Below are 113942 nucleotides of genomic sequence, written 5' to 3'. Positions count from 1 at the left end.
GGTCGGGAAGCTTCGGAGGCGACGATCCGGTAACGAACCCGGGTCAGGCGCCGACCAGCAACGGCGGCTCGGTCGCCGCGATCACCTCGTCGACGCTCACGCCCGGCGCGCACTCGACGAGGCGGAGCCCCTCCGGCGTCACGTCGATGACCGCGAGGTCGGTGACGATGCGGTCGACGACGCCGCGGCCGGTCAGCGGCAGCGAGCACTCGCGCACGATCTTCGGAGTGCCGTCCTTGGCCACGTGCTCCATGAGCACGATGACGCGGCGTGCTCCGTGGACGAGGTCCATCGCGCCGCCCGGGCCCTTGACCATCTTGCCGGGGATCATCCAGTTGGCGAGGTCGCCGGTGGCGGAGACCTGCATCGCGCCGAGGATCGCGGCGTCGATCTTGCCGCCCCGGATCATGCCGAAGCTCGTCGCCGAGTCGAAGTAGGCGGCCCCCGGCAGCACGGTCACGGTCTCCTTGCCGGCATTGATGAGGTCGGGGTCGACCTCGGACTCGCGCGGGTACGGCCCGACGCCCAGGATGCCGTTCTCGGATTGCAGCACGACGGTCACGCCCTCGGGCACGTGGTTCGGCACCAGGGTCGGGAGCCCGATCCCGAGGTTCACGTAGGAACCGTCGGCGAGCTCCTCGGCCGCGCGGGCGGCCATCTCGAGCCTCGTCAGCGCCATCTCAGGCCTCCTCTCGCACGGTGCGGCGTTCGATGCGCTTCTCGACCCCTGGCCCGACCACGACGATGCGGTCGACGAAGACGCCCGGCAGGTGCACGGCGTCGGGATCCAGTTCGCCCGGCTCCACGAGGTGCTCGACCTGGGCGATGCACACGCGCCCGGCCATCGCCGCGAGCGGCGAGAAGTTGCGCGCCGACTTGTCGAACACGAGGTTGCCGTGACGGTCGCCGCGGAGCGCGTGCACGAGGGCGAAGTCGGTCGTGATGGCCTCCTCGAGCACGAACTCGCGCTCGCGTCCGGCGACCCGGAAGGTCTGCACGGGCTTCGGCGGGCTGGCGAGCGCGACGGACCCGTCGGCCGCGTACCGCTGCGGCAGTCCACCGTCGGCGACCTGCGTGCCGACCCCGGTCTGGGTGAAGAACGCGGCGATGCCGCTGCCGCCGGCGCGGAGCTTCTCGGCGAGCGTGCCCTGGGGCGTCAGCTCGAGTTCGAGCTCGCCCGAGAGGTACTGCCGGGCGAACTCCCGGTTCTCCCCGACGTACGAGGAGGTCATCTTCCGGATCCGACCCGCCGCCAGCAGGACCCCGAGGCCCCAGTCGTCGACACCGCAGTTGTTGCTCACGACGCTCAGCTCGTCGACACCGCGCTCCAGCAGCGCGTCGATCAGCACCATCGGGATGCCGCAGAGCCCGAATCCCCCGACGGCGAGGCTCGCGCCCCGCGGGACGTCGGCGACCGCCTCCGCCGCACTGCTCCTGACCTTGTCGAGTGCCATGTCACGACCTCCTCGTCGACTCGATGACGGGATGCGCACCTCGGACTTCGTGAATCCGGTGAATGCTCCCTAACCGAATCGTAGGATGGAACCAGCGCACAACCAACCCCGACGAAGGAGTCCACGGATGTCCCCCACCGATGTCGTCATCATCGCCGGCGCCCGCACGCCGTTCGGCCGCATCAGCGGCAACCTCGCGACCCGGTCGGCGGTCGACCTCGGGGCCGTCGCGGTGCGCGGCGCCCTCGAGAGGGCCGGCGTCTCCCCCGACGACGTCGACCAGGTCATCCTGGGCCAGGTCCTCCAGGCCGGCGCCGGGCAGAATCCGGCGAAGCAGACCGCCGTCGCCGCGGGCATCCCCTGGCGGGTCCCCGCCGTCACGATCAACAAGGTCTGCCTGTCGGGCCTGGCCGCGATCACGGATGCCGCGCGGATGATCCGCCTGGGCGAGGCATCCGTCGTGGTCGCCGGCGGTCAGGAGTCGATGACGCAGGCGCCGCTCGTACTGCCCGGATCACGCAAGGGCTGGACCTACGGCAGCGTCGAGATGCTCGACCATGCCGCGCACGACGGGCTCACCGACGCCTTCGACCACGAATCGATGGGGGCCTCCACCGAGCGGGTCAACGGCCGCCTCGACCTGACGCGGGCCGAGCAGGACGAGATCGCGGCCGCATCCCACGTGCGCGCCGGCGCGGCCGCGGCACAGGGCCTCTTCGACGACGAGATCGTGCCCGTCGAGGTGCCGCAGCGCAAGGGCGAGCCGATCGTCGTCGGCAGCGACGAGGGCGTGCGTCCGGACTCGACCGCCGAGGTGCTCGGGCGTCTCCGCCCCGCCTTCAGCGAGGGCGGCACGATCACGGCAGGGAACTCCTCGCCGATCTCCGACGGGGCCGCCGCCGTCGTGGTGGCGAGCCGCGAGTGGGCGGAGTCGCGGGGTCTCCCCTGGCTCGTGCTCGTCGGCGAGTCGGGGCAGGTCGCCGGCCCCGACAACTCGCTGCACTCGCAGCCGTCGAACGCGATCGCGGCGGCGCTGGAGAAGGCCGGGCTCGCGGCATCCGACCTCGACCTGGTGGAGATCAACGAGGCCTTCGCCGCGGTCTCGCTGCAGTCGATGCGCGATCTCGGCCTCGACGCCGAGAAGGTCAACGTGCACGGCGGAGCCATCGCGCTCGGCCACCCGATCGGGGCCTCGGGCGCGCGCCTCGCCCTGCACGCGGCCCTCGAGCTCTCCCGTCGTGGCGGCGGCCGGGCCGCGGTCGCGCTCTGCGGTGGCGGCGGCCAGGGCGAGGCGCTCCTGCTGACGCGCTGATTCGACCGCCCCGAGCGGGCCCGGACCATCGAGACGGCGGATGCCGCGGCATCCGCCGTCTCCGCCGCCTTCGCCGTCGACGCGGCGTGTGCCACGATGTCGCCATGAGCTCGACCGCCCATCCCCCGCTCGACCACCGGCTCCGACGCATGACCGGCCGCGACCCCGACGAGCCGCATCGTGCGGCGACCCCGCTCGAGCTCCTCTTCGACCTCATGTTCGTCGTCGCGTTCAGCCAGGCGGGCGCCCAGACGGCGCACCTGCTCGAACTCGGGCACTGGGCACCGGCCATCGGCGGGTTCGCCTTCGCCGTGTTCGCGATCTGGTGGGCCTGGATCAACTACTCCTGGCTCGCGTCCGCCTACGACAACGACGACGTGTTCTTCCGCGTGGCGACGATGGTCGAGATGCTCGGCGTGCTCGTCCTCGCCCTCGGCCTCCCGCAGTTGTTCACGTCGCTCGACGAGGGCCACCACGTCGACAACGGCATCGTGATCGCCGGCTACGTGGTCATGCGCGTGGCGACGGTCGCGCTGTGGCTGCGCGCGGCCAAGCACGATCCGACGCGGCGGCGCACCGCGCTCACCTACGTCTGGTTCGTGTCGATCACCCAGGTCGGATGGCTCGTGCTGCTCGTCGTCAACCTGCCCGTGGCGCCCGCGCTCGCCTTCACCCTGGTGCTGGTGATCCTCGAGCTCGTCGGCCCCTATGTCGCGGAGCACGGACCGGAGGGCGGGACCCCGTGGCATGCGCACCACATCGCCGAGCGCTACGGGCTCCTCGTCATCATCACGCTCGGCGAGGTCGTGCTCGGCACGATCCTCGCCGTCTCCGCGGTGATCGAGAAGCAGGAGTGGTCGGTCGAGGCCGTGACCCTCGCGTTCGCGGGCACCGCACTCGTGTTCGGGCTCTGGTGGGCGTACTTCACGATGCCCTCGGACAAGGTGCTCACCCGGTTCCGCGAACGCGGCTTCGTCTGGGGGTACCTGCACTACTTCATCTTCTTCGCGCTCGCGGCGACCGGCGCGGGACTGCACGTGGCGGCCTACGAGATCGAGGGCGTCGCGCATATCGGCATCGTGCCGGCGCTGCTCACCGTCGTCGTGCCGGTCGGCATCTTCCTCGTCGCGCTCTTCACGGTCTACTCGTTGCTGCTCCGGCAGTTCGACCCGTTCCACGTCTGGCTCTTCCTCGGCAGCCTCGTGGCGCTCGCGCTGGCCGTCGTGGCGGTCGCGGCCGGCGCGAGCTTCGGGGTGGGGCTGCTCATCACGGCGGCCTCGCCGTTCGTCGTCGTGGTCGGCTACGAGACCGTCGGGCACCGCCATCAGGCCGCCGCGCTGGAGCGCGCCCTGGCCTGACCCGCGAACGCGACGAGGGGCGGATGCCGCGGCATCCGCCCCTCGCTCATGCCGACGCCCGATCAGCCGATCAGCCGTTCGGCCGGTTCGCGCGAAGCACCTCCAGACGCGCCCGGTACTCGAGCTCGTCGATGTCGCCCTTCGCGAAGCGCTCGGCGAGCGTGGACTCGGCGGAGGCGCCGCGCGCCCACGGTGCACCAGGCCCGTATCCGCCCGGGGCGTAGCCGGCCGCGGCCCACGCCCGGTGCCTGCGGCTGACGCCGAAGATCACGAGCCCGATGACGAGCAGCCAGAACAGCGGGATGAGGAAGAAGACCCAGCCGAAGCCGGCCGCCCAGGGTCCGGCGTGGGCGGCCACGGTTGCTGCGGTGGCGAGGGTGGTGAGCATGGCGTGTTCCCTTGATCGTGCGACCTGCGCTTCAGGTCGTCGATCTCGAGTCTCGCCAGCGCGCGGCATCCGCGAATCCGCCGACGGGAGGCACTTCGCCTGCTCCCCCGGGCGCAGCCGGCCCGTTCGCCCCTACCGCCAACCCGGCGCGACGAGTCCCGACTCGTAGGCGACGACGACGAGGTGGACCCGGTCGCGCGCGTGCAGCTTGGCCATGATGCGGGACACGTGGGTCTTCGCGGTGAGCGGGGAGAGCACCAATTCCCGCGCGACCTCGTCGTTCGTCAGCCCCTGCCCGACGAGCCGGAGCACCTCGCGCTCGCGCTCGGTGAGCGCCGCGAGGCGTTCGGCGTCGGGCGCGTCGCGGAGGCCCGTGGCCATGCGCTCGAGCAGGCGCTTCGTGACCCCCGGCGAGAGCAGCGCGTCTCCGCTCGCGACCACGCGCACCGCTCGGATGAGGTCGACCGGCTCGGTGTCCTTCACGAGGAACCCGCTCGCGCCGGCGCGCACCGCCCGCGCCACGTACTCGTCGAGCTCGAACGTGGTCACGATCACGACGCGGACGCCCGCGAGGGCGGGGTCGGCCGCGATCTGCTCCGTCGCCCAGAGCCCGTCGCCGTCGGGCATGCGGATGTCCATGAGCACCACGTCGACCGGATGCCGCCGCACGAGCTCGAGCAGCTCCGCACCGGTCGAGGCCTCGCCGACGACCTCGACGTCGGGCTCGGCCTGGAGCAGCGCACGGAAGCCCGCACGCACGAGGAGCTGGTCGTCGGCCAGCGCGACGCGGATCACGGCGTCGCCCTCCATGGCAGCCTGGCCTCGACCCTCGTGCCGCCCTCCGGCCGAGCCAGGAGCCGCACCGAGCCGCCGAGGAGCGTCGCGCGCTCCCGCATGCCGAGGATGCCGCTGCCGTCGACGGATGCCTCGGCCGTACCCGCGCCGTCGTCGTCGACGGTCAGGTGCAGTGCATCGCCGTCGCGCGCGACCGTGACCACGGCGTGCGTCGCTCCGGAGTGACGCACCACGTTCGTCAGGGCCTCCTGCGCGATGCGGTAGGCCGCGAACTGGGCGGCCCGACCCGGCGCATCGCCGTCGAGCCGGTCGTCGAGCCGCACCTCGAGGTCGGGGCTCGCCACGCCGGCGATGAGGCGGGGCAGCTCGGCCAGCTCCGCCTGGGGCGACAACGGCGCGTCGGCATCCGTGCGGATCGCCCCGAGCACGCTGCGGACCTCCTCGAGCGCGGTCTTCGACGTGGCCTTGATGTTCGCGAGCGCGGTCCTGGCCTGCTCGGCGTCGCGGTCCATGAGGTGCAGTCCGACGCTGGCCTGCACGTTGATCTGCGAGAGGGCGTGGCCGATGACGTCGTGCAGTTCGCGCGCGATGCGCACGCGCTCGCGCTCCTCGGCGCTCTGCCGGCGCGCCAGGGCTTCGGCCCGGACCTGACGCATGCGCGCGGCGCGGGTGCGCACGAACGCGCCGATGCCGAAGCAGAACGCGAGCGCGAGGGTCGTGACCGCGGCCCGGAACGGATGCCACGGCTGCCCCCAGGCGGTGATGAGCACCACGGCCGCGATCCAGGCGGCGACCACCGAGCTCGCGGCCCACACCGTCGCGCCGTGGGCGACGGCGATCACGATCGCGAAGGCGAGGGCGACGTACGGAGGTCCGGCGTCGGGCGTCAGGAGCAGGTCGGCGAGTGCCGCGAGCGAGACGAAGGCCACGGTCGGCCCCGGCCACCGTCGGATCGTGAGGAGCGCGAGGGGGCCGATCGCGGCCAGCAGCACCTGGCCGAGGCCGGCCGGCCACCCGGCATCCGACCAGATCGCGATGCCGATGGCCGCAGGCACCTGCACGAGCAGGGAGATGACGACGGGCGCGAGGAGCCGGAACGCCGCGGGCGGCCGGAATCGCTCGCCGCCCCACTCGTCACCGGGTCGGCCGTCGACGCCCGGACGTCCGTCCCATCCGGATCGGACCTCCCAGGGCGGCGCATGCATCCCCGAAGCGTACCGAGGGCGGCCGCGCCGCGAATCCTCCGCCGGGCGCCTCATGGGGTACTCCCACGGGAGTACGGGGCCACCGGTCCGGCGGCGGAGGAGGGCGACGGCAGGATCAGAACAGCTGCACCGGCTTCACGAGGTCGGCGTAGATGAGCAGCGCGCTCATCGCGCCGAGGATCACCACGACGCCCAGGGTGAGCGGCATGAGCTTGGCCATGTCGACGGGCCCCGGGTCGGGCCGCCCGAAGAGCTTCGCGAAGCCTCGCCGGATCGCCTCCCAGAGCGCCCCCGCGATGTGGCCGCCGTCGAGCGGCAGCAGCGGCACCAGGTTGAACACGAAGAGGGCGATGTTGAGCGAGCCGAGGATGCCGATGAGCCCGGCCACCTTGTCGACGCTCGCGAGCTGGTCGGTGGCCGCGACCTCGCCGGCGACCCGGCCGACGCCGACCACGCTCAGCGGGCCGTTGGGGTCGCGCTCCTCGGGACCGAACGCCGCGTTCGCCACGTCGATCATGCGCTGCGGCAGGTTCACGATGATGCCCGCGACGCCGGCGATGTTCTCGCCGATGGCCGGGAGCACCGCGGTCGCGGGCTGCTGGACGCGCGCGACGGTCGGGCCGATGCCGACGAACCCGACGTCGACGGTCACGGGCTCGCCCGCGTCATCCGTCACCACCTTGCCGTCGTCGCCGACCACGTACCGCTCGCTGAGCGCGGGGGTCACGGTGAGCGTCTGCTCGTCACCGCCTCGCTCGATGACGACGGCGAGCGCCTCGCCCGGGTTGCCGCGGATGATCGCCGTCGACTGCTCCCAGGACGTGACCGGCTCGCCGTCGATGGAGACGATCGTGTCGCCCGGCTTCAGCCCGGCCTCGGCGCCGGGCGCGGCGGGATCCCCGGACTCGCAGGTCTGCCGCTCGCTCGTCGCGGGGAGCACGCAGGCGTTCACCGAGGCGACGGTGGTCGTCGACTGCGCCACGCCGAAGCCCATCAGCAGCACGCCGAACAGCACGACCGCGAGCACGAGGTTCATGAACGGACCGCCGAACATGATGATGATGCGCTTCCAGACCGGGAGCAGGTAGAAGGCCCGCTGCTCGTCGCCCGGCGTGATGGACTCCTGGCTCGAGTCGCGGGCGTCCTGGACGAGGCCCTTGAAGAACCCGGTCGAGTCGGCGTGCACCTGCTCGCCCTTGGCCGGCGGGAACATGCCGATCATCGAGATGTAGCCGCCGAGCGGGATCGCCTTGACGCCGTACTCGGTCTCGCCCCGCCGCCTGGACCACAGCGTCGGGCCGAAGCCGATCATGTACTGCGTGACCTTGACGCCGAAGAGCTTCGCGGGAACCAGGTGACCGATCTCGTGCAGCGCGATGGACACGGCGAGGCCGATGACGACGACGACCACGCCGAGGATGAACGGGAGCACGGATTGCACCCGATGAGCGTACTGCCGAAGCCTTTGCGTCCGCTGACGCTCGGCTGGGAGCCCGAGCGACCGGATGCCGCGAGCGATGCCGGCGGCGGATGCCGCGAGCGATGCCGGCGGCGGATGCCGCGAGCCGCCGCCGCGCGGGCGCCGGCCGTGCCGGGGTCAGCCCTTCGCGATGCGCGCGTTCGCGGCGGCGCGCGCGAGCCGCTCGGACTCCGCGAGCGAGGCCACCGTGACGGCCCGTTCTGGCGACTCGTGCGCCTCGACGACCGCCCGCACGGTGTCGACGATGTCGAGGAACCCGATGCGCCCGGCGTGGAAGGCGGCCACCGCCTCCTCGTTGGCCGCGTTGAACACGGCCGGGTAGTCGCCGCCCGCGCGGCCGACCTGCTTCGCGAGCGACACGGCGGGGAAGGCCTCGTGGTCCAGTGGCTCGAAGGTCCAGGAGGAGGCGACCGTCCAGTCGAGCGGGCGCCCGACCGCCGCGACGCGGTTCGGCCAGTCGAGGCCGAGCGAGATGGGCAGGCGCATGTCCGGCGGCGAGGCCTGCGCGATGGTGGATCCGTCGACGAACTCGACCATCGAATGCACGATCGACTGCGGGTGGACCGTCACGTCGATCCGGTCGTAGGGCACGTCGAAGAGGAGGTGCGCCTCGATGACCTCGAGGCCCTTGTTGACGAGGGTCGCGGAGTTCGTCGTGACGACGAGGCCCATGTCCCACGTCGGGTGCGCGAGGGCCTGCGCGGGCGTGACCTCCACGAGGTCCTCGCGACGACGGCCGCGGAACGGGCCGCCCGACGCGGTGAGCACGAGCCGGCGCACCTCGTCGTCCGTGCCGGAGCGGAGCGCCTGGGCGATGGCCGAGTGCTCGGAGTCGACCGGCACGATCTGGCCGGGTCGCGCGAGCCGGGTGACGAGGTCGCCGCCCACGATGAGCGACTCCTTGTTCGCCAGGGCGAGCGTGGCGCCGCGCTCGAGCGTCGCGATCGTCGGCCCGAGGCCCACCGAACCCGTGATGCCGTTCAGCACGACGTCGGCGTCGACGTCGCGCACGAGCTGCACCGCCTCGTCGATGCCGACCGCGGTGTGCTCGACGCCGAACTCCGCGGCCTGCGCCTCGAGCTCGGCGCGATTCGAGCCGACCGCGAGGCCGACCACCTCGAATCGCCGGGGATTCGCACGGATGACGTCGAGGGCCTGGGTGCCGATCGAACCGGTGGAGCCGAGGATGATGACTGAGCGCACGAGTCCACCCTACGGTCGCGGCCCTCGAGCGGCGGCCCGGCCCCCCGCGGTCAGCCCAGGATCGCGACCGACGCCGCCCGCGGGCCGGGCACGGGCACGTCGTGGAACGAGACCGCTCGCCAGAACGACCCGAACTCGGGGACGCCCCGCTCGATGCGCCCGACGCCGCCGTCCTCGTTCGGGGCGGAGACGGCGAGCCTGGACGGCTCGATGAAGTCCGTGTGGCCGAGCGCCCGCAGCAGTGCGGTCTTGCGCGCCCAGAGCGTCGCCCGCACGAGCGCCGCCTCGTCGGGGCCGAGCGAGCGCAGCGCCCGCCGCTCGTCGGGGTGCAGGGCGGCCTCGTCGATCAGCACGCCCGACTCGGCGGCCGCCGGCTCGACGGCGACCCCGAGCGGATGCCGCGTCCCGGTCGCCGCGATGATCGCTCCGCCGTCGATCGCGACGTCGGCGTACCGGTGCGCTCCCGAGGCGGTGAGCGGGTAGGCGACGTGCACCCGGCCGTGGCGGGCGCCGCACTCGTCGCACGCGTGCACGAGTTCGACGTCGTCGGAGGGCACGGATGCCGCACGGGCGACGAGCGCCCGCAGCACGGCGTCCGGCGCGACCTGCCGCCGGCCCCCGACGACGATGCGCACCAGCACGCCGGTCTGGCCGAGCTCGGTCGGCTCGTCGGAGAACGGGTCCACCACCCCATCATCGCGCACGAGGGCGTCGGCGGGACGATCCGTCGACGCGCCGCGCGGGGGCGCCATATGCCCGCCTCGGTATGGTCGGGCGCCTAGTGTCGGAGGGTGACAGAGCAGGACGAGGGCCGAATCGACGGCGGCGAGGATCGAGACGCCACCGGAACCGTGCGGCAGGGGCCGGCATATCGCATCATCCGCGGCATCCTGCGACCGATCGCACTCGGCGTCTACCGGCCGAAGATCACCGGCACCGAGCACATCCCCGCGCACGGGCCTGTCATCCTCGCCAGCAATCACCTGTCCTTCATCGACAGCGTCGTGATCCCGCTCGCCTCGCCGCGTCCGGTCCAGTTCCTCGCGAAGAACGACTACTTCACGGGCACGGGGTTCCGGGGGTGGCTCTCGCGCACCTTCTTCACCGCGATCGGTGCGGTCGGCGTGCAGCGGGGCGCGGGCGCCGATGCGCAGGCCGCGCTCGACGCGGGCCGCGGCATCCTCGAGTCCGGCAACGCCTTCGCGATCTACCCCGAGGGCACCCGCTCGCTCGACGGGCGCCTCTACCGAGGCCGCACGGGGGTCGCCTGGCTGGCGCTGCAGACGGGCGCCCGGATCGTGCCGGTCGGACTCATCGGCACCCAGGAGATCCAGCCGGTCGGGGCGAAGCTGCCGCGGATCCGGCCCGTCACGGTCCGATTCGGGCCGGCCATCGATGTCTCCGGCCATGGTCCGGCCACCTCCGGACGAGCCCGCCGCAGCGCCACCGACGAGATCATGGCCGGCATCCATGCGCTCACCGAGCAGGAACTCGCGGGTGCCTACAACGAGTCGCCGCCGCAGGGCGCGATCGCCAAGTTCGCCGACCGGATCGCGCCGCGCGAACGCATGTGACCGGCACGCGGCATCCGGTCGATTCCCAGCGCCGACCTCGGCCGTCACGGTAGGGTCTGCCTGATGAGCACCGTCGCCCGCCTCGCACGCCTCACCACGGTCGTCGTCGCGCTGCTCGCCCTCGCCGGCTGCGTGAGCGCCCCCGCGACCCCGGTCAGGGTCGACCGCACCCTCCCCGAACCGCCCACCACCGAGTTCGACCCCGGCCTCATCGTGAGCGACGACGCGTTCTACAACGCCGATGCCATGAGCGAGGCGGAGATCCAGGCGTTCCTCGATCGGGTCCCCTGCCGCGCCGACGACGGCATCGACTGCCTCACCGACTACACCGAGACCACCACGACCCAGCCCGCCGTGGGCGGCACCCACTGCGCCGAGTACCGGGGCGGCACGAACGAATCCGCCGCGCGCATCATCCGGAAGGTCGGCGCCGCGTGCGGCATCAGCCCCCGCGCGCTGCTCGTGCTCCTGCAGAAGGAGCAGTCGCTGCTCACCCGCCCGACGGCCTCCGGCTACGAGCGGGCGACCGGCTACGCGTGCCCCGACACGGCCGATTGCGACCAGAAGTACTTCGGCTTCTTCAATCAGGTCTACAACGCCGCCTGGCAGTTCCGGCAGTACACCGAGCACCCCGAGCGGCGCTACATGGTCGGGCCCACCGACATCGGCTACAACCCCGATGCCGCCTGCGGCGCGAGCACGGTCGAGATCCGCAACCAGGCCACCGCCAACCTCTACAACTACACGCCGTACCAGCCCAACGACGCGACGCTCGCCGACCCAGAGGCCGGCGACGGCTGCGGCGCCTACGGCAACCTCAACTTCTGGCGTCTCTGGCACCGGTGGTTCGGCGACCCGACCGCCGAGCGGTATCCCGCCTTCTTCGGCCCGTGCACGAGGCTCGTCGGCGGACACGCCTGCCCCGTCGAGCCGACGCTGCCCGCGGTGATCGTCACGCCCTGACCCGGCGGAGCCTTGCTCAGCCGGCGGCGACGGCCACGGGCTCGTGCCGCACCGGGAAGGCGACGGATGCCGCGATGAAGCACTTCGCGGCCGCCTCGGCGTGGATCTCCTGGGCGAGCGCGACCATCGCGGGATCGCGGACGACGACCCGCGGGCGGAGCACGACCTCGCGGAACGCGCCGCCGCCGCGGCCGTCCTCGACCATGGTGCCCGTGGCGGAGTCCGTGTAGCCGACCACGACGACGCCGTGAAGGGTCGCGACGTGCAGGTACGAGAGCAGGTGGCACTGGCTGAGTGCGCCGAGCAGCAGCTCCTCGGGGTTCCACCGCTCGGCGTCACCGTGGAAGACCCGGTCGCTCGAGCCCTCGATGACGTGCGACTTGGCGGCGGCCTGCAGCACGTGGTCGCGGCCATAGGCGCGGTAGCCGGTGGTGCCGCCCTCCCGGGCGCCGGTCCACTCGACGTCGACGGCGTAGGCGTGTTCGCCGAGCATCATGCGGCTCCGTTTCGGGCTCGTGCCGAGGAGTCGTCCCCGGTCGGGGTCAACGCTAGCCGCGGCATCCGACGCTCGCATGCCGACGGCCCCGATCGCCCTCGGGCGGCGGCCCGGCGGCGCTAGTCTGGAAGCATCATGACTGACATCCAGACCCCCGCAGAGACCCCGGCCGCACCCGTCTACTCGGTGGCCCAGGAGCGCCGCATCGTCACGGCGATCCCCGGCCCCAAGTCGCATGAACTGCAGGCGCGACGCGCGAAGGTCGTCTCCGCCGGTGTCTCCTCGGCCCTGCCCGTCTACATCGAACGCGCCAACGGCGCCGTGCTCGTCGACGTCGACGGCAACCAGTTCATCGACTTCGGCGCCGGCATCGGCGTGACGACCATCGGCCACACCGAGGCATCCGTCGTCGAGGCCGCCGCGGCCCAGCTGCAGGACGTCATCCACACGCTGTTCACGATCACGCCCTACGAGGAGTACGTGCGCGTGGCCGAACTGCTCGCCGAGCGCACCCCCGGCACGCATGAGAAGCGCACCGTGCTCGTGAACTCGGGCGCCGAGGCGGTCGAGAACGGCGTCAAGATCGCGCGCAAGCACACCGGCCGCCGCGCCGTCGCCGTGCTCGACCACGCCTATCACGGCCGCACCAACCTCACGATGGCCATGAACTACAAGGCGCACCCCTACGCCACCGGCTTCGGGCCGTTCGCCGGCGACGTCTACCACGCCCCGAGCTCCTACCCCTATCGCGACGGCCTCTCCGGAGCGGATGCCGCGGCCCGCACCATCGGCTACCTCGAGAAGGTCATCGGGGCGAGCGACCTGGCGTGCCTGGTCGTCGAGCCCATCCAGGGCGAGGGCGGCTTCATGGTCCCCGCCGACGGCTTCCTCCCGATGCTGCAGGCCTGGTGCACCGAGCACGGCGTGGTCATGATCGCCGACGAGATCCAGTCCGGCATGGCGCGCACCGGTCGCTACTTCGCGAGCGAGCACTTCGGCTGGACGCCCGACCTGGTGCTCTCGGCCAAGGGCATCGCCGGCGGCCTTCCCCTCGCGGGCGTCACCGGGCGCGCCGAGATCATGGACTCCGCGCACGCGGGCGGCCTCGGCGGCACCTTCGGCGGCAATCCGGTCGCCTGCGCGGCCGCGATCGCCGTCTTCGAGTCCATCGAGGCGAACGACCTGCTCGCCGAGGCCACGCGCATCGGGCGGACCCTGACGGCCGGCCTCGAACGCCTCAAGGCGCGCTACGACGTCATCGGCGAGATCCGCGGCATCGGCGCGATGGTCGCCATCGAACTCGTCCAGCCCGGCACCGGCTCGACGACGAAGGTGCCGAACCCCGAAGCCGTTTCCGCGCTCGTCGCCCACGCCGCCCAGCAGGGGGTCCTGCTCCTCAGCGCAGGCACCTTCGGCAACGTGCTGCGCTTCCTCCCGAGCCTGGCGGTGAGCGACGCGCTCATCGAAGACGCCCTGCACGTGCTCGACGACGGCTTCGCGGCACTCGGTTGATCCGGTGACCGGCACCTTCTCCATCTCAGACGCCGTCGAGCTCGCCGTGGTCGAACGCAGTGGTTTCACCGAGTCCAGGCACGCCGGCTCCGCCGTCGTGCTCTCACCCGAGGGCGAGCTCCTGCGCGCCCTCGGAGACGTGGCGACGCCCGTCTTCCCCCGTTCCGCGATGAAGCCGTTCCAGGCCGTCGCCGTCATGGCCTCCGGAGTCACCCTCCGAGGCGAGGACGCCGCGATCGCGACCGCCAGCCATTCGGGCACGGCCGCGCACGTCGCACTCGTCCGCGGGCTGCTGGCCAGGGACGCGCTACCCGAATCGGCGCTCGGCTGCCCACCGGCCGCCCCGCTCGACCAGACCGCCCGGGACGAGCTCGTCCGTTCGGGCGGTGCGCGGGAGCGCGTCTACATGACGTGCTCGGGCAAGCACGCCGCGATGCTGCTCGCCTGCTCCGCGAACGGATGGCCGCTCGACGGCTACCTCGACCCCGCGCATCCCCTGCAGAAGCGGATCCTCGACGTGCTCGAGCGCCTGACGGGCGAGCGACCGGCGGCAACCGCGCCCGACGGGTGCGGCGCCCCCGTGCACGCCGTCAGCCTCACCGGACTCGCCCGCGGCATCCAGAAGATCACGACGGCGGCGCACTCCTCCCCGTTCGCGCTCTTCCGCGAGGCCGCGGCCCTCACCGAGGGCGTGCGCGAGAACGCGTGGGCGGTCGCCGGCCCCGGCCAGCCCGACACCGTGGCGATCGAACGACTCGGCGTGTTCGCCAAATTCGGCGCCGAGGGCGTCATGGTGATGACCGCACCCGACGGCACGACGACCGCGCTCAAGGTGCTCGACGGCTCGTCTCGCGCCTCGACCATCATCGGGCTCCGGCTGCTCGCGAACGCCGGCGCAATCGACGATGCCGCCGTCGACCGGGTCGCGACCGAGCTCGACCTCTGGATCATGGGCGGCGAACGCCGCGTCGGCGAGGTCCGCGCGAGCTTCTGACCACCCGTGTCGCGGGCGCGGCGGGCCACGTCTTCCGATGACGGATGCCGCACGGGATCGGGGTTCCGGTGCGGCATCCGCCGTTCAGCTCGGCTCCGGGTCAGCCGAGCTTCGCGAGCCGTTTCGCCCGCGCCGCACGGGAGACCTGTGCGCCGATGACGAGCACGATCGCGAAGAGGAACACCGCCGACGCGATGACGTTGGCTTCGGCGGGGATGCCGCGGGACGCCGAGATGTACACGTACTTCGGGAAGGTCGAGACCGACCCCGAGTTGAAGTTCGTGATGATGAAGTCGTCGAAGCTGAGCGCGAACGAGAGCAGAGCAGCCGCCACGATGCCGGGAAGCAGCAGCGGGAAGGTGACCCGCCAGAACACCTGCGCCGGCGACCCGTAGAGGTCGCGACCGGCTTCCTCGAGTGCCGGATCGAGGCTCGCGACGCGGGCCTTCACCGTCACCACGACGAAGCTGATGCAGAACATCGTGTGCGCCAGGATGATCGTCGTCATGTCCTTCGGAACGCCGACCGCGAGGAACTGCGCGGCGAGCCCGGCGCCGAGCACGACCTCTGGGGTGGCCATCGGTAGGAAGAGCAGCAGGCTGATCACCGAGCGGGCCCGGAACCGGTAGCGCACGAGCGCGATCGCGATCATCGTGCCGAGCGTCGTGGCGATGACGGTCGCGACGAGCCCGATGACGACGCTGTTCGCGAAGGCCTGGCACACGGCCCCGCCCTCGACGTTGCAGACGTTCAGCCACTTGTCGAAGGTGAACCCTCGCCAGGCGATGTTCGACTTCACGGAGTCGTTGAACGAGAAGACGAACGTGTACGCGATCGGGATCATCAGGAAGACGAACGCGATGACCGCGTAGACCGGCAGCAGCCAACTGCCGAGGCCGAAGCGGCGGCCCCGCTCGGGTCCGCGACGCGGTTCGGTCTGCTGGCTCTCGGAGAAGCCGCCGAGGACGGCGGCCGCCTGGACTTCGCCGCTCACAGCAGGTCCTCCGTTCCGGAACGCTTGACGTAGATGCCGACGAGCACGAGGATCGCCGCCATCAGGATGATCGACAGCGCTGCGGCCGCCGGGTAGTTGAGCAGGACGAGGAAGTTCGCCTCGATCACGTTGCCCATCATCTGCGTGTCGGGCCCGCCGAGGAAGTCCCGGCTGGCGTTCACGTAGTCGCCGGCTGCCGGGATGAAGGTGAGCAGCGTGCCCGCGACGATGCCCGGCATGGACAGCGGCAGCGTGACCTTCCGGAACACCGTGAACGGGTTCGCGTACAGGTCGCTGCCCGCCTCGAGGTAGCGCAGGTCGAGTCGTTCGAGCGTCGTGTACAGCGGCAGCGTCATGAACGGGATGAAGTTGTACGTGAGGCCGAAGATCACCGCGAACGGCGTGCCCGTGAAATGCGCATCGGGCCCGAGCAGCGAGAGCGCCTTCAGGGACGTGATCACGAACGACTCGTCGGACAGGATCTGCTTCCATGCGAGCGTGCGCAGCAGGAAGCTGATGAAGAACGGTGCGATCACGAGCACGAGCATCAGGCTCTGCAGCAGCGGCCAGCGCCGGGCCTTGACTCCGATGAAGTACGCGAGCGGATAGCTGAACAGCAGCGCGAACACCGTGGCCGCCAGCGCGTAGCCGAAGGAGCGCACGATGTGCGGCCAGTACGTGGTCATGACGTCGACGTAGTTCTGCCAGTTGAACGCGTACTGGTACTGGCCGATGTCGCCGAACTCCAGCGGCGCCTGCAGGGAGGTCAACAGGAGCGAGACGAGCGGCGTCAGGAAGAAGAGCACCAGGTAGGCGATGCCCGGGAGCAGGAGGAACAGCGCGATGCGGCTCTTCTTGCGCGGTGCCTGCTCGGTGGGTGCCTCCGCGGTCGAGAACGCGGCGAAGGCCATGCTCAGCCCTCCTCGAGCTCGGCGACGAGGTCGTCGCGGCGCTGCGCGGCGATCGAGGTCGTGGAGTCGTCGGCGGGGAAGCGCTCGGCGTCGGAGGGACCGTCGGCCAGGCCGAACCCGTGCTCGATCAGCCAGCTCGTCCAGACCTCGTCGCCGACCCCGGCGCTCGGACCGATGCCCGTGTTCTGCGCGAACACGAGCACGGTGTCGTGCCCCGGGATGTCGACGAGGTACTGCGTGCTCACGCCCGAGAACGAGACGTCGAGCACGCGGCCCGGCCCGACGACGTTGCGTCCGGGAGCGTCGGCGGGCGCCTCGGCGTGCAGCGTCACCTTCTCGGGCCGCACGCCGACCGTCACCGTGCCGTTGTGGCGCGCCGACCGGGACTTGGGCACCACGATCCGCGAGCCCGCCGCGTCGACGGTGATGGCGGTGTCAGTTGCTCCCGCGACGGCCCCCGTGAAGAGGTTGGACTGTCCGAGGAAGTTCGCGACGAAGACCGTGCGCGGCAGGTCGTAGAGCACCTCGGGTGCGCCCATCTGCTCGATCGCGCCCTTGTTCATGACCGCGACCGTGTCAGCCATGGTCATGGCCTCCTCCTGGTCGTGCGTCACGTGGAGGAAGGTCAGGCCGACCTCCTCCTGGATCGTCTTCAGCTCGAGCTGCATCTGCCGGCGCAGCTTGAGGTCGAGCGCGCCCAGCGGCTCGTCGAGCAGCAGCAGCGCCGGACGATTCACGATCGCCCTGGCGAGAGCCACGCGCTGCTGCTGGCCGCCCGAGAGCTGCTGGGGCCGACGCTGCGCGAGGTGGTCGAGTTCGACCAGGCGCAGCGCCTCATGGGCCTTGCCGAGCGGGTCGCCGATGCGGCGGCGCTTCAGGCCGAACGCGACGTTCTCGATGATGCTCATGTGCGGGAACAGCGCATAGCTCTGGAACACCGTGTTGACGGGACGCTCATGCGAACGGGTCGCCGTGACGTCCTTGCCGCCGATCAGGATGCGGCCCTGCGTCGGCTCCTCGAGACCCGCGACGAGCCGGAGCGTCGTCGTCTTGCCGCAGCCGGAGGGCCCGAGCAGCGCGAAGAAGGATCCGGCCGGGATCGTGAGGTCGAGGTCCTGGATCGCGGTGAATCCCGGGAAGCGCTTCTGGATGCCGACGAGCTCGAGGTCGGCGCCCCGCTCGGCGAATTCGCGTACAGCCATGTCGTGTCGTCGCCGTCTCTCAGGCGCCGAGCAGGATGCTCTGGAACTCGGCCTGGTACTTCTGCTCCTCGGCACCGCTGAGCGAACGGAAGATGTGGGCCTTGGAGAGGGTCTCCTCGTCGGGGAAGATGAGCTGGTTCTCCGCGAGCTCGGGATCGATCGCGGCAGCCGCCTCCTTGGCGCCGACGACCGGGGTGATGTAGTTCACCCATGCCGCGACCTCGGCCGCGACCTCGGGCTCGTAGTAGTAGTTCATGAGCGCTTCGGCATTCGCCTTGCGCGTCGAGCCGACGGGGACCAGGAAGTTGTCGTTCCAGAGCGTTCCGCCCGCCTCGGGGATCGCGAACTCCCACTTGTCGCCGGCCTCGGCGTTGATGACCGTGATGTCGCCCGACCAGCAGATGGCCGCGAGCGTGTCGCCGCTCTTCAGGTCTTCGAGGTAGGCGTTGCCCTTGATGTTGCGCACCTGGCCGCTCTCGACCTGTTCGGTCAGCACGTCGATCGCCGCGCTGTACTCCTCGTCGCCCCAGTCGCCTGCGATGTCGACGCCGTTCTGGAGCATGATCAGACCCATCGTGTCGCGCATCTCGGAGAGCACGCCGACGCGACCCTTGAGCTCCGGCGACCAGAGGTCCTCGACCGAGGCCAGGCCGTCGGGGAAGGCCTCCTTGTTCCAGCAGATGCCGGCGAAGCCGCCCTGCCACGGCAGCGAGAACTGCCGGCCCTTGTCGAAGTCGGGGTCCTGGAGCGCGGGAGTCAGGTTCGCGAGGTTCGGGATGTTGTCGTGGTTGAGCTCCTGCGCGTAGCCGAAGCGGATCCAGCGGGCGATCATCCAGTCGGTGAGGCAGACGGTGTCGGCGCCGATGTCCTGGCCGAGGGCGAGCTGGTCCTTGACCTTGCCGTAGTAGGTGTTGTTGTCGTCGACCGCGACCTCGTAGTTCACCTTGATGCCGGTCTGCTCCTCGAACGCCTGAAGCGTGGGGTAATTGCCCGAGTCGTCCTCGTCGATGTACGCGGCCCAGTTCGCCCAGTTGAGGGTCTTGTCGGTCGCGGACTCATCGGCCGCCGGGGTGGGCTTGGCCACGCCGCCGCCGGTCGAGCAGGCGGCCAGCGCCAGGGCGGATGCGCCGGCACCCGCGCCGGCGAGCATCGTACGTCGACTCATCTGCGACGCACGGGCGCGGGCGATGAGCGAGCGGATCATCGGATCCTGGGGAAGGGGCCGAGAGGTCACGGGTGCTCCATTCGGGTCAGCGACGTTGCCATGGGGTGCGTCGATACTGCCACACTGCGGTGCGCAATTCACGCGTTGATGTCCGAATCGTTAATTTCTGCGAACTTCTGATTCGGATTCAGTTCCCGGATCGGACATTCGGAGCGGTTTCCGTTGTTTTCCAGACACGGCGGACGGCTCGTCCACCGGGCTCGATCTGCCAGCATTCCCGGTCGGCGTCGGCGAGCAGCGGGGGAAGCGCGACCGAACCGGTCCGGCCCGCCGACGTCGGGGCCAGCGCCCGGAACTCTCGGCTCCCCCCGTGGACGATGAGGCGACTCGCGTCACGCACGCGCGAGGTCAGCGAGAACGCCGACGCCCAGGCCTCGGCGTCGCCGACGACCACGACATGCTCGTCCGCGGCGATCGCGGCGATCGTCTGCCGCTCCCCTCCCGGCACGAGCAGCAGCGGGGCGTGGCCCGCGGCCCGTAGGTCGACGAGGTCCCGCTGCGGGGTCGCCGTGGCGATCGCGACGAGTCCGGAGGCGAGGAGGTCGACCTCCGCCGGCCGAGGAGCGGGCCTGCTTGGGCCCGGGTCGGCGGCGACGACCTGAAGCCGCCGGGAGCGCCACTGCCCCGCCCCCGGAGGGTCGTCGCGGTGCCACAGGTCGGGCGACCCGCCCGCATGGGCGAGCTCGGATCGCGAGGCATGGCGGAGGTGGAGCACCGAACCGAAGAGCTCGCGGACCCCGCCGCCGAGCCGATGGGCGAGCGTGGCGCTCGCCGCGACCGCGATCCCGTGGCGCCGCCCCTCACGGAGGAGGTGCTCGAGCGCGGCGACGGCCGCGTGACGGTACTCGTCCGGCCAGGCCGCCAGGCATGCGTCGAGGTCGTCCGCGAGGAGCAGTCGCGGATGCGGCGCCTCGACCCGCACGGCCTGGGCGAGTTCGATGAGGGCGGCCCAGTCCTCGGCCGGCCGGCCGCCGAGACGTGTGACCTCGACGGCCGCGCGGTCGCGCATCGCCGTCTCGAGGGCGGTGAGCGTCGTGGAGCGTCCGCTGCCTGGCGCGCCGAGCACGAGCAGCGAGCCGTCCTCCTCCGGCGACCACGTTGCGACCGAGCGGCGCTGCAGGTCGGGCTCGTCGAGCAGGCCGAAGGCCAGCCGATCGGATGCCACGGCGATCGCCGACTCCCGCACCGACGCGGCGAGCGCCGCGGGCTCGAGGAGGTGCGGCAGCGGATCGAGCCAGGGACGACGCACAGGGTCGGACCCGGCGAAGACGCGGCGAACCTGCTCGATCGACGACGCGTCGGCGATGGCGGACTGGAAGGGCGTCGGCGTTCCGTCACCCCGGTCGACGACACCCCGACCCGGGCGGTCGACCGGGATCAGTGCGGCCTCGTCGGTTCCGACGATCACCATGCTGTCGGCCCGGTTCATCACGCGCAGGGAGACGCGGATCGCGGCGTTCGCCGTGACCTGGTCGCCGAGGACGCCGTTCGGCCGCTGCGAGGCCAGCACCAGGTGAACGCCCAGGGACCGTCCCCTGGCCGCGATGTCGGAGATCACCGCGCCGAGTTCGCGGAAGCGCTGCACCATCGCCTGGAACTCGTCGATCACGACGACCAGTCGCCCGAGCGGGACGTCGGCGTCGAGCAGGCCGATGTCGCGCACGCCCGCATCGCGCAGGACGCGCTCGCGATGGCGGAGCTCGGCGCGAAGGCTCAGGACGGCTCGCTCCGCCTCCGACTCCTCCAGGTCGGTCACGATCCCGGCCACGTGCGGGAGGACGGCCACCGGCTCGAAGGCCGCGCCGCCCTTGAAGTCGACGAGCAGGAAGGCCACGCGCTCCGGCGGATGCGCGGCGGCGAGCTGGCGGATCCAGGCGAGGAGGAACTCGCTCTTGCCGCTCCCCGTCGTGCCCGCCACGATCGCGTGCGGGCCGTCGGCCACCAGGTCCAGTTCCAGGATCCCGCTCGCGGTGCGTCCGACGGCGACGCTGAGCGTCGACCGGTCGTGGCCGGGCCTTGCGGGCGTCGGCAGCTCCGCGACCGGCAGAAGAGCCGGCAGTCGGGTGCCGCCGGCGAAGCCCTGCCGAGCTGCGATGCCGGCGGCGCGCGTCGCCCAGGTGGCGGCCTGCTCGACGCCGAGCATCCCCGGGACCAGGTGGACGACACCGCCGTCGCCGCGTCGGGCGAGCGTGGCCGTTCGCGGTCCGAGGATCGTCACGACGACGCCGAGGCCGGGCGGCAGCAGCGAGGCGTCCGCGGCGAGCGCGATCACGACCTCCGCGGCGGGACCGCCTCCGGGAACGGCACCGCCGCCCCGCGACCGGCTCCCCGCGGCGGCCGGGCTCGCGGACGCCTGCTCGGGATCACGCACGACGATCCGTGCCGGGCCCGCATGTGGAAGTGCGCCCGCCCAGGTCCACGCCGCACCGTCCGGCACCGCGAAGGAGACCACGTCGGGCGCCACGGCCTCGGCGACCTGCACGACCAGGGCCCGGGCGGCCGCGATGACCAGGTTGGCCGGTCCGACGAGCCCGATGCCGTCGCGGACCTCGACCACGACGGGCGCATGCTCCAGCCGACGCGCCAGGTCGAGCACCGCTCGGTCGAGATCGTCGGCCGGGCTGCCCTCGATGCGGATCGCGCTCTGCACGGTCGCGCTGCCGAGCACGACCGGCGCCGAGACGTCGCGTCCCCAGTGCGGCGCCGCTCCCCCGTCGACCAGCACGGCGGCGGGCGGATGCCGCGACCACAGTTCGCCCGCCTCGTGGGCATGACGGCGCCCGACCTCGTTGCGCAGTCCGTCGAGCGCCGCGGCGCGGCCCTCCTCCGCCACCCGGACGCTTCGCCGGACCTGGCGCCTGGCATCGAGCATCGTCGCGACGGCGAGCAGCGGCCCGAGCGCCGCGAACGCGAGGGATGCCACCGATCCCGTCGCGAACCAGAGCACGAGGGATGCCGCCACGGGAGCGATCGCGGCCAGGTAGGGGAAGCCGGGCCTGGCGGGCTCTGGCGCGACCGGCGGCAGCGATAGCGGCAGGGAGGAGGTCTCGGGCGGGACGAACAGGCGCGTGGTCACACGCCATGACAGCAGGGCGTCGCGGTCGGCGGGCGCGCGGAGCCGACTGCGGCGGAGCCGGCGGCATCCGTCGCCCGTGTGGAGGGCGGGTGCGCGGAAGCGCCGCAGGCGCCAGGGGACGGTCGCGAGGTCCGGCGTCGCGCTCGTGCGGCGGCGGCCTCGGCCCCGATCAGCCGACCGTGAACGACTGTTCGGCCATCTCCACCACCGTGCCCCGAGGCACCAGGTAGCGGCGGCCGGGTTCGCAGCGGAGCGCGACCTCGTCGATGCGCCGGAGGGTCGTGCCGTTGCCCGAGAACCGGTCGGCGATCCACAGGGAGTCGTCGTGCACCCCGAATTCGAGATGCGTCTTGGACACCGACCGACTCGGATCGGCGACGTGCACGAGATGGTCGAACGACTCGCCGGGCTGCGGCATCGGGCGCCGGCCGATCAGGCCCGTGCCGAACACGACGCGGATCTCGCCGGAGGCGAACCGCAGGACGAACCGCGGCGAACTCGTCTCGGGCGGGGTCGTCGGGGTCTCGGCCGTCGGCGTCTCCACCGCCTCCGCGGTCGCGGAGGTCGCAGTTGCCGAGCTCGAGGTTCCGGAGGCCGCCGCGCCGGACTCGGGCGCGACGGGCGGACTCGGCGGCGCAAGCGGCTGGTCGACCGGAATGCTCACCACGCCGCTGTGCCGGAGCCCGCGTCCGAGCGACATCGTGTCCCCGGGCCTGGTGTCGGGACGTCGGCGCGACTCGGGCGTCGCGCTCGTCGAACTGCCGCAGTGGCCGCAGAACATGGCGCCGTCGGGCAGGGCCGCACCGCAGATGCGACATCTCATGCGCGACCACCTCTCCGGCTGACAGCGTACCCGCCGAGCGAGGTCAACGACACGGCGGCCCGCAGCTGCTCCCGTCGCGTCCGTGGCGCGGCGAGGCGCTGCTGCAGCTCGTCGACCGAGCGCCACACCCGTTCGTCGTCACCGGGTGCCGGCCCGCCGGGCGCGAAGACGGCACGGTCGACGATCGAGGCGAGCACGAGTGGTGCGAGGCCGCCGACCGTCGCCGCCTGCTCGGCCCGCGTCGATCCGGCCCGGATGGGATATCCGTAGTCGGCGGCCGTGTCGGCGAACTCCTGCCAGCCGCCCTCGATGCGCTCGACCTCGGAGTCGGCCCTCCGGCGCAGTCGCCGCCGCCGCAGCTTGGCCACGATGACCGCGAGGAACGGGCTCGCGACGAGGGCCGCGGCGAGCACCACCAGACCCGCGATCGTGAGGACGTCGCGGAGGATCGCGATCCACTGGTCGGACTCCTCGCGAGGCTGCTCCTCCGCCCGGTCATCGGCGTCCTCCCCCACGTCGACCTGCGTGCGCTCCGGCGGCGGCGGGAGCGCTGCCTGGGGCCGGGACACGACGAGCGGCTGGTCGGGTTCGCGCTCGGGAACGGGCCGTGGCACCGGGTTCGGGTCCAGCGCGACCCACGTGCCGTCCGCCCGCTCCACCTCGATCCACGCCTGCAGGTCGCTGCGCAGCAGGGACATGCCGCCGGCGGGGGTCGCCGCCGTGGCATCCGACGCCCGATAGCCGACGACGACCCTCGCCGGGAAGCCGATCCGGCGCGCCATCATCGCCGCGGCGACCGCGTACTGCTCCGCGTCGCCGAGCATCGGCTGGTCGGTCGCGAGTTGCGACAACCGGTCGAGGGCGTGGCCCGACCGGCTGGGCGCCTCACCGTCCGTCCCATGGCTGACGTAGCCGTTGGACCTGAAGCCGTCGACGACCGCGGCCAGGCGCTCGCCCTCGGGCAGGGAGGCCGGCGCCCAGTCGTCGAGCAGCCCCTCGAGCTCGATCGGAAGCTCCGGGGCTGCCGGGACGACGCTCGTGCCGGGCGTCAGCGTCCTCGCGGTCGTCGCGTCGCCGACCGCCATCGACCAGGCGGCGTACCGGTCGCCGCCGCCGAGACCGGTGACCACCGCTGCCGTCCCGGTGGCGTCGTTGTAGAAGAAGGCATCGGCGAGGGTCTCCGCCCTCGGGCCCCCGAACTCGATGCGCTCGAGCTTGCCGATGCCCGGCACCCACACGTCGTCGTAGGCGAGGATCCGCACGTCGAGCCGGACCTGCGTGCCATCGCGCCCCGCCTCCTGGTCCAGCCGGTACGGGACCCTCGTGAAACTGCCGGAGCTCGAGGTCCCGTCCGAGCCGCCGACGGTGTAGACGACCCCGTCGTACGTGTCCATCGTCGCCACTCGCAGGCCCGCGCCGGGGGCCAGGCCCGTCACCTCGAGCATCACGTCGTCGGCGTCATCCGGTGCGAACGCGGCGCGGTACCCGGCCAGCGGGCTCTCGTGCTCGCGGGGCTCGAACGGCGGCTGGACCTCGGAGCGCACCACGGTGCGCGCCTGCACCGGCGTGAGCAGCACCACGGCGGTCGCCCCCACGAGCGCCAAGGCGAGGATCGTGGATGCCCCGAGCACGCGTCGAGCGTCGGCGAGGGCGTTCTCCACCGTTCGCCGCCCGCCGATCGCCCGGCGATCGTCGATGGCCACGAGCACGAGCCAGGCGACGACCGCCACCAGGAAGGCCAGGCCCGCGGGCAGCGCGTACCCGCCGTGGACGACGCCGAGCAGGATGCCGGCCACCATGAGGAACGCAGGCGGCAGGATCGCGGCGACGGGATGCCGCGTGCGGAGCGCGATCGTCACCGAGACCGTCGCGGTGACCATGCCGAGCAGGAACGGAGGCACGAGCAGCGCCTGATAGGACCCGACCGGCACGGCGATCGTCACGAGCTGCTTCCACGACAGCGCCGTCGCGGCGACGAGGTCCAGCAGGCCCTGCACGGTGGGCAGGACGCCGCCGATGCTCCGTGACGGCACGGCCGCGGGCACGCCGAGCACGAGGAACGCCACGACGACGGCCACGATCACCCGCCAGGTGGGCCAGGCCCGCCAGGCACCGACCAGGGCGATGACGGAACCGGCGACGATCGCGACCGCGGCCGCGATGATGAAGTCGCCGCTCTCGTAGACGGGCCACCACGAGATCATGGCGGTGCCGACGACCAGCGCGAGGACGAGCGCGGTGAGCGTGTCCCGTATCCGCGAGCGGCCGGCGGACGGGGCCGGCGAGCTCATGCGACCGAGGCCGATCGTGCGAGCATCGCCCTGAGGTCCTCGAGGTAGCCGATGCCGAGGACGGTCAGTCCGGCGACGGTCCGAGCCGTGGCCTCCCCCTCGGGCGAGCACTGGACGGCGATCGTCTCGACCCCGGGCGGAAGCTTGGAGGCGGCGGCGCGGAGGGAGGGCACCCCTCGTGCGGTGCCCGTCACGAGGAAGGCGAGCGAGACGCCGGGCAACTCGTCGGCCGCCGCACGCGCGACCTCCGCCAGCACGCTCGCGCGCTCGGTGCGCTCGATGACGCAGAGCGCGTCGAGCAGCCGGTCGCGCGACACGGTCGGGAGTTCCCGCATGGCCGACGCGCCGGGGCCGGGGCTGCCCGAGACGATGAAGGACACCGTCCTGGCGTCCCTGATGGCCCGGGCGCCGACCGAGGCCGCTGCGCTGACGGCGAGCTCGAACTCCGCCTCGTCGACGTACGCCTCGGCATCCAGGTCGAGCACGACCATGAGCCGGCTGCGCCGCGTCTCCTCGAACTGGCGGACCATGAACGTGCCGGTCTTCGCGGAGCTCTTCCAGTGGATGAAGCGGCGATCGTCGCCCGGCAGGTACTCGCGCAACGCGTGGAAGGCGATGTCGCTCGCCGTGAGGTCTCGCGTCGGGGAGCCCTCGAGGTCGCGGATGAACCCCGAGCTGAGCGCGGAGATCGCGATGGTCCGCGGATGCACGCGGAGCTCCGACACCTGCGACCAGACGATCTCCCGGCGCATGAGGCCCAACGGATCCGCCCTCACCGTCCGCGTCGGTCCCACCCGGACGATGCCGCGCCGCTCGGTCGGGACCCGGAACGACCGGTCGAACGAGCCTCCTCGGGGGATCGCGGGCAGCACCCATTCCATGATGCGCCGCCCCACCGGCAGCTCGAGCTTCACGCCGCCCCAGCGACGTCGACCGGGGTTCGCTGCGACCAGCCGTGCGGTGGCGGGCTCGCCCACCACCACCCGGGAGACCGGCAGCGAGAGCTCGACGCTGGACGCACCCCTGCCGAGCAGCCATGCCGAGGCCAGCACGCCGATGATGAGCAGACCCCATCCGATGGAGATCAACTCGACCCAGCCCAGGCCGTATCCGACCGCGAACGCGAGCGTCGCCCCGATGATCGTCGCCCACCCGCGCCAGGTGACCACGGATCCGACCTGCCGCTGCCACTCGGCGAGCGCGCCGGCACTCCGGCCGGCCGCACGGACGAGATGCGCGATGAGCGCGGCGAGCACCCCCTCGCGCCTGGCGTCCTCGGGGATGGTGGTCCGCGTCCGGGCGAGGCTCACACCGCTTGCCTCGTGGACGGCGGCGGGGTCTCGATGAGGACCTGCGCGATGAGGTTCGAGGCGGTCACCCCGTCGAACTCGGCCTCGGCGTCGAGGATCAGCCGGTGGGCGAGCACGGGCTCGGCGAGCGCCTTCACGTCGTCGGGGATCACGTAGTGACGTCCGCGCCCCGCGGCGTGGGTCTTGGCCGCCCTGATCAGGGCGAGCGCCCCGCGCACGCTCACGCCCAGCCGCACCTCGCGCGTGGTGCGGGTGGCGTCGACGAGGCGCGAGACGTAGTCGTGGATCGTCGGGTCGACGTAGACGGTACGAGCGGATGCCGCCATCGCGACGATCTCCTCGGCATCCAGCTGCGCCTGGATCTGGTGCCCGTGCGCGCGCTGGTCGGCACCCTCGAGGATGCGGATGGTCGACGCATGATCGGGATAGCCGATCGAGGTGCGCATGAGGAAGCGGTCGAGCTGGGCTTCGGGGAGGCGATACGTGCCGGCCTGCTCCACCGGGTTCTGCGTCGCGATGACCATGAACGGATGCCCCACGGCGTGCGTCTGCCCGTCGACGGTGACCTGTCCCTCCTCCATCACCTCGAGGAGCGCCGACTGGGTCTTGGGGCTCGCGCGGTTGATCTCGTCCGCGAGGACGATGTTGGCGAAGATCGGACCGGGATGGAACTGGAACCGTCCGCTCCGCTGGTCGTAGACCGTGACGCCCGTGATGTCGCCCGGCAGGAGGTCGGGCGTGAACTGCACGCGGTTGCTCGTGCCCTTCACGGACTGCGCCATGGCCCGGGCCAACGACGTCTTGCCGGTGCCCGGCACGTCGTCGAGGAGGAGGTGCCCCTCACTGAGGAGGGCCGTGAACGCCAGCCGTACCACGCGGTTCTTGCCGAGCAGCACCTCCTCGACGGCCCCCACGAGTCGGTCGAGATCCGCGGCGAACCGCGCGGCCTCATCGGGTGTCATCGTCATGCGTGCTCCATCGGCATTCACGGGTTCGGATACCTCACTCTCACGCCGGCGATCTCAACATCCAACCAGACACGGTCTCCGGGCTGGGCGTCCGGGATGCGGCAACTCGTCCGGCCCTGCGCCTCGACGCCGTCGGCCTGTCCCTCGATGCCGCACCGGAAGGTCGCGGGGATGCCCGAGTTGTCGGGTTCGCTCGCCCACGTCCACTCGGAGGACCCGGGATCCCAGGCACGCGACGGAAGGGCGAAGGTGAGCGACGGCTCCGCGTCGGCGGGAAGCACCTCCGACCACGGTCCGCACGTTCCCCACGCGGAACAGGAACGCACCTGGAACCTGGCGGTCTCGCCGAAGGGACGATTCAGCACGGACCGCAGCCACCCGGAGCCGGCGAACTCCCGCGGCTCGCCCACCCGCAGGCCGTTCGCGTCGACCGCGACGATCTGCAGCGCCGCGGAGCCGGGGCGCACACCCGAGATGTAGCGGTCCCACGTCTCGGTGTTCAGCCAGTCCATCGCGCTGTCCACCGCATCGATCCCGCCCGGCGCCGGGCGGACGACCGTGCCCGCGACCTGGGTGCTCGCGCAGGCCGCACGATTGAACCCCCACACGACGAAGGAGTACTGGATCGAGTCGGCCACCGTTCCGGAGAAGGTCACGCTCGTGACATCCGGTCCCACCTGAATCAGGTCGGCGACGCCGCCGCCACGCGACGGCGCGATGACCGCGCCCGGGGCCGGTGACGTCACCTGGCAGGCCTGCGGCCCGGTCGGAACCGATGTCACTCCGTCGGAGAGCCGCTGCACGAAGTATCCGCCGATCGCGTCGCCGTTGCCGCTGAACGCCGACCAGTCCACGGTCACGGTGCCGGCGAGCGCGTCGCCGGTCACGTCGATGCCCCCGGCGACCGGCGGTCCGAAGGGCGTTCCGGATCCCCTGGCGTCGAACCAGGTGGCCATCGCCGGATAGGCCTCATTGCGCGCGCTGACCGAGAACTCGACGAGGGTGCCGTTCTGTGCCGGCGGAGACTCCACCGAGCACCGGGACGCCGTGCACGCCGAGGCGGCATCGACCTCGACCCCGACCCCGCCCGAGACGATCACGTACGAGTGCACCGGGCTCCCCTCGCCGGTCAGCACCGGAAGCCAGTTGATGCGGAGGCGGCCGTCGAGCGGGTCGGATCCGAGGCCCTGGGGAGCGCCGGGGATCACGTCCGACCAGATCGGCCCCGGCGCGGCGGCCGCATCGGCCAGGCCGATCGCGTTGCGCGCCTGCACCTGCACCGTCACCGCGTTGGCCCGGCCGTTGCCCGGCGTCGGCACCCGACAGGTGGTCGCCGCGCATTCGGAGCTCGCGACCTCGACTCCGGTGCCCGGGTCGACCAGGCCGATGCGATATCCGGAGATGGGCGAGTTGTTGAACGCGCCCGCCCCGAACGCCACGTCCAGCGTGCCGTCGCCGAACCCGGTGACGGTCGGGGCCGTCACCGGGTCCGGGCGGTCCTGCACGGAGATCGTCACCGTTCCCCAGGCGAACCGGCTCGGCTCGTCCGTGGCATCCGCCACCTGGTACTGGAGCGTGGTGTTGACGGGCTCGGCGGCGCCCGCGACCGCGACCGAGAGCCGCGATCGATCGGCGTTCGGGATGATGGAGATGCCCTCGGGCAGCCCGCCGTCGATCCCGCGCACGGCCACGACCCGAAGCGGCACGTCGGGGAAGGGGTTGGTCGGGTCGTCGTTCGCCAGCACGTCGACGACCGTCGTGCGTCCGCGCTGCACGACCGCGGTGTCGGCCACGGGCTGCGCCAGGGGTTGGGTCGACGGCACGACGCCCAGGGTGATCCGCCCGGTCGAGCCCTCGTCCGAGGCATCCTCCACCTCGACCGCCAGCGATCCGCTCGTGCCGAACTCGGCTGAGGGCGAGGCCGTGATCTCCAGCTCGGCCTCGTCCAGTTCGAACGAGAACCCATCGGGAAGCGGCTCGAGGATCCGGTACCGCAGTTCGTCGGCCTCGGCCTCGTCCTCGTCGGCGATCGTCGTGAGCTTCGTGAGATCGATGACCTTCGAGTCCCCCGGCTCGAAGTCGATCGCGCCGCCGACGAAGACCGGGGGTTGGTTCTCCAGCGATCGCACCTCGATCGGGATCACGATCGTCGCGGTCCGCCCGGAGGGATCCAGCTTGGAGTCCCCGTCGGTCACCAGGAACGAGATCGAAGCCGGGCCGAAGTAGCCCTCCTCGCTCCGGAACTGCACGGTGTCCTCGTCGACCCACGGATCCTCGCCGTCGCCGTGCGCGGCGCGCACCGTCGCGGCATCCGTGATGCGCACCGGCCGACCCGATGCCGCGATCACGAAGTCCTCGAGGTCGAGCCGGACGAGCTCCCCGGTGACGACCTCCACGGGCCGTGCGTCGCGCCGGAGCTGCGGCACGGCGTCGTCGCGGCCGGGCACCCAGATGAAGGCGAAGCTCGCGACCCGCGGGTCCTCGGGGTGCGCGACCCGGAACGGGATGATCCTGCGCTCGTCGCCGACCTCGACGGCGACCCGGCCGTCGCCCAGCAGTTCGGCCTCCGAGCGGAACCCGTCGATCAGCTCGACCTGGAGGTCGGCCGGGTCGCCGTCGGCGAGGAAGGCCTCCTCGAGCACGTCGACGACGACGCGATCCCTGTCGAGGATGTCGGTGAGCGTGAGGACCTCGTCGTCGACCTCGGGCCTGGCGAGCGGTGCATCCTCGACGGCCTCCACGTTCAGGTACGACGTCGCGGTGCCGAGCCGTTCATTGCTGATCGTGTACAGGAAGCCGTAGTCGCCCGGCTCGTCGGGAATCCGGACCTCGACGTGATCGCCGACCACCTCGGCGCCCGCATCGCTGTCGGTCGGCCCGATCCCGTCGACCTTGAGCCTGCCACCGTCGGGGTCGCTGTCGTTCATGAGCACGCGAACCGACACGGTCCGTCCCGGCCGGACGACCACGTGGTCCTGCACCGCGACCGGGTTGCGGGCCTCGTCCGGCCTCGCGGCGATTCCCACGCGCACCGTCCCGGTCGCCCGCGCGCCGAGGGCGTCGATGACGGCGTACTCGAAGCTGTCGGTTCCCGCCGCGTAGGCGCCGGCCTCGTACTCGAGCCAACCCGGTCCGGTCTCCAGGACGGTTCCGAGGTCGGGGCCCGACTCCTGGCCGACGAGCTGCACGGAATCGCCATCGGGGTCCGTCGCGGTCAACGGCACGGGGATGCGCACCGTGTCGCCCGCGAGCACCCGGGCGGTGACCGAGGGTGGCACCGGCTTCGCGTTCGTGTCGGGATCGGCCTCCCTGACGGTGATGTTCACCGTCGCCGTGGCCTCCTGACGGTCCTCCGACGCGATCACCCGGTACGTCGCCTCGTACTCGCCCGGTTCGTCGGGCGCGAAGTAGCGCAGCCGGTCCCCGCTCGGGAAGAGCAGCCCGGCGGCCGGCTCGTCCTCGAGTTCGGGCGAGAGTTCGAACGCGAGGGCGTCGGGGTGCTCGTCGTTGGCCAGCACCGGGATGTCGATCACGTCGCCGACCCGCGCCGAGGCCGTGTCCGGGTTGGCGACGGGAGGCTGGGCGCTCACCGGGTCCGGCACGTGCACCACGGTGACGACACCCTCGGCGTCGCCGAGCCCGTTGCTCACGCGATACCCGAAGGTGGTCGAGCCGAGCGGCAGCGGCGCGACCAGCTCGATCCGGAGGATCCGATGCTCGATGACCTCCACCGTGAAGAGGGTCTCGTCGACGCCGCCGAGGTCGGTCAGCACGAGGACCCCGCCGGTGGGATCGATGTCCGTCGCGAGCACGTCTACGTCCATCGGCCGGTCCATGCGGAGGAAGGCGGTGTGCGGAACCGTGATCGGCGTGGTGTCCCGTTCCGGCGGCGCCTCGACCTCGACGCGGATCGCGCCGGTGGTCGTGGTGGCGCCGTCGGTCACGACGTACTCGAGGTAATGGGTCTGCTCGATCTCGCTGCGGAACCGGAAGGAGCCGCCGTCGTAGTCGGCCGTGATCTGCACGTTCTCCCGAGCGGGCACGGAGCTGAGCGCGATGGTGCCGCTGCCGCCGTGCGCATGCCGCAGCGGCTCGATCCGGATCTCCTCTCCGGTGGTCGCGAGCACGACGAACGGATCGGCCACGAGCGGCACGTCGTCCGCGTCGCGGACCTCGATCTCCAGTTCACCGCCGCCGTCGTCGCGACCGTCGGATGCCACGACGGCGACGCGCCTCGCCGTGCCGGCGCCCTTGCGCTCGTCGAACACGACCGCTCCGTCGGCCGTGAACGAGACGGCGTCCGGGTCATCCGTCGTCGCCGAGCGCAGGAAGAACGGGTCGCCGTCGGGATCCACCCAGTCTGCGAGCACGGCCGTGGTCGCCCGGCCCTGCTCCGCGACCGTGGCCGCGCGCTCCCGCACCTGGCGGGGCGGCGAGTTCTCCTCCTCGGACCGCACCTCGACCCTGACCGACGCCGGGGTGCTCCCGCCCCGCCCGTCGTCCACGACGTAGCCGAACGAGAAGTCCTCCGTGATCCCGGCGTCGAGCGTGACCTGGACCTGCTGCCGTTCGGCCACGAGGTCGAGTCGGATGCCGTCGGGCAGCACAGCCTGCACCGAGTCGAGCGCCAGCACGTCGCCGTTCGGGTCCGAGTCGTTCATGAGCACCGGCAGCAAGGAGGTCCGCCCTGGCCGCACGCCGAACTCGTCGTCGACGGCGACCGGCGGGACCTGGCTGCGCTCCAGCGGCGCCGCCGTGTCGGCGTCCTCATCCTCGACCGTCTCGTCGTCGGGCTCGGTCTCCAGCAGTGCCGCCCAGTTGTCGATGGGGGCGTAGTCCGTGCCTGCCGCCCACGATCTCCCCGACTTGCGGTCGTTCAGGACGAGTGCGGTGCCGTTGGCGAAGAAGGCGAGGTCGGCACCGCCGTCCGCGCCCACCAGCTCGAAGTCCTCCGCGGTGCCGCCCACGTCCGCGGCGTCCGGATCGCAGGAGCGCCACGCCGTACCGTCCGACCATGCCGCGTTCAGGCATCCCCCGTGGCGGACCGGGGCCGCGGCGACGCCGCTCGCGCCCGGCACCACGTCCCGCGTGACGGCGCCGTTCCGCAGGTCCACCAGCAGCAGGCCGGACCTCGTCGCGATCGCGAGCACGTCCCCGTCGACCGACGGCTCCTGCAACCGCGCGTCATCCGCCCCCGTGATGACGGACGCGAGCGGGAGCTCGCGTCCCTCCAGCAGCAGGCTCCTCGTCCCGCCGTCGTAGACCGCCCAGCGCCCCCCGACCGAGGTGATCTGCAGGCGCCCGCCCGTGTCGATCGCCTCCGTCGGCCACTCCGTGTCGACCGATTCCGACTCCGCCGCGTCGACACGCGCCACCGTTCCCGTCGAGGGCGTGTACGCGAACAGCAGCCCGTCGGGGTCCACCGACACGACCGTGCCGGGACCGAAGCTCAATGCCGGCTCGCCGCCCGTCCGAACATCGGCGAGCCGGTCGCTCGGAGCCGTCCAGACGTCGCCGTCCGCGGCGACGACGGCGCGCTCCCCGGCGAGCGCGAGCATGCTCTCCGGCGGCACGGCGACGGTGTCCTGGACCACGGAGGTCGTCGGGTCGATGATCGCGATGGTCGCGCGGTCGGGGTCGAGCGCATACACGGTGCGCCCGCGCTGGACGATGGTGCTCGTCGCTCCCCCGGTCTCGACGACCGCGTTCAGCTCGTGCACCGCGGTGTTCGCGCGCCCGATCGATTCGAGGTCCTCGTTCGCCACCCAGACGGCGGCGTCGCCGAGGTCGACGCGCTGGGCCGAGTACCCGCCGGATGCCACGGCCACGGCCGCGATCACCGCCACCGTCCCGGCGCTGACCGCCGAGGCGATCACGGCGGATCGATGCCTGCGCAGCGCCACCGGGAGTCTCATCGGGTCTCCACGTCGACGCATCGCGGTTCGCTCGGCCTGCCGGACCTGCCGTCGCGTGCCACGCTCACGCTCACGCAGACGTGGTCGCCGTCGGCTGCCGCGACCTGCGCGCGCGTGTCGCGCTGCGCGGGCCGCGTCGCACCGTCGATCTCGACCAGGTACGCGTCGTCGGACCGGAGGCCGGGGTCCTGCCAGGTGAAGGTCACGGTCTCCCCGTCGACCTCCCCCCGTACGTCGGTGACCACGGGGATGGCGGCCGTCGCCGTCGTGAGCACGACGATGCCCGTGATGATCGCGGCGACGGCCAGCACGGATGCCGCGGCGATGGTCCACGCCCGCCTCGTCGACCGTCGTGCGCTCCCCTCATCGGCCTCGGTGCCGAGCGAGGTCGCGCCGGCACGCGAGTCCGCCCGGAGCGTGGTCGCGGCCAGGGCGTCGTGCTGCCGCCGTCTCCTGGTGATCGTCCGCCGCGGCGCGACCGGTCCGGCGACGAGGAGGGTCCGCTCGTCGACGTCGGTCATGACGGCCATCTCCCACTCCTCGGTCACGACCTCGAGCTGGGTCTGCGGGAGTCCGAGCTCCTCCTCGACGGCCTGCAGGTCCCTGCCGAACTCGGCGGCACCGGCCTGACGGTCCTCCGGATGCTTCGACATGGCCCTCGCGAGCACGTCCTCGAGACTGGCGGGAACGTCGGGCCGGCCGGTCGGACGCACGCCCGTCCGGCGGATCCTGGTCATGACCTGGGCCGGGGTGTTGTCCTTGCCCGGCTCCTCGAACGGGCTGCGACCCGCGAGCAGGGAGTACACGGTGGCCCCGAGCGACCAGACCTCGCTGCGCACGGTCCCGCCCACGTCGTCGTGCAGCACCTCGGGCGCCGACCACGGGATGGACATCCCGATCGCGTCGGTGCTCTCCACGCCGCCGATCGTGGCGGCGATGCCGAAATCGGAGAGGACCGGATGCCCGTACGCGGTCGTCAGGATGTTCGACGGCTTGATGTCACGGTGCAGGACGTGGTTCCGGTGCGCGGTCTCCACCGCACTGGCGATCCGCACCCCGGTCGAGAGGACCTCGGCCAGCGGAATCTGAGCCGTCCGGTAGCGCTGCCCGAGTCCGGAGGGGCAGAACTCCATGACGAGGTAGGGCCGCCCGTCGGCGGCGACGCCCGCCTGGTACACCGTGAGGATCGCGGGGTGCGACGAGAGCCGGGCCATCACGTTCGCCTCGGCCTGGAACATCTGCCTGAGCTCGTCGTTCACGACCTCGGCCAGGAGCACCTTGACGGCGACCAGGCGCCTCGGCATGTTCTCCTCGTAGAGGAAGACGTCGGCGAAGCCGCCGGAGCCGAGCACGCGGACGAACGCGAACCCCGGCAGGTTCGGCGGCGTGGACGGCAGTCTTCTCGACACGATCCTCACTGACCTCGGTTCCTGCCTGCGTCTCGAGGTCGCACGACCCACGTCCCGCGGACAGCCCCATTCTATGGTCGGAGGTCCTCGCGGGCCCCGTGGTCCTCGCATCGCGCGGCGGGGGTGGTCGGGAGACGACCGGATGCCGCGGGCTCGGCCTATGCGGCCGGAGCGCTGACGTCGAGCACGTCGACGATCACCACGGTCACGTTGTCACGCCCGCCGTTGCCGAGCGCGGCCTCGAGCAGGTGCGACGCAGCGCGCTCGGGTGCGCGGTCGGCCATGAGGAAATGCCGGATCCCGTAGGAGGTGAGCTCCTTCGTGAGGCCGTCGGAGCAGATCAGGAGGCGCATGCCCGGCTCGATCGCGATCGCCCGGTAGTCCGGGATCGGCGTCTCGTGGAATCCCACGGCTCGGGTGATCACGTTGGAGTGGGGGTGTGTGTCGGCCTCGTCGCGCGTGATCTGGCCCGCATCCACGAGTTCCTGGACGATGGAGTGGTCGACGGTGAGCTGCTCGAGTGCGCCGCCCACGAGCCGGTAGACACGGGAGTCCCCGATGTTGAAGACGATCCAGGCCGGCTCGTCGGAGATGACGCCGAGCGCGACACCGGTCACGGTGGTGCCGCTTCCCTCGTCGGTGACGCCGCGACCGTGCACCATGTCCTGCACGGCGAGTTCGAGGGCATGGTCGATCTCGGCGGTGCCCATGGTGAGCCTCCCGCCGTACTCGGCCAGGCGCGTCACGACCGCGGCGCTGGCGAAGTCGCCCGCCGCGTGTCCACCCATGCCGTCGGCGACGGCGAAGACCGGGGCCTGGGCGACGAAGCTGTCCTCGTTGACCTGGCGACGGTGCCCCGTGTCGGTGACGGCGGCCCAGGCGATCGTGACCCTCGTGCCGTCCGGCAGCGCGATCGGATGCCGGGAATTGCCGTGTCCGATCTGTGTCACGTGGAGGGCCTGTCGTCTCGGTTCGGGCTGGCGGCGCCTTCCCTGACGGGGAGGACCTCGACGATCGTACCGTCTCCGAGGTCGAGGGAGCTTCCCTCGGCGACGACGATCGACTCTCCCGCTCGCAGGCGTCGCACGCCGACGGGGGTGCGCAGGAGGGTGCCGTTGGTCGACTGGAGGTCGGTCGCGACGAGCCGCGAGCCCTCCGCGCGCAGCTCGAGATGGGTTCCGGAGACGATTCCCGTCGGGGAGCGCACGGCGACGAGCTCCGGCATCCCGGAGCGGGAGAACGGAGTCCTGGGGGCCCTCGGGCGCCGGCCGATCAGGATGGGCGCAGCCACGATCCGCGGCTCGCCGCCGGCGATGCGGACCATCGGCACGGCCGCGGGCGGCTGCCTGCGCGGGAGGTCGGTGCCCGCATCCGCCTCGCCCGCCGGTGCGTCCTCGGCCCGCAGGTCGCGGGCCGAGAGCGGCACGGTGGCGGCACCGGGCCCGTGCCCCGGCCGGGCCGACCCGCCGGCGGCGTCCGGTGTCCACCGTACGGGCCGGACGCCGCGCAGCACCGTGTCACCGTCCTCGACCGCGGCTTCAGCCTCCGAGGCCTCCGCGAACTGCGCGCTCTCGGATGCCGCGACCCACTCGATCGTCGTCGCCCGCAGGCTGGCCCTCGCGTGCCTGACCCGTTCGGTCGCGGTGCCCAGCCGGTCCAGCGGCGCCTCGGCCCCGGCGACGCGCACGCCGATGACATCGCGGAACTCGGCGAGGTGCCATGGGCGCACGCCCCTGGCGTCGAAGCGGCGGGACCCGCCAGGGGACTCGAGGTCGACGACGGCGCTGCCGCGCACGACCGCCGTGACCGTCTCGGTGCCGTCATCGGGCCACCACACGATGGCGAACCCTCGGTCGGGATCCGTCGACGGCGCCGGCACCTTCTCCACGAGGCGCTCGACCTCGACGTCGGGATCGCTCGCCGCCTCGGCGAGGGCCGAGATCGCCCGGTCGTCGGCCGGCGCCGCGAGCGCGGCGATGAAGCGATCGCCGATCACCACGTCCCAGACGAGGCGCCCGTCATGCGACGCGCTCGTCACGGTTCCACGGACCATGTGCCCAGTCTGGCATCCGCCGTGCGTCCGTTCAGCCGATCGCGCTCATGACGTGCTTGATCCTGGTGTAGTCCTCGAAGCCGTAGTTGGAGAGGTCCTTGCCGTAGCCCGAGTGCTTGAACCCGCCGTGCGGCATGTCCGAGACGAACGGGATGTGGGTGTTGATCCACACGCAGCCGAAGTCCAGGTGCTTCGCGAATCGCATGGCCCTGGTGTGGTCGCGCGTCCAGACCGAGGCGGCGAGCGCGTAGTCCACGCCGTTGGCCATCGCGAGGGCGTCGCCGTCCTCGGAGAACGGCTGCACCGTGAGCACGGGCCCGAAGATCTCCCGCTGCACGGCTTCGTCGTCCTGCCGGAGGCCGGTGACGACGGTGGCCTCCCAGAAGTAGCCGCGCGCGCCCTGGCGGCGCCCGCCCGCGACGACCTCGGCATGCGCCGGCAGCCGATCGATGAAGCCGGCCACCTGCGCGAGCTGGTTGGCGTTGTTGAGGGGGCCGTAGAGCACGCCCTCCTCGCGCGGACCTCCGGTGCGCGCCTCGGCGGCCGCGTGGGCCACGAGCAGCGCGACGAACCGGTCGTGCACCGACTCGTGGACGAGGACTCGCGTGGCGGCCGTGCAGTCCTGGCCGCCGTTGAAGTAGGCGGCTGCGACGATGCCGGCCGCCGCCTGCGCCAGGTCCGCGTCGGCGAAGACGATGGCGGGCGCCTTTCCACCGAGTTCGAGGTGCACGCGCTTCAGGTCGGAGGCCGCCGCCCTCGCGACCTCCATGCCGGCCCGGACGGAGCCGGTGATGGCGACCATCTCCGCTCGCTCGTGGCCGAGCACCGCGGCACCCGTGGTCCGGTCGCCCGTGACGACGTTGAGCACACCCGCCGGCAGGAATTCGGAGGCCACCTCGCCGAGCAGCAGCGTCGAGAGCGGCGTCGTGTCGGAGGGCTTCAGCACCACCGTGTTCCCCGCGGCGATCGCGGGTGCGACCTTCCAGACCGCCATGTTCAGGGGATAGTTCCATGGCGTCACCTGGCCGATGACGCCGATGGGCTCGCGGCGGATGAAGGACGTGTGCCCCGCGAGGTACTCGGCCGCCGCTCGGCCCTCGAGGTTGCGCGCCGCCCCTGCGAAGAAGCGGAACTGGTCGACGGACTGCATGATCTCGTCCTGGACGAGGGTCGCACGGGGCTTCCCGGTGTCCTGCGACTCCAGGTCGGCGAACTCCTCCGCACGATCCGCCATGGCGTCGGCGATCCGGAAGAGCGCGAGCTGGCGCTCGGCCGGCGTCGTCTCGCCCCACACCTCGAAGGCGTCGGATGCCGCGCGGTAGGCGGCGGCGACGTCCTCGACGTTCGAGATCGGCGATGCGCCGTAGACCTCCTCGGTCGCCGGATCGACCAGGTCGAGGGTCTCGTCCGCCCTTGCCTCGACGTACCGTCCGCCGATGAAGTTGCGGATGGGTGCTGCGGTCATGCTGCTCTCCTCGTCGCGACGCGTCCCGACGAGGCGCCCGTTGGCGCCGTCGGCCGACCCGCGGCATCCGTGACGGTCACCGGGATCGTGCGCCATCGTAATCGGATCTCGTCGTCGAAGGCGAGCCTCGGCATTGGAATCCGTTGGTTTCCACATGAGTTTCAACGGAATCCCTTGCATGGAGCCAGTCCGGCTGTAACAATCGGCTGCATGACGAACACGGCGCGGACGCACCCGCCGAAACCGGTGCACCTCGACGACGTGTCGAAGGCGATCATCGAGCAACTGCAGGCTGACGGGCGTCGCTCCTATGCGGACATCGGCAAGGCCGTCGGCCTCTCCGAGGCCGCGGTGCGCCAGCGCGTGCAGCGACTGACGGAGTCCGGCGTGATGCAGATCGTCGCCGTGACCGACCCGATGCAACTCGGGTTCACGCGGCAGGCGATGATCGGCATCCGGGCGTCCGGCGACACTCGCGAGCTCGCGTCCGCCCTCGCGGAGATCCCCGAGATCGACTACGTCGTCCTCACGGCCGGGAGCTTCGACGTGCTCGCCGAGGTCGTGTGCGAGAACGACGACGAGCTGATCTCGCTGCTGAACTCGCGGATCCGCAGCCTTGCCGGCGTGCGTTCGACCGAGACGTTCGTCTACCTCAAACTCCAGAAGCAGTTCTACAACTGGGGCACTCGCTAGAAGGGATCGATCATGACCGATCGAGTAGAAGACAATGCGGCACTGCAGCAGATGGCGAAGGACCACCTCTGGATGCACTTCGCCAGGCAGTCCACGATGGAGACCTCCGGAGTGCCGATCATCACGCGCGGCGAGGGTCACCGCATCTACGACATCCAGGGCCGGAGCTACATCGACGGGCTCGCCGGCCTGTTCGTGGTGAACGCCGGCCATGGCCGCCGCAGGCTCGCCGAGGTCGCCGCCAAGCAGGCCGAGCAGCTCGCATTCTTCCCGATCTGGTCCTACGCGCACCCGAAGGCCATCGAGCTCGCCGACCGCCTGGCCGAGCACGCCCCGGGAGACCTGAACCGGGTCTTCTTCTCCACCGGTGGCGGCGAAGCGGTCGAGACGGCGTACAAGCTCGCCAAGAACTACTGGAAACTGATGGGTCGCCCCTCCAAGTACAAGGTGATCTCGCGGGCCCTCGCCTACCACGGCACCCCGCAGGGCGCGCTCGCGGTGACCGGCCTCCCGATCAAGGCGCCGTTCGAGCCGATCACTCCCGGCGGGCTCCGGGTGCCGAACACCAACTTCTACCGCGCAGCAGAGATGGGCGCCCCCGCCGAGGACGAGGAGGCCTTCGGCATCTGGGCGGCCAACCGGATCGAGGAGCAGATCCTCATGGAGGACCCCGACACGGTGGCCGCCGTCTTCCTCGAGCCGGTGCAGAACTCCGGCGGATGCTTCCCGCCGCCCCCCGGCTACTTCCAGCGGGTCCGCGAGATCTGCGACAAGTACGACGTGCTGCTCGTCTCCGACGAGGTCATCTGCGCCTTCGGCCGGATCGGCCACATGTTCGCATGCGAGGAGTACGGCTACGTGCCGGACATGATCACGTGCGCCAAGGCGATGACCTCCGGCTACGCCCCCATGGGCGCGACCATCATCAGCGACCGGGTCTACGAGCCCTTCAAGCACGGGGACACGACCTTCTACCACGGGTACACCTGGGCCGGCCACCCGGTCTCGGCGGCGGTCGCGCTCGAGAATCTCGACATCTTCGAGGAGGAGCACCTCTTCGAGCACGTCCGCGAGAATTCGCCGCTCTTCCGCGCCGAGCTCGAGAAGCTCAACGACCTGCCGATCGTCGGCGACGTGCGCGGTGCCGGGTACTTCTTCGCGGTGGAGCTCGTGAAGGACAAGGCCACCCGCGAGACGTTCAACGAAGACGAGTCCGAGCGACTGCTCCGCGGGTTCCTCTCGACGGCCCTGTTCGAGGCCGGGCTCTACTGCCGGGCGGACGACCGTGGCGACCCCGTGATCCAGCTGTCGCCCCCGCTGACCATCGGCGTCCCGGAGTTCCAGGAGATCGAGCAGATCCTCCGGAGCGTGCTGACCGAGGCCTCGAACCGGCTCTGACCGACGGTGCGGTGCCCGCCGGTCCGCTCGGCCGCCGGCACCGCATCATCGCCCGTCTCGGATGAAGGCCCAGTCGGGCAGCGCTCCGCTGCCGATGAACTCGTCGAGCAGTCGGGCCATGGTGTGCCCGGGGTCGATCTCCAGCGCCGCATCCAGGAGCGATCCGGCGACCGATCCACGGCCGAGGCACCAGGCCAGCCAGGCGGCGATGCAGCATGCGCCCGGACGGGCATCCGCGGGGGCGTCCGCGACGAGGCCTCGGATCAGCCTGAATGCCCGCTCGACCCGGCGCCGGTCGGGCCGGAGCATCGTCTGCCCGGTGATGAGCCTGGCGAGCAGGTCGTCGACCTCGGCCTGCATCGCACCCGCCGTCGTTCGAGCACGCCCGAGCACGCCCATCCCCGCTTCCGGCACCGGCCCGTCCTCGGAGCCCGCGTCCGACGCATCGAGGGCGAGGTCCGCGACCACGCGGCCGAAGGCGATGTGCAGCATCATGGCATCCCGGATGGCCGGGAGCGAGGCGAGGTGGAGGAACCACGCGAGGTGTCGAACGGGCTGCGAACGACGCGGGGCGGACAGCAGGGAGTCGACGAGCTCGATCGGGTCGGCGAGCCGGCCGAGTCCTGCCATCGCCTGCTCCGCGGTGCGCAGCTCCCGGAGTTCCCCGAACGCCGATGCGAGGGCCGGCGCGGTGCGTGCGTCGGGCGGTGGCATCGTTCCCGACTGGTCGCCGCCCTCGACATCCGCCAAGCCGGCCGCCTCGCGGGCCGCCGCGTTGTTCGAGACCATCGCGAGCGGATGTCCCGCCGCCGGCGCCGAGGAATCGAAGGCGGACGCCCAGCCGTCACCCGCCTGACAGAGCGCGTCCTTCACCTGGAACCCCGCGTGCACCGCCCGGTCGGCGATCAGGTCGAGGAGCGCTCGTTCCGGGAGGCCTCCGACCTCGCGGAAGGTCGCATCCGTATAGACGATCGGCACGATGGCGTCGACGCCCGGCATGCGGCAGACGGTGCCGATCACCACCGCGACGAGGGCCGCGTGATCGCCGGCATCGGCCGGGAGGTCGTGACGGAGGACCCCTGCCGTGCGCGTGCCCGTGAAGGCCACGCAGACGAGCGACCGGCTCGGCGTGAAGCCGGCGAGCGCGGGGACGAGGGCGAGCAGGTCATGCGCCGATGCGGCGCGGATGATGGCGGTCATGGGCGACATGGTGCACGGCGACGACGGCGCCGATCACGGCGGTCCGCCGTCGTCCCGACACGGCCACGTTCCGCGGGCGTTGGGGAGGGGAAGTCGGGGACCCGTCCTCGACAGCCTGTCGACCAGCACGACCCTCGCGATGTCCGATTTCCGCGAGTGGTTGTCGGTGCGCGTGGCTACGCTCGAATCATGAACGAACTGCACCTCATCCGTATCAACAGCCCCGTCGGCCGCATCGAGATCATCGCCGACGACGCCGCCGTCACCTCGCTGTCGATCGAACGCGGCGGGGTCCTTCCCCATGACGGCGAGGCGGAGCGGACCAACGCCGTGCTCGAGGCCGCCAGGGTCCAGCTCGCGGAGTACTTCGACGGCACCCGTACCGAGTTCGACCTGCCCGTCCGCCTGCAGGGCACGGAGTTCCAGTGCGCTGTATGGGAGCGCCTGCGGCAACTCGGACACGGCGACGCGATCTCCTACGGCGCGCTCGCGGTCGCCGTCGGCAAGCCGGGGTCCGCTCGAGCGATCGGCGGCGCGGTCGGGGCGAACCCGGTCCCCATCATCGTCGGGTGTCATCGCGTCCTCGCCTCCGACGGGCGCATCACGGGCTACTCCGGCGGCGACGGAGTCCCGACGAAGCTGTGGCTCCTGGGTCACGAGAAGATCGGGTTCGCGGCGTGAGCGTGATCCCGCGTCCCGAGCTCGTCCGCGGCGACGACGGGGTTCAGCGTTGCGGGTGGAGCGCCGGCGATGATGAGTACCTCCGCTATCACGATGAGGAATGGGGCCGGGCCCAACACGACCCGACGCGCCTCTTCGAGAAGGTCTGCCTCGAGGGCTTCCAAGCCGGGTTGTCATGGATCACGATCCTCCGCCGACGTCCGGCATTCCGGGAGGTGTTCCACGGCTTCGAGGTCGAACGCGTGGCGGCGATGGACGAAGACGACGTGCAGCGCCTCCTCGAGGATGACCGGATCATTCGCCACCGCGGCAAGATCGAGGCCACCCTCGGAAATGCCCGCGCCACGCTCGAGCTCGACCGGCCGATCGATGAGCTCATCTGGAGCTTCGCACCTGAGACACCTCGCGACCCTCCGCGGTCCTTCGCCGACGTTCCCGCGATCACTCCCGAGTCGAACGCTCTGAGCAAGGAGCTTCGCAGACTCGGATTCCGCTTCGTCGGTCCCACGACGATGTACGCGCTCATGCAGGCGGCGGGACTCGTCGACGACCACCTCGAGGGCTGCTTCCGGTCTGGACCGGCGTCGGCGCTGCGTTCCGCGGTGGGTTGACGAGTCCGTCGAGTCGGGCCGGGCGCGCTCCCAGATCGTCAACGCGTCGCCGTCTCGAGCGGGAGCCTGGTCTTCGAGCTCGGCCCTCAGGCGACCAGGTCGAGTTCGAGTGGCGAGGTGGCCGTTGCCGCGGCCCCTCGGCCCAGCACGAATCCTTCGGAGCCGGCCCAGTCGATGAGGTCGTCGATCGCATCGATGATGGGGCGAGTCTCGAGGAAGCGGCGGGTGAACCGCCCCTTGGCCTGCTTGTTGAAATGGTTCAGGGCCCGCCGCTGGCCGCCCGCATCCACGGTGACCACTCGAACGAACAGACTCTCCTGGCGAGCCGGGGACGGCCCGAGGTCGGCATAGGCCTCCGACCGAAGGTCCAGCACCACGCCGGCGTGCTCGCTGATGCGCGAAGAGATCGCCTCACGCCAGTACCGTCGCAGGCTGACGCCGGGCACCCTCGAGTCATGCGAGAGCCGATACGCGGGAATGGGGTCCAGCGCACCGAGGAGGCCGAACAGCGCCGAATGCACGAACGTGGTGTCGGCGGCGAAGCGACGGGAGGCATCATCGAGCGTCTCCGCATCGAGCGCGTCGAAGAGGACACCGGTGAAGCGATCGAGGGCCGGCATCGTCGGTGACGTCCGGAGGAGGCGATCGTGCTCGACCTCCTTGACGAGGCGCGGACCGAGCTTCAACGCCTTCAACGCAACCGATTCGTCGGCGCAGAGCGCGATCAGTCGATCGACGAGTTCACTCCGGAGGTCGGTCAGTTCCGGGTACGAGAGCGACGCGAGGTCGAGCGGAGCACCGCTGCCGCCCTCGCGCTTCGTCTCAGAAGGCGGAAGCAGGAGCAGCATCTACAGCGACAGGAAGGCGAGGGTCGCGTCGACGTTCGCACCGAGTGACTCGACGCTGTCGATGCTCACCCGGGGCAGCGCCGACGAGGGTCCGGTCCAGGGGGCGTAGCCCTCGAGGCTCTGCTCCACCGCCCGCCAGGTCGTCTCCTCGAGGTGCGGAAGGCCACGCTGCCGCTTCTCGAGACGAGCCCGATGCACGGCCTCATCCGAGCAGACCACCTCGACCACGCGAAGCCTGACCTCGGTGCGGACGGCGAGATCGCGCCACTGGAGCCTGGCCGCCTCCGCCGCGTTGACCGCATCGACGATGACCGTACGCCCGGAGGCGAGTTCCTTCTCGGCGATCTCCTCGGCGACGAGGTACGCGGCGAGGCCCGTCGGCTCACCCGCGTCGATGCCGGCCCGAAGGATCGCGGACTCGATCGGATCGACCGACACGACGGTCGCGCCGAGCCGGGCGCCGACGATCTCGGCGATCGTCGACTTCCCGGCACCGGGCAGACCTGCCATCACGACCAGCTGCGTGATCGATAGTTCGCCGAACTGACGGTCCAGCGGCTGCTCCCCCTGCATCCGCTGAGCCTCAGCTCAGGCTCGCGCGGGACGCGACGATCTGCACCACGTTCGACTGCACCGAGAGGAAGCCGTCATCGGCGTTCGCCGCGACCTTCTCACCGCTCGGCAGGGTGACGCGCACTTCGCCGGTCGCCAGGACCGCCAGCATGGGCTCGTGGCCGGGCAGGATGCCGATCTGGCCCTCGACCGTGCGTGCGACGACCATGGACGCCTCGCCCGACCAGATCTCCCGGTCGGCCGAGACGACGCTCACGTTGAGTGCGGCCATGCTCAGCCGTTCTCCTTCTGGATGCGAGCCCAGTTCTCCTCGACGTCGGTGATCGGGCCGACGTTGAAGAACGCCTGCTCGGCCACGTGGTCGAAGTCACCGCGCGCGATCGCGTCGAACGACTCGATCGTGTCCTTCAGCGGAACCGTCGAACCCTCGACACCGGTGAACTTCTTCGCCATGTAGGTGTTCTGGGAGAGGAACTGCTGGATGCGGCGCGCACGCGACACCGTGATCTTGTCTTCCTCGGAGAGCTCGTCGACACCGAGAATGGCGATGATCTCCTGCAGTTCCTTGTTCTTCTGGAGGATCTGCTTGACCGTGGTCGCGACGCGGTAGTGGTCGGCGCCCAGGTACCTGGGGTCCATGATCCGCGACGTGGACGTCAGCGGGTCGATGGCGGGGTAGAGACCCTTCGACGCGATCTCGCGCGAGAGCTCCGTCGTCGCGTCGAGGTGGGCGAAGGTCGTGGCGGGCGCCGGGTCGGTGTAGTCGTCGGCCGGCACGTAGATCGCCTGCAGCGAGGTGATCGAGTGGCCACGCGTCGAGGTGATGCGCTCCTGGAGCACGCCCATCTCGTCGGCGAGGTTCGGCTGGTAACCCACGGCCGAAGGCATGCGGCCGAGCAGGGTCGAGACCTCGGAACCGGCCTGCGTGAAGCGGAAGATGTTGTCGATGAAGAGCAGCACGTCCTGCTTCTGCACGTCGCGGAAGTACTCCGCCATCGTGAGCGCGGAGAGGGCGACGCGAAGACGCGTTCCGGGCGGCTCGTCCATCTGGCCGAAGACGAGGGCGGTCTTGTCGAAGACGCCCGCCTCCTCCATCTCGTGAATGAGGTCGTTGCCCTCACGGGTGCGCTCGCCGACACCGGCGAACACGGACACGCCGCCGTGGTCCTGCGCGACGCGCTGGATCATCTCCTGGATGAGGACGGTCTTGCCGACACCTGCACCGCCGAAGAGGCCGATCTTTCCACCCTGCACGTACGGGGTGAGGAGGTCGATCGACTTGATGCCGGTCTCGAAGAGCTGCGTCTTCGACTCGAGCTGGTCGAATGCCGGCGGGCGACGGTGGATCGGCCAGCGCTCGGTGATCTCGACCTGCTCGCCCGGCTCGCCGTTCAGGATCTCGCCGATGACGTTGAACACCTTGCCCTTGGTGACATCGCCGACGGGGACGGAGATCGCTTGCCCGGTGTCGGTGACCTCCTGGCCGCGGACGAGTCCGTCGGTGGGCTTCAGGGCGATGGCGCGAACGAGGTCGTCACCGAGGTGCTGGGCGACCTCGAGGGTCAGCACCGACGTGTGGTCGTCGATGGTGATCTCGGTCTTCAGCGCGTTGTAGATCTCGGGGATCGAGTCGTGCGGGAACTCGATGTCGACGACGGGGCCGGTGACGCGGGCGATGCGTCCGACGGCGCCGGCGGCACGCTCGGCGACCGGCGCGGTTGCGGTGTCAGTCATTCTGCTCTCTCTTTTCTGAGTTGCTACTTGGCGGCGACGAGCGCGTCGGCGCCGCCCACGATCTCGGAGATCTGCTGCGTGATCTCGGCCTGGCGCGCGTTGTTGGCGAGGCGGGTGTAGTCGGTGATGAGCGTGTCGGCGTTGTCGCTCGCCGACTTCATCGCCTTCTGGGTCGCCGCGTGCTTGGCGGCGGAGGACTGGAGCAGGGCATTGAAGATGCGGCTCTCGATGTAGACCGGCAGCAGCTGGTCGAGCACGGTCGCGGCGTCGGGCTCGAACTCGTACAACGGCTCGACCTGGGTCGTCGGCTCTGCGACGCCCTCGACGACCTCGAGCGGCAGCAGACGCACCACCGAGGGCGTCTGCGTCATCATGCTCACGAACCGGTTGTAGACGATGAAGATCTCGTCGACTCCGCCGTCGGATGCATCGCGGAGGAACGCCTCGAGCACCGCGTCGGAGATCTCCTTGGCGAGTTCGAAGTCGGGGTTCTCGGAGCTTCCGGTCCACTGCTGCTCGGACTCGCGGCGACGGAACGCGAAGTAGCCGACCGCCTTCCGTCCGACGAGGAAGTAGCTGACTTCCTTGCCCTCGGAGCGGAGCAGCTCGCTGACCTGCTCCGCTTCACGGAGCACCTGCGAGTTGAAGGCACCGGCGAGACCGCGGTCGGACGTGAGGATCACGACTGCGGAACGCTCGATGCGCTCGGGCTCGGTCGTCAGCACGTGCGCGACGTTCGAGTGCGTCGCCACGGCCGAGACGGCACGCGTGATCGCCCGCGAATACGGCGTCGAAGCCGCCACCCGTGCCTGCGCCTTCTGGATCCGCGAGGCGGCGATGAGCTCCATCGCCTTGGTGATCTTCTTCGTCGTCTGGGCAGACTTGATCTTCTGCCGGTAGACCCGAAGTTGCGCTCCCATGTCTCTCCTGAATTCCTAGAGTCGATCGATCCGTCGGACGAAGCTCAGCGCTTCGTCTTGACGACCTTCTCCTGGTCGACGTTCTCGGCATCGATGGGCTCGAACTGCTCGGAGCCGACGGATGCGAGCGGCTTGCCCTCACCAGTCTGGAACTCGAGCTTGAACTTGTCGACCGAGGACTCGAGCGTGGCAACGGTCTCGTCGGAGAGCACGTTGGTCTCGCGGAGGTCCGTCAGCACCGAGGTGTTGCGGCCGAGGAAGTCGAGCAGCTCGCGCTCGAACCGCAGCACGTCTTCGACCGGGACCTCGTCGAGCTTGCCGTTGGTGCCCGCCCAGATCGAGACGACCTGCTCCTCGACGGGATAGGGCGAGTACTGCGGCTGCTTGAGCAGTTCCGTCAGGCGCGCACCACGTGCGAGCTGGCGGCGGCTGGCCGCGTCGAGGTCGGACGCGAACATCGCGAACGCCTCGAGCGAGCGGTACTGCGCGAGCTCGAGCTTCAGCGTGCCGGACACCTTCTTGATGGACTTGACCTGCGCGTCGCCACCGACTCGCGAGACCGAGATGCCCACGTCGACCGCCGGACGCTGGTTCGCGTTGAAGAGGTCGGACTGGAGGAAGATCTGGCCGTCCGTGATCGAGATCACGTTGGTCGGGATGTACGCCGAGACGTCGTTGGCCTTGGTCTCGATGATCGGCAGGCCGGTCATCGAGCCGGCGCCGAGCTCGTCGGAGAGCTTGGCGCAACGCTCGAGCAGACGCGAGTGCAGGTAGAACACGTCGCCGGGGTACGCCTCGCGTCCCGGCGGACGGCGCAGGAGGAGCGACACGGCGCGGTAGGCCTCGGCCTGCTTCGACAGGTCGTCGAAGATGATGAGGACGTGCTTCGAGTCGTACATCCAGTGCTGGCCGATGGCCGAGCCGGTGTACGGTGCGAGGTACTTGAAGCCGGCAGGGTCCGACGCGGGAGCAGCGACGATCGTCGTGTACTCCATGGCTCCGGCATCCTCGAGCGCGCCCTTCACCGAGGCGATGGTCGAGCCCTTCTGGCCGATCGCGACGTAGATGCAGCGAACCTGCTTGTTGACGTCGCCCGACTCCCAGTTGGCCTTCTGGTTGATGATCGTGTCGATCGCGATCGCCGTCTTGCCGGTCTGGCGGTCGCCGATGATCAGCTGGCGCTGGCCGCGGCCGACGGGGATCATGGCGTCGATCGCCTTGATGCCGGTCTGCAGGGGCTCGTGCACCGACTTGCGCTGCATGACGCCGGGAGCCTGGAGCTCGAGCGCACGGCGGCCGTCGATGCCGGTGATCTCGCCGAGGCCGTCGATCGGGTTGCCCAGCGGGTCGACGACACGGCCGAGGTAGCCCTCGCCGACGGGGACGGACAGGACCTCGCCGGTGCGGGTCACCTCCATGCCCTCTTCGATGCCGGTGAACTCGCCGAGCACGACGACGCCGATCTCGTCTTCGTCCAGGTTCAGCGCGAGGCCGAGCGTGCCATCGGCGAACCGGATGAGCTCGTTGGCCATGACCGAGGGCAGGCCCTCGACGTGCGCGATGCCGTCTGCGGCATCGGTGACGTAGCCGACCTCGGTCGTCTTCGCCGTGCCCGGCTCGTAGGCCGAGGCGAACTCCGTGAGAGCCGAGCGGATCTCATCGGGGCTGATGGAGAGTTCTGCCATTGTCTTTCCCTTTTCTGTACCGGTTGTACAGCTACTGGTCTGTCGCGGCGCGAGACGCCGGTCGGTGTCGTCCGGCGTCAGCCGGCAAGCTTCTGCCTCAGCGAGCTGAGGCGCGAGGCGACGCTGCCGTCGATGACGTCGTCGCCGATCTGCACGCGAACGCCGCCCAGGACGGCGGGATCGATGATCGTGTCGAATCGGATGCGGCGGCCCGCCTGTGCGGCGAGGCCCTGCTCGAGGCGAGCGAGCTGCGTGTCGTTCAACGGCACCGCGCTCGTGACCGTCGCGACCGCGAAGCCGCGCTGGTCGGCGACGAGCGATGCCGCGCCGCGCAGCATCGCACCGATGCGGCGACCCCGGGGCGAGAGCACCAGGTGCCGGACGATCGCGAGCGTCGCCGGGTGGACGGAGCCGGTGCCGAGCAGCCGCTCGACCAGCTTCGCCTTGGCGTCGTCGGCACCGAGCTTGGAGCCGAGCGCGAGCTCGAGCTCCGAATCGGATGCCACGGTGCGCTCGAAGGCGAAGAGCTCGGCGTCGAGGTCGACGCCTTCGCCCGCGGCATCCGCTGCGACGCGGAAGCCGATCTCTTCGATGCCGTCGAGGAAGTCCGCCTGGCTCGACCACCGGTTCGACGCCGCGGCCGTGAGCAGGCTCACGGCGCCGGGCGCGAGGCGGCTGCCGAACACCGAGGTGACCAGCTGTCGCTTCTGGGCCTCATCGGCCTCGTTGTCGGTGAGTGCGCTGCGCAGCTGCGCAGAACCGGCGATGAGTCGACCGGCGGCGAGGAGGTCCTCCGCGACCGACAGGTCGGCCCGGCCGAACGACGCGAGCGAGGCTCGCGTCGCGGCCAGGGCTTCTCTCGTAGCACTGCCCATGGGTTACTTCGTCTCCCCTGCGGCGGCCTTCTCGGACGCCTCGAGGTCGGCGAGGAACCGGTCGACCACGGCCTGGGCCTTCTGGTCGTCGGTCAGCGACTCGCCGATGACGCCCGAAGCCAGGTCGATCGCGATCGTGCCGACCTCGGAGCGGAGCGAGACGAGCGCGGACTGGCGCTCGGCCTCGATCTGCGCCTGGGCGCTCGAGGTGACGCGCGCGGCCTCGACCACGGCGGTCTCCTTGGCCTCGGCGACGATCTTCTTGCCGTCTTCACGGGCGGTCTCGCGGATGGCACCCGCCTCGGCGCGCGCGTCGGCGAGCTGTGCGGTGTACTCCTCGAGGGCGGCCTCGGCCTTGCGCTGGGCCTCGTCGGCCTTCGCGATGTTGCCCTCGATCGCCTCGCCGCGCTCATCGAGCATCTTCTGGACGCGCGGGAGCACGTACTTCCAGAAGAAGATCAGGATGATGACGAAGCAGACCGACGACCAGAGGATGTCGTACAGCTCGGGAATGACCGGGCTGTGGGTCTCGCCACCCTCGGTTGCAGCGCTCAGTACTGCATGAAGCACGTTGGCCTCCTCAGTTGCGACGGGTGGATCAGACGAAGATGAAGTAGGTCGCGATACCGATGAAGGCGAGCGCCTCGGTGAAGGCGATACCGATCCACATCAGGACCTGGAGACGGCCGGCCAGCTCGGGCTGACGAGCAACGCCCTCGATGGTCTTGCCGACGACGATGCCCACGCCGATGGCCGGGCCGATGGCTGCGAGGCCGTAGCCGACCGTCGCGATGTTGCCGTTGATCTCAGCGAGAACGGTGGTTGCGTCCACGTTGGGTTTCCTTTCCTAGGGATGTTTCTGGGCGGATGCCCGGGCTCAGTGCTCTTCGGCGACCGCGAGCTGGATGTAGACCGCGGTGAGAAGTGCGAAGACGTATGCCTGCAGGACGGCGACGAGGATCTCGAACAGCGTGAACGCGAGGCCGAAGGCCAGGGTTCCGGCGCCGACGAGTGTCCACCAGCCGCCGAGGGAGAAGACGAAGAACTGCGTGGCTGCGAAGAAGAGCACGAGCAGGAGGTGACCGACGATCATGTTCATCATGAGTCGAAGGGTCAGCGTGATCGGGCGGATCACGAACGTCGAGATGAGCTCGATCGGCGTGACGATGATGTACACCGGCCACGGAACACCCGAGGGGAACAGGGAGTTCTTGAAGAAGTTCTTGGGGCTCTTCTTGACGCCCGCGTAGATGAAGGTCACGTACGCCACGATCGCGAGGACCAGCGGCACGCCGATGACGGAGGTGCCGGCGATGTTCAGGAACGGGACCACGCCCGTGATGTTCATGAACAGGATCATGAAGAACATCGTCGTGAGGATCGGCAGGAAGCGACGGCCGTCCTTCTTGCCGAGGAGGTCCTCGGCGATGTTGACCCGCACCAGGTCGAGACCCATCTCGACGAGGCTCTGGAATCGGCCGGGCACGATGCGGAGGTGCCGCGTGCCGAGCCAGAAGACCAGGAGCAGCGCGACGACCGCGACGAAGCGGACGAGCATGATGCGGTTGATCTCGAAGGGGGTGTCCTCGAAGAACAGCGCTCCAGGGAAGAATTCGTCGATCGACGGCCCGTGGAATTCACCATCGTTGGTTGACATCGGAACCAGAAGGTTCAGAGCGTTAGCTAGCAGCGCTATCTCCTGTTTCGGGGCGTGGAGCTCGGCTCTCGCGACGACGAACATCGGATCGGTTTCACGCACATGCCGAAGCAGGCGTTTACCGGGGGGATCTCCATTACTCTAGCAACACTTCGGGCATCGGACGAATCGCCGAGGAAGTCCCGGCGCTTCGAGTTCGACACGCGGTCGAAATCAGTCGTCGCTCGGAGCGGCCGGCAGTTCGACGTCGCTCACATGCGGCATCCGCGACTTCGTGATGACGATCACGTCGACCGCCAGCGAGGCGATGACGCCGGCCACGAGGCTGAGGAACAGCACGGTGGTGTCGAGCCAGGTCGCGTCGCGCAGGAGCACCACCAGCACGATGAACACGACGAACTTCAGGAGCCAGCCGCCGAGCACGATGCCGAAGAATGCGCCGACGAAGAGGTCGCTCGAGGAGAACCGGTTGGCGATCAGGATGCTCGCCGCGGTGATGCCCATGAACACGACCGCCATCGCCGTTCCGACGAGGGCTCCGGCGAGCCCCTCTGCACCGGCGAAGACGAAGCCGAGCACGGCGCTCACCACGAGCAGGACGGCGGCGACGATGCCGCCGAGGGTGAGTGCCCGCCGCAGCACCGGGTTCGAGGTCGGCGTGCGATCGGCGGATTCGGGTCGTGCGTCGGTCATCAGGCTCCAGTCGTGGGGTCGCCCGATTCTACCGATCGCTCGCTGAGCGGATGCCGGTCGAGCTCGTCGGCCGGGTGGTCCTTCGTGGCGACGACCGGGGCCTCGGCGACCGGCGTGGCCTCGGCGGCGACGGTGAGCCGCTTGCGACGGCCGAGGGGCGCGAGGGTGACGATCGCGCACGCGACGAAGCCGAGGCCGAGGAGGAGGAAGGCCCAGCGGGCGCTGATGCCGAGGTAGACGGGGAACACGTACGTCAGGAGGCATCCGATGGATGCCACGGCCGTCCAGCCGTAGAAGATGAGCACGGCGTTCAGGTGGGAGTGCCCCATGTCGAGCAGGCGGTGATGCAGGTGCTTGCGGTCGGCCGCGAACGGCGACTTGCCCGCCCGAAGGCGGCGCACGACCGCGAGGCCGAAGTCGAGCAGCGGGATCAGGAGCACGACGACCGGCAGGATGATCGGGATGAACGCGGCGAAGAGCTGGTTGAATCCGACCCCGGCCGGGTTCAGCTGTCCGGTGACGGCGATGGCCGAGGTCGCCATCAGGAGGCCGACGAGGAGGGCGCCCGCGTCGCCCATGAAGAGCTTCGCCGGGCGCCAGTTCAGCGGCAGGAAGCCGGCGCACGCGCCGACCAGGATGATCGCGATCATCGACGCGAGGTTGAAGTAGTTCGTGGGCGAGGTCTGCTGCACCAGGAGGTAGGTGTAGACGAAGAACACGCCGTTGGAGATGAGCGAGACACCGGCGACCAGGCCGTCGAGCCCGTCGATGAAGTTGACGGCGTTCATCACGAGCACGATGACGAAGACCGTGAGGGTCGCGAACATCCACGACGAGCCGACGAGGATGCCGCCGATGGGCAGCGACACGATGGACACGCCCTGCCAGGCGATGAGCCCCGCCGCGATGAACTGGCCCGCGAGCTTGGTGGTCCAGTCGAGGTCCCAGATGTCGTCGGCGACGCCGATGAGCACGATGAGCAATGCGGCGCCGAGGATCGAGAGCACCTGTGCCGGGTCCTGGAAGATGATCGCGACGTTCGCGAACCGGGTCGGGCCGAGGCTCGAGATGAACCACGCCGCGCCGAACGCGACGAGGATGCCCACGAACATCGCGACGCCGCCGAGGCGCGGCGTCGGGCGCGTGTGCACGTCGCGTTCGCGGATCTTGGGGTAGAGCCGGTACTTCAGGCTGAACTTCCAGACCCCGTAGGAGCCCACCAGGGTCACGAGCGCGGCCACGATGGCGAGCGCGAGGAAGAGGGTCATGAGGCGGCGGTGCCCGTCGCGTCGCCCGAGGCGGCGGGCTCGGCGGATGCCGCGGGCTCCACCGCGGGCGAGGCGGATGCCGCGGGCTCGGGATCCGTGCGAGGCTCCGGCTCGGATGCGGCCGATGCGGCGGGAGCGAGGAGCTCCTCACCGACGACCGCGGCGATGCGCTCGCGGGAGATGACGCCGGCCCGCACGATGCGGAGCACTCCCCCGCTCTCGCTGAGACCGGTGGCGTCGACGATGGTCGAGGAGGTGTCGCCCGGCCGTTCGCCGATCGCGTCGTAGTCACTGCCGGCCGGCCCGCCGTCGAGGAACACGGTGACCGCGTCTCCGAGCATGTCGGACGCCTCGGCCGCAGTGGTGGCCGATGGCCGGCCGCTGAGGTTCGCCGACGACACGGCGAGCGGTCCGGTCTCGGAGAGCAGTTCGAGGGCGACGCGGTTGTCGGGCATGCGGAGCGCGACGGTCCCGCGCGTCTCGCCCAGGTCCCACGTCAGGGAGGGCTGCGCGTGCAGGATCACGGTGAGCCCACCGGGCCAGAACTCGCCGACGAGCCGGCGGACGGGCTCGGGGATCTCGCGCGCGAGCGCGTCGAGCGTGGGGATGCCGGGGATGAGCACGGGCGGCGGCGAGGTGCGCTCGCGGCCCTTTGCCGCGAGGAGGCGGCCGACCGCGGCGGGGTCGAACGCATCGGCCGCGAGCCCGTAGACCGTGTCGGTCGGGAGGACGACGAGCTGCCCTCGCCCGATCGCCGCGCGCGCGAGGCGCATGCCCGTGAGCAGCTGGGATTCGACCGAACAGTCGTAGATGGCAGTCATGACCGCTCGATTCTAGACCAGCGCACCCGGCGGGCGACCGCCGCGGACCGCCGGGGAACGACGTGCGCGCGGCCGCGCACGCGAAGGACGGATGCCCCGTGCGATCGTCCGCACGCGGCATCCGCCCGCTTCGACTCAGCGACGCCCGGCCTTGCGCCGGAAGAGCCACGCGCCCCAGAGCGCCGCGCCGGCGATGATCGCGACGCACCAGCCGACGGCCCACCAGGCCTCCTGGCCCAGGGGCGCATCGGTCAGCAGGGCCCTGATCGTCTCGATGACCGGGGTGATCGGCTGGTTCTCCGCGATCGGCTGCAGCCAGTCGGGCATCGTGGACACGGGGACGAACGCGCTCGACACGTACGGCAGGAACAGCAGGATGAACCCGTAGCCGCTCGCGGCCTCCGGCGTCTGGGCCGCGAGCCCGATCGCCGCGAAGAGGTAGGTGATCGCGAGGATGTAGAGCGCGATGATCGCGAAGGCGCCGACCCAGTCGAGCGGGGTCGCCGACGGGCGGAACCCGACGAGCAGGCCGACGCAGATGACGACCGCGGTCGCGACGAGGTTGCGTGCGAGGCTCGCGACGACGTGCCCGGTGAGCACGGCGCCGCTCCGAAGCGGCATCGTGCGGAAGCGGTCGATGACCCCGGTGGTCATGTCGCGCGAGACCGACACGGCCGTCGAGGAGGCGCCGAATCCCGCGCAGAGCAGGATGATCCCGGGGACGACGTAGTCGACGTAGCCGCCGGACGGGTCGATGGCGTTGCCGAAGATCCACGTGAACATCAGCATGAGCATGACCGGGAGCATGACGGCCATGAGCATCGACTCGACGTCGCGCACCGAGTGCACGAAGCTGCGGCCGATGAAGATGCGTTCCGCGGTGACGCCCCCGAGGCGTGGCCGGAGAGCGGACGCGGACGCCGTCGCAGGGCGGGCGTGGCCGGCGAACGCAGCGCCGGAGGTGGTGGTGGTCATCGGGACTCCTGGAGTTCTGGGGCGACGTCGCGCCCGGTGATCTGGAGGAACACGTCGTCGAGGCTCGGACGACGGATGGAGACGGTGGCTCCGTCGGTGCCCGCGGCGGCCTGCCGGTCGATCTCCTCGACCGCCCGGCGCAGGCCGTGCACGCTGCCGTCGGTCGGCAACTCGACGAGGAGCACGCCCTCACCGTCGCGCAGTTCGACGACCTCGCCGCCGACGAGCGCCTTGAGCTCGTCGGCGGTGCCCTCCGCGACGATGCGGCCGTGGTCGAGCACGGCGATGCGGTCGGCGAGCAGGTCGGCCTCCTCGAGGTACTGCGTCGTGAGGAAGACGGTCGCGCCGCCGTCGGCGAGCGAGCGGATGACCCGCCAGAGCTCCTGACGGCTGCGGGTGTCGAGCCCGGTGGTCGGTTCGTCGAGGAAGATCACGGGCACCTCGACGACGAGGCTCAGCGCGAGGTCGAGCCGGCGGCGCATGCCGCCCGAGTAGGTGCCGACCCGCCGGCTCCCCGCCTCGGCCAGGTCGAATCGCAGCAGCAGCTCGTCGGCCCTGCGCCGGGCGTCACGGGTGCTGAGCCCCGACAGCCGGCCGAACATCACGAGGTTCTCCGCCCCGCTGAGGACCTCGTCGACGGCCGCCGCCTGCCCGGTGAGGCTGATGCGGCGCTTGACCTCCTCGGGTGCCGTGGCGACGTCGTGCCCGGCGACGAGCACGGAGCCCTCATCGGGCTGCACGAGGGTGGTCAGGATGTTGATCGTGGTCGTCTTGCCCGATCCGTTCGGTCCGAGCAGCGCGAAGATCGTGCCCGCCCGCACGGCGAGGTCGAGCCCCGCGAGCACGTCGGTGCGACCGAAGCGCTTGCGGATTCCGCGAGCGTCGATGGCGAGATGCATGGTGTCACTCCGTTCTGGATTCTGCGCCGCGCTCTGTGTGCGACGTAAACTGTGTAGTGCGTCAACTGTTGTTTAAGTAATACACAGTTCTAGACTGTCGTCAACACCTCGACTGAACGGATGCCGATGAGCGAACCGACGCCGGACCCGGAACTGCCGCGCGCCGTCGCGCTCGCCTGGGGCGTGGCCGCCAACCCGCAGCGCGGACCCAAGCGGGAGCTCTCGATCGAGCGCATCGTCGAGACCGCCATCGAGATCGCCGATGCCGAGGGCCTCGCCGCGGTGTCGATGAGCCGGGTCGCGAGCGCGCTCGGCTTCACGACCATGTCGCTCTACCGCTACGTCACGAGCAAGGACGACCTGATCCTGCTCATGCAGGAGGGCGCGAGCGTCGTGCCCGTGCCGGACGAGGCGCTCGACCGCGGCTGGCGCGACGGCGTGACCGCGTGGGTGCTCGCCATCCGCGCCGCCCACCGCGAACACCCGTGGCTCGTCGACATCCCGATTTCCGGGGCGCCGATCACGCCCACGAGCCTCACGATCGTCGACTGGTTCCTCCGCGAGGTGCGCGCACTGCCGCTCAGCGACGGCGAGAAGATGTCCACGCTCCTGCTGCTCACGAGCTACGCCCGTGCCACGAGCGCCCAGGAGCGCGACCTCGCGGTCGCCGCCGCCGCGGCGAACGACCCCGCGGATGTCACGGGCGCGAACTTCTTCGCCGCGCTCGTCGAGCTCGTGACCCCCGAACGGTTCCCCTACCTCAGCCCGCTGCTCGCGGCCGGCGGCTACGTGGCCGTGCCCGGCGCCGACGACGAGTACGGAGACGAGGACTTCGACTTCGGACTCCAGCGCATCCTCGACGGCGTGGAGCACCACCTCGGGCGTCTCGAGGGCGGCGCCGAGCCGACCGTACGCGCCCCGCTGCCGCCCGAGCTCGAGCTCCCCCGCGACCCCAGGGTGCGCGAGGCCGCGAAAGCCAGGCGCGAGGCCGAGAAGAAGCTCCGGGAGGCGCAGAAGCGCGAACGGGAGGCGATCAAGCAGGCGCTCGAACGCGAGAAGCGCGAACGCGAGAAGGAGCAGCACGCCCGGGAGAAGGCCGCCCGGGCCACGTGATCGGCGGCTCAGCGCACCGCGGTCGTCGCCCGGTCCCGCATCGTGAGGTCGCGGTGGTGCGAGATGGCCCGCCAGCCGTCCGCCGCGAGCAGCGCCGCGATCTGCGCCGACTGCGTCTCGAAGTGCTCGATGACGAGCGCGCCGCCGGGTCGCAGCAGGGCGAGCGCTCGCGTCGAGATCGCCCGGATCACGTCGAGGCCGTCCTCCCCGCCGTAGAGCGCGAGCACCGGGTCGTGGAGGTGGACCTCGGGATCGGCCGGGATCGCCGCAGCCGGCACGTACGGCGGATTCGAGACCACGACCGAGGCCAGCCCGTCCAACTCAGGCACCGCGTCGGCCAGATCGCCCTCGACGAGCGTCACCGGCGCCCCGAGCTCGTCGACGTTCCTGCGGGCCCACGCCACCGCGTCGGCGGAGAGCTCGACCGCGTAGACCCGCGCATGCGGCACCTCGGTCGCCAGCGACAGCGCGATCGCCCCGCTCCCGGTGCCGAGGTCGACGGCGATCGGCTCGGCGTCGGCCATGGAGCGCAGCGCGTCGATCGCGAGCTGGGCGACCCCCTCCGTCTCCGGGCGCGGGACGAGCACGCCGGGCCCGACGAGCAGGTCGAGGCTCCGGAACGGCGCACGCCCCGTGATGTGCTGCAACGGTTCCCGGGCCACGCGCCGCTCGACGAGCGAGGCGAGCGCTGCGGCATCCGCCTCGGAGACCTCGCCACCGACCACCACGCGGGCCTGCACGCCGCCGCGGGAGAGCCCGAGCACATGGCCGATCAGGAGGTCGGCATCGACCTCGGGGTCGGGGATGCCGGCGACCGCGAGTCGGGCGATCGCGTCGCCACGGACCGTTCGGATCGAGCGGTCGTCATCGGCTCGCGCCATCCGTGCATCCATGAAATGGAATGTAATGCACGTGACCGGGAACAGGCCCGGTCATAGGCTGGCCGGGGCACGAGCCCCCGCACCCGCATCCCGAGAGGAAGCCCCATGGCCCAGATCTTCGACAACATCACCGAGGCCTTCGGTCGCACGCCCCTCGTGCGCCTGAACCGCGTCACCGAAGGCGCCGGCGCGACCGTGCTCGGCAAGCTCGAGTTCTACAACCCCTCCGCGAGCGTCAAGGACCGCCTCGGCATCGCCATCGTCGACGCCGCCGAGGCCTCGGGTGAGCTCGCACCCGGCGGCACGATCGTCGAGGGCACGAGCGGCAACACCGGCATCGCCCTCGCCATGGTCGGCGCGGCGCGCGGCTACAAGGTCATCCTCGCCATGCCCGAGACCATGTCGAAGGAGCGCAAGTCGCTGCTGAAGGCGTACGGGGCCGAGCTCGTGCTCACCCCGGGTTCCGAGGGCATGAAGGGCGCCGTCTCCCGTGCCGAGCAGATCGTGGCGGAGACCCCCGGCTCCGTGCTCGCCAAGCAGTTCGCCAACCAGGCCAACGTCGAGGTCCACCGCCGCACCACGGCGGAGGAGATCTGGGCCGACACCGACGGCGGGGTCGACATCTTCATCTCGGGCATCGGCACGGGCGGCACCATCTCGGGCGTCGGCCAGGTCCTCAAGGAGCGCAAGCCCGAGGTCCAGGTCATCGGCGTCGAGCCCGAGGAGTCGCCGATCCTGAACGGCGGCGCGCCCGGACCCCACAAGATCCAGGGCATCGGCGCGAACTTCGTGCCCGAGATCCTCGACCGGGAGGTCTACGACGAGATCTTCGACGTGAACATCGACCAGGCGGTCGCCACCGCGCGCCGGCTCGGAACCGAGGAGGGCATCCTGGGCGGCATCTCCTCCGGCGCCACCGTCCACGCCGCCATCGAGGTCGCCAAGCGCCCGGAGAACGCCGGCAAGACCATCGTCGTCATCCTCGCGAGCTACGGTGAGCGCTACCTGTCGACGGTGCTGTACGAAGGTCTGCTTGACTGACCAGGTGAGCATCCTCTCCCGCGTGAAGGAAGACCTCGCGACCGCCCGTGCCCACGACCCCGCAGCACGCAGCGATCTCGAGGTCTTCCTCGTGTACTCGGGCCTGCACGCGATCTGGGCGTCCCGGCTCGCGCATCGGCTCTGGCGATCCGGGCTCCGCTTCCCCGCGAGGGTCGTCTCGCAGCTGACGAGGTTCCTCACCGGCGTCGAGATCCACCCCGGCGCGACGATCGGCCGGCGGTTCTTCATCGACCACGGCATGGGCGTCGTGATCGGCGAGACCGCCGTCATCGGCGACGACGTGATGCTCTACCACGGCGTCACGCTCGGCGGGAAGGCACCCCGGCACACGCCGCCCGGCACGAAGCGGCATCCGACCCTCGGCGACGGCGTGACCATCGGGGCGGGTGCGAAGGTGCTCGGCGACATCACGATCGGCGCCTGGAGCGCCGTCGGCGCGAACGCGGTCGTCACCAGGAGCGCCCCGGCCCGCTCGCTGCTGGTCGGGGTGCCGGCCATTCCGCGCCCGCTCTCGGACGCCGCCGCCGACGCCTCCCGCGGCGTCCACGACTGGCACATCTGACCCGCGCCCGGCGTCCAGTCGGCGTCGGCCGGGCCACCGCGCGCAGCTTCGGCGCAGACGAGAGGGGCGGATGCCGCAGCATCCGCCCCTCTCGCACGTTCGCGTCCGTGCGCGACCGATCAGCCTCCGGCGTGACCGGCCAGCTGCGCCTCCTCGTCGGCCTGGATGGCCGATTCGATCAGCGGGTCGAGCGCGCCGTTCATGACCTGGTCGAGGTTGTAGGCCTTGTACCCGGTGCGATGATCGGCGATGCGGTTCTCGGGGAAGTTGTACGTTCGGATGCGCTCGGAACGATCCATCGACCGGATCTGCGACTTGCGCGCGTCGGATGCCGCAGCGTCGATCTCCTCCTGCTGACGCGCGAGGATGCGGGCGCGCAGCACGCGCATCGCCGCCTCGCGGTTCTGCAGCTGCGACTTCTCGTTCTGCATCGACACCACGATGCCGGTCGGCAGGTGGGTGATGCGCACGGCCGAGTCGGTCGTGTTGACCGACTGGCCGCCGGGACCGGAGGAACGGTACACGTCGATCTTCAGGTCGTTCTGGTTGATGTCGACCTCTTCGGGCTCGTCGACCTCGGGGAAGACGAGCACCCCCGTGGTCGACGTGTGGATGCGCCCCTGCGTCTCGGTCACCGGGACGCGCTGCACGCGGTGCACGCCGCCCTCGTACTTCAGGTGCGCCCACACGCCCTGCGAGGGATCGGTCGCGTTCGACTTGATCGCGACCTGCACGTCCTTGTAGCCGCCGAGGTCGGACTCGTTCTGGTCGAGGAGCTCGACCTTCCAGCCCTTCGACTGCGCGTACTGCATGTACATGCGGAGCAGGTCGCCGGCGAAGAGGGCGCTCTCGGCGCCGCCCTCACCGCCCTTGATCTCCATGATCACGTCACGGCCGTCGTCGGGGTCGCGCGGGATCAGGAGTCGCCGGAGCTTCTCCTGGGCCTGCGCGAGGCCCTCCTCGAGCGAGGGGACCTCCTCGGCGAACGCGTCGTCCTCCTTGGCCAGCTCGCGGGCGGCCGCGAGGTCGTCCTGGGCCTGGTGCCACGCCGCGTTCGCGGCGACGATGCGGCTGAGCTCGGCGTAGCGCCGATTCACCTTCTTCGCGCGTGCGGGGTCGGCATGCAGCGCCGGGTCGGCGAGCGCCTCCTGGAGCTCGCCGTGCTCGACGAGCATGGGCTGGACGGATTCGAACACGGATGCCTCAGCGGTGGTCGTTCTCGTGCGCGTGCGACGCGCCGTGGCCGTTCGCCCCGACGGGCATCGACTTCTGCATGAGCATCAGGAACTCGACGTTCGACTGGGTCTCCTTGAGGCGGCCGAGCACGGCCTCGAGCGCCGGCTGCTGGTCGAGGCCCGCGAGGGCACGACGAAGCTTCCAGGTGATCTTGACCTCGTCGGGCGAGAGCAGCATCTCCTCGCGACGCGTCGACGACGCGTTGACGTCGACGGCGGGGAAGATGCGCTTGTCGGCGAGCTGACGCGAGAGGCGAAGCTCCGAGTTGCCGGTGCCCTTGAACTCCTCGAAGATGACCTCGTCCATCTTGGACCCGGTCTCCACGAGCGCGGTCGCGAGGATGGTCAGCGAGCCGCCGTTCTCGATGTTGCGCGCGGCGCCGAAGAAGCGCTTGGGCGGGTACAGCGCCGAGGCGTCGACACCACCCGAGAGGATCCGCCCGGAGGTGGGCGCGGCGAGGTTGTACGCACGGCCGAGACGCGTGATCGAGTCGAGCAGCACGACGACGTCGTGGCCGAGCTCGACGAGTCGCTTGGCGCGCTCGATCGCGAGCTCGGCGACCGTCGTGTGGTCTTCGGCCGGACGGTCGAAGGTCGAGGCGATGACCTCGCCCTTCACCGTGCGCTGCATGTCGGTGACCTCTTCGGGACGCTCGTCGACCAGCACGACCATGAGGTGGACCTCGGGGTTGTTGATCGAGATGGCGTTCGCGATCTGCTGCAGGACGATGGTCTTGCCCGCCTTCGGCGGTGCGACGATCAGGCCGCGCTGGCCCTTGCCGATCGGGGCGACGAGATCGATGATGCGCTGCGTGAGTTTGGTGGGCTCGGTCTCGAGGCGCAGGCGCTCCTGCGGGTAGAGCGGCGTGAGCTTCTGGAACTCGACGCGTGCGCCCGACTCCTCGATGGTCTGCCCGTTGACGGAGTCGACCTTGACGAGGGCGTTGTACTTCTGGCGGCTGTTGGACTCGGCGTCGCGCGGCTGCTTGATGGAGCCCACGACGGCGTCGCCCTTGCGCAGGTGGTACTTCTTCACCTGGCCGAGCGAGACGTAGACGTCGCTCGGACCGGGCAGGTAGCCCGTCGTGCGCACGAAGGCGTAGTTGTCGAGCACGTCGAGGATGCCCGCGATGGGGATCAGGACGTCGTCGTCGAGGATCTCGGGCTCGAGCTCGTCGCCGCCGGTCTGGCCGCGGCGCTTGCGGTCGCGGTACCGGTTGCGACGGCCGCCCTCACCGTCGAGGAGCTGCTGCTCACCGCGGTTCTGGCCCTGCTGTCGGTTGCCGCCCTCGCCCTGCTGCTTGGGCTCGGCCTGCTCGGCCTGGCGTTCGCCGCCCTGCTGGCGTTCGCCGCCCTGCTGCTGGCGCTCGCCCCGGCCCTGGCGGGCGGGCTGTTCCTCGCCCTTGCGGGCGTCGCCGCCCTGGCGCTCGGCGTTGCCGCCGGCCTGGCCGTTCTGCCGGGGCTGGCCCTCGGCGGACTTCTGCGCGTCGTCGCCGGCACGCTCGGCGCGCTCGCGCTCTCCGCCACGGCGGCCGCGGTTGCGGTTGCGGCCCTGGCGCGGCTGCTCGGAGGACGTCTCGCCCTCGACCTCGCCTTCGGCGGACTTGGGGGCGCGGCCGGCCTCGCCGGTCGCTGCCGCGAGCTCTTCGCGGACCGCGGCGCGCGCGGCCTCACGGGCGTCGTCGGACTCGACGGGCGCCTCGGCAGGGGCGGGCACGAGGTCGACGCCGCCGGCGGCGCCGTTCACGTGCCGGGTCGCGGCCGTGCCGGCGCTCGTCGCGCGACGGGGCTGGCGTGCCTGGCGCGCCGGCCGGGTGGTCGGGGCCGCCTCGTCGACGGGTGCGACGACGGCCTCGCCCGCGGGCGCCTCGAAGGCGGGGGCCTCGGGTGCGGGCTCCGCGGCGGGTGCCTCGGCAACGGATGCGTCGGCGACGGGCGCCTCGGCAGTCGTCTCGGCGACGGGCGCGTCGGTCGACGACTCGGCGGCGAGGCCCTCCTGGTGGGCGGCGATCAGGTCGACGAGCTCGCCCTTGCGGCGCTTGGAGCCGCCGGGGATGCCGAGCGAGGCGGCGAGCTCCTGGAGCTCGGCGACCTTCAGGGTCGAGAGGCGGGTGCGGTTCGCCGCGCCGGCTTCGGCGTGGTCGGTTGCGTTGGTCACTGGGTATGTTCCTTTCCCCCGGTGGCAAGAGCTGCCGACTCAGGAGAGCTGGTCGTTGACACGTCGCAGGTCATGCGCGGAGCGCAGACGTGCGCGAGAACGAGAGCAATGGATTGCTGGGAATCGCACGATGCGACGATGGACGCGAACAGTGCGTCGCTCGTCGGGTGCACGATAATGCTATCACCCGACGAGCAGTCCTCCGGTCCGCGAGCCGCCCCTGTGGAGAACGTGTCGCGATCCGGCGCCTCAGTCGCCCGGGGTGCTGACGGTCGCGCCGAGGAAGTCGACGGCGAGGGGCAGCGGCTGCCAGACGGTCTGCGCCGCCTCCTCCACCAGTCGGATGGCCTCGGCCCGCTCGCTCGGATCGCTGGAGAGCACGAGGATCGAAGGACCGGCTCCGGACACGACGGCCGGATGCCCCTCGGCCCGCAACGCGCGGATGAGCCGGTCGGTCTCGGGCATGGCCTGCGCGCGGTAGTGCTGGTGGAGCTTGTCCTCGGTGGCCTGGAGCAGCAGCTCGGGGCTCTGGATGAGGGCCGCGACGAGCAGCGCCGAGCGCGACACGTTGAAGACGGCGTCCTCGTGGGGCACCGATTCCGGCTGCAGGGAGCGTGCCAGCGCGGTGGACATCTCCTGTTCGGGGACGAGCACGAGCGGGGACACGCCGCGATGCACGATGAGCTTCTTGTGGCGCGGTCCGTCGGGCGTGACCCAGGCGATGGTCAGGCCGCCGAAGAGCGCCGGAGCGACGTTGTCTGGATGGCCCTCGAGCTCGGTCGCGATCTCGAGCAGGTCGTCGGCACTGAAGTCGACGATGCCCTCGAGTAGCCCGGAGGCCCCGATCACGCCGGCCACGATCGCCGCGCCCGACGAGCCGAGTCCGCGCCCGTGCGGGATGCTGTTGCGGGCCACGAGCCTCACCGACGGCATCTCGACGCCCGCGCGGGCGAACGTGTGCGCCATGGCCCGGACGACGAGGTGCGACCCGTCGAGCGGCACCTCCCCCTCGCCGACGCCGTGCACCGTGATGTCGTGGGTCGCGGCATCCGTCGCCTCGATCTCGAGCTCGTCGTATCGCGCGAGCGCGAGCCCGAGGGTGTCGAAGCCGGGACCGAGGTTGGCGCTGGTCGCGGGCACCTTGACGTGCACGCGGCGCCCGATGACGGCGCGGGCGCCGCCCTCGACCTCGGGAGCGGTCCGGTTCATGAGGTCAGCCCGAGCACCGCGGCGATCTGGGCCGTGTCCACGGGCACGACCGTCGGCTGCACGTCGGAGCCGTCGGCGGTGCGAAGGGCCCACTGCGGGTCCTTCAGGCCGTGTCCGGTGACGGTGAGCACGACGCGGGCGCCGGCCGGGATGGCGCCCGCCTCGGCGCGCTCGAGGAGGCCGGCGACGGAGATGGCCGACGCGGGCTCGACGAAGATGCCGACCTCGGCCGACAGGATGCGCTGCGCCTCGAGGATCTTGTCGTCCTCGATCGCACCGAAGTACCCGTCGGTCTCGTCGCGCGCCGCGAGGGCGAGCTCCCACGAGGCGGGGTTGCCGATGCGGATGGCGCTCGCGATCGTCTCGGGGTTCCTGACCGGCTCGCCGCGCACGATCGGCGCGGAGCCGGATGCCTGGAAGCCGAACATCCGCGGGATCCGGGTGCTGTTGCCGGCAGCCAGGTCTTCGCGGTAGCCCCGCGTGTAGGCGGTGTAGTTGCCCGCGTTGCCCACCGGGATGAAGTGGAAGTCGGGTGCGTCGCCGTGGGCCTCGACGATCTCGAACGCCGCGGTCTTCTGCCCCTCGATGCGGTCGTTGTTGACCGAGTTCACGAGGTGGACGGCGTAGTTCTCGGCGAGGTCGCGAGCGATGTCGAGGCAGTCGTCGAAGTTGCCCTGGACCTGGATCAGCTCGCCGTTGTGGGCGATGGCCTGGCTCAGCTTGCCCATGGCGATCTTGCCCTCGGGTACGAGCACGGCGGCCTTGATGCCGGCGTGCGTCGCATAGGCCGCGGCCGACGCCGACGTGTTGCCGGTCGAGGCGCAGATGACGACCTTCGCGCCGCGCTCGACGGCCTTCGTCACGGCCATGGTCATGCCGCGGTCCTTGAAGGAGCCGGTCGGGTTCATGCCCTCGTACTTCACCCAGACGTCGGCACCCGTGCGACGCGAGAGCGCCGGCGCGGGCAGGAGCGGCGTGCCACCCTCGCCGAGCGTGACGACCGGCGTGGCGTCGGTGACGTCGAGCCGGTCGGCGTATTCGCGGATGACGCCTCGCCACTGGCGTGACGTGGCCTTGGGGGTGGGGTGGTTCACATTGCTCCTTCGACTCGGAGGACGGACGCGACGGACACGACGACGGGGTTCTCGGCGAGGGATGCGACGGTCTCGGCGAGCGCGGACTCCGTCGCCTCGTGCGTTCCGATCACCAGCGTAGCCCGCTCGGAGCCGCCGCTCACCGTCTGCTGCAGCTGCTCGACGGACACGCCGTGCTCGGCGAACACGTGCGCGATGCGCTCGAGCACGCCCGGCTCGTCGGCCACCTCGAGCGTGATCGCGTAGCGCGTCGTGATGCGCCCGATCTCGAACATGGGCAGCTCGGCGTGCGTGGACTCCGCGGTGCCCGGACCGCCGACGACATGGCGGCGGGCGATGGCGACGAGGTCGCCGAGCACGGCCGAGGCGGTCTGCACTCCCCCGGCCCCGGCGCCGTAGAACATGAGGGGCCCTGCGGCGGATGCCTCGACGAAGACGGCGTTGTTCGCGCCCCGCACGGCGCCGAGCGGGTGCTCGCGCGGCACGAGCGCGGGATACACGCGGGCGGAGACGCCCTCCTCGCCGGTCTCGGGGTCGGTGAGCCGCTCGCAGATGGCGAGGAGCTTCACCACGAAGCCGGCGCGACGCGCGGACTCCACCTGCTGCGCGGTGACCGACGTGATGCCCTCGCGGTGCACCGCGGCGACCGGCACGCTCGTGTGGAAGGCGATGCTCGCGAGGATGGCCGCCTTCTGCGCGGCGTCGTAGCCGCCGATGTCGGCCGTCGGGTCGGCCTCGGCGTAGCCGAGTTCGGTCGCCGTCGCGAGGGCGTCCTCGAGGGAGGCCCCAGTGCTGTCCATGCGGTCGAGGATGAAGTTGGTCGTGCCGTTCACGATGCCCAGGATGCGGTCGATGCGGTCACCGGCGAGGCTCTCGCGGAGCGGCCGGATGATCGGGATCGCGCCGGCGACCGCGGCCTCGTAGGAGAGCTGCGCGCCGACCTGCTCGGCCGCCGCGTAGAGCTCGGGTCCGTGCGTCGCGAGGAGCGCCTTGTTGCCGGTGACCACGTCCGCACCCGAGGCGATGGCCTTCAGCACCATGGTGCGGGCCGGCTCGAGTCCGCCCATGAGCTCGATCACGATGTCGGAGGCCACGATCAGCGCGTCGGCATCGGTCGTCAGCAGCTCGCGGGGAAGCTCGGCGTCGCGCTTCGCGTCGAGGTCGCGCACGGCGATGCCGACGAGCTCGATGCGTGCGCCGATGCGCTGGGCGAGCTCGTCGCCGTGCTCGAGGAGGAGCCGGGCGACCTGGGAGCCGACGGAACCTGCCCCGAGCAGGCCGACCCTGATGGAGCGGTACTCGATCATGCGGTGGTTCCTCCGGAGGGGTTGGATGCGGGATGCTGCGGGTGGATCCCCGCATCGCGGGCGAGCAGGTCGTCGATGCGCTCGCCGTGCACGATCACGCGGGCGACGCCGTCGCGGACGGCGACGACGGGCGGCCGGGGCACGTGGTTGTAGTTGTTCGCGAGCGACCAGCAGTACGCACCGGTCGCGGCGACGGCGACGAGGTCGCCGGGCGCGACGTCGTGCGGCAGGTAGTCGGCGTCGACCACGATGTCGCCCGACTCGCAGTGCTTTCCGGCGACGCGAACGAGCGCGGGCGGCTCGTCGGACACGCGGCCCGCGAGGCGCACCGTGTAGTCGGCACCGTAGAGCGCGGTGCGCGCGTTGTCGCTCATGCCGCCGTCGACCGAGACGTAGTGCCGCCAGCCCCCCTCGACGGGAACCGGCTTCACGGTGCCCACCGTGTACAGCGTCACGCCGGCCGGCCCGATGATCGAACGGCCGGGCTCGAACGCGAGCTTCGGCACCGGCACGCCGTGGGCACGGCAGGCACGGGCGACGGCCTCGGCGATGCCGAGCGAGATCCGCTCGATCGGCGTCGGGTCGTCGACCGACGTGTAGGCGATGCCGAAGCCGCCGCCGAGGTTGAGCTCGGGCACGGGTGCGACGCGGGCGAGTTCGGCGTGGGCGGCCAGCAGCCGCTCCGCGGACTCGGCGAAGCCCGCCGAGTCGAAGATCTGGGACCCGATGTGGCAGTGCAGGCCCAGGAAGTCGAGCGAGGCGTGCGAGCGGATGCGGGCGCCGAGCTCGACGGCCCGCTCGAGGGAGACGCCGAACTTCTGGTCCTCGTGGGCGGTCGCCAGGAACTCGTGCGTGGAGGCGTGCACCCCGCTGTTGACCCTGAGCCGGACCCGCTGGATGCGACCGGCCTGTTCGGCCGCCCTCGCGACCCGCTCGATCTCGATCTCGGAGTCGAGGATGATGGCGCCCACGCCGACCTCGACGGCGCGCTCGATCTCGGCGAGGGACTTGTTGTTCCCGTGGAACCCGAGCCTCGCGGGATCCGCTCCGGCGGCGAGCGCGACCGCGAGCTCGCCGCCGCTGCAGACGTCGACGGCGAGCCCCTCGGAGGAGACCCAGCGCACGATCTCGGCGGAGAGGAAGGCCTTGCCCGCGTAGTAGACGGCGACCGACGTGCCGACGGATGCCGCGGCCGCCTCGAAGGCGGCCAGGATGCGGCGGGCGCGCGAGCGCGCGTCGGCCTCGTCGACCACGTAGAGCGGGGTGCCGAAGCGCTCCGCGAGCTCGGTGAGGGCGAGGCCGCCGATGACGACCGCGCCGTCGTCGTCGCGATGGGCCCCTGCGGGCCAGACCTGCTCGGCGAGGGCGTTGGGATCGGCAGGGGCGTGCAGCCATCCGGGGACGGCGGTGGTCGTTGCCACGGGAGACCTCTGGGGACTTGGCGGATCTGGAGCTTCGCTCACGGCGAGCGAATCCGATCGATTCGGTGGAGCCTGCAGCGCGCCGCCCTTGTGGGGCGGCCTGCCCGCGAGTCTACCGAGCACGATCACGGCGGCCGAATCGATGACGTCGCATGCCCGTCGAGGCGCCCGCCCGCCCGGCGGGTCGTCGGCGCACCCCGGTCGCGGCGGCGCTCAGGACCCGTCGCAGGTGCCCGTCGTTCGCAGCGACGCCTCCTCGAAGGGGATGTCGGTCGCCGTGAACGCGACGCGCGCATGGCCGTCGGTGAGCGCGATGTCCTCGACGAGCAGCCCCGCCGGCAGGTACTCGGCCACGCAGACCTCGACCTGCTCGTCGCCCAGCACCTGCTGTGCGAGCCCGCTGAGGTCGAGGTCGTTGCCGCCCGCCGACACCTCCACGCCCACCGGCGTGAGGAGCACGCTCGTTCCGGCCGCCTCGGCCGACGCCGTGACCGCGGCGCTCAGGTCGAAGCCCAGCACCTGGAACGTGGTGCCGTAGCCGAGCGTGCCCTCGCCGAGCGAGATCTCGCCGTCGGCGCCCGGGATCTCGACGAGCTGGTTCAGGGATGCCTCGTCGATGTCGACGGTGCCGGTCACGCGATCGATGGGCGCGCCCTCCTGCAGCGGCACGCCGGCGGCGACCACATGCGCGTCCAGGGGGTTGCCCCGGACCTCGAGCCCGGGCACGTCGAGGGTGACCTCCTCGAAGGACCCCGTCACGAGCTGCGCGAGCACCGAGAAGCCGCCGAGGTGCGCGGACACCTCGCCCTCGACGCCCTCGGGGAGGTTCGCCTCGACCTCGTCGACGATGCGCTGCTCGAGCGCCGACCTCGTGACGAGGTCGGCGACGACGAGCAGGGCTCCCACCGCGACGACGGACACGAGCGCGATGGCCCACGGCTTCACGCGTCGACGAGGTCGACCCGTGCCGGTCTCGACGCTCGCGCCGTCTTCCCCCCGTTCGGCGCCGAGTGGCTGGATCACCTCGGTCGGGCGCACGTCGTCGAGCACGGCGGTCGGCGCCAGTTCGTCGCGGTCGGGCTCGCGCGGCTCCGCGGCATCCGTGCCCTCGTCGCGGCCCTCGTCGCGGGGTGTGCTCACTGGTGCCTCCGTGGTCGTCGTGGTCGCCGCCGAACCTGCCGGCTGCGGCCGTGGTCACATGCGCTCGGGAGCCGAGACGCCGAGCAGGTCGAGGCCGTTGCGCAGCACCTGGCCGGTCGCGTCGTTCAGCCAGAGGCGCGTGCGGTGCAGGTCGCCGATCGGCTCCTCCCCGAGCGGCAGCACGCGGCAGTTGTCGTACCAGCGGTGGTAGAGGCCCGCGAGCTCCTCGATGTAGCGGGCGACGCGGTGCGGCTCGCGGAGCTCGGCCGACTGGGCGACGATGCGCGGGAACTCCTGGAGCGCGCCGAGCAGCGCCGACTCGGTCTCGTGCCCCAGCAGCGCGGGCGCGAAGCTCGAGCGGTCGACGCCGACGGATGCCGCGTTGCGATCGACCGCGCAGGTGCGCGCGTGGGCGTACTGCACGTAGAAGACGGGGTTGTCGTTGGTGCGACGCGTGAGGATCTCGGGGTCGATCGTCAGGGGCGAGTCGGCCGGGTACCTGGCGAGCGTGTACCGCAGCGCGTCGGTGCCGAGCCACGCCTGCAGGTCGTCGAGCTCGATGATGTTGCCGGCGCGCTTGGACAGCTTGGCGCCGTTGATGCTCACGAGCTGCCCGATGAGCACCTCGATGTCGCGCTCGGGGTCGTCGCCCGCCGCGCCGGCGAGCGCCTTGAGGCGGTGCACGTATCCGTGGTGGTCGGCGCCGAGCAGGTAGATCTTGTGGGCGAAGCCGCGGTCGCCCTTGTCGAGGTAGTAGGCGGCGTCGGCGGCGAAGTAGGTGTAGACGCCGTTGCCGCGACGGATGACCCGGTCCTTGTCGTCGCCGAAGTCGGTCGTGCGGACCCAGACGGCGTCGTCCTCGTCGAAGACGTGGCCCTGTGCGCGCAGTCGCTCGACGGCGGTGTCCACGTCGGACAGGCCGTCCTCACCCTTCACCTGGAGGCGGCGCTCGCTCGTCCAGACGTCGAAGTGCACGTTGAAGCGATCGAGCGAAGCCCGGATCTCGCCGAGTTGGAGCTCGTACGCGATCTCGGTCGCGGCGTGCAGGGCGACGTCGTCGGCGAGCGAGAGCAGGTTCGGCTCGCGCTCGAGCACGCGCACGGCGAGATCGGCGATGTAGCTGCCGGGGTAGCCGCCCTCGGGCGTGGGCTCGCCCTTCGCCGCAGCCAGGACCGAACGGCCGAAGTTCTCCATCTGGTTGCCGGCGTCGTTGATGTAGTACTCGTTCGCGACCTCGGCCCCAGCCGCCCGGAGCACCCGGGAGATCGCGTCGCCGAGCGCCGCCCACCTGGTGTGCCCGATGTGCAGCGGACCGGTCGGGTTCGCCGAGACGAACTCGAGGTTGATGCGCTCGCCGGCGAGGCGGTCGCTGCGGCCGTACGAGGCTCCGGCGTCGACGATGACCTTGGCGAGCGCGCCGGCGGCCGCGGCGTCGAGGCGCACGTTGATGAAGCCCGGCCCGGCGACCTCGGCGCTCGTCACGCCGTCGACCGCGGCGAGGCCCTCGGCGAGCTCTGTCGCGATGACGCGCGGGTTGGACGACAGCGGCTTGGCGAGGCGCATCGCGATGTTCGAGGCCCAGTCGCCGTGCTCGCGCTGCTTGGGCCGCTCGAGGACGATCTGCTCGGGGGCGAGCTCGAGGACGACCTCGTCGCCGGCGTCGCGACGTCGCTGCACCATGGCGGTCACGAGGTCGAACAGGGCGAGGGAGAGATCGTCGGGAGTCACCCGCAAATCCTAGCGTTCGACGTTGGTAAGGTCTCTCCATGCCCCGCCCCGCACTGCTCGGCTCCGGCCGCCCGCTCCGTCCCGTCGCCGCCGCCGTCGTGCTGGTCGCGGCATCCGCCGTGCTGTTCAGCGGATGCACCGCGGGCGACCCGCAGCCGACCTCGACCGCGGCGCCGCAGCCCGGCACGCCGGGCTCGACCGAGGGCGCGCAGACGCCCGCACCGGTGCCGACCGAGACCGCCGAGCCCGCCGTGCCGTTCGAGATCTCGTGCGATGCGCTGCTCACGGCCGACCAGCTCTACGCGTTCAACCCCAACTTCGGCGCCGATCCGGCCCACGTGCCGGCGGCCCGGCCGGTGGTCGCCGTCGTCGAGGAGCAGGCCGGGACCGCGTGCGGCTACCTGAACCAGACGAGCGCCGAGGTGATCGAGGTCGCCGTCGCCACCCCGTCGGCAGCGGCCCTCGTCACCCTCGCGAACGACGCCGCCGCCACGAGCAGCGCCGTGCCGACGTACGGGACGCCGCCCGACGTGACCGGGTTCTTCACGCGGAGCGGCGAGCACGGCCAGGTGCAGGTGTTCTCCGGTCCGTACTGGGTGGTGCTCGACTCCACCGCGATCTTCGAGCCGGGCGACGCGCAGACCCTCGTGGCCGACGTGCTCGCCAACCTGCCCGCGAGCTGACGAAGGAGACCACCATGGCGGCGACGAACGCACCGGGGACGCCGTCCTGGCTCGGCGCGGTCAACGACCGCGCGGGGCTCGCCGTCCTGCTCGACCACGGCCCGTTGACGCGCAACCGCATCTGCGAGCTCGTCGGGGTGTCCAAGCCGACCGCCTCGCAGATGATGAGCCGCCTCCTCCAGGCCGGGGTCATCGAGGAGCAGGGCCTGCTCGCGGGCTCGGCCGGCCGCGCGGCGGTCGTCTACGCGGCGCGCGTCGACCGGCGCGTCGGCATCGCCGTCGACCTCGACGCGTTCGAGGTGCGCGCCACCGTCGTCGATGCCGCGGGCACCGATCGGCCGGTCGTGCGGATGCCGCTCCCCCACGACCCGACCGCCAGGTCGGCGGTCGAGGAGGTCCGCCGGGCCATCGACGAGGCCAGCGCCGCCGCCGGCACCGACCCGGCCGCCGTGCACACGGTGTGCCTGGGCATCCCCGGGTACGTCGACCCGGGCGCCAGCGGCGAGCTCTTCAGCGAGACGCTCCCCGGCTGGCCGGTGCGACGGCTCCGCAGCATCCTCGAGGACGACCTCGGGCGCACGGTGCTCATCGAGAACGACGTCAACCTCGCCGCGGTCGCCGAGCGCGAGGGCGGCGCCGCGACCGGCCGCGACGTGTTCGCCCTGCTCTGGCTCGGCAACGGCGTGGGCGCCTCCTTCGACGTGGCGGGCGACCTGCACCGCGGCTCCTTCGGCGGTGCGGGCGAGATCGGGTTCCTCCCCGTCTCGGCCGAGGCGATCGCACTCGACCCCGCCGCGCGCACCGTCCAGGACCTGGTCGGCGGTCGCGCGGTCGCGCTCCTTGCCCGGCGGCACGGGCTCGAGGCCGACGGGTTCCACGCGGCCCGCGCCGCGCTCGCCGACCCCGCGGCGGAGGGCGTGCGCCGCCTCGTGTTCGACGACCTCGCCGAGCGCGTCGCACACGTCGCCCTTCCCGTCATCGCCACCCTCGACCCGGGGCTCGTGGTCCTGGCCGGGCCCACGGCCGACCTCGGAGGCGAGACGTTCGCGAACGCCGTCGGCGCCGGCATCCGTCGCATCAGCCGGTGGTACCCGGAGGTGCTGGCGACCTCGGTGCACGGCGACGCGGTCCTGCGCGGTGCCAGGAGCCTGCTCGCCCAGCGCGTCCGCGAGGAGCTGCTCGACTCGGTGGCCGCCGTCGCCCGCACCTGACGTCCGCAGGGGCCCAGAGGTCGGAACCGGCCCTCGATCGGTGCTATCGTTGCTGGCTGTGCGCCTCCGTAGCTCAGGGGATAGAGCGCCGGTTTCCGGTACCGTAGGTCGGGGGTTCGAATCCCTCCGGGGGCACAGATTTCAGTCCGTCGCAGCGGTTTCCAGTCCGTCGCGGCGGTCCGGTCGTTCACGGACGCCCGGTCGTGCGCGGCCGGCGCGTTCGCGGCCCGCAACTGCGGCTGCCACTGCGACTGCGAGCCGCCGTCACGGGCCGCCGCGACCGCTGATCGCGACGGGTACCCAACGAAACGCGTCATCCGTTCGTCTCTTCCTATGACGGCGGATCGACCGCCGTCGGGAGGAGCATCGATTGGCCCGCAGGTGGGATGAGGTCGCGACGAGGCTCGTCGCCGAACGCGGCGGCGCGCTCACGCGCTACGCGTTCCTGCTCACGGGCGACGCGGAGGATGCGGCCGACGTCGTCCAGGACGCGCTCGTGCGCACATTCGGCACCCCGCGGTTCCAGCTCACTCTGCCCCGTGCGGAGGCCTACGTGCGGCGAGCCATCCTGAACGCCGTCATCGACCGCTCGCGACGCGACGGCACGTGGCGTCGGGTACGCCACCTCGCCGTGGCGCCGGCGGTCGCCGACGTGCCGCAGGACCGGAGCGACGCGCGCATCGACCTCATGCGCCGCGTGCGGTCGCTCGCGCCGCGCCAGGCGGCTTGCATCGTGCTGCGGTACTACGAGGACCTCACGGTCGACCAGATCGCGCAGACCCTCGGGCTCAGCCAGGGCGCGGTCAAGCGGTACCTGAGCGACGCCCTGCGAGCGCTCTCCTCCTCGATCGAGGCATCCGACGGCCTGCCAGCCGGTGCCGGCACGACCCGAACGGAGGGTGACCATGTCGCCTGAACCCCGCGACCTCGCCGAGGCGCTCTCGCATGAGGCGGATGCCGCAGCCGCGCGTCCCGTCGACCTCGGCACGGTGCTCCGCGCGAGCCGTGCCCGGCGCCGCGCCCGCCGACGGACGGCGGTCGGCGCCGCCGCGTCGCTCGCGGGACTCCTCGCGGTCGGCGGGCTCGTCCTCGCCGTCGGCACGATGGGCCCGGACCTGGCCACCTCGACGGCGGACGGCCCCGCGGTGGAGTCGGCCGAGCAGATGCAGTCGCCCGCGTCCGGCGGCCCGGCTGAGCCCGACGCCGGTGGAGCGGACGCGGACGGTTCCCCGGTCGCTCCCCAGGACCAGGCGCAATTCGGCCAGGACCTCGAGGTCGTCGCCCCCGAGACCCTGAACGCGTGCGGCGCTCCGATCGCGCCGGCGACGGAGGGTGCCGCCTCGCAGCTCACGGCCGTCGTCGAGCCGCCAACGGGGACGATCGCGCCCGGCGAGGAGGGCGAAGCCGTGGTGCGCGTCTCCAACGAGGGGACGACCGAGGTGGTCGGATCACTGACGGCGCCGGCGATCACGGTGTCGGCGGCGGGCATCACGGTCTGGCACCCCGACCTCGGGAGCCGGGCCGACGCGGTGCCGCTGCGCCTGTCCCCCGGTGAATCCGTGACCGTCCGCGGCCGGTACGCGGCGGCGGCCTGCGCCGCGGGCGACGAGGCGGCCACCGGAGGCTCGCTCACCCCGCTCGAGCCCGGGGCGTACGCCCTATCCGCGGCCCTCGCGTTCACCTCCTCGACGGATGCCGCCGGGGGCGTCCTCGTCTCGCCCGCGGCATCCGTCATCGTGGAGTGAGGCGGCCGCCCGGTCGCGTGGACGGTGCCACCCGGTCGCCATAGACTCGAGGCATCCGTGCGGTCGCGGAGAAGGGCAGGGGTGCATGGGGTCGTCACGTCGGGTGCTCGTCACGGCGGTCCTCGCGACCGCATTCGTGTTCCTCGGGGCCTCGCCCGCATCGGCGGAGGAGCCCGTCGACTTCGGCACCGGTCCCATCGTCGACACGGTGGGCGCGCTGGACGGTGCGATCGACGACGTGCTCGCGGCCATCGAGCGGACCGCCGACGACACTGGGCGCCAGCTCTACGTCGCCTACGTGGGCGAGTTCACCGATCCCGAGCAGGCCGACACCTGGGCCAACGACACCGCGGTCGCGAACAACATGGGCGCGGAGGACTACCTGCTCGCGGTCGCGGTCGACGGCCGGGCCTACTACCTCTCGGCCGCCGACAACGCCTCGGTCCCGGCCGATGAGCTCGATCGCATCAGCCTCGAGGTCATCGAGCCCGAACTCCGCGCCGAGGACTGGCCGGGCGCCGCCATCGCCGCGGCGGAGGCACTCGGCGACACCGGTTCCGGCGGTTCGGGCTGGGGCTGGGTGTGGTTCCTCGTGATCGCGGCGATCGTCGTCGCCGTCATCGCCATCGTGCTCTCGCGCCGCCGCGGGCGCACCGGTCAGGCGGATGCCGCGACGGGGCCGGAGGCGCCGGCACTCGTGCCGCTCGACGACCTCCGCCGACGTGCGGGCTCGGCGCTCGTCGCGGCCGACGACGCCGTGAAGACGAGCGAGGAGGAGCTCGGGTTCGCCACCGCATCGTACGGCGAGGCGGCGACCGCGACCTTCCGCACGGCACTCGAGACCGCCAAGGCCAGGGTCGCCGCGGCGTTCGCGCTCCAGCAGCGCCTCGACGACGACGAGCCCGACTCCGAGGCGGCCACGCGGGAGATCTACGAGGGCATCCTCACCGCCACCGGCGAGGCCGACGCCCTGCTCGACGAGCAGGCCGAGGCCTTCGACGCGCTCCGAGACCTCGAACGGAACGCACCGGCCGAACTCGCCCGTGTCCGCGGCGAGGCCGCGGCCGCCCGCGAGCTCGTCGCACCGGCCGAGCAGCGCCTGCGCGAGCTCGGCGACCGGTACGCGGCATCCGCCCTGACGGCCGTCGCCGACAACCCGCCGCAGGCCGCCTCACGGCTCGGGTTCGCCGATGAGGCGCTGACCCGGGCCGACGCCGCGATCGCGGCCGCGCGCGCGTCCGAGGCGGCCGTCGAGATCCGTGCGGCCGAGGAGGCGGTCGACCAGGCCGAACTGCTCACGGGCGCCGTGCAGCGCCTCGCCGAGGACCTCGCCGCCGCGGACCGCGCCCTCGCCGAGGGCATCGCCGACCTCGAGCGCGACGCCGAGACCGCACGGGCACTGGGCGGCAACGCCGCGGCCCTCGCCGACCCCACCTCCGCCACGGCGGCCGAACTGCGCGCCGGTCTCGGCGTCGCGGGCGGCGATCCGCTCGCCGCGACCGGCCGACTCGAACAGGCGAACGCCGCGATCGACGCGGCGATCGCGAGCGCTCGCGACGCCGCCGAGCAGGCGGCACGCGCCCGGGCGCTGCTGCAGCGCTCGGTCGAGGCCGCCCGCATGCAGGTGCAGGGTGCCGAGGACTACCTCGTGGCCCGGCGCGGAGCCGTCGGCACCGAGGCGCGCACCCGGCTCGCCTCGGCCGCGCAGCTCCTGCAGCAGGCGCAGACGACCCCCGATGCGGCTCTCGCGCTGCAGGCCGCCCAGCAGTCGCAGCGGCTCGCATCCGAAGCGCTCTCCCTCGCCCGCAACGATGTCGAGGGCTTCGGCGGCGCGTACGGCGGCGGCGCGGGAGGCGGCGGGTTCGGCGGGAGCCAGGGCGGCAACATGATGGGCGCCGTCCTCGGCGGCATCCTCATCGACTCCCTGCTGAGCGGCGGCAGTCGCGGTTCCGGCGGCCTGGGCGGGGGCGGCGGCTTCGGGGGCGGGTTCGGCGGCGGATTCGGCGGCGGCGCGTCCCGCGGTCGGTCCGGCCGATCGGCGGGCAGCTTCGGCGGCGGCGGCACCCGAGGGCGCCGCGGAAGCGGAGGACGATTCTGAACGACCCGACGCACCAGCTCCGCAGGGCGTGCGCCCTGCGGCGAGACGCACCACCAGACCGTCACGAAAGGAAAGCACCATGACCAAGCAGTCCATCTTCGGGAGGATCTCCCAGCTCCTCCGGGCCAACGTCAACGCACTCATCGACCAGGCCGAGGACCCCCAGAAGATGCTCGACCAGATGGTCCGCGACTTCACGAACAGCATCGCCGACGCCGAGGCGGCCATCGCCGAGACCATCGGCAACCTCCGCCTGCTCGAGGACGACCACCGCGAAGACGTCGAGGCCGCCCGCACCTGGGGCGAGAAGGCGATCGCGGCGAGCCGCAAGGGCGACGAGCTCCGGGCTGCCGGTGACGCGGCCGGCGCCGACAAGTTCGACAACCTCGCGAAGGTCGCGCTCAGCCGCCAGATCTCGTCCGAGAACGAGGCGCGCACCGCCGAGCCGCAGATCGCGGCGCAGACGCAGGTCGTCGACCAGCTCAAGTCAGGGCTGAACGGCATGAAGGAGAAGCTCGTCCAGCTGAAGAACAAGCGCTCCGAGCTCGTCGCCCGTGCCAAGACCGCCGACGCGCAGCGCCAGGTCCACGACGCGGTGAAGTCGATCGACATCCTCGACCCCACGAGCGAGCTCGGCCGCTTCGAGGAGAAGATCCGGCGCGAGGAGGCCGTCGTCCGTGGCCAGGCCGAACTCGCGGCGTCGAGCCTCGACGCCCAGTTCAACGAGCTCGACGACCTCGGCGAGCTCACCGAGGTCGACGCGCGCCTCGCCGCGCTGAAGTCCGGCGGGTCGCAGGGCGCGATCTCCGGCTGATCGACGTCGTCCCGCGATCGGGCGGTTGGCACCGGCCGACCCGATCGCGGGATACTGAGCACATGCCCGCTACCTTCGTCGTCGTCCCGCTCTGGCAGGGCTCGATCTCCTCGCGCGCGATGAGCCTCGCCGACGGGGCCGCCGCCATCCTCGGCGACCTGCCCTCGGCGGCCACCGTGTCGGTCGAGGTGCCCTCGGAGGCGGGCGAATCGCTCGGCACCGGCATCCGCCGCTACAGCGCCCTGCGGCGCGTCCGGGAACGGACCGACGAGCTGCTGAGCACGGTCGCCGCCCCCGCCATCACCATCGGCGGCGACTGCGGCGCCGCGCTGGCCGGCGTCGCCCACGCCTCACGGCAGGTCGAGGGCGACCTGGCGGTGCTCTGGCTCGACGCCCACCCCGACCTCAACACGCCGGACTCCTCGCCGTCGGGCGCCTTCGGGGGCATGACCCTGCGGCACATCGCCGGCGAGGGCGTCGACGGACTCGCGCTCGACGCCGGCACGCGCGTCGACCCGGCACGCCTCGTGCTCGGCGGCGTGCGCGCCATCGACGCGGAGGAGCACCGCTTCATCGAGGAGCACGGCATCGACGTGCTCACCGTCGACGACCTCCGCGACCCCGCAGTCGTGATCGCCGCGCTCGAGGCCACGGGCGCGAAGAACGTGTTCGTGCACATCGACCTCGACGTGCTCGACCCCTCGGCCATGGGCGGGCTGTCCTTCCCGATGCCGTTCGGCGTCGACGCCCCGACCCTCGTCGGCCTCGTGAGGGCCGTGCTCGCACGGTTCCCGCTCGCCGGCGCGGCGATCGCCGGGTTCGCGCCGAGCTCCCCCGAGGCCGCCGACGACGACCTGCCCACCATCCTGCGGCTCGTCGGGGCGTTGGCGAGCGGCGCCCCCGGCGATCGCCCGGCGTCCGGGGCCGCGGCGAGCTGACGAGCTGACGAGCTGACGAGCTGACGAGCTGACGAGCTGACGAGCTGACGAGCTGACGAGCTGACGAGCGATCCTCGGCTGACCGCCGGCGACGGATCGACGACGCGCCGGCGCGACCCGCCCAGCGACGGAGCAGGTGCACCGAGTCACGTCGGCGAGGGGTGCACTCCTCCCGCCGACGTGCCTAGGCTTGGGACGACGTCCGTTCCGGGCGCGCGAGGGGAGACGGATGCAACGCGAAGTCGACGTGGTGGTCCTCGGTGCCGGGCCGGTCGGCGAGAACGTCGCCGACCGCGTGCGGGCCGCAGGGCTCGAGGTGGTGGTCGTCGAGCACGAGCTCGTCGGCGGCGAATGCTCGTACTGGGCCTGCGTGCCCTCGAAGGTGCTGCTCCGGAGCGCGGCCGCGCTCCGCGCGGCGAGGCGGGTGCCGGGTGCCGCCGAGGCGATCACCGGCGACCTGGACGTCGGCGCGGTGCTGCGCCGACGCGACTACTGGGTCTCCGACTGGAGCGATGACGGCGCGACCGGATGGCTCGACGAGGTCGGCATCGGACTCGAACGCGGGCACGGGCGGCTCGACGGACCCCGTCGCGTGGTCGTCGAGCGTGCCGACGGGAGTTCGGTGACCCTCACGGCCCGCCATGCGGTGGTCGTCGCGACCGGCTCGGATCCGGTCGTCCCGCCCATCCCCGGCCTCGCCGAGGCATCCCCCTGGACCAGCCGCGAGGCGACGAGCGTCCAGCAGGTGCCCGGCAGGCTCGCGATCATCGGCGGCGGGGTCGTGGCCTGCGAGATGGCGACGGTCTACGCCGGATTCGGCACCGAGGTCACCGTGCTCGCGCGCAGCGGCCTCCTCGGCCGCATGGAGCCGTTCGTCGGGGAGGCGGTGACCGCCGGCCTGCGCGAGCTCGGCGCGACGGTGCGCACGTCCGCATCACCGGTCCGCGTCGAACGGGGCGAGAGCGGAGAGGTCGTCCTCACCCTCGACGACGGCTCGAGCGTGACGGCCGACGAGGTCCTCGTCGCGACCGGTCGCAAGCCCCGCACGGATGCCGCGGGGATGGAGAGCATCGGCCTCGAGCCCGGTGACTGGCTCGAGGTCGACGACACGCTGCGCGTCGCGGGCGTCGACGGGGCGGATGACGCGCCCTGGCTCTACGCCGCGGGCGACGTCAACCACCGCGCCCTGCTCACCCACCAGGGCAAGTACCAGGCGCGCGCGGTCGGCGACCTCGTCGCCGCACGGGCCACGGGACGTCCGGTGGACACGAGTCCCTGGGGCCCGCATGCCGCGACCGCCGACCACGGTGCCGTCCCGCAGGTTGTCTTCGCCGAGCCGGAGGCCGTGCAGGTGGGGGCCACCGAGGCGGAGGCCCGCGACGCCGGCCGCGACATCCGCATCGCCGAGGTCCCGCTGGAGTCCGCAAGCGGCACCGGCATCCGGGCCGACGGAGCGGAGGGCCGGGCGAAGCTCGTGATCGACGTCGAGCAGGGCACGATCATCGGCGCCACCTTCGTCGGCCAGGACGTCGCTGAACTCCTGCACGCCGCGACGATCGCGATCGTCGCCGAGGTGCCGGTGGACCGGCTCTGGCATGCGGTGCCCTCGTTCCCGACCGTGAGCGAGGTCTGGCTGCGGCTGCTCGAGGCGCTCGGGCGCCCCGAGGCGCACGCGTGACGCGGCTGACGATCCGGCTCACGGACTCGCCCGTCAGCCGTGCCGGCTACTGGTGGGCGACGCTCGTGGGGTTCGCCTGGGGATCGATCTGGAGCACCGGTCGCGTCGAGCTCCGCAACGGACTGTTCGTGTTCACCGGCATGCCGACGTGGACCTTCGGCCGCGGGGGTTCCTGCGTCGGACGGTGCTACCTGACCGACCGCAACGACTCCGACACCGTGCTCGGACATGAGGCCGTCCATGAGCAGCAGTGGCGGAAGTACGGGATGCTGCTCCCGGTGCTCTACCTCTTCGCCGGTCGCGACCCGCTGGGGAACCGATTCGAGATCGAGGCGGGCCTGGAGGCCGGGGGGTACCTGCGCGGGGCGCGCCAGTCGCCCTCGACGCGTCGACGAAGGGGCTGAGTTCGGCGTCGCCCGATGCGGAACGGCCGGTACGCTCCCCTGCGGGAGCGCACCGGCCGTTCGGCTGCGGAGGGGGTCGGCTACTCGCCGAGCACGCCCGCGATCGCCTCGATGAGGGCGGGCATGCCGCCCTCCCACTGGAAGCTGAGCGCGGTGGGCGGCGACACCGACGACACGGTGACCGGGTCGTAGACCTGGGCGACCTTGCCGGCCGCGACGGCGGGGATCGCCTGTGTCTCGGGCTTGGTGAGGATGGCCTCGGCGGCCTCCTGCGAGCTGGAGTAGTTGACGACGAGGTCGGAGTCGAGCTTGTCGAGCTGCTCGTAGCTCAGGTCGTAGTAGAACCCGCCGTCGGTCGTGTCGAGCTCGGTGACGCTCGGGGCGACCTCGAGGCCGAGTTCGGTGAGCACCGCGATGCGCGGGTCGGCACCGGTGTACACCGAGACGACGCCATCGCCGTCCCAGATGCCCGCGAGGGTCTTGCCCTCGAACTCGGGGTGGGCTGCGGCCTCGTCGGCGAGGTAGGCATCGATCTCGTCGAGCACGGCCTCGCCCTCGGCCTTCAGGCCGAGCGCCTCCGTGGTGATCTCGATGGTCTCGTCCCAGTCGGTCGTCCAGGGAGCCTCGGGGTACGCGACGACGGGCGCGATGTCGCTGAGCGTGTCGTACTGCTCCTCGGTGAGGCCCGAGTACGGCGCCACGATGAGATCGGGTGCCGCCTCGATGAACTCCTCGTAAGGGACGCTCGCGCCGCCCTCGTCGTCGTTCAGGACCGTGGGGTACTCGACGCCGGCCTCGTCGTAGGCCTCCTCGACCCACGGCAGCAGGTTGCCCTCGCCGACCGTCCAGCTCTGCTCCGCGACGGCGACGGGGTACACCCCGACGGAGACGGCGGCCTCGGTCGAGCCCCAGCCCCACGTGGCGACGCGCTCGGGCGCCTCCTCGATGACGGTCTCGCCGAAGGCGTGCTCGATCGTGATCGGGAAGCCCGTTCCGGCGGCGGCCGCCGGCGCCGCGGCCGGCTCCTCGGTCGTGCCCGATGCGCAGGCGGTCAGGGTCAGGGCGGTGGCGGCGAGGCCGGCCAGGGCGATGAGCGGACGTCGAAGACGCACGGAGAACTCCTCGGTCGATGAGTGGGGATGAGGCAAGGCTAACCTAAGTCGCGGCGACCACGAAACCGCGCGGTCACGGACGCGTCACGATCGGGCGATCGATGCGCCCGTCGAGGGAGCCGGTGCCGCGTCCCCGGCCGTATCCGCGGCGTCGAGCGCCGCCGTGTGGAAGCGGCCGACCGGCACGATCATCGGCGAGCCCGCCACGGGATCGGGGATCACGGATGCCTCGAGCGCGAAGGCGCTCCGCACGGTCTCGGGCGTGAGGACCTCGGCCGGCCGCCCCTCGGCGACGATGGAGCCGGCCGACATCACGACGAGGTGGTCGGCGTAGCGCGCCGCGAGGTTCAGCTCGTGCAGGACCATCACCACGGTCGTGCCGCGCTCCCGGTTCAGCTCGGTCAGCAGGTCGAGCAGCTCGAGCTGGTGCGTCACGTCGAGGTAGGTCGTCGGCTCGTCGAGCAGCACGATGTCCGTCTGCTGGGCGAGGACCATGGCGATCCAGACCCGCTGGCGCTGCCCGCCCGAGAGCTCCTCGAGCCGCCGGTTCGCGAGGTCGGCGATGCCCGTCGCGGCCAGCGCCTCGGCGACGACGAGGTCGTCGTCGCTGGAGTGCCGTCCGAACCAGCCCTGATGGGGGTATCGGCCGCGTCCGACGAGCTCGGCGACGCGCACGCCGTCGGGCGCGATCGAGGACTGCGGAAGCACGCCCACCCGGCGTGCGAGGTCGCGGCGCGGCATCCCGGCGACGTCGACGCCGTCGAGCGTCACGCGCCCGCCGTCGAGGTCGTGGAGCCGCGCGAAGCCGCGCAGCAGGGTCGACTTTCCGCAGGCGTTCGGCCCGACGATGGCCGTGATGCGACCGCTCGGGATCACGAGGTCGAGCCCGTCGATCACGCGCCGGCCGTCGTAGCCGAGGCAGACGCCCTCGGCGGCGAGGCCCGCGACGGGCGATGGGGCGGATGCCGATGCGGTCATGCGCGGGTCTTCCTCTCGGTGCGGGCGAGCAGCCACAGCAGGTACGGCGCGCCGATCAGTCCGGTCACGATGCCGACGGGCGCCGTGAACTGCGGCAGGGCGAACTGTCCGAGCACGTCGGCGCCGAGCGTGAGCACCGCACCGGTCATCACCGACGCCGTGAGCGCGGCGCTGCCGTCGTCGACGATGCGACGGGCGATCGCCGGCGCGATGAGCGCCACGAACGCGATGGGGCCGGCGACCGAGGTCGCCACCGCGATCAGCAGCACCGCCACGAGGAGCAGGATGCCGCGGCGCACGTCGGTTCGGATGCCGAGCGAGATCGCGTGGTCGTCGCCGAGGGCCAGCACGGAGAGGCCCTTCGCGAAGACGGCGACGAGGATGCAGCCGATCACGACGCCGATCATGAGCAGCACGAGCGCGTCGCCGCGCACGTCGGAGACGCTGCCGACCGTCCAGAGCAGCGCGGCCTGCGCCTGGCGGACCTCCGCACGCGCCAGCAGCCAGGCGATGAGCGAACCGCAGACGTACGCGAGCCCGACGCCGACGAGGACGAAGCGGATGCCGTGCAGGCCCTGTCGCCATGCGGTCGACCAGATGATCGCCGCGACCACGAGCGCACCGGCGAGGGCGAAGCCGGAGACCACCGCTCCCGCGAGGCCGAGCCCGAGGATCGCCCAGACCGCGCCGACGCTCGCGCCGGCCGAGACGCCCAGGATGTCGGGGCTCGCCAGCGGATTTCGCAGCACGGCCTGGAAGACCGCGCCGGCGAGCCCGAAGGCCGCGCCCACGAAGACGGCGGCAAGGATGCGCGGGAGGCGGAGCGTGAAGACCACGAGCTGCTCGGTGCGATCTCCTTGACCGAGCAGCGTCGCCAGGACCCGGTCGGGTGCGAGGCTGGCAGCGCCCGAGGAGAGGGCCACGATCGCGAAGACGATCGCGAGTGCCGCCCCTGCGCCGAGCGCGATCGACAGGCGCCGTCGATTGCGGCGTCGCACCGCGGCGACGGCGGCGCGCACCTCGTCGACCTCGGGGTTCGGCCGGGTCGCGGCATCCGTCGACGGCATGGTCGGGATCGTCGTCATCACAGGCCCGCCACGTTCCGGCCGCGGGCGATGGCGATCAGCACCGGTGCGCCGAGGAACGCCGCGACCACGCCGGCCTCGAGTTCCGAGTTCGGCACGATCAGCCGGCCGATCACGTCGGCGGCGAGCAGCATGACCGGTCCGAGCAGGAGCGCGGTCGGCATGATCCAGCGGTAGTCGGTGCCGACGAGCCGGCGCGCGGCGTGGGGCACCACGAGCCCGACGAGCGCGATCGGTCCGGCGAGCGAGGTGGCCGTGCCGCAGAGGAGCACGAGGGCGATGCCGGCCACGAGCCGAGTGGTGCCGACCCGCTGCCCGAGCGAATTCGCGACGTCGTCGCCGAGCGCGATGAGGTTCAGCCGGTTCGCGAGGACGAAGGCGAGGATCGCGCCGACGAGGATGAAGGGCCAGAGCAGGGCGGCCACGTCGAGCCCCCGTCCGGTCAGCGACCCGACGGCCCAGAACCGGTACTGGTTGAAGGCCTCGGTGTCGCGGAGCAGGACCAACGTGATGAGCGGCGTGATGAACGCGGTGACCGCGGCGCCGACGAGGGCGAGGCGCACGGGCTGCCCACGGCCGATGGAGAAGACGACGGCGGCCGCCGCGGCCGCGCCCGCGAACGCGAACCAGACGTAGCCGAGCGGGCTGCTCACGCCGAGCAGCGAGATGCAGAGCACGACCGCGAGCGACGCGCCGGAGTTGAGGCCGAGCAGGCCGGGATCGGCGATCGGGTTGCGGGTGACGCCCTGGATGAGCGTCCCGGCCAGGCCGAGCGCGACGCCGGCCAGCAGGCCGATGACCGTGCGCGGCACGCGGAGCTGCCAGACGACGTTGTGATCGGCGTTCGCCGGATCGGGGCCGATCACGGCCTGCCAGACGACGCCCGGGTCGATCGAGCGCACGCCGAGCGCGAGGCTCGCAGCGACGACCGCGAGCAGGACGAGCGCACAGGCGGCCAGCACGGCGACGGCCCGGCCGCTGCCGACGCGTCTCGGGCGCCGACCGGCGGACGACACGATGCCGAAGGCGCGTGCGCTGCCGCTGTCGCTGCCGCTGCCGACGATGCCTCCGGGCGCGGTGAGGGATGCCGTGTCCGCGACCTGCGGCGCCTCCTGGCGGGACACGGTGGACGACCCGCTCACTCGAGTTCGGCTCGACCGCGGCGCCAGTACCCCATGAACGCGACCTGTCGGCGATCGAGGCCCGCCTCGCGCACGAGGAAGCGCCGGAGGCCGGTGATCACGGAGGCCTCGCCCGCGAGCCACGCGTAGCAGGCGCCGTCGAGGCTGTGCCCCTCGGGCACGTCCCAGAGGGCGGTGTCGGGCAGGTCGGCGCGCTCGGCCTCGGCGAGCGCGGCGGCGGCCGCGTCACCGGCCGCGCGGGTCACCCCGAGGTCGGCGAGGTGGCGCACGACCCAGTCGCGCACGGCGGGGGCCAGGTGGTCGCCGTGCACGGCGGACGACGTGCCGTCGGCGTCCGCGTGGACTTCGGCGCGAGCGAGCCAGCGCACCTCGATGCCGGCCGGCGCCCGCACGGGCAGGCGGTCGCGGGCGGTCGGCACCTCGAGGAAGGCCGCCCCCGTGGCATCCGCCGGGAGGGACTCGAGGATCGCGCAGATCGCGGGTGCAGCTGTCTCGTCACCCGCGAGCAGCAGGGTGTCGACCTCGCCGGGACGCCAGTCGATGCCGAGGCTCCGAGCGGGGCCGAACTCGTCCGGCCCGATGAGCACGATCTCGTCGCCCGGCTGCGCCCGCCCGGCCCAGGCCGAGGCGGGCCCGCCGTCGCCGTGCGCGGCGAAGACGATGTCGACCTCGCGCTCATGCGGACGGACGGCGCGCACCGTGTAGGTGCGGAAGGGGTTGCGGAGGTCGGCCGACAGCTCCCGCCACTGCGGGTACCAGTCCTCGCCATCGGGGAAGGACGCGAAGCCGTTCGCGAGCGGCAGGACGACCTTGACCCGCTGGTCGAGGCCGGCGGTGCCGAAGTCGGCGAGGTCGTCACCGGTGAACGTGATGCTCGTGAACGTCGGCGACTGGCGCTCGACGCGGGCCACCTCGACCCGGAAGTTGCGGTACGCGGGACGCACCCGGGGTGCAGCTTCAGCAGTTGAGGTAAGCATTACCTAAGTCTTGCACAGACGATCGGTCGGCTCGAATCCGAAGCCGTCGCGAAGAGCCCTCGAGGCGGCTCCCACTCGGAGCCGACCGACCGGGGTTCCGCCGTCTCACCACACGAGCGGATGCCGCGGCGCACGCCGCAACCGGCGCTCGAGCTGGGCCGCGAGGTCGAACAGCGCCATCTCGCCGCCCGGACGTCCGATGAGCTGCACGCCCATGGGCACCCCGGCGTCGGTGAACTCGACCGGCACCGTGATGGCCGGGAGCCCCGCCACGTTCACGAAGGACGTGAACGGGGTGACCTGCACCTGCTGCGCGAAGTTGTGCTCCCCGTCGACCGCGTCGTACCAGCCGACGGCCGGAGGGGTCAGCGCGAGCGCCGGCGTGAGCACGGCGTCGTACGAGGCGAAGCGCGCGATGGTGCGACGCTCGAACCCCGCGAGCCAGGACAGCGCCTCGGCGAGCTGCCGCGCCGGCAGCGCCCGACCCCTCTCGACGAGCCACTGCGTGAGCGGCTCCAGCCTCGCGATCCCGTCGTCCTCGACGGGGATGGTGCCGGCGCCCGCCTGCCAGATCGTGCGGAACGCCGGCGCGTACCCCGGCTCCGGCGCGAGCGGGATCTCCTCGATGCCGTTCCGCGCCGCGTCGAGCACGGCGATGGCGCGGTCCAGCGCCGACCGCGCCTCGGGCGCGACGGTGATCTCGTAGGCGTCGTCCCACGGGGAGTCTGCGAGCACGCCGATCTGGTACCGCCCCTCGCCGCGGATCGCGGCGCCGAGGTACGGCCCGTCGTCGCCCGGGGCGCGGAGCGCGTACGCGTGGGCCGGCGGGTAGCCAGTCGGTGCGATGAGTCCGTCGAGCAGCAGCGCCGCATCGGCGACCGTGCGGGCGATCGCGCCGACGACCCCGAGGCCGGCGAGGCCGGACTGGCCCGATCCGCTCGGCACGCGTCCCCGCGACGGCTTCACGCCGACGAGGCCGCAGGCCGCGGCCGGGATGCGGATGGAGCCGCCGCCGTCGGACCCCGGCGCGAAGGGGAGCATCCCGGATGCCACGGCCGCGGCCGCTCCCCCGCTCGAACCGCCGGCGCCGAGCGCGGGGTTCCACGGGTTGCGGGTGGGGCGACCCACGAGCGCCTCGGTGTAGGAGGGCAGCCCGAACTCCGGGGTCGCGGTCTTGCCGAGGCTCACGGCGCCGGCCCGGTCGACGGCGAGCACGGTGTCGTCCGACTCGTCGGGGACGAAGTCCTCGAATGCGCGGGAGCCGAACGCCGTCGGCACGCCCGCCCGAGGGTGCAGGTCCTTGTCGGCGAGCGGCATGCCCCAGAGCGGGGCGGTCTTCGGTACCTCGGCCGCCACGGCGGCCGCGCGTTCGATCGCCCGCTCGGGTGTGAGCACGGCGAATGCGCCGAGCTCGGGGTCGAGCCGTTCGGCCCTGGCGAGGTAGTGGCCGGCCGCCTCGACGGGTGTCACCTCCCCGCGCTGGAGCAGTTGGTGCAGTTCGAGGGCGGTCATCTCGTGCAGGTCCACGGATCGAGCCTACGACCGTGCCGGTCGCCCGGCCGCTAGCATGACGCTCGTGAGCTCGAACCCGGTCACGACCTCGATCACGCGGCATCCGCTCGTCTGGGGCGTCGGGTGGAGCCTCGCCTTCGGCATCGCCCTCCTGGTCGCGGTCATCCTGGACTCCCCCGCGCTGCTCGACTGGGCCCTCATCGCGGCCCTCGTGCTCCCCTCGACGGTCGCGACCGTCGCCGTCCTGTCGGCCACGCCACGCGCCCACTTCGAGGCCATGTCCTCGGTGTTCTCGCACTTCTTCGTGCGCTACCTCGCCCTCGTGGTCGGCGTGGCCGCGTGGAGCGCGTCGGTGGTGGTCGGGGCGGCGATCTCGCAGACGATCCAGCTCGCCGCAGAGGGGCGCGAGGAGGAGATCGTCGGCATCGGCTTCGACGTCATGGCCGTCATCGTGCCGGCCGTGGCAGCCGTGCTCTGGGCGGCGTTCGTCGTTCGATGCGCGTGGTTCCTGGCGCGCGTGCGCGGCTGGGCGGAGATCCCCCTCGCGGATGCCACGCCGACCCACCTGCTCGCGGGACGGCCGGCCCTCCGGCGCGTCGTCGTGGGCCTCGCGCATCCGGCGCTCTTCGCGGCCTCGGGACTCCTCGTCGCCGTCGCGGTGCCGTTCGCCGGCGGCAGCGTCGACCTCACGATCTGAACGGTTCCCCGGCCCGCGCCGTCAGGAGCGGTGCGCCGGCCGCGACATCCACCCCTCAGGAGCGATGCGCGGGCCTGGCGTCACTTCAACGAGCGCTGCAGCATGATGGTGCCGAGCCAGCGGTCGAACTTGTACCCGACCCGGCCCATGCGACCCGTCTCGACGAATCCGAACTTCTCGTGCAGCGCGATCGACGCCTCGGCGCCCTGGTCGGCGATGACCGCGATCATCTCCTTCAGCCCCGCCTCCTTCGACCGGTCGATGAGCTCGCCGAGCAGCGCGCGACCGAGGCCCTTGCCCGCGGCGGCCGGCCCGAGGTAGATCGAGTTCTCGACCGTGAACCGGTATGCGCGCTTCGGCTTCCAGGGCGCGACGAGCGCGTAGCCGAGCAGTTGGCCGGACGGCGCCTCCGCGACGATGAACGGCATGCCGAGCTTCTGGAGGAACGCGTACTTCGCCTTCCACTCCTTGAGCGTCATCGCGTCCTCGTCGAACGTGACCGTCGAGTTCGCGACGTAGTAGTTGTAGATCTCGCGCACGGCCGGCAGGTCGGCGGGCACGGCGTCGCGCATCCGGTAGGCGAAGGGCGTCTCCGGCTGCGGAAGCTTGCGCAGGTGGGGTGGCAGTTCACGGCGCGGCTGGTATTCCTCCTCGAGCATGGCGACCACCTTACGCCGGGCATGTCACGACGGGATTTCAGCGGCGGATGCCTCGCACCGGGCATCGAGCGGATGCCTCACCTGTCCGCCCAGGTGCCCGAGCACCGCCCTCAGCGGAGCGACCAGTCGACCGCTTCGCCTCCCTGCGCGACGAGCAGCGCGTTCGCGCGGCTGAAGGGTCTCGAGCCGAAGAACCCGCGGCGTGCGGACAGGGGGCTCGGATGCGCCGACTCGATCACCGCGGTCTCGCCGAGCAGCGGCCGCAACTGCTGCGCGTCGCGCCCCCAGAGGATCGCGACGAGCGGGGTGCCGCGAGCGACGAGCGTGCGGATGGCGTGGTCGGTGACCTCCTCCCACCCGCGACGGCGGTGCGAGCCGGGTTCGCCGGGCCGCACGGTGAGCACCCGGTTCAGGAGCATGACGCCGTTCGACGTCCACGCCGAGAGGTCGCCGTGTGCCGGAGGGGCGACCCCGAGGTCGGCCGCGAGCTCCGCATGGATGTTGGCGAGGCTTCGGGGAAGCGGCCTGACGTCGCGGCCGGTCGCGAACGACAGGCCGATCGGATGCCCGGGGGTCGGGTACGGGTCCTGGCCGACGACGAGCACCCGCACGTCGGCGAGCGGCTCCGCGAAGGCGCGGAGCACGCGATCCCCGGCCGGGAGGAATCCGTGCCCCGCCTCGGTCTCCGCGCGGAGGAACCGGTCGAGGCTCGCGAGCGTCGGCTCGACGGGCCCGAGCGCTTCCGCCCAGCCCACGTCGAGGAGCCCGTCGGCGACGAGCGCGTCGAGGGAGGTCACCACGTCAGCTGCCGATGGTCGAGACCAGCACCCCGCCGTCGGCGGGGAGCACGCGCCAGACGCTCCCGGACCCGAGGACGCGCAAGCCGCCCTCGCCCACGATCAGCGCGGTGCCCTCGTCGATGCCGAGCGCGCTCTCGATGAGCCCCGACTCGACGGCCGCGACGAGGCGGGAGAGGTTCCCGCGCTGCGCGACGTGCGCGTCGACCGCGACGTCGACGAGTCCGATGCCGCCCTCGACCGCGAACTCGTCGCCCTCCTCCGCCTCGGGCGCGACGACGACGCCGTCGATGCGCGTGCCGCCGCCGAGCGAGCCCTCCGCGGCGATCATGGCCCCGGCGGAGACGCCCAGGTACGGCACGCCCGCGGCGACCTGTCGCCTGAGCTCTCCGAAGACCGGCTCGACGCCGGCGCGGACCTCTTCGACGATGCCGCCGCCCACGACGATGCCGTCCACGTCCGCGATCGCCGTCGGCTCGATGCGAGCGCCGCCCTCGCCCGCGGTCACCAGCGGGACGAAGGGGCCCGCGGCCGACAGCACCCCGACCAGTGTCTCCGCCGAACCGGCCCCGCCGGGATGCACCGAGAGCACCGCGATCCTCGGAAGGTCCCGGCCGGCGGCGCGGCCGCGGGCGGCTGCCTCGGCGAGGAAGGGCTCGTACAGCGGCGCATGCGCGGGGCTCAACGCGCCGCCGCCCACGAGGTGCACGCTCATGCGACCGACCCCTCGGCCGAGACGGCGTCGACCGGCGGAAGCGCCGACCACGGGAACACGATCCAGTCGTCGGTCCGGCGGTAGTCGAAGTCGGGCACGAGCACCGTGTGCGACTTCGTGTAGAGCGTCGCGCTGCGCACGTCGGCGCCCGCCTCGCCGAGGATGCCGACCACCTTCGCGAGCGTGCGCCCGGAATCGGAGACGTCGTCCACGAGCAGGACGCGCTTGCCGTCGAGCGCCGGCGCGTCGAGCATGGGCGGGTGCAGGACCGGCTCGGGCAGCCGCTCGTCGACGCCCGAGTAGAACTCCACGTTGATCGACCCGCAGGCCTTGGTGCCGAGCGCGTACGCGACGGCGCCGGCGAACAGCAGGCCGCCGCGCGCGATCGCGATCACCACGTCGGGCCGGAAGCCAGACGCGAGCACCTCTGCGGCGACCGTCCGCGACGCCCCCGCGAAGTCGTCCCAGGTGAGGATCTCGCGGCGGACCCCGTCGTCGGCCGTTCCGCCGTCATTCGCATCGAAGCTCATCCCCCAAGGGTAGCCGCCGGGCACCCGCCGGTCGGGCGCGCGAGCGGTCGCTCCGAAGTCACCTGACGGGGTCGCCGCGGTCCACGCCGTCCTCGCCGTCGCCCTCGTCGTCCTCGAGGTCGTCGTCCGCGGCGTCCGCGATGAAGCCCCCCACGCCGACCGACCCGGGGGCCGTGGGCGACTCCGCGTGCCGTCGATGCTCGCGCACCTGCGCGACGCGCTCGTTCATGTACGAGATGATCGTGGCCGACGCGGTGCCGACGATGACGACGCCCCCACCCATGAGGAAGACCGCGTAGAAGCGGCCCTCGGTCGTGATCGGGTACATGTCGCCGTATCCGACCGTCGCGATCGTGACGATCGCCCACCAGACGGAGTCGCCGAAGGTCGTGATCGTGGCTCCCGGCGCATCCCGCTCGGCCTGGAGGGTCGCGAGGGCGATGAAGTACACGAAGACGATCGCGTAGCTCGCGGCGTAGATCACGATGTTCGCGCGCACGGCCGCCCCGCTCCGGCGGCGGAGGTACGGCACCGCGTGCAGGAGGGTGAGCACGCGGAAGGCCCGGAAGACCGGCACGATCGCGGACAGCACGTCGATCGGGTGCGACCTGATGAACGCCCAACGGCCGCCGTGCGGCGTGAGGGCGATCCGCGCCGTGACGTCGACGACGAAGACGAGCCACGCGAGGATGAGGGTCCAGAAGAGCACCGTGTCGGGTCCGCGCGGGATCGACGGCGTCAGGACGTACACCGAGTAGGCGACGATGAACGCCACGCCGAGCACGACGAGCGGCAGCGCCGTGCGACGTTCCCAGGCGATGCGCCTCGGAGCGGGGATCGGCGGTCGGACGCTCATCGCGGGTCGGTCCGGACGGCCAGCGGCCCCTTGGCCACGAGGTGCGGCGCAGACTGCGCGACCGGCTTCACGACGATGAGGTCGAGGTCGACGTGGCGGGGCTTGCACACCGCATCGACGATGACCTCGGCGATGTCCTCGGCCACGAGCGGTTCCGGCACGCTCGAGTAGACGGCGTCGGCGCGCTCGCGGTCGCCGCCGAAGCGGACCAGCGCGAACTCGTCGGTCTTCACCATGCCGGGGGCGACCTCGATGACCCGCAACGGCTCGCCGTTCAGCTCGAGGCGCAGCACCTCGGTGAGCGCGTGCGCGGCGAACTTCGCCGCGTTGTAGCCGCCCCCGCCGACGTACGCGGTGTGACCGGCGATGGAGGTCACGTTCAGGATGTCGGCGACGCCCCGGTCGAGCGCGCCCCTCCGCAGTAGCGGCAGGAGTGCCGAGGTGACGCGCTTGAGCGCGAGCACGTTGACCTCGAACATCCAGGACCAGTCCTCGACCGAGGACGCCTCGACGCTGTCGAGGCCCTTCGCGCCGCCCGCGTTGTTCACGAGCGCGTGCACGCCGCCGGTGGCCTCGACGTGGTCGCGGAGCGCGTCGACGTCGGCCTGGACCGTCAGGTCGGCGACGAAGACGGATGCCCCGGTCTCCTCCGCGAGCTCCCGGAGACGGTCCTCGCGACGGGCGACGCCCAGCACGTCCCATCCGGCGGCGCGGAAGGCGCGCACCGTGGCGGCGCCGATCCCCGAGCTCGCACCCGTCACGACCACGCGAAGTTCACCCATGCGGCCATTCTGCCGTGCTCGCGCCCCGTGCGGAGCACCGGCGCACGGCATCGCCCGCGCTGCGGCATCCGCCGGACTGCGCTTGAATGGGACGATGCACCAGAGCGCGACGACGAAGCACGCGAGCCGGCGACGGGTGCCGCTCTGGGACAACGCACGATGGATCGCGATCACCCTCGTCGTGATCGGGCACGGCATCCTGCCCCTCATCGCCGAATCCGACAGCGCCTACAGCCTGTACCTGTTCATCTACTCGTTCCACGTCGCAGTGTTCGTGGTCGTGAGCGGCTACTTCGCCAAGTCGGGTCCGCCGAGTGCGAAGGCGCTGCGCCAGATCCTCACCGACGTCGTGTTCCCGTACTTCATCTTCGAGACCATCTGGTCCGTCGTGAAGTGGCTGCTCGGCGGCGAGTTCGCCCTTGACTACACGACGGCGTCCTGGACGCTCTGGTTCCTCATCGCCCTGGCCGCGTGGCGCATCGTGCTGCCCTATCTCGTGCTGCTGCGCTATCCGCTCACCATCGCGGTGCTCATCTCCCTCGGGGCCGGCTACACCGAGACCATCGACTCCACGCTCGCCCTCTCGCGCACGCTCGGCATGCTGCCCTTCTTCGTGTTCGGCTGGAAGCTGCGTCAGTGGCAGATCACCGACCGGTGGCTCGACCTCCGCCCGGCGATCGCCTGGCGTTGGCGCGCGGGGGCGATCGCGCTCCTCGCGACGGTGCTCGCGATCATGCCGATGACCATCGAGACGCTGCGCGACCTGAAGCTGCGCCGGTTCATGCTCTACGACGAGTCGTACGAGGCGATCGGCTACGACGAGCCCTGGTCGGGCGGCATCCGGCTCCTGCTGCTCGGCTCGGCGATGGTGCTCGCCGTCGCGTTCCTCACGCTCATGCCGCGCGGGGCGCACTGGTTCACGCCGTTCGGGCAGGCGACGATGTTCCTCTACCTGCTGCATCCGTTCGTGCTGTTCCCCTTCCGCGAGACCGAGATGCTCGCCGGCGAGCAGCCGCCGTGGGTGCTGCCCGCCATGGTGATCTTCTGCATCGGCATCTCGATCGGGCTCTCGACGAAGCCGGTCCGGCGCCTCTTCCGGCCGCTCGTGCAGCCTCGGGCCCGCTGGCTGTTCCGGCCCGAGCCGTCGACCGCGACCGGCACCATCGTGCTGCCGCCGCTGCCGGGCGAGACGGTCCCGGGTGCCATGCCGGGCGACGATGGGGCACCCGCCGGCGACGCCGTGACGGGGCCTGACTCCGACGAGCGTCCGCGCACTCCGTGACGTCGGGCGACCCCGCCTGACGCCGCGCGACGCCGCCGTGACGCCGTGTGTCGCGAGCCGTTGCCGCTCGCTCCCGCCGAACGTAGCGTGGCCTGATCGCGGCGAGCCCGCGCCACGATCCGACTGAGGAGACCCCATGAGCGAGAACACCGCCGACTGGCGCTTCGAGACGAAGCAGGTGCATTCCGGGGCGGCTCCCGATCCGGTGACCCACGCTCGCGCCACCCCGATCTACCAGACGACCTCCTACGTCTTCGACAACGCCCAGCACGCGCAGAACCTCTTCGCGCTGGCCGAGTTCGGCAACATCTACACGCGCATCCAGAACCCGACGCAGGCCGTCGTCGAGGAGCGCCTGGCCGCGCTCGAGGGGGGCACCGGCGCCCTGCTCGTCGCATCCGGGCAGTCGGCATCGACCTTCGCCGTGCTCAACATCGCGCAGGCCGGAGACCACATCGTCTCCTCCTCCTCGATCTACGGCGGCACCTACAACCTCTTCAAGTACACGCTGGCCAAGCTCGGCATCGAGACGACCTTCGTCGAGAACCAGGACGACGCCGAGGAATGGCGCCGCGCGGTGCGCCCGAACACGAAGCTGTTCTTCGCCGAGACGATCGGCAACCCGAAGATCAACGTGCTGGACATCCGCCTGGTCGCGGACGTGGCCCACGAGGCGGGCATCCCGCTCATCGTCGACAACACGATCGCGACCCCGTACCTCATCCGCCCGTTCGAGCACGGCGCCGACGTCATCGTGCACTCGGCGACGAAGTTCCTCGGCGGCCACGGCACCGTGATCGGCGGCGTCATCGTCGACGGCGGCACCTTCGCCTGGTCCGAGAACGTCGCGAAGTTCCCGGGCCTGACCGAACCCGACCCGTCGTACCACGGCGCCAGCTACACGGCCGCGGTCGGCGACGGCCTCGCGTACATCATCAAGGCCCGCGTGCAGCTGCTTCGCGACCTGGGCGCGTCGATCGCGCCGGCGAGCGCCTGGCAGCTGATCCAGGGCATCGAGACCCTCTCGCTCCGCATCGAGCGGCACGTCTCGAACGCCCAGGAGATCGCGGAGTGGCTCGACGGGCACCCCGACGTCGCGAGCGTCAACTACTCCGGGCTGCCGTCGAGCCCCTGGTACGCCGCGGCCAACCGCTACGCGCCCAAGGGAGTGGGAGCGGTCCTCTCGTTCGAGCTCAAGGGCGGCGTCGGCGCGGGCCGTGCCCTCGTCGACAACCTGGCGCTGTTCAGCCACCTCGCGAACATCGGCGACGTGCGCTCGCTCGTCATCCACCCGGCGTCGACGACGCACGCCCAGCTCACCCCCGAGCAGCAGCTCACGACGGGCGTCACGCCCGGTCTCGTGCGGCTCTCGGTCGGCATCGAGAACATCGACGACCTCAAGGCCGATCTCGAGGCCGGGTTCGCCGCGGCGCGCGCGGCGACGGAGGCCGCGCGGGTCTGACCTCGCGTCATACAGGACGGCGGATGCCGCGGGGCCGGTCGGTCCCGCGGCTTCCGCCGTTCGGCGTCCGGCAGCCGGCAGCCGGCAGCCGGTGACGGCGTAACAAAGCACGGGCGCAGGCCGACCTCGGCAAGAATCGGAGACATGGACTGGCAGACGACGACCGATGCGGTGCCGGCGGCCATCGTGCCCGACGCGCGCACGGTGTCGCTCGCCGCGAGGGCCCCGGTCACGGGTGCCTGGCGCGAGGGAGACCCGGTCGGCGATCGTCGCTTCGTCGGCATCGGCGATGTCGAACTCGAATCGGGGCGCACCCTGCCCGGTACCCGCATCGCCTACGAGTCGTGGGGCGAGCTCTCGCCCGCCGGCGACAACGCGGTGCTCGTGCTGCACGCGCTCACGGGCGACAGCCATGTCGTCGGGCCGGCGGGCCCCGCCCACGCGAGCCCCGGATGGTGGCCGGGCGTCGTGGGCCCGGGGCTCGCGATCGACACCGACCGCTGGTTCGTGGTCGCCCCCAACGTGCTGGGCGGCTGCCAGGGCTCGACGGGTCCCTCCTCGTTCGCACCCGACGGCTCGGAATGGGGCTCGCGGTTCCCGTTCCTCACGATCCGCGACCAGGTCCGGGCTCAGCTCGCCTTCGCGCGTGAGCTCGGCATCGAGCGCTTCGCCGCCGTGGTCGGCGGGTCGATGGGCGCCATGCACGTGCTCGAGTGGGCGATCATGGCGCCCGAGGCCGTCGAGCGCATCGCCGTGCTGGCTGCGCCGCCGGCCACGACGGCCGACCAGATCGCCCTCAACTCGGTCCAGATCGAGGCCGTGCGGTCCGACCCCGCGTTCCGCGACGGCGACTTCTACGACGCACCGCCCGGCGACGGACCCGCCAGGGGGCTGGCGCTCGCGCGGCGCATGGCGATGCTCAACTACCGCACCTCCGCGGAGCTGAACGCCAGGTTCGAGCGCGGCTGGCAGAGCGAGATCGACCCGCTCGGCGGTGGGGGCCGGTTCGCGGTCGAGTCCTACCTCGACTTCCACGGCAACCGGTTCACGCGGCGCTTCGACGCGAACAGCTACGTGGTGCTCACCGAGGCCATGAACTCCCACGACCTCGCCCGCGGTCGCGGCGGCGTGGCGGCGGCGCTCCGTCAGGTCACTGCGAAGAGCCTCGTGCTCGGCATCGACAGCGACCGCTACTTCCCGCTCGCGGGCCAGGTCGAGCTCGCAGCCGGCCTCCCGAACAGCGTGCACGGCGCCGGGCCGGTCGTCGTGGCGTCGGAGTACGGCCACGACGCGTTCCTCATCGAGCACGGGGCGGTCGGGGCCGCGATCACCGAGCTGCTCGCCTCCTGAGGCCCTCCCTCCGGTAGTGTTCGAGGAACGGCGCCGTCGCCGCCGGACGTCGCCGCGGAGCACGACGCGGCCGGGCCGCGATCCAGGCGCGACCGGCACGACGACGAGGGGGTGACGTGAAGCGCATCCACAAGGAACGCGACCGCCTCCTCCGACGCGTCGCGCGAACGACTGCGCTGCTCGGTTCGGTCTCCGCGTTCGCGTGCCTCCTCGTGCCACGCGCCGTCGACGCGTCCGAGCTCGCGGTGGCCACCGTGCTCTCCCTCGGCATCGCGATCCTCGCGGTCCTGCACACGATGCGCGGATCGGTGGCGGCGGCCATCGCACTGGTCGCGGCATCCGCGGTGCTCGTCCTCGTGCTCGCCGGGTCGGAGGTGTTCACCCCCGGCACGGTCACGGCGCTCGCGATCACCGGCGGCGTGACGTCGGCCTCGGTCGCCGCGACGCTCGTCGTCCGCCGGCGCGGCACGCAGCTCGTCATCCTCCTCGCGGCCGCGATGCTCGCCGCCGAATGGCTGGCGGCGGCCGTGTTCGCCCATTCGCTGGTCTCCGTCTCGATCGTGACGGCCGTCGGCTGGGCGGTGCTCGGCGTGCTGGCCGCCTGGCTCGACAACGGCGTCGGCGTGGCCAGCGCCCGCATCGCCGAGGTGGGGCGTGCGCACGAGGCCGAGCGCCTCGCGAGCGAGCTCGAGGCGCAGCAGCGGCAGGATGCCCGCGTGCTGCACGACACCGTGCTCGCGACGCTCTCCCTGCTCGCCCATTCGGGGGTCGGCGTGCGCGCGAACGCACTGCGGGACCAGGCCGGAGACGACGCGCGCCTCCTCCGCCAGCTCCGCCTGGGCGTCCCCCTCGACGCCGGATCCAACGCCATCTTCTCCCCCGGGTCCGACGACGACCTCCTGAGCACCACGTTCGAGTCGGTGCGGCAGCGGTTCGCACGCATGGGACTGGACGTCAGCTGGCACGGCGCGGGCCAGCTCGCGCTGCCCCGCGACCGCCTCGACGCCCTGGTGGGCGCCCTCGGCGAGTGCCTCGAGAACGTTCGACGCCACTCGGGCGTCTCGGAGGCCGACGTGACCATCACCGACGACGACCAGACCGTGCGCGCGATGGTCACCGACGCGGGCGACGGCTTCGAGCCCGATGCCGTCGGACCGGCCCGACTCGGGTTCGCGGAGTCCGTCGTCGGCCGCCTGAACGCGGTCGGCGGGCGGGCGCGCATCTTCTCCTCGCCCGGTTCCGGGACGACCGTGATGCTCGAGGTGCCGAAGGCATGACGAAGCGCATGAGGGCCGGCGACACGACCACGCCGATGCTCGAGCACTCCTTCCTCAGGCCGATGCGGTCGGCGAGGGCGGCCCGCGACATCCGCTCGAGCCACGGCGGCCGCCGGCCGGCGATCGGGGTGACCATCGCGGCCGGGCTCATCGTGCTCGCGAACCTGGTGCACGCCATCACCATGGCCCCGTACTTCCCTCCGGGGCTCGGCCCATGGCCGGCCTGGATCGCCCTGCTCGTCATCGTCGCCGCCGGGATCGCCGCGCGCCTCATCGTCGGCGGCCTGCCCGACTGGCTCTACGTGACCCTCATGGTGGCGCTCGTCGTGCCCGTCTGGCTCGACGTGCAGGCCACGGTCGGCACGCTCGCGCTCGGCCTCACGCCGTCGGCGGCTCCCGCGATCGGCGCGATCCTGATGCCGGTGGCCACCATCCGCCCCGTCCGCGTCTCCCTCGCCGCCGCGAGCGCGATCGCCGCCGTCCTCGCGATCGAGGCGCTCATCCAGGTCGACTCCGCCGGAGCGGCGGTCATCCCCGCGGTCGCGATCGCGGCGGCGGCCGTGCTGCCCATGGTGCTGACGCGGATGATGCTCGACGGCTTCCGGCGGCTCGTGCGCCACGAGCTGGACCTCTCGCTCGTGCAGAGCACGGTCGGCACCTCCAGGTCGGCGGTGGGCATGCGCGCGTCCGAGGAGCTCGCGCAGCTCGACTTCGACGCCGAGACGCTCCTCGAGGACGTCAGCGCCGGGCGCATCGGCATCCCGCTGCCGCCCGCCGCGGCCGAACGCGCCGGCGACCTCGCGGCGCGGCTCCGGATCCGCCTCATCGAGGGGCGGAACGACACCTGGCTGCGCCACGCCGTGGCCGAGTCGAAGTACCTCAGCGGCCGGGTGGGCGTCGACGACCCGACGGGCCTCGCCGGGCCCCTCTCGCCCGCGCAGCGCGAGGGGCTGCTGCTCGCGCTGTGGCTGCTGGTCGCCGACCCGGCGAAGCCCTCGGCGACGCCCGCGTCGATCCGCATCGTGTGCCGCGAGCACGTCGACGAGCACGACCACGCGGCTCCGCACGACTTCGATGCGGGACCCGAGGCGACGATCGTCGACCTCGCGATCGAGGTCGAGGGCGTCACACGTCGACGCGTCGACCCCGCAACTTGGGAGGCAGTCGCTAGTGTCGGAGTGCACCATCAGGTGCCGACCGCGGCTGGCTTCCGAATCGAGATCACCTGCCGCATCGAGCCCGAGGTGCACGCACCCGGCCTGCGGAACACCGGCCACCCGATGGAGGAGAAGTCGAATGGTTGACACCGAGACGCCGATCAGACTCGCCATCGTCGACGACCACCGGATGCTGCTCGGAGCGCTCTCCGAGTGGCTGCGGGGCAGCGCCGACGACATCGACCTCGTGATCGCGGTGCCGTCGTGGTCCGAGCTGCTCGCGCACGCCGAGTTCCCGGTCGACGTGGTCCTGCTCGACCTCGACCTGCGCGACAACATCCCGGTCTCCCTCAAGCTGTCGATGCTGAAGTCTGCCGGCGTGCAGACCATGCTCATGAGCACGTACTCGGAGCCGGCGGTGGTGCGCGAGGCGCTCGGGTCGGGTGCGCTCGGCTACATCGTGAAGTCCGAGCCGGTCGAGAACATCGTCGAGGCGATCCGCGCCGCCCGCGTGGGCGACACCTACCTCACGCACGAGTTGGAGGTCGCCCTCGCCGCAGAGGGCGAGGTGCCCAAGCTCTCGGCCCAGGAGCGCCGGGTCATGGCGCTCTACGGCGCCGGCCAGCCCGTCAAGGCGGTCGCCTTCCAGCTCGGCATCTCCGAGGAGACGGCCAAGAGCTACCTCAAGCGCATCCGCGAGAAGTACCGCCTCTCGGGGTACGACGTGGGCACCAAGGTCGCGCTGCGCAAGCGCGCCATCCTCGACGGCATCCTGCTCCAGTCCGATTGAGCGGATGCCGCCGTCCGGGCCGCATCCGCTCGCTCGGCGCTCAGGCGTCGACGACCTCGACCGCGCCGGTCGCGTAGGGGACGACCACGCCGCGGCGACCGCGCGAGCGGTCGAGCGCGAATGAGGCGAGGGCGAGCCCGATGCCGGCGAGGGTGAGGACGAAGCCGATCCAGATGGGGGCGACGTAGCCGAGCCCCGCGGCGATGGCGAGCCCGCCGAAGAGGGCACCCAGGCTGTTGCCGATGTTCAGCGCCGAGTGGTTCAGGGCGGCGGCGATCGACTGGCTGTCGCGTGCGACGTCCATGAGGCGGGCCTGGATGGTCGGCGAGAGCGCCGCGGAGGAGCCGCCGATGAGGAACACGCCGATGAAGAGCCCGACGGGGTTCGAGGCGGTGAACCCGAGCACGAGGAGCGAGGCCGCGAGCACCGCGAAGAAGAGGTACATGCTGCGGCGCACACTCCAGTCGGCGAGGCGACCCCCGACGAAGTTGCCGAGGGTCATGCCGAGGCCGAAGGCGACGAGCACGAGCGGCACGACGGCCGCCGGGAGTCCGGTGACCTCGATCGCGAGCGGGGCGACGTAGGTGTAGACGGCGAAGAGGCCGCCGAAGCCGATGGCGCCGATGCCGAGCGCGAACCAGACCTGCGAGCGACGGAACGCCCCGAGTTCGCGCGCGATGGTGGCCCCGGGGTCGCCCGGCTGGTAGGGCACGGCGAGGGCGACCGCCAGGAAGGTGAGCGCGAAGATGCCGGCGACCGCCAGGTAGGCGACGCGCCAGCCCGCGGCCTGGCCGAGCCACGTGATCGCCGGGACGCCGATGACGTTGGCGATCGTGAGCCCGGAGAGCACGAGCGCGACGCCGCGCGCCCGCTTGCCGGGCCCCATGAGGCTCGCGGCCACGAGCGAGGCGATGCCGAAGTAGGCACCGTGCGGCAGCGCCGAGATGAACCGGGCCACGAGCACGAGCCCGAAGGTCGGCAGCAGCGCGGACGCGATGGTGCCGAGCGTGAAGGCGGTGAGGAGCACGAGCAGGAGCCGCTTGCGCGGCCACTTCGCGGCGGCGGCGGCGATGGTCGGCGCACCGACCACGACGCCGAGCGCGTAGGCGGAGATGACCCATCCGGCCTGGGCGTTGGCGTCGTCGGGCGAGGCGGCGGCGAGCCCCGGCAACAGGTCGCGGGCGATCTCGGGCAGGAGCCCCATGGCCACGAACTCGGTGGACCCGATGCCGAACCCGCCGAGCGCCAGGGCGAGCAGGGCGAAGCGGATGCGGGCCGGCGAGAGTGCGGGACGGCCGCCGTCGAAGTCGGTCATCCGTGTCATCCGTCGATTCTCGCACAGGACTCGAATCGATTCGACTCCGGCCGGCCCGGCGCGGATCAGTCCCCGTCGATCGCCGCCTCGAGTCGCTCGACCTTGCCCTCGAGCTCCCCGGTGAACCCCGGCCGGATGTCGGCCTTCAGCACGAGCGACACGCGTGAGCCGTACGCCCCCACGGCTTCGGTGGCACGGCGCACGACGTCGAAGACCTCGTCCCACTCCCCCTCGATCGTCGTGAACATCGAGTCGGTGCGGTTCGGCAGGCCCGACTCGCGCACGACCTTCACGGCCGCGGCCACGGCGTCGTGCACGCTTCCGTCGGAGCGGCCCGTGCCGCTCGGCGCCACCGAGAATGCGACCAGCATGATTCCTCCTCGTGGCGGGCGCGTCACGTGGGCAGCGGCGCAGCATCCCGTCGCGTTCCAGCCTGCCACAACGCCCGCACCGCCCACACGAGCAGCGCGACGAGCAGGGCGACCTTCACGGTGAGCAGGAAGACGAAGGCCGGATCGGCGACGAGGAGCCAGCCGTACCAGTACGGGTAGATGACCTGCGTGAACAGCGCGACCGCGGCGGCGAGCAGCGCCGGCACCGCGAATCGGGCCGGACGGTAGACCAGCCCGAGCACGACCGGCGCCGCGAGCCACGCGACGAACTGCGGCGACCCCACCTTGTTCGCGAGCATCAGCACGACCAGGAACGCCAGGGCGAGCGGCGGCAACACGCGGCCGAAGGCCGCGCCCCGGCGCACGGCGCGGATCCCGAGCAGCACGACGGCCGCCACGCCGAGTGCCATCACGGGCGTCGTGAGCGCCGCCGCGGCATCCGCCCCCGGGCCGTCGATCTGGAACGTGAGGATGTCCCGTGCGTAGACGATGCGCACGTCCTCTGCCCCCGCGACCATTTGCCAGAGCCACGCGACCGCGATGGGCGCCTCGATCTGCAGGCCCCGGCCGGCCTGTTCCTCGATGAAGCCGAACGCGTTCAGGCCCGAACCGGCGAACAGGCTCACGATGAGGATGCCGATGCTGAGGGCGACCGCGATGCCGAGGACCTCGCGCCGTCGGCGCGAGGCGATCACCAGCGCCGCGATGAGCGCCGCGGGCCACACCTTCACCCAGGCTCCGACGGTCAGCAGCACGGATGCCACGCGCGGGCGTCCGGCGGCCATGAGCAGTCCGACCATCGCGAACGGCACCGTGACCGCGTCGATGCGCCCGAGCGCGATCGGGCCGAGCAGCGCGAGGAACGCGAGCCACCACCACGCGGCGATGCGCCTCGTGCGCGAGAGCCGCGCCGTGCCGAGCAGGATCGAGAACGCGACGGCGTCCAGCACGGTCATGAGCAGGAGCCACGCCTGCCCGTACCAGGCCGCGCCGAAGGCGAGGGCGAGGGTCATCGGCACGAAGGCGAGGATCGGGTAGACCCAGGGCGTGTCGATGCCCATGCGCACCCAGCCCTGCGCGGCGCTCTCGGCCCAGCGCAGGTACACGCCCGTGACGTCGCCGAGGGGGTAGCCCTGTGCGTACAGGTTCAGCAGCGACAGGGCGAGGTGCACGACGATGAAGGCGGCCCACAGCGCGGCGCGGCCTCGGACGAACCGGCGGAGACGCGGCGCGGACGTCGCCTCCGTGCCCCCGTCCGTCATGCGTGCGAGCCTATCCGAGTGTCACAATCCGCCACGCGCGGCCCGCGGCCGCGCGGGATCGGTCAAGCTTGAGCGACGACCCCGGAGGCAACCCATGACCCGACGCACCCTCGCCGCACTGCTCCTGACCGCTTCGGCGACCCTCGCCCTCGCCGGCTGCTCGGCCGGGGGCGGCGACACCGGCTCAACCGACGCCGCCGGCGACGGGCACGTGACGGACGGCAAGTTCACCGTCGGCACCGGCGAGCCCGCCTACTACCCGTGGGTCATCGACGACGCGCCCGAGTCGGGCGAGGGCTTCGAGGCTGCCGTCGCCTACGCCGTCGCCGGGGAACTCGGCTTCGCCGAGGAGGACGTCGTGTGGGTGCGCTCCACCTTCGACCAGGCGATCGCGCCCGGCCCGAAGGACTTCGACGTGAACCTGCAGCAGTTCTCGATCACCCCCGAGCGGGCCGAGAACGTCGACTTCTCGTCGCCGTACTACGAGACCACCCAGGTCGTCATCACGGTCGAGGACTCGCCCGCGGCATCCGCCGGCTCCATCGCCGACCTGAAGGACCTCCTCATCGGCGCCCAGGTCGGCACGACGAGCTTCGAGGCCATCGAGGAGGCCATCGCGCCGACGGCCGGCGCCCAGGTGTTCAACACGAACGACGATGCCAAGCTCGCGCTGCAGAACGGCACGGTCGACGCGATCGTCGTCGACCTGCCCACGGCGTTCTACCTGACCGGCGTCGAGCTCGACGGCGGTGCCATCGTCGGGCAGCTGCCCACCGCAGCCGGCGGCGGAGACGAGTTCGGGTTCGTGCTCCCGAAGGACTCCCCGCTCACCGCCGACGTCACGGCCGCGGTCGACGCGCTCCGCGAGGACGGCACGCTCGACGAGCTGGCCACCGAGTGGCTGGGCGGCGATGCCGCCCCGCTGCTCGACTGACCGCCCCCCGCACCGACCGCTCGACGCACGGCTAACGTTGCATCGTGCCTGAACCGACCCAGACGGACGCCGCGTCCGTCCCCGACGACCGCGGGCGATCCGGCGAACCGTCCTGGCAGCCGAGCGAGCGCGAGCTCGAGCGACGCTCCTTCCGCCGCAGGCAGACCCGGCGTTCCGTCCTGGTCAGCGCGGGCTCGACGCTCGTCTTCGCGGGGCTCCTGCTGTGGGCGCTCCTGGGGTCCCCCGGCTGGGCGAAGGTCCAGGCCTCCTTCTTCGATCCCGAGGTCGCGCTCGCCTCGCTGCCGCGCATCCTCGAGGGACTGTGGCTGAACATCCAGGTCCTCGTGGCCGCGAGCATCGGCGTCACCCTCGTGGCCCTCCTGCTCGCGACCCTGCGCACCCTGCGCGGTCCGGTGTTCTTCCCGCTCCGGGCCCTCGCGGCCGGTTACACCGACCTGTTCCGCGGCATGCCGCTCATCATCGTGCTCTACCTCGTGGGCTTCGGCATCCCCGGCCTCGACTTCTTCCCTCGGGTTCCCGTGGCCGTCTGGGGCACGCTCGCGCTCATCCTCACCTACTCGGCGTACGTGTCCGAGGTGTTCCGCGCCGGCATCGAGGCCGTGCATCCGTCCCAGCGCCTGGCAGCCCGCTCGCTCGGGCTCGGGCACGGGCAGACGATGCGCCGGATCGTCCTGCCGCAGGCCCTCCGCAAGGTGACGCCCGCGCTCATGAACGACTTCGTCGCCATGCAGAAGGACGTGGGCCTCATCTCCGTGCTCGGCGCGGTCGACGCGGTACGTGCCGCGCAGATCGAGTCGGCGCACTTCTACAACTTCACGCCCTACGTCGTGGCGGGCCTGCTGTTCGTGCTGCTCGCCTGGCCGATGATCCGCCTCACCGACTGGGTCTCGGCGCGCATGCGGGCCCGCGAGCAGGCCGGGAGCATCGTATGAACGCCGCCACCGATACGCCGGGGCTGCTCCGGCTCCGCGGCATCCGTCGCTCCTTCGGCGAGAAGCTCGTGCTCGACGGCGTCGACCTCGACGTCGACGCGCACCAGGTCGTCGCGCTCGTCGGCGCGTCCGGGTCGGGCAAGTCCACCCTGCTGCGCACCGTCAACCTGCTCGAGACCATCGACGACGGCGAGATCCTGCTCGCCGGCGAGGACGTCAGCGATCCGCGGGTCGACGCCGATGCCGTCCGCGCCCGCATCGGCGTGGTCTTCCAGCACTACAACCTCTTCCCGCACCTCAGCGTGCTCGACAACGTCACGCTCGCAGCACGGCTCGTGCACCGGATGCCGCGAGCCGACGCCGAGCGCCGGGGCCTCGAGCTGCTCGACTCCGTCGGGCTCGCGGGGTTCGCGGCGGCGTTCCCCGACCGGCTCTCGGGGGGCCAGCAGCAGCGGGTCGCGATCGTGCGCGCCATCGCGACCGGGCCGGAGCTCCTGCTGCTCGACGAGGTCACGAGCGCCCTCGACCCCGAACTCGTCGGCGAGGTGCTCGCCCTCGTCCGCTCGCTCGCCGAGGGCGGCACGACGATCCTGATGGCCACGCACGAGATGGCCTTCGCCCGCGAGGTCGCCGACCGCGTGGTGTTCCTCGACGCGGGGCGGATCATCGAGGACGCGCCGGCGCACGAGTTCTTCACGGCGCCGCGCGAGGCGCGCACGCGCGAGTTCCTGACGCGGTTCCTCCGCGAGTAGGGTCCGGCGAGTCGGGGAGCGCCCCGGGGCGAGCGCGGCGCCGACGGGTCAGCTCGCGAGCAGCGTGCCGACGACATCGGGCACCGCCTCGGCGACGTCGAGCGCGGTCACCGGACCGCCGCCACGGGCCGTGCTCGCCCGGAGCGCCGCCTCGCCCTGCACCCAGGCCGCCGTGGCCGCGAGGTCGGTGAGCGTCTCGGCGTTGCGGGAGAGTTCTCGGTGGTGCGTCGCCGCGAGGGCGCCGAGCACGCCGGCCAGCACGTCGCCGGTGCCGGCCGTGGCGAGCCAGTGGGTGGGGGCGAGCACCGTGCGCCGATTGCCGCTCGGGTCGCAGACGTGGGTGGTGGCGCCCTTCAGCAGCACGACGACGCCGAGCTCGGCGGCGGCCCGCGTCGCCCACTCCCCCGGCGCCGCGCGCACCTCCTCGAGGCTCGCCCGGATCTCGCGGGCATTCAGCACGCGTACGAGCTCGCGCAGGTGGGGCGTGATCACGGTCGGCGCGGTGTGCGTGCCGACGAGGTCGAGGGCGCCGGAATCGAGCACGACCGGCACGCCGTCGGCGAGCGCGTGCTGCAGGTCTCCGAGCAGCATGAACGAGCGGCGTGTCGGGTCGATGCCGGAACCGAGCAGCCACGCCTGGACGCGCCCCCGGCCGGCGACCGTCTCGGGGCGCCGGTCGAGCACGGCCCGGCGGACGGTGCGTGGGCCGACGTAGCGCACGAGCCCCGTCCCGGTGCGGTGCGCGGCCTCGACGCCCAGCACGGCCGCGCCGGGGTACTCGATCGAGCCGGTCACCACGCCGAGCACGCCGCGGGAGTACTTGTCGTCATCGGCCTGCGGCGCCCTGATCCAGCTGCGGGCGTCGGACTCGGTCCAGGTGCGCCATTCGGTGGCCATGCTCCAACGATAGGTTGGTGCGGATGCAAGCGACAGCCCTCGAACCCATCCGACTCTCACCCCGCGTGGTCGTGTTCGATTACGGCGAGGTCATCTCGCGGAGTCCGAGCGACGCCGATCGCGCGACCCTCCTGGCACGCGCCGGCGTCGCGGGCGACGCCGCGGAGGCCGCCTTCTGGACCGCGTACTGGCGTCATCGCGCGGCGCTGGACCAGGGCAGCAGCTCCATCGCCGAATACTGGGCGGATGTCGCCTCCGATCTCGGAGCCGACTGGAGCCGCATCGACGTGCACGAGCTCTGGGCGATCGACCACCGCAGCTGGCTCAGCGTCGACCCCGGCACGCTCCGCGTGCTGCACGCGCTCCACGACGGCGGGACCCGGCTCGCGCTGCTCTCGAACGCGGCGGCCGACTACTCGGGATGGCTTCGATCGGGCTCGTTCGCGCCCCTCTTCGAGCGCGTCTTCGTCAGTGGCGAGCTGGATCTCGTGAAGCCCGACGCCGCCATCTACGAGCACGTCATCGCCGAGCTCGGCATCTCGCCCGACCGGTTCGTGTTCGTCGACAACAAGGCCGAGAACGTCGCCGGCTCGCTCGCCGTGGGTGGTGAGGGCCACGTGTTCACGGGCGCGGCCGACCTCGAGTCGTGGCTGCGCGAGCTGGCCTCGTGAGCGAGACGCACGCCGACTCGACGCCGGCCCTGTTCCGCCCGATCACGATCCGCGGCCTCACGATCCGCAATCGGGTGTGGGTTCCGCCGCTCTGCCAGTACTCGGTCACGGAGCTCGACGGCGTGCCGCACGAGTGGCATCTCGTGCACCTCGGCTCGATGGCCGCGGGCGGAGCGGGGCTCGTCATGGCCGAGGCCACGGGCGTGAGTCCCGAGGGCCGGATCTCCGACCACGACACGGGCATCTGGAACGACGAGCAGGCCGCGGCCTGGTCGCGCATCACCCGATTCATCCGCTCGCAGGGGGCTGCGGCGGGAATCCAGCTCGCGCACGCCGGCCGAAAGGCCTCCGTGTGGGCGGAGTTCCTGCGCCGGCCGGGCTCGCAGCCCCTCGACGCCGGCGGCTGGCCGACGGTCTCGGCCTCGGCGCAGGCGTTCGAGGGCCTCCGCGAACCGATCGCGCTCGACGAGCCCGGCATCCGCCAGGTCATCGAGGACTTCCGCGCCGGGGCACGACGCGCCGCCGACGCGGGCTTCGACCTCGTCGAGGTGCACGCGGCGCACGGATACCTCGTGCACCAGTTCCTCTCGCCGCTGTCGAACCTGCGCACCGACGGCTGGGGCGGCGACCTCCAGGGCCGCGCGCGCCTGCTGCTCGAGATCGTGCGCGCCGTGCGAGCCGAGGTCGGCGAGGAGATGCCCGTGTTCGTGCGGTTCTCGGCGACCGACTGGGTCGACGGCGGTTGGGACGAGGCGCAGACGGCCATCGTGGCCAGGTGGTGCCGGGAGGCGGGCGCGGACTTCTTCGACGTCTCGACCGGCGGCCTGGTCGCGAACGCGCACATCCCCGTCTTTCCCGGATACCAGGCACCGCACGCCGAGTACGTCGGCGAGCACGCCGACGTCCTCGTCTCGGCCGTCGGCCGCATCACGGACGCCCGCCATGCCGACGACCTCGTCTCGTCGGGGAGCGCCGACGCCGTCATGTTCGGCCGGGCGATGATGCGCGACCCGCACTTCGCGCTGCGCGCGGCCCACGAACTCGGTGCGGGCACGTCGATGTGGCCCGTGCAGTACCTGCGGGCCAGGGCCGAGGTCAACGACGGCGAGTGGTGACCGCCGGCGGTCAGGCGCCCGGGGCGTTCGGCACCATCTGCCGCAGGCGCGCCGACATCTCGGGCGACAACTCGCCGATCGCGAAGATGTTGCCCTCGCTGTCGCTGAACCACGCGCTGCGCTCGTCGCCGAGCTCGGCCACGCCGCCGGTCGTGGTGAGCCCGGGCAGGTCGTACTCGTGGAACGACACGCCGCGATCGCGGAGCGCGGCCATGTCCCGGTCGAGGTCGTCGGTCATGAGGTTGAACGCGGTGTTCTCGGCGGTGCCGGCGAACTGCGTGCGGTACACCATCACGATGGTGCCGCCCACGTCGTAGAAGAGTCCGGCGCCGTCGGCCTGGTCATGGACCGGATCCCGCCCGAGCACGTCATGCCACCACGTGCGGGCTCGGTCGAGGTCGGATGCGGGCAGGACGGCCGTCGCCATGAGGGTCTCGAACATGATGGTTCCTCGGTTCCCGGGTCGGCGACAGTGTACGCCGACCCGGGACGGGCGGATCCTCACGCGGAACGACTGGCTCCGCGCACCGGCTCAGCCGCGACGCGTCGCGTCCTGGACCTCTCCGACGAGCTCCTCGATGATGTCCTCCAGGAAGATCACCCCGGTCGTCGCGCCCTCCTCGTCGAACGCCCTGGCCACGTGCGTGCCGAGGCGGCGCATGCTCGCCAGCGCGTCCTCGAGGTCGGTTCCGTCGAAGATCGACACGAGACGTCGCACGCGCTTCGGCGGGATCGGGTCGTCGAACTCGTCCTCCCGCAGGTCGATGACGTCCTTCAGGTGCACGTACCCGTCGGGCTCGCCGTCATCGCCCAGGATCACGTAGCGCGAGTAGCCGCGCCGCGCGACCGCGCGCTCGACGTCGGCGGGCGTCGCCGTCGGCGGGAGGCTCACGAGGTCGGCCATCGGCACCGCGACATCCGTCACGCGCTTGGTCGTGAACTCGAACGCCGCGCTCAGGGTGCCGCTCGCGTCGTCGAGCACGCCCTCGGCGCGCGAGCGGTCGACGATCGTCTGCACCTCCTCGAGCGTGAAGGTCGAGTTGGCCTCGCTCTTCGGCTCGACGCGGAACAGCCGCAGGACGCCGTTCGCCGTCGCGTTCAGCGCCACGATCACCGGGCGGAACACGCGAGCGATGAAGACGAGCGGCGGCGCGAGCAGCAGCACCGCACGGTCGGGCAGCGAGAACGAGAGGTTCTTCGGCACCATCTCGCCGAAGACCACGTGCAGGTAGGACACCAGCACGAGCGTCACGATGAACGCGAGCGTCGAGATGACGCTCTCGGGCCATCCGGTGAGGTGCAGCGGCACCTCGAGCAGGTGGTGGATCGCGGGCTCGGACACGTTCAGGATCAGCAGCGAGCAGATCGTGATGCCGAGCTGGCTCATCGCGAGCATCAGCGTCGCGTGCTCCATGGCCCAGAGCGCGGTCTTCGCGGACCTGCTGCCCTGCTCGGCGAGCGGCTCGATCTGCGAGCGCCTGGCCGAGATGACGGCGAACTCAGCGCCGACGAAGAACGCGTTGCCGGCGAGCAGCACCACGAGCCAGACGAGTCCCATCCAGTCGCTCATCGGGTGCTCCCCTCGTCGTCGGCGTCGACCGGTTCGGGGTCGGGGATGAAGCGGAGGCGGTCGATACGGCGACCGTCGAGTCGTTGCACGACCAGGTGGCCGCCCTCGATCGCGACCTCGTCGCCGACGACGGGCAGTCGCCCGAGCTCGGAGATCACGTAGCCCGCGACGGTCTCGTAGTCGCCGTTCTCCGGGACGTCGATGCCGGTGCGATCGACGAGCTCGTCGGGCCGCAGGATGCCGGGGAAGCTCACCGAGTCCTCACGGCGCACGATGCCCGCACGGGTGCGATCATGCTCGTCCGCGACCTCGCCGACGAGTTCCTCGACCAGGTCCTCGAGCGTCGCGACGCCGGCCGTGCCGCCGTACTCGTCGACGACGACCGCCATCTGGTAGCCGCGGGCGCGCAGCTCGCCGAGCAGCACGTCGAGGGTCATCGTCTCGGGAACGCGCAGCGCCTCGGACTGGAGGGCGGATGCCGGGACGTCGCCGCGTCGCTCGCGCGGCACGGCGACCGCCTGCTTGACGTGCACGAGTCCCACGACGTCGTCGAGGTTCTCGTCGTACACCGGGAACCTCGAGAACCCGGTCTGGCGGGCGAGCTCGAGCACGGACTCCGCGGAGTCCTGGCGATGCACCGCCGAGACGGCCGGCCGGGGCGTCATCACGTCGGATGCGTCGTGGTCGGCGAAGCGGAGGGTGCGGCCGAGCAGCGTGGCGGTGTCCTGCTCGAGGAGACCCGCGCTGGCGGACCTGCGCACCAGCGAACTCAGCTCCTCGGCCGAGCGGGCGCCCGAGAGCTCCTCCTTCGGCTCGACGCCGATGGCGCGGAGCAGGGCGTTGGCGCTGCCGTTGAGCAGCGCGATGGCGGGGCGGAACACCCACGTGAACGCCGCCTGGAACGGCATCACGAGCTTCGCGGTCGCGAGCGGCAGCGCCAGCGCGAAGTTCTTCGGCACGAGTTCGCCGATGACCATCGACAGGAGCGTGGCCACCACGATCGCCGTCGTGGCGCCGACCGGACGCACCATGGCCTCCGGCAGTCCGAGTGCGGTGAGCGGCCCGGTGAGGAGGGAGGTGATCGCCGGCTCCATCGTGTAGCCGGTGAGCAGGGTCGTCAGCGTGATGCCGAGCTGGGCGCTGGAGAGGTGCGTCGAGGTGATCTTCAACGCCTCGATCGTGAGCGAGAGCCTCGTCTCACCTCGCTCGCGACGCGCTTCGACGTCGGCGCGGTCGAGGTTGACGAGCGCGAACTCGCTCGCAACGAACAAGCCCGTGCCGACCGTGAGGAGCAGTCCGATGCCGAGGAGGATCCACTCAGACATCCGCACCTCCCCGGTCGATCACGGGCGAGGGTCTGTGGCCTGGATTGGCGGAGGGGGGATCATCCATTGTGGGAGCAAGTATATCGGCGCAGGCCCGCGTCGTCCCGGGGAGATCACCAACTGACGGGGAGCGCCTTGCCCTCCTCGTAGCCCGCAGCCGACTGGATGCCGACCCTGGCCCGCTCGCGGAACTCCTCGAGCGTGCGCGCCCCCGCATAGGTGAAGGAGCTGCGCACCCCCGAGGTGATCATGTCGAGCAGGTCCTCGAGCGACGGGCGCAGCGGGTCGAGGTAGATCCTGGACGACGAGATGCCCTCGGCGAAGAGTTCCTTGCGCGCCAGCTCGTAGGGCGAGAGCCGGTCGAAGCGCTCGCGCACCGCCTTGGTGGAGGCCATGCCCCAGCTCTCCTTGTAGAGACGTCCGTCGTCATCGGCCGCCAGCCCGCCCGGCGCCTCGATCGTCCCGGCGAACCAGGAGCCGATCATCACGGATGCCGCGCCGGCGGCGAGTGCGAGCGCGACGTCGCGGGGGTACCGCACGCCGCCGTCGGCCCAGACGCTCGCACCGAGCTCGCGCGCGGCCTCGGCCGTCTCGAGCACGGCGGAGAACTGCGGCCGTCCGACGGCCGTCATCATGCGCGTGGTGCACATGGCCCCGGGGCCGACGCCGACCTTGAGCACGTCGGCGCCCGCCTCGACGAGGTCGGCGACGGCGTCGGCGGTGACGAGGTTGCCGGCGACGATCGGGACGCCGAGATCGAGGTCGCGGACGATCGAGACCGCACGCAGCATCCCCTCCTGGTGGCCGTGCGCGGTGTCGATGACGAGCATGTCGACGCCCGCCTCCACGAGCGCACGCGCCTTCGCGGCGACGTCGCCGTTGATGCCGACCGCCGCCGCGACCCGGAGCCGACCCTCGGCGTCGACGTTCGGCCGGTAGATGGTTCCACGGAGGGCGCTCCGGCGGCTGAGGGTGCCGACCACCCTCCCGTGCTGGAGCACGGGCACGAACTCGAGGCCGGCGTCGACCATGAGGTCGAAGGCGCGGCGGGGCGTGTCGACGTCCTCGGCGTCGATCGAGGCGAGGCTGCCGTGCACGAGGTCGCCGAGTCGCGCATCGGGCAGTGCCGTCGCCAGGCGCTCCCCGGCGATGCATCCGGCGAATGCGTCGCGTGCGTCCTGGAGGACGACGCCGTGGCCCGCCACGGGAGGCAGCACCCCGAGCGCGTCGGCGACGGTGGCGTCCGGGCTGAAGAGGTGGGGCGTGTCGAATCGCGGCGACTGCGCCTTCGTCCAGCGGATGGACTCGGCCAGATCCTGGAGGTGCATGTCCTGCGGCAGGACGCCCAGACCACCCCTCCTCGCCAGCGCCGAGGCGAGTCGCGGGCCCGTGATCGAGTTCATGTTGGCCGAGACGATCGGGATCGACGCACCCGACCCGTCATCGGGCGCGAGCGACACGTCGAGCCGGCTCGTGACCCCCGATCGGCTCGGGACGAGGAAGACGTCCGAGTAGGTCAGGTCATGGGTGGGTTCGGTGCGATAGAACTCCATGCGCTCACGCTACCCCGGCGCTCTGTGAGCAAGCGCCCGGGGAAGGGGTTTAGGCTTGTACAGGCGACCGGGAACCACCGAGTGCGCGACGAGCGCGATCGCCGAGAAAACACATCCAGTATCAACGGAGAGAGTGGGCGATCGGCTGTGTCGAGCCAATTGACCGGGCCAGGGTCGGAAGAGACCACGGCGGGCGAGTACGGAGCCAACGAGTGGCTCGTCGATGAGATGTACGAGAAGTTCATCGTCGACCCCGAGTCGGTCGATCGGTCGTGGTGGCCGGTGCTCGAGTCGTACCGCGACGCCCGCAGCGGCGCGACCGCCCCTGCACCGGAGACGCCCGCAGCCGACGCCGAGGCGCAGCCCGCGTCCGCGCCGGAGCCGGCTGCCGCGACGGCACCCGAGTCCGCCCCGGGTGCTGCGGTGCCCGAGACGGCACAGGTCGCAGAAGCTGCCGGTCAGCCCGCAGCCGCGGCTGCGCCGGGGGGCGCCGCACCGGCGACGACCCCCGTCCCCGTGATCGGCCAGGCCCCCGCGGCCCGCACGACGTCCGTGGCCCCGCGTTCGGCACCGGTCCCCGCCGACGTGCCCATGACGAGCCCGCAGCAGGTCATCGACGACGGCGAGCGCACCGACGAGGTCGTGCCGCTGAAGGGCATGCCCAAGGCGCTCGCGGCGAACATGGACGCCTCGCTCACCGTGCCGACCGCGACGAGCGTGCGCACCGTGCCCGCGAAGCTCATGATCGACAACCGCATCGTGATCAACAACCACCTGCGTCGCACGCGCGGCGGCAAGGTGTCCTTCACGCACCTCATCGGCTGGGCGCTCATCCAGGCGCTCAAGGAGTTCCCGAGCCAGAACGTCTTCTACAGCGAGGTCGAGGGCAAGCCGAGCCTCGTCAAGCCCGCGCACATCGGGCTCGGCATCGCGATCGACATCCCGAAGCCCGACGGCAGCCGCGCGCTCCTCGTGCCCGCGATCAAGCGCGCCGAGACGATGACCTTCAACGAGTTCCTGAACGCCTACGAGGACCTCGTCGGCCGCGCCCGCGCCAACAAGCTCACCGCCGACGACTTCTCGGGCGCGACGATCTCGCTCACCAACCCGGGCGGCATCGGCACCGTGCACTCCGTGCCACGCCTCATGAAGGGCCAGGGCTGCATCATCGGCGCGGGCGCCCTCGAGTACCCGGCGGAGTTCCAGGGCTCCTCCGAGAAGACGCTCGCGAACCTCGCCATCGGCAAGACGATCACGCTCACCTCGACATACGACCACCGCGTCATCCAGGGCGCCGGATCCGGCGAGTTCCTGAAGAAGGTGCACGAACTGCTCATCGGGCAGCGCGGCTTCTACGAGGACCTCTTCGCCGCGCTCCGCCTGCCGTACGAGCCCATCCACTGGTCCCCCGACATCTCGGTCGACATCGCGAGCGCCATCGACAAGACGGCCCGCGTGCAGGAGCTCATCAACTCCTTCCGCGTTCGCGGCCACATGATGGCCGACACCGACCCGCTCGAGTACCAGCAGCGCTCGCACCCCGACCTGAACATCGAGAGCCACGGCCTCACGTTCTGGGATCTCGACCGCGAGTTCGTCACGGGCGGCTTCGGCAACACCCGCACGGCCCTGCTGCGCGACATCCTCGGCGTGCT

The 113942-nt window shown here is 71.7% G+C and carries 103 protein-coding genes and 1 tRNA gene (1 of these 104 only partly in view); 36 read left to right on the top strand and 68 right to left on the bottom strand.

All coding sequences use genetic code 11. The annotated features are described in order from the left end of the window. Positions 1-43: 43 nt before the first annotated feature. The gene (locus tag GQQ95_RS05730; protein WP_212275305.1) at positions 44-679 is read right to left on the bottom strand and encodes a CoA transferase subunit B; all 636 of its coding nucleotides are present in this window, start codon (positions 677-679) and stop codon (positions 44-46) included. 1 nt (position 680) lies between these two features. Then, positions 681-1454: a CoA transferase subunit A gene (locus GQQ95_RS05725; protein WP_157426684.1), complete on the bottom strand. Its 774-nt coding sequence runs from the start codon at positions 1452-1454 to the stop codon at positions 681-683. A 127-nt stretch (positions 1455-1581) separates the two neighbouring features. Here GQQ95_RS05725 and GQQ95_RS05720 point away from each other — a divergent pair, with 127 nt between their 5' ends. Beyond that, the gene (locus GQQ95_RS05720) at positions 1582-2766 is read left to right on the top strand and encodes an acetyl-CoA C-acetyltransferase (protein ID WP_157426683.1); all 1185 of its coding nucleotides are present in this window, start codon (positions 1582-1584) and stop codon (positions 2764-2766) included. Positions 2767-2870: 104 nt separating this feature from the next. After that, on the top strand, positions 2871-4124 hold the full coding sequence (locus GQQ95_RS05715) for a low temperature requirement protein A (protein WP_157426682.1): 1254 nt from the start codon (positions 2871-2873) through the stop codon (positions 4122-4124). A 70-nt stretch (positions 4125-4194) separates the two neighbouring features. Here GQQ95_RS05715 and GQQ95_RS05710 read toward each other — a convergent pair whose 3' ends face one another. From GQQ95_RS05710 to GQQ95_RS05685, 6 genes are all read right to left on the bottom strand, one after another. Then, positions 4195-4512 (bottom strand): SHOCT domain-containing protein, encoded by a 318-nt coding sequence (locus tag GQQ95_RS05710; protein ID WP_157426681.1) that lies wholly within the window; start codon positions 4510-4512, stop codon positions 4195-4197. Between the two features lie 132 nt (positions 4513-4644). After that, positions 4645-5307 (bottom strand): response regulator, encoded by a 663-nt coding sequence (locus GQQ95_RS05705; protein WP_157426727.1) that lies wholly within the window; start codon positions 5305-5307, stop codon positions 4645-4647. After that, positions 5304-6512 carry a sensor histidine kinase gene (locus tag GQQ95_RS05700; protein WP_170296976.1) on the bottom strand — a complete coding sequence of 403 codons (1209 nt, stop codon included), beginning with the start codon at positions 6510-6512 and terminating at the stop codon, positions 5304-5306. Before GQQ95_RS05700 ends, GQQ95_RS05705 begins: the two co-directional genes overlap by 4 nt. Positions 6513-6627: 115 nt before the next feature. Further along, entirely contained in the window at positions 6628-7953 is a 1326-nt protein-coding gene (locus GQQ95_RS05695; RefSeq protein WP_170296975.1) for a M50 family metallopeptidase, read from the bottom strand. A gap of 156 nt (positions 7954-8109) precedes the next feature. Continuing rightward, entirely contained in the window at positions 8110-9195 is a 1086-nt protein-coding gene (gene dxr / locus GQQ95_RS05690; protein ID WP_157426679.1) for a 1-deoxy-D-xylulose-5-phosphate reductoisomerase, read from the bottom strand. 50 nt (positions 9196-9245) lie between these two features. Beyond that, on the bottom strand, positions 9246-9881 hold the full coding sequence (locus tag GQQ95_RS05685; protein WP_157426678.1) for a 4'-phosphopantetheinyl transferase family protein: 636 nt from the start codon (positions 9879-9881) through the stop codon (positions 9246-9248). 129 nt (positions 9882-10010) lie between these two features. On the opposite strand from GQQ95_RS05685, the gene GQQ95_RS05680 reads away from it, so the two are divergent. Beyond that, on the top strand, positions 10011-10769 hold the full coding sequence (locus GQQ95_RS05680) for a lysophospholipid acyltransferase family protein (RefSeq protein WP_157426725.1): 759 nt from the start codon (positions 10011-10013) through the stop codon (positions 10767-10769). 63 nt (positions 10770-10832) lie between these two features. After that, the gene (locus GQQ95_RS05675; protein ID WP_157426677.1) at positions 10833-11732 is read left to right on the top strand and encodes a hypothetical protein; all 900 of its coding nucleotides are present in this window, start codon (positions 10833-10835) and stop codon (positions 11730-11732) included. Positions 11733-11748: 16 nt separating this feature from the next. Here GQQ95_RS05675 and GQQ95_RS05670 read toward each other — a convergent pair whose 3' ends face one another. Continuing rightward, the gene (locus GQQ95_RS05670) at positions 11749-12225 is read right to left on the bottom strand and encodes an OsmC family protein (RefSeq protein WP_157426676.1); all 477 of its coding nucleotides are present in this window, start codon (positions 12223-12225) and stop codon (positions 11749-11751) included. A gap of 138 nt (positions 12226-12363) precedes the next feature. On the opposite strand from GQQ95_RS05670, the gene gabT reads away from it, so the two are divergent. Both gabT and GQQ95_RS05660 read left to right on the top strand, forming a co-directional pair. Further along, complete coding sequence (gabT, locus tag GQQ95_RS05665) at positions 12364-13740, top strand: 4-aminobutyrate--2-oxoglutarate transaminase (protein WP_157426675.1); 1377 nt, start codon at positions 12364-12366, stop codon at positions 13738-13740. 4 nt (positions 13741-13744) lie between these two features. Continuing rightward, positions 13745-14734: an asparaginase gene (locus GQQ95_RS05660; RefSeq protein ID WP_157426674.1), complete on the top strand. Its 990-nt coding sequence runs from the start codon at positions 13745-13747 to the stop codon at positions 14732-14734. 100 nt (positions 14735-14834) lie between these two features. On the opposite strand, the gene GQQ95_RS05655 is transcribed toward GQQ95_RS05660, so the two are convergent. From GQQ95_RS05655 to GQQ95_RS05590, 14 genes are all read right to left on the bottom strand, one after another. Beyond that, entirely contained in the window at positions 14835-15578 is a 744-nt protein-coding gene (locus tag GQQ95_RS05655; RefSeq protein WP_157426724.1) for an ABC transporter permease, read from the bottom strand. A gap of 146 nt (positions 15579-15724) precedes the next feature. Beyond that, positions 15725-16639: an ABC transporter permease gene (locus GQQ95_RS05650; protein ID WP_157426673.1), complete on the bottom strand. Its 915-nt coding sequence runs from the start codon at positions 16637-16639 to the stop codon at positions 15725-15727. Positions 16640-16641: 2 nt separating this feature from the next. Next, positions 16642-17841, bottom strand: a complete 1200-nt coding sequence (locus tag GQQ95_RS05645; RefSeq protein ID WP_157426672.1) for an ABC transporter ATP-binding protein — start codon at positions 17839-17841, stop codon at positions 16642-16644. A gap of 19 nt (positions 17842-17860) precedes the next feature. Next, a complete protein-coding gene (locus GQQ95_RS05640; RefSeq protein WP_157426723.1) occupies positions 17861-19045 on the bottom strand; it encodes an ABC transporter substrate-binding protein in 1185 nt (394 codons plus the stop codon). A gap of 148 nt (positions 19046-19193) precedes the next feature. Beyond that, positions 19194-22142, bottom strand: a complete 2949-nt coding sequence (locus tag GQQ95_RS05635; protein ID WP_157426671.1) for an FtsK/SpoIIIE domain-containing protein — start codon at positions 22140-22142, stop codon at positions 19194-19196. Between the two features lie 169 nt (positions 22143-22311). Further along, complete coding sequence (locus tag GQQ95_RS05630; protein ID WP_157426670.1) at positions 22312-22965, bottom strand: zinc-ribbon domain-containing protein; 654 nt, start codon at positions 22963-22965, stop codon at positions 22312-22314. Further along, a complete protein-coding gene (locus GQQ95_RS05625; RefSeq protein WP_157426669.1) occupies positions 22962-25256 on the bottom strand; it encodes a transglutaminaseTgpA domain-containing protein in 2295 nt (764 codons plus the stop codon). The genes GQQ95_RS05630 and GQQ95_RS05625 overlap by 4 nt, the downstream gene beginning before the upstream one ends. Next, on the bottom strand, positions 25253-26566 hold the full coding sequence (locus GQQ95_RS05620) for a DUF58 domain-containing protein (RefSeq protein WP_157426668.1): 1314 nt from the start codon (positions 26564-26566) through the stop codon (positions 25253-25255). The genes GQQ95_RS05625 and GQQ95_RS05620 overlap by 4 nt, the downstream gene beginning before the upstream one ends. Further along, positions 26563-27534: an AAA family ATPase gene (locus GQQ95_RS05615; RefSeq protein WP_157426667.1), complete on the bottom strand. Its 972-nt coding sequence runs from the start codon at positions 27532-27534 to the stop codon at positions 26563-26565. The genes GQQ95_RS05620 and GQQ95_RS05615 overlap by 4 nt, the downstream gene beginning before the upstream one ends. A gap of 17 nt (positions 27535-27551) precedes the next feature. Beyond that, complete coding sequence (locus tag GQQ95_RS05610) at positions 27552-33449, bottom strand: Ig-like domain-containing protein (protein WP_157426666.1); 5898 nt, start codon at positions 33447-33449, stop codon at positions 27552-27554. Continuing rightward, positions 33446-34858, bottom strand: coding sequence for a serine/threonine-protein kinase (locus tag GQQ95_RS05605; RefSeq protein WP_246205198.1), 1413 nt, complete (start codon positions 34856-34858; stop codon positions 33446-33448). The genes GQQ95_RS05610 and GQQ95_RS05605 overlap by 4 nt, the downstream gene beginning before the upstream one ends. 158 nt (positions 34859-35016) lie before the next feature. Continuing rightward, complete coding sequence (locus GQQ95_RS05600; RefSeq protein ID WP_157426664.1) at positions 35017-35808, bottom strand: PP2C family protein-serine/threonine phosphatase; 792 nt, start codon at positions 35806-35808, stop codon at positions 35017-35019. Continuing rightward, on the bottom strand, positions 35805-36911 hold the full coding sequence (locus GQQ95_RS05595) for an FHA domain-containing protein (RefSeq protein ID WP_157426663.1): 1107 nt from the start codon (positions 36909-36911) through the stop codon (positions 35805-35807). The genes GQQ95_RS05600 and GQQ95_RS05595 overlap by 4 nt, the downstream gene beginning before the upstream one ends. Positions 36912-36942: 31 nt before the next feature. Beyond that, the gene (locus GQQ95_RS05590; protein ID WP_157426662.1) at positions 36943-38376 is read right to left on the bottom strand and encodes an aminobutyraldehyde dehydrogenase; all 1434 of its coding nucleotides are present in this window, start codon (positions 38374-38376) and stop codon (positions 36943-36945) included. Between the two features lie 210 nt (positions 38377-38586). Between GQQ95_RS05590 and GQQ95_RS05585 the strand changes: the two genes are divergently transcribed. Together GQQ95_RS05585 and GQQ95_RS05580 are read left to right on the top strand one after the other, a co-directional pair. After that, the gene (locus tag GQQ95_RS05585; protein WP_157426661.1) at positions 38587-39069 is read left to right on the top strand and encodes an Lrp/AsnC family transcriptional regulator; all 483 of its coding nucleotides are present in this window, start codon (positions 38587-38589) and stop codon (positions 39067-39069) included. Positions 39070-39081: 12 nt separating this feature from the next. After that, positions 39082-40467 (top strand): aspartate aminotransferase family protein, encoded by a 1386-nt coding sequence (locus GQQ95_RS05580; RefSeq protein WP_157426660.1) that lies wholly within the window; start codon positions 39082-39084, stop codon positions 40465-40467. Positions 40468-40512: 45 nt separating this feature from the next. Here GQQ95_RS05580 and GQQ95_RS05575 read toward each other — a convergent pair whose 3' ends face one another. Then, the gene (locus tag GQQ95_RS05575; RefSeq protein ID WP_170296974.1) at positions 40513-41667 is read right to left on the bottom strand and encodes a DUF4192 family protein; all 1155 of its coding nucleotides are present in this window, start codon (positions 41665-41667) and stop codon (positions 40513-40515) included. A gap of 189 nt (positions 41668-41856) precedes the next feature. On the opposite strand from GQQ95_RS05575, the gene GQQ95_RS05570 reads away from it, so the two are divergent. Both GQQ95_RS05570 and GQQ95_RS05565 read left to right on the top strand, forming a co-directional pair. After that, positions 41857-42348 carry a methylated-DNA--[protein]-cysteine S-methyltransferase gene (locus GQQ95_RS05570; RefSeq protein ID WP_157426658.1) on the top strand — a complete coding sequence of 164 codons (492 nt, stop codon included), beginning with the start codon at positions 41857-41859 and terminating at the stop codon, positions 42346-42348. 5 nt (positions 42349-42353) lie between these two features. Continuing rightward, positions 42354-42959 carry a DNA-3-methyladenine glycosylase I gene (locus tag GQQ95_RS05565; protein WP_157426722.1) on the top strand — a complete coding sequence of 202 codons (606 nt, stop codon included), beginning with the start codon at positions 42354-42356 and terminating at the stop codon, positions 42957-42959. An 86-nt stretch (positions 42960-43045) separates the two neighbouring features. Here GQQ95_RS05565 and GQQ95_RS05560 read toward each other — a convergent pair whose 3' ends face one another. The 15 genes from GQQ95_RS05560 to GQQ95_RS05490 form a co-directional block, all read right to left on the bottom strand. Further along, entirely contained in the window at positions 43046-43807 is a 762-nt protein-coding gene (locus GQQ95_RS05560) for a YaaA family protein (protein WP_157426657.1), read from the bottom strand. Next, the gene (locus tag GQQ95_RS05555) at positions 43808-44380 is read right to left on the bottom strand and encodes a P-loop nucleotide/nucleoside kinase family protein (RefSeq protein ID WP_157426656.1); all 573 of its coding nucleotides are present in this window, start codon (positions 44378-44380) and stop codon (positions 43808-43810) included. A gap of 10 nt (positions 44381-44390) precedes the next feature. After that, entirely contained in the window at positions 44391-44651 is a 261-nt protein-coding gene (locus GQQ95_RS05550) for a F0F1 ATP synthase subunit epsilon (RefSeq protein WP_157426655.1), read from the bottom strand. 2 nt (positions 44652-44653) lie between these two features. Then, positions 44654-46114 carry a F0F1 ATP synthase subunit beta gene (gene atpD / locus GQQ95_RS05545; protein ID WP_157426654.1) on the bottom strand — a complete coding sequence of 487 codons (1461 nt, stop codon included), beginning with the start codon at positions 46112-46114 and terminating at the stop codon, positions 44654-44656. A gap of 23 nt (positions 46115-46137) precedes the next feature. Beyond that, positions 46138-47034, bottom strand: coding sequence for a F0F1 ATP synthase subunit gamma (locus GQQ95_RS05540; protein WP_157426653.1), 897 nt, complete (start codon positions 47032-47034; stop codon positions 46138-46140). A gap of 44 nt (positions 47035-47078) precedes the next feature. Next, the gene (gene atpA, locus GQQ95_RS05535; protein WP_157426652.1) at positions 47079-48719 is read right to left on the bottom strand and encodes a F0F1 ATP synthase subunit alpha; all 1641 of its coding nucleotides are present in this window, start codon (positions 48717-48719) and stop codon (positions 47079-47081) included. A 77-nt stretch (positions 48720-48796) separates the two neighbouring features. Then, positions 48797-49594: a F0F1 ATP synthase subunit delta gene (locus tag GQQ95_RS05530; protein WP_157426651.1), complete on the bottom strand. Its 798-nt coding sequence runs from the start codon at positions 49592-49594 to the stop codon at positions 48797-48799. 3 nt (positions 49595-49597) lie between these two features. Further along, positions 49598-50164: a F0F1 ATP synthase subunit B gene (locus tag GQQ95_RS05525; protein WP_157426650.1), complete on the bottom strand. Its 567-nt coding sequence runs from the start codon at positions 50162-50164 to the stop codon at positions 49598-49600. Between the two features lie 28 nt (positions 50165-50192). After that, positions 50193-50426, bottom strand: coding sequence for an ATP synthase F0 subunit C (gene atpE / locus GQQ95_RS05520; protein WP_022888426.1), 234 nt, complete (start codon positions 50424-50426; stop codon positions 50193-50195). Positions 50427-50471: 45 nt separating this feature from the next. Continuing rightward, positions 50472-51251 carry a F0F1 ATP synthase subunit A gene (gene atpB / locus GQQ95_RS05515; RefSeq protein WP_246205197.1) on the bottom strand — a complete coding sequence of 260 codons (780 nt, stop codon included), beginning with the start codon at positions 51249-51251 and terminating at the stop codon, positions 50472-50474. Positions 51252-51464: 213 nt separating this feature from the next. After that, complete coding sequence (locus GQQ95_RS05510; protein WP_157426649.1) at positions 51465-51944, bottom strand: Cg1360 family ATP-synthase-associated protein; 480 nt, start codon at positions 51942-51944, stop codon at positions 51465-51467. Then, a complete protein-coding gene (locus tag GQQ95_RS05505; RefSeq protein ID WP_157426648.1) occupies positions 51944-53212 on the bottom strand; it encodes an MraY family glycosyltransferase in 1269 nt (422 codons plus the stop codon). Before GQQ95_RS05505 ends, GQQ95_RS05510 begins: the two co-directional genes overlap by 1 nt. Further along, entirely contained in the window at positions 53209-54033 is an 825-nt protein-coding gene (locus GQQ95_RS05500) for an L-threonylcarbamoyladenylate synthase (RefSeq protein WP_157426647.1), read from the bottom strand. Before GQQ95_RS05500 ends, GQQ95_RS05505 begins: the two co-directional genes overlap by 4 nt. A 135-nt stretch (positions 54034-54168) precedes the next feature. Then, positions 54169-55008, bottom strand: coding sequence for an ABC transporter permease (locus GQQ95_RS05495; RefSeq protein WP_157426646.1), 840 nt, complete (start codon positions 55006-55008; stop codon positions 54169-54171). Next, positions 55005-55907, bottom strand: a complete 903-nt coding sequence (locus tag GQQ95_RS05490; protein WP_157426645.1) for an ATP-binding cassette domain-containing protein — start codon at positions 55905-55907, stop codon at positions 55005-55007. The genes GQQ95_RS05495 and GQQ95_RS05490 overlap by 4 nt, the downstream gene beginning before the upstream one ends. 126 nt (positions 55908-56033) lie before the next feature. Between GQQ95_RS05490 and GQQ95_RS05485 the strand changes: the two genes are divergently transcribed. Then, entirely contained in the window at positions 56034-57020 is a 987-nt protein-coding gene (locus tag GQQ95_RS05485) for a TetR/AcrR family transcriptional regulator (protein ID WP_157426644.1), read from the top strand. Between the two features lie 8 nt (positions 57021-57028). On the opposite strand, the gene prmC is transcribed toward GQQ95_RS05485, so the two are convergent. After that, positions 57029-57901: a peptide chain release factor N(5)-glutamine methyltransferase gene (gene prmC, locus GQQ95_RS05480; protein ID WP_157426643.1), complete on the bottom strand. Its 873-nt coding sequence runs from the start codon at positions 57899-57901 to the stop codon at positions 57029-57031. A gap of 105 nt (positions 57902-58006) precedes the next feature. Between prmC and cysK the strand changes: the two genes are divergently transcribed. Beyond that, positions 58007-58942 carry a cysteine synthase A gene (gene cysK / locus GQQ95_RS05475; protein ID WP_157426642.1) on the top strand — a complete coding sequence of 312 codons (936 nt, stop codon included), beginning with the start codon at positions 58007-58009 and terminating at the stop codon, positions 58940-58942. Beyond that, positions 58935-59525, top strand: a complete 591-nt coding sequence (gene epsC, locus GQQ95_RS05470) for a serine O-acetyltransferase EpsC (protein ID WP_425482555.1) — start codon at positions 58935-58937, stop codon at positions 59523-59525. The genes cysK and epsC overlap by 8 nt, the downstream gene beginning before the upstream one ends. A 119-nt stretch (positions 59526-59644) precedes the next feature. On the opposite strand, the gene prfA is transcribed toward epsC, so the two are convergent. The 8 genes from prfA to GQQ95_RS05430 all read right to left on the bottom strand — a co-directional run bounded on the left by prfA (position 59645) and on the right by GQQ95_RS05430 (position 70817). Next, entirely contained in the window at positions 59645-60721 is a 1077-nt protein-coding gene (gene prfA, locus GQQ95_RS05465) for a peptide chain release factor 1 (protein ID WP_157426640.1), read from the bottom strand. A 7-nt stretch (positions 60722-60728) separates the two neighbouring features. Further along, positions 60729-62918: a transcription termination factor Rho gene (gene rho / locus GQQ95_RS05460; protein ID WP_157426639.1), complete on the bottom strand. Its 2190-nt coding sequence runs from the start codon at positions 62916-62918 to the stop codon at positions 60729-60731. Between the two features lie 249 nt (positions 62919-63167). Further along, positions 63168-64127, bottom strand: coding sequence for a homoserine kinase (gene thrB / locus GQQ95_RS05455; RefSeq protein ID WP_157426638.1), 960 nt, complete (start codon positions 64125-64127; stop codon positions 63168-63170). After that, positions 64124-65221 (bottom strand): threonine synthase, encoded by a 1098-nt coding sequence (gene thrC, locus GQQ95_RS05450; RefSeq protein ID WP_157426637.1) that lies wholly within the window; start codon positions 65219-65221, stop codon positions 64124-64126. Before thrC ends, thrB begins: the two co-directional genes overlap by 4 nt. Further along, positions 65218-66528, bottom strand: coding sequence for a homoserine dehydrogenase (locus tag GQQ95_RS05445; RefSeq protein WP_157426636.1), 1311 nt, complete (start codon positions 66526-66528; stop codon positions 65218-65220). The genes thrC and GQQ95_RS05445 overlap by 4 nt, the downstream gene beginning before the upstream one ends. Beyond that, entirely contained in the window at positions 66525-67949 is a 1425-nt protein-coding gene (gene lysA / locus GQQ95_RS05440) for a diaminopimelate decarboxylase (RefSeq protein WP_157426635.1), read from the bottom strand. The genes GQQ95_RS05445 and lysA overlap by 4 nt, the downstream gene beginning before the upstream one ends. A 213-nt stretch (positions 67950-68162) precedes the next feature. Then, on the bottom strand, positions 68163-69089 hold the full coding sequence (locus tag GQQ95_RS05435; RefSeq protein ID WP_157426634.1) for an LmeA family phospholipid-binding protein: 927 nt from the start codon (positions 69087-69089) through the stop codon (positions 68163-68165). A gap of 54 nt (positions 69090-69143) precedes the next feature. Then, entirely contained in the window at positions 69144-70817 is a 1674-nt protein-coding gene (locus tag GQQ95_RS05430) for an arginine--tRNA ligase (RefSeq protein ID WP_157426633.1), read from the bottom strand. 38 nt (positions 70818-70855) lie between these two features. Here GQQ95_RS05430 and GQQ95_RS19290 point away from each other — a divergent pair, with 38 nt between their 5' ends. The 10 genes from GQQ95_RS19290 (at position 70856) to GQQ95_RS05385 (ending at position 80388) form a co-directional block, all read left to right on the top strand. Further along, on the top strand, positions 70856-71500 hold the full coding sequence (locus tag GQQ95_RS19290; RefSeq protein WP_170296972.1) for an iron ABC transporter ATP-binding protein: 645 nt from the start codon (positions 70856-70858) through the stop codon (positions 71498-71500). A gap of 14 nt (positions 71501-71514) precedes the next feature. Then, entirely contained in the window at positions 71515-72711 is a 1197-nt protein-coding gene (locus GQQ95_RS05425) for an ROK family transcriptional regulator (RefSeq protein ID WP_170296971.1), read from the top strand. 62 nt (positions 72712-72773) lie between these two features. After that, positions 72774-72846, top strand: a tRNA-Arg gene (locus tag GQQ95_RS05420). A gap of 235 nt (positions 72847-73081) precedes the next feature. Beyond that, positions 73082-73627, top strand: a complete 546-nt coding sequence (locus GQQ95_RS05415) for a sigma-70 family RNA polymerase sigma factor (protein ID WP_157426631.1) — start codon at positions 73082-73084, stop codon at positions 73625-73627. Continuing rightward, entirely contained in the window at positions 73617-74456 is an 840-nt protein-coding gene (locus GQQ95_RS05410) for a hypothetical protein (protein ID WP_157426630.1), read from the top strand. The genes GQQ95_RS05415 and GQQ95_RS05410 overlap by 11 nt, the downstream gene beginning before the upstream one ends. 85 nt (positions 74457-74541) lie before the next feature. Continuing rightward, on the top strand, positions 74542-76554 hold the full coding sequence (locus tag GQQ95_RS19750) for a TPM domain-containing protein (protein ID WP_157426629.1): 2013 nt from the start codon (positions 74542-74544) through the stop codon (positions 76552-76554). 79 nt (positions 76555-76633) lie between these two features. After that, positions 76634-77368, top strand: a complete 735-nt coding sequence (locus tag GQQ95_RS05400) for a PspA/IM30 family protein (RefSeq protein ID WP_157426628.1) — start codon at positions 76634-76636, stop codon at positions 77366-77368. Between the two features lie 62 nt (positions 77369-77430). Next, entirely contained in the window at positions 77431-78306 is an 876-nt protein-coding gene (locus GQQ95_RS05395; protein ID WP_157426627.1) for an arginase family protein, read from the top strand. Between the two features lie 229 nt (positions 78307-78535). Beyond that, entirely contained in the window at positions 78536-79984 is a 1449-nt protein-coding gene (locus GQQ95_RS05390; protein ID WP_157426626.1) for a dihydrolipoyl dehydrogenase family protein, read from the top strand. Beyond that, on the top strand, positions 79981-80388 hold the full coding sequence (locus GQQ95_RS05385; RefSeq protein WP_157426625.1) for a Fe-S oxidoreductase: 408 nt from the start codon (positions 79981-79983) through the stop codon (positions 80386-80388). Before GQQ95_RS05390 ends, GQQ95_RS05385 begins: the two co-directional genes overlap by 4 nt. 80 nt (positions 80389-80468) lie before the next feature. Here GQQ95_RS05385 and GQQ95_RS05380 read toward each other — a convergent pair whose 3' ends face one another. The 6 genes from GQQ95_RS05380 to GQQ95_RS05355 all read right to left on the bottom strand — a co-directional run bounded on the left by GQQ95_RS05380 (position 80469) and on the right by GQQ95_RS05355 (position 87194). Then, a complete protein-coding gene (locus GQQ95_RS05380; RefSeq protein WP_157426624.1) occupies positions 80469-81500 on the bottom strand; it encodes an iron-siderophore ABC transporter substrate-binding protein in 1032 nt (343 codons plus the stop codon). Between the two features lie 84 nt (positions 81501-81584). Continuing rightward, complete coding sequence (locus GQQ95_RS05375) at positions 81585-82478, bottom strand: ABC transporter ATP-binding protein (RefSeq protein ID WP_157426623.1); 894 nt, start codon at positions 82476-82478, stop codon at positions 81585-81587. After that, complete coding sequence (locus tag GQQ95_RS05370) at positions 82475-83563, bottom strand: FecCD family ABC transporter permease (RefSeq protein ID WP_246205195.1); 1089 nt, start codon at positions 83561-83563, stop codon at positions 82475-82477. Before GQQ95_RS05370 ends, GQQ95_RS05375 begins: the two co-directional genes overlap by 4 nt. Then, on the bottom strand, positions 83563-84525 hold the full coding sequence (locus GQQ95_RS05365; RefSeq protein WP_425482556.1) for a FecCD family ABC transporter permease: 963 nt from the start codon (positions 84523-84525) through the stop codon (positions 83563-83565). Before GQQ95_RS05365 ends, GQQ95_RS05370 begins: the two co-directional genes overlap by 1 nt. A gap of 176 nt (positions 84526-84701) precedes the next feature. After that, on the bottom strand, positions 84702-85682 hold the full coding sequence (locus GQQ95_RS05360) for a siderophore-interacting protein (protein ID WP_157426622.1): 981 nt from the start codon (positions 85680-85682) through the stop codon (positions 84702-84704). Positions 85683-85787: 105 nt separating this feature from the next. Beyond that, positions 85788-87194 carry an amidase gene (locus tag GQQ95_RS05355; RefSeq protein WP_157426718.1) on the bottom strand — a complete coding sequence of 469 codons (1407 nt, stop codon included), beginning with the start codon at positions 87192-87194 and terminating at the stop codon, positions 85788-85790. A gap of 64 nt (positions 87195-87258) precedes the next feature. On the opposite strand from GQQ95_RS05355, the gene GQQ95_RS05350 reads away from it, so the two are divergent. Next, on the top strand, positions 87259-87891 hold the full coding sequence (locus tag GQQ95_RS05350) for a hypothetical protein (RefSeq protein ID WP_157426621.1): 633 nt from the start codon (positions 87259-87261) through the stop codon (positions 87889-87891). A gap of 80 nt (positions 87892-87971) precedes the next feature. Here the strand turns inward: GQQ95_RS05350 and GQQ95_RS05345 are convergent, their stop codons facing one another. The 6 genes from GQQ95_RS05345 to GQQ95_RS05320 form a co-directional block, all read right to left on the bottom strand. Further along, positions 87972-88550: a GNAT family N-acetyltransferase gene (locus tag GQQ95_RS05345; RefSeq protein WP_157426620.1), complete on the bottom strand. Its 579-nt coding sequence runs from the start codon at positions 88548-88550 to the stop codon at positions 87972-87974. A gap of 110 nt (positions 88551-88660) precedes the next feature. Continuing rightward, the gene (locus GQQ95_RS05340) at positions 88661-89350 is read right to left on the bottom strand and encodes a uracil-DNA glycosylase (RefSeq protein WP_157426619.1); all 690 of its coding nucleotides are present in this window, start codon (positions 89348-89350) and stop codon (positions 88661-88663) included. A 1-nt stretch (position 89351) separates the two neighbouring features. Further along, on the bottom strand, positions 89352-90062 hold the full coding sequence (locus tag GQQ95_RS05335) for a Type 1 glutamine amidotransferase-like domain-containing protein (RefSeq protein WP_157426618.1): 711 nt from the start codon (positions 90060-90062) through the stop codon (positions 89352-89354). Then, a complete protein-coding gene (locus tag GQQ95_RS05330) occupies positions 90059-90592 on the bottom strand; it encodes a phosphoribosyltransferase (protein ID WP_157426617.1) in 534 nt (177 codons plus the stop codon). Before GQQ95_RS05330 ends, GQQ95_RS05335 begins: the two co-directional genes overlap by 4 nt. A gap of 58 nt (positions 90593-90650) precedes the next feature. Then, positions 90651-91448, bottom strand: a complete 798-nt coding sequence (locus tag GQQ95_RS05325; RefSeq protein WP_157426616.1) for a potassium channel family protein — start codon at positions 91446-91448, stop codon at positions 90651-90653. After that, positions 91445-92230, bottom strand: a complete 786-nt coding sequence (locus GQQ95_RS05320) for an SDR family NAD(P)-dependent oxidoreductase (RefSeq protein WP_212275303.1) — start codon at positions 92228-92230, stop codon at positions 91445-91447. Before GQQ95_RS05320 ends, GQQ95_RS05325 begins: the two co-directional genes overlap by 4 nt. Before the next feature lie 94 nt (positions 92231-92324). Between GQQ95_RS05320 and GQQ95_RS05315 the strand changes: the two genes are divergently transcribed. From GQQ95_RS05315 to GQQ95_RS05290, 6 genes are all read left to right on the top strand, one after another. Then, a complete protein-coding gene (locus tag GQQ95_RS05315) occupies positions 92325-93512 on the top strand; it encodes an acyltransferase family protein (RefSeq protein WP_157426615.1) in 1188 nt (395 codons plus the stop codon). Positions 93513-93648: 136 nt separating this feature from the next. Next, the gene (locus GQQ95_RS05310) at positions 93649-94974 is read left to right on the top strand and encodes a bifunctional o-acetylhomoserine/o-acetylserine sulfhydrylase (protein ID WP_157426614.1); all 1326 of its coding nucleotides are present in this window, start codon (positions 93649-93651) and stop codon (positions 94972-94974) included. A 144-nt stretch (positions 94975-95118) separates the two neighbouring features. Then, positions 95119-96324 (top strand): homoserine O-acetyltransferase MetX, encoded by a 1206-nt coding sequence (gene metX, locus GQQ95_RS05305; protein WP_157426613.1) that lies wholly within the window; start codon positions 95119-95121, stop codon positions 96322-96324. Between the two features lie 116 nt (positions 96325-96440). Beyond that, positions 96441-97601, top strand: a complete 1161-nt coding sequence (locus GQQ95_RS05300; protein ID WP_157426612.1) for a sensor histidine kinase — start codon at positions 96441-96443, stop codon at positions 97599-97601. Next, a complete protein-coding gene (locus GQQ95_RS05295) occupies positions 97598-98905 on the top strand; it encodes a hypothetical protein (protein ID WP_157426611.1) in 1308 nt (435 codons plus the stop codon). Before GQQ95_RS05300 ends, GQQ95_RS05295 begins: the two co-directional genes overlap by 4 nt. After that, positions 98898-99548, top strand: a complete 651-nt coding sequence (locus GQQ95_RS05290) for a response regulator (protein WP_157426610.1) — start codon at positions 98898-98900, stop codon at positions 99546-99548. The genes GQQ95_RS05295 and GQQ95_RS05290 overlap by 8 nt, the downstream gene beginning before the upstream one ends. Positions 99549-99588: 40 nt before the next feature. On the opposite strand, the gene GQQ95_RS05285 is transcribed toward GQQ95_RS05290, so the two are convergent. From GQQ95_RS05285 to GQQ95_RS05275, 3 genes are all read right to left on the bottom strand, one after another. Beyond that, a complete protein-coding gene (locus GQQ95_RS05285; RefSeq protein WP_157426716.1) occupies positions 99589-100863 on the bottom strand; it encodes an MFS transporter in 1275 nt (424 codons plus the stop codon). A 65-nt stretch (positions 100864-100928) separates the two neighbouring features. After that, positions 100929-101234 (bottom strand): thiamine-binding protein, encoded by a 306-nt coding sequence (locus GQQ95_RS05280; RefSeq protein WP_157426609.1) that lies wholly within the window; start codon positions 101232-101234, stop codon positions 100929-100931. Positions 101235-101257: 23 nt separating this feature from the next. Beyond that, the gene (locus tag GQQ95_RS05275) at positions 101258-102517 is read right to left on the bottom strand and encodes a glycosyltransferase 87 family protein (protein ID WP_157426608.1); all 1260 of its coding nucleotides are present in this window, start codon (positions 102515-102517) and stop codon (positions 101258-101260) included. 94 nt (positions 102518-102611) lie between these two features. On the opposite strand from GQQ95_RS05275, the gene GQQ95_RS05270 reads away from it, so the two are divergent. Genes GQQ95_RS05270 through GQQ95_RS05260 form a run of 3 tightly spaced genes read left to right on the top strand, consistent with a single transcriptional unit; the run spans position 102612 to position 105156 of the window. After that, positions 102612-103451 carry an ABC transporter substrate-binding protein gene (locus tag GQQ95_RS05270; protein ID WP_157426607.1) on the top strand — a complete coding sequence of 280 codons (840 nt, stop codon included), beginning with the start codon at positions 102612-102614 and terminating at the stop codon, positions 103449-103451. Positions 103452-103495: 44 nt separating this feature from the next. Next, on the top strand, positions 103496-104404 hold the full coding sequence (locus tag GQQ95_RS05265; RefSeq protein ID WP_157426606.1) for an amino acid ABC transporter permease: 909 nt from the start codon (positions 103496-103498) through the stop codon (positions 104402-104404). After that, positions 104401-105156, top strand: coding sequence for an amino acid ABC transporter ATP-binding protein (locus GQQ95_RS05260; RefSeq protein WP_157426605.1), 756 nt, complete (start codon positions 104401-104403; stop codon positions 105154-105156). The genes GQQ95_RS05265 and GQQ95_RS05260 overlap by 4 nt, the downstream gene beginning before the upstream one ends. A gap of 48 nt (positions 105157-105204) precedes the next feature. Here the strand turns inward: GQQ95_RS05260 and GQQ95_RS05255 are convergent, their stop codons facing one another. Then, a complete protein-coding gene (locus GQQ95_RS05255) occupies positions 105205-106053 on the bottom strand; it encodes an ADP-dependent NAD(P)H-hydrate dehydratase (protein ID WP_157426604.1) in 849 nt (282 codons plus the stop codon). A gap of 23 nt (positions 106054-106076) precedes the next feature. Here GQQ95_RS05255 and GQQ95_RS05250 point away from each other — a divergent pair, with 23 nt between their 5' ends. Then, a complete protein-coding gene (locus GQQ95_RS05250) occupies positions 106077-106724 on the top strand; it encodes an HAD family hydrolase (protein ID WP_157426603.1) in 648 nt (215 codons plus the stop codon). Next, positions 106721-107839 (top strand): NADH:flavin oxidoreductase/NADH oxidase, encoded by a 1119-nt coding sequence (locus tag GQQ95_RS05245; protein ID WP_157426602.1) that lies wholly within the window; start codon positions 106721-106723, stop codon positions 107837-107839. Before GQQ95_RS05250 ends, GQQ95_RS05245 begins: the two co-directional genes overlap by 4 nt. Before the next feature lie 10 nt (positions 107840-107849). Here the strand turns inward: GQQ95_RS05245 and GQQ95_RS05240 are convergent, their stop codons facing one another. The 4 genes from GQQ95_RS05240 to guaB1 all read right to left on the bottom strand — a co-directional run bounded on the left by GQQ95_RS05240 (position 107850) and on the right by guaB1 (position 112287). Further along, entirely contained in the window at positions 107850-108281 is a 432-nt protein-coding gene (locus tag GQQ95_RS05240) for a VOC family protein (protein ID WP_212275301.1), read from the bottom strand. Between the two features lie 90 nt (positions 108282-108371). Continuing rightward, entirely contained in the window at positions 108372-109409 is a 1038-nt protein-coding gene (locus tag GQQ95_RS05235) for a hemolysin family protein (protein ID WP_157426601.1), read from the bottom strand. Beyond that, positions 109406-110734, bottom strand: coding sequence for a hemolysin family protein (locus GQQ95_RS05230; RefSeq protein WP_157426600.1), 1329 nt, complete (start codon positions 110732-110734; stop codon positions 109406-109408). The genes GQQ95_RS05235 and GQQ95_RS05230 overlap by 4 nt, the downstream gene beginning before the upstream one ends. Before the next feature lie 113 nt (positions 110735-110847). Then, positions 110848-112287 (bottom strand): GMP reductase, encoded by a 1440-nt coding sequence (guaB1, locus tag GQQ95_RS05225; RefSeq protein ID WP_157426599.1) that lies wholly within the window; start codon positions 112285-112287, stop codon positions 110848-110850. 147 nt (positions 112288-112434) lie between these two features. On the opposite strand from guaB1, the gene GQQ95_RS05220 reads away from it, so the two are divergent. Then, positions 112435-113942, top strand: the 5' end (the start) of a protein-coding gene (locus tag GQQ95_RS05220) for a multifunctional oxoglutarate decarboxylase/oxoglutarate dehydrogenase thiamine pyrophosphate-binding subunit/dihydrolipoyllysine-residue succinyltransferase subunit (protein WP_157426598.1). 2311 nt of this gene lie beyond the right edge of the window; only the first 1508 of its 3819 coding nucleotides appear in the window; its start codon is at positions 112435-112437; its stop codon lies off the right edge, out of view.

This window comes from Agromyces salentinus (assembly GCF_009749395.1).
GTDB classification, from domain to species: domain Bacteria; phylum Actinomycetota; class Actinomycetes; order Actinomycetales; family Microbacteriaceae; genus Agromyces; species Agromyces salentinus.
Note: the sequence above shows the minus strand (reverse complement) of the source record. Positions and strands in the feature narration are given on the sequence as shown.

Bases quoted from the DNA above. Each gene is read 5' to 3' on its own strand.
- guaB1 (WP_157426599.1), bottom strand. From the start codon at position 112,287: ATGGAGTTCTATCGCACCGAACCCACCCATGACCTGACCTACTCGGAC.
- GQQ95_RS05570 (WP_157426658.1), top strand. From the start codon at position 41,857: ATGAACGAACTGCACCTCATCCGTATCAACAGCCCCGTCGGCCGCATC.
- GQQ95_RS05580 (WP_157426660.1), top strand. From the start codon at position 39,082: ATGACCGATCGAGTAGAAGACAATGCGGCACTGCAGCAGATGGCGAAG.
- GQQ95_RS05240 (WP_212275301.1), bottom strand. From the start codon at position 108,281: ATGTTCGAGACCCTCATGGCGACGGCCGTCCTGCCCGCATCCGACCTC.
- atpB (WP_246205197.1), bottom strand. From the start codon at position 51,251: ATGTCAACCAACGATGGTGAATTCCACGGGCCGTCGATCGACGAATTC.
- GQQ95_RS05675 (WP_157426677.1), top strand. From the start codon at position 10,833: ATGAGCACCGTCGCCCGCCTCGCACGCCTCACCACGGTCGTCGTCGCG.
- GQQ95_RS05490 (WP_157426645.1), bottom strand. From the start codon at position 55,907: ATGCATCTCGCCATCGACGCTCGCGGAATCCGCAAGCGCTTCGGTCGC.
- GQQ95_RS05360 (WP_157426622.1), bottom strand. From the start codon at position 85,682: ATGCTTACCTCAACTGCTGAAGCTGCACCCCGGGTGCGTCCCGCGTAC.
- GQQ95_RS05250 (WP_157426603.1), top strand. From the start codon at position 106,077: ATGCAAGCGACAGCCCTCGAACCCATCCGACTCTCACCCCGCGTGGTC.
- GQQ95_RS05725 (WP_157426684.1), bottom strand. From the start codon at position 1,454: ATGGCACTCGACAAGGTCAGGAGCAGTGCGGCGGAGGCGGTCGCCGAC.
- GQQ95_RS05395 (WP_157426627.1), top strand. From the start codon at position 77,431: ATGCCCGCTACCTTCGTCGTCGTCCCGCTCTGGCAGGGCTCGATCTCC.
- thrB (WP_157426638.1), bottom strand. From the start codon at position 64,127: ATGAACCGGACCGCTCCCGAGGTCGAGGGCGGCGCCCGCGCCGTCATC.
- GQQ95_RS05485 (WP_157426644.1), top strand. From the start codon at position 56,034: ATGAGCGAACCGACGCCGGACCCGGAACTGCCGCGCGCCGTCGCGCTC.
- GQQ95_RS05650 (WP_157426673.1), bottom strand. From the start codon at position 16,639: ATGGCCTTCGCCGCGTTCTCGACCGCGGAGGCACCCACCGAGCAGGCA.
- GQQ95_RS05335 (WP_157426618.1), bottom strand. From the start codon at position 90,062: ATGAGCGTGCACCTCGTGGGCGGCGGCGCGTTGAGCCCCGCGCATGCG.
- GQQ95_RS05670 (WP_157426676.1), bottom strand. From the start codon at position 12,225: ATGCTCGGCGAACACGCCTACGCCGTCGACGTCGAGTGGACCGGCGCC.
- cysK (WP_157426642.1), top strand. From the start codon at position 58,007: ATGGCCCAGATCTTCGACAACATCACCGAGGCCTTCGGTCGCACGCCC.
- GQQ95_RS05710 (WP_157426681.1), bottom strand. From the start codon at position 4,512: ATGCTCACCACCCTCGCCACCGCAGCAACCGTGGCCGCCCACGCCGGA.
- GQQ95_RS05555 (WP_157426656.1), bottom strand. From the start codon at position 44,380: ATGCAGGGGGAGCAGCCGCTGGACCGTCAGTTCGGCGAACTATCGATC.
- GQQ95_RS05285 (WP_157426716.1), bottom strand. From the start codon at position 100,863: ATGACCGACTTCGACGGCGGCCGTCCCGCACTCTCGCCGGCCCGCATC.
- GQQ95_RS05640 (WP_157426723.1), bottom strand. From the start codon at position 19,045: ATGATCCGCTCGCTCATCGCCCGCGCCCGTGCGTCGCAGATGAGTCGA.
- GQQ95_RS05730 (WP_212275305.1), bottom strand. From the start codon at position 679: ATGGCGCTGACGAGGCTCGAGATGGCCGCCCGCGCGGCCGAGGAGCTC.
- metX (WP_157426613.1), top strand. From the start codon at position 95,119: ATGGACTGGCAGACGACGACCGATGCGGTGCCGGCGGCCATCGTGCCC.
- GQQ95_RS05390 (WP_157426626.1), top strand. From the start codon at position 78,536: ATGCAACGCGAAGTCGACGTGGTGGTCCTCGGTGCCGGGCCGGTCGGC.
- GQQ95_RS05235 (WP_157426601.1), bottom strand. From the start codon at position 109,409: ATGAGCGACTGGATGGGACTCGTCTGGCTCGTGGTGCTGCTCGCCGGC.
- GQQ95_RS05330 (WP_157426617.1), bottom strand. From the start codon at position 90,592: ATGAGCTTCGATGCGAATGACGGCGGAACGGCCGACGACGGGGTCCGC.
- GQQ95_RS05495 (WP_157426646.1), bottom strand. From the start codon at position 55,008: ATGACCACCACCACCTCCGGCGCTGCGTTCGCCGGCCACGCCCGCCCT.
- GQQ95_RS05500 (WP_157426647.1), bottom strand. From the start codon at position 54,033: ATGACTGCCATCTACGACTGTTCGGTCGAATCCCAGCTGCTCACGGGC.
- GQQ95_RS05270 (WP_157426607.1), top strand. From the start codon at position 102,612: ATGACCCGACGCACCCTCGCCGCACTGCTCCTGACCGCTTCGGCGACC.
- GQQ95_RS05345 (WP_157426620.1), bottom strand. From the start codon at position 88,550: ATGCTCGAGGAGGAATACCAGCCGCGCCGTGAACTGCCACCCCACCTG.
- GQQ95_RS05590 (WP_157426662.1), bottom strand. From the start codon at position 38,376: ATGACCGCAGCACCCATCCGCAACTTCATCGGCGGACGGTACGTCGAG.
- GQQ95_RS05280 (WP_157426609.1), bottom strand. From the start codon at position 101,234: ATGCTGGTCGCATTCTCGGTGGCGCCGAGCGGCACGGGCCGCTCCGAC.
- GQQ95_RS05375 (WP_157426623.1), bottom strand. From the start codon at position 82,478: ATGACCGCATCGGCATCCGCCCCATCGCCCGTCGCGGGCCTCGCCGCC.
- GQQ95_RS19290 (WP_170296972.1), top strand. From the start codon at position 70,856: ATGCCCCGCCCCGCACTGCTCGGCTCCGGCCGCCCGCTCCGTCCCGTC.
- GQQ95_RS05310 (WP_157426614.1), top strand. From the start codon at position 93,649: ATGAGCGAGAACACCGCCGACTGGCGCTTCGAGACGAAGCAGGTGCAT.
- GQQ95_RS05400 (WP_157426628.1), top strand. From the start codon at position 76,634: ATGACCAAGCAGTCCATCTTCGGGAGGATCTCCCAGCTCCTCCGGGCC.
- GQQ95_RS19750 (WP_157426629.1), top strand. From the start codon at position 74,542: ATGGGGTCGTCACGTCGGGTGCTCGTCACGGCGGTCCTCGCGACCGCA.
- GQQ95_RS05585 (WP_157426661.1), top strand. From the start codon at position 38,587: ATGACGAACACGGCGCGGACGCACCCGCCGAAACCGGTGCACCTCGAC.
- GQQ95_RS05575 (WP_170296974.1), bottom strand. From the start codon at position 41,667: ATGACCGCCATCATCCGCGCCGCATCGGCGCATGACCTGCTCGCCCTC.
- GQQ95_RS05410 (WP_157426630.1), top strand. From the start codon at position 73,617: ATGTCGCCTGAACCCCGCGACCTCGCCGAGGCGCTCTCGCATGAGGCG.
- GQQ95_RS05320 (WP_212275303.1), bottom strand. From the start codon at position 92,230: ATGGGTGAACTTCGCGTGGTCGTGACGGGTGCGAGCTCGGGGATCGGC.
- atpD (WP_157426654.1), bottom strand. From the start codon at position 46,114: ATGACTGACACCGCAACCGCGCCGGTCGCCGAGCGTGCCGCCGGCGCC.
- GQQ95_RS05260 (WP_157426605.1), top strand. From the start codon at position 104,401: ATGAACGCCGCCACCGATACGCCGGGGCTGCTCCGGCTCCGCGGCATC.
- GQQ95_RS05275 (WP_157426608.1), bottom strand. From the start codon at position 102,517: ATGACGGACGGGGGCACGGAGGCGACGTCCGCGCCGCGTCTCCGCCGG.
- GQQ95_RS05290 (WP_157426610.1), top strand. From the start codon at position 98,898: ATGGTTGACACCGAGACGCCGATCAGACTCGCCATCGTCGACGACCAC.
- GQQ95_RS05230 (WP_157426600.1), bottom strand. From the start codon at position 110,734: ATGTCTGAGTGGATCCTCCTCGGCATCGGACTGCTCCTCACGGTCGGC.
- GQQ95_RS05550 (WP_157426655.1), bottom strand. From the start codon at position 44,651: ATGGCCGCACTCAACGTGAGCGTCGTCTCGGCCGACCGGGAGATCTGG.
- GQQ95_RS05370 (WP_246205195.1), bottom strand. From the start codon at position 83,563: ATGACGACGATCCCGACCATGCCGTCGACGGATGCCGCGACCCGGCCG.
- GQQ95_RS05315 (WP_157426615.1), top strand. From the start codon at position 92,325: ATGCACCAGAGCGCGACGACGAAGCACGCGAGCCGGCGACGGGTGCCG.
- gabT (WP_157426675.1), top strand. From the start codon at position 12,364: ATGACTGACATCCAGACCCCCGCAGAGACCCCGGCCGCACCCGTCTAC.
- atpA (WP_157426652.1), bottom strand. From the start codon at position 48,719: ATGGCAGAACTCTCCATCAGCCCCGATGAGATCCGCTCGGCTCTCACG.
- GQQ95_RS05255 (WP_157426604.1), bottom strand. From the start codon at position 106,053: ATGGCCACCGAATGGCGCACCTGGACCGAGTCCGACGCCCGCAGCTGG.
- GQQ95_RS05355 (WP_157426718.1), bottom strand. From the start codon at position 87,194: ATGACCGCCCTCGAACTGCACCAACTGCTCCAGCGCGGGGAGGTGACA.
- GQQ95_RS05595 (WP_157426663.1), bottom strand. From the start codon at position 36,911: ATGGTCCGTGGAACCGTGACGAGCGCGTCGCATGACGGGCGCCTCGTC.
- GQQ95_RS05560 (WP_157426657.1), bottom strand. From the start codon at position 43,807: ATGCTGCTCCTGCTTCCGCCTTCTGAGACGAAGCGCGAGGGCGGCAGC.
- GQQ95_RS05425 (WP_170296971.1), top strand. From the start codon at position 71,515: ATGGCGGCGACGAACGCACCGGGGACGCCGTCCTGGCTCGGCGCGGTC.
- GQQ95_RS05295 (WP_157426611.1), top strand. From the start codon at position 97,598: ATGACGAAGCGCATGAGGGCCGGCGACACGACCACGCCGATGCTCGAG.
- GQQ95_RS05700 (WP_170296976.1), bottom strand. From the start codon at position 6,512: ATGCATGCGCCGCCCTGGGAGGTCCGATCCGGATGGGACGGACGTCCG.
- GQQ95_RS05530 (WP_157426651.1), bottom strand. From the start codon at position 49,594: ATGGGCAGTGCTACGAGAGAAGCCCTGGCCGCGACGCGAGCCTCGCTC.
- GQQ95_RS05615 (WP_157426667.1), bottom strand. From the start codon at position 27,534: ATGACGATGACACCCGATGAGGCCGCGCGGTTCGCCGCGGATCTCGAC.
- GQQ95_RS05720 (WP_157426683.1), top strand. From the start codon at position 1,582: ATGTCCCCCACCGATGTCGTCATCATCGCCGGCGCCCGCACGCCGTTC.
- GQQ95_RS05510 (WP_157426649.1), bottom strand. From the start codon at position 51,944: ATGACCGACGCACGACCCGAATCCGCCGATCGCACGCCGACCTCGAAC.
- GQQ95_RS05445 (WP_157426636.1), bottom strand. From the start codon at position 66,528: ATGATCGAGTACCGCTCCATCAGGGTCGGCCTGCTCGGGGCAGGTTCC.
- GQQ95_RS05325 (WP_157426616.1), bottom strand. From the start codon at position 91,448: ATGAGCGTCCGACCGCCGATCCCCGCTCCGAGGCGCATCGCCTGGGAA.
- prmC (WP_157426643.1), bottom strand. From the start codon at position 57,901: ATGGCGCGAGCCGATGACGACCGCTCGATCCGAACGGTCCGTGGCGAC.
- GQQ95_RS05540 (WP_157426653.1), bottom strand. From the start codon at position 47,034: ATGGGAGCGCAACTTCGGGTCTACCGGCAGAAGATCAAGTCTGCCCAG.
- GQQ95_RS05630 (WP_157426670.1), bottom strand. From the start codon at position 22,965: ATGAGATGTCGCATCTGCGGTGCGGCCCTGCCCGACGGCGCCATGTTC.
- GQQ95_RS05610 (WP_157426666.1), bottom strand. From the start codon at position 33,449: ATGAGACTCCCGGTGGCGCTGCGCAGGCATCGATCCGCCGTGATCGCC.
- GQQ95_RS05645 (WP_157426672.1), bottom strand. From the start codon at position 17,841: ATGGCTGTACGCGAATTCGCCGAGCGGGGCGCCGACCTCGAGCTCGTC.
- GQQ95_RS05655 (WP_157426724.1), bottom strand. From the start codon at position 15,578: ATGATCCCGATCGCGTACACGTTCGTCTTCTCGTTCAACGACTCCGTG.
- GQQ95_RS05505 (WP_157426648.1), bottom strand. From the start codon at position 53,212: ATGACCCTCTTCCTCGCGCTCGCCATCGTGGCCGCGCTCGTGACCCTG.
- GQQ95_RS05715 (WP_157426682.1), top strand. From the start codon at position 2,871: ATGAGCTCGACCGCCCATCCCCCGCTCGACCACCGGCTCCGACGCATG.
- GQQ95_RS05625 (WP_157426669.1), bottom strand. From the start codon at position 25,256: ATGAGCTCGCCGGCCCCGTCCGCCGGCCGCTCGCGGATACGGGACACG.